The following is a 115,343-nucleotide window of genomic DNA, read 5'->3' on the forward strand; positions in this document are numbered from 1 at the left end:
TGGTCCTCATGATCACGCTGATTATCATAAATGATTAAACCTTCCTCACTTACAAATGAAAACATCGGATTAAACCTCACCGCATCCAATGCATATTCCCCTACGGGATTCAGGTCACTATCCAAAACAAACACCTTCCAATCCGCATCGTAGGCCGTTTTTTTCTCTCCGTCTGCCTTACGGAGTTCTTGTTTTTCCTTGGCAAAGCGATAGTACACCTTCCTGTAAGGATCATAGACCATCTGCTGAAGCCACGCCGTGCTGATGTAATGATTGACAAACTCCTGCATGGCAGCATCCCGATCAATGCCTTCATTTTCGAATCTTTCCCAATCCGGATACTGATGGTAATGTACCGTATCCGAACCCAACCGGTATTCATACACACCGGGGTCTGCCGGAAAAGTCACCAAAAAAGAGCCCTTGGCTGCGGCAGTAAGACTTGGTTCCCTTAGAATATCAAAGTACCTATCCTGCTTGTACCGATCCGGATAAGCCCCAAATTCATGTTTGACTTGATTCCTTACCGGATCATAAACCACAAATTTATTTCGGTTGTAATAGATTTTGGACTTCACATCCAAGTCAGGGTAAACCGGAAGTATCCAAACTGAGTCTGAAAAAAGAGGCCATTGTCCCAAGTAGGAATAGGAAACGGGGTACATCTCTAGTCCTTGTGTATCCTTCAGATTGGTCCGAATAGTATTTTGCAAGGCTCCATTTCTATTCAAAACATCAATTTTCCTACTACGATCCTGAATCGTAATAATACTGTCCTCAGTAAAAAAGTGGAAAATATCCAAGTCGGCACTTACCGACCCCGGACCATCCTCTTCAAAAAAAAGATGACCGATAGAAAGTGAATCTTCCAATGGGATAAAATCCAAGGACAAATTTTGTCTGTTCATTCCAATAAGCCAATCCTTACCCTCCTTTTCCAGGATCTGGAAATAATCATAAAAGGGAAGGGATATAGAATCAATCTCAATTACTTTGGAATGAGAATACACCAACGTTTTCTCATCTTGACTGGCATGATTGATCGGAACAAACGTGGAGTCCCGGACCGGATCGCACGAAGCAATCGTGATTAGAAACAAAAAAAGCGAAAGGTTACGTTTCATTCTGTTTTCAAGTTGGAAAAGGAAGGCTGCCTTATCAAAGCAGCCTAACAATTGTTAATCAAGTTTCTCGGCAATAGTTACTACTGCTACAACCGCGCCGGCTACCTTACCCGCAGTTCCAGCGATTTCACCTAGATCTTTCCAAAAACAAACTTTTTTTCCTGGGCAAGTTTTCCCACTTTGCTTACACTTCTCAGCTTGACTTACCGCGCAGAATTCCTTTTCATAGGACCCTGAAGAGGAAAAAGCAGGCTGAATGGAAAATACACTTGCGGTCAAGAATACACCGCTTACGAGAGTTAAAATTGATTTTTTCACGATAAAATAAGTTTAAAATTGTTTGAATTGTTTCCGATCCCTATTCGGACAAAGGGGCTACTCTTGGATTTTTTAAGTCGTTTTTCGCTTGCACATCCCCGACTTTAGTGGGCTGCCAACCCTTACTTAGCTTCTTTTTGAAACTAAAATATGGTGTGTGTGTGTGTGTAAGTCAAGGGGCAAAATCGAAAAATCACTAAAACTTTAATAAACAGCACTAATGCATAAATGAATGTCTAGTTTTCATAAATCAATTCTTAGTCGATAATCTAAAAAAACACTCAGCAAAAGGAAATCTATACCATTGACCGAAAGATTACCCTTGTATACTTTTCTCCTCCTTTTCAGAAACGGAAGAAAAAAACTATTTGGGATGCTGAGAAAAGCGGTCAATAAGCAGTCGCAGTAGGCAGCGTGTAAATCAGGAGGATGAAGTCAGAAAGCTGAATTTGAATAGTTTATCAAAAAGGCGATAGCTTTATTTCCACTCAAGAATGTATCTTTATAGCAATGCCAGAAATATCGAGATTTTACGGAATTATCATTCGAATGTATTTTCAGGATCATAATCCTCCGCATTTCCATGCGGAATATCAGGGTATGAAAGCCGAATACGATATCAAAACATTAGAAGTATTAGCAGGGAATCTACCAAACCGTGCTCACGTTTTGGTATTGGAGTGGGCATCTCTTCATCGGGATAGGCTTCTAGAAAATTGGAGAAAATCTCAGATTCCAGCACCACTTGAACGAATTGAACCTTTAGACTAAAAAGATGAATGAAGTAATAGAAATTCAAGCCTTAAAGGACCATCATATATGGTTAAGATTTAAAGATGGGGAAGAGAAAACTGTTAATCTCCGGCCTTTTTTAGGCAAGGGCTTTACCGCGGAACTATTGGACCAATCCAAATTTGAAAAGGTATTTATCGAGCCGGGAGGGGGAATCGCATGGGAAAATGGCTATGACTTTTGCCCTAATTTTTTGAAGGAATTGAAATCTGAGCCAAAAGAATTGGTCTGATCAAGGTGCAGATAATCTGAAAGCCGAAATAAGAAAAAAAGCCCAAGAAGAGCAATCTCTCGATCGCAACCGAAAATAAACATATAATTTTTCGATTACGATCGAGAATAATCACATTTCGTCCTCCACTAGAATCTTTGAAGTCTTGTCTTTGGACAGGTTCATTGCACCGGATTGGGAAGGAAGGGTCACTTCGGACCTGTTGATCACCTGTCCACTGATGCCTCCGAGGTAAAGTTGAAGATCAGCCTTGCTTTGATCAAGAACAAGGTTCAGGGATTCGATACCCTCTACTTGAAGCTTTGATTCATTTTTCCCCCAATCAAAAAGCTTTAAACTTCCGTGACTTTTTCGTGATACTCTTCGGGCAATTTTGACTCAAATCAAAACCGATAAAACCATGAAAAAAGTACTGTTTATCTTTTACATCGCCTTTTTAGGCTTGGTATCCTGCTCAGATGACAAAGAAAAAGACCCGGTAGTCATCGATCCCACCCGCCCAACCGGAGCACTGAATATTCTCAGGTCCGGAAGTTTTACCGATCAAAACGGAGCTGGATCAAGAGGAATGGCCGGATTGGGTACCGATACTCAAGGCAAGGAATTCCTGAGATTTGACGGGGCATTTAACACGGCTTTGGCGACTGGAACGGTCACAGTCTTCCTGTCCACTTCCATGGAATTTATGGCGGACCCCGCCAACGGAAATCCCAACTTGCTTCCCCTGGGTCCGGTGCGCAATGCAGGCGAAAACTTCTTTGCCATTCCTACCGGCGCTTCTACTGCCAAGTACACCCATGTGATCCTTTGGTGCGGCTCGGTCGGGGTTCCATTTGGCTTTGCCCCACTCAATTAAGCCATGAGTATTCAAAAAAACAGCCTATTCCGATCCTTTTGGATTGGAGTAGGTTTTACCTTGATTTCTGCCCTTTCGTATGGGCAAAGCGGTTGGACAAAGGAAAAGGGAGAAGGCTTTTACCAGTTGAGCTTCAATCGTTTTAGTTCATCGGATTATTACACGCTGGATGGGGAACTGCTGAACACAAATGCTTTTACCCAGAATTCCTTGGTTTTCTACGGTGAATATGGAGTGACTGACCGATTTACGCTGATCGCCAATCTGCCTCTACAGGTGTGGAATGGATTCAGCACTACTGAGACGGTGAATGGACTGGGAGATTTGCGATTGGAATTCAAGCATGCCATTCTCAAGAAATACCTGCCTTTGGCCATCTCTGTAGCTCCTGAGATTCCCATCGGGAGAGCCAACAACTTTGCCCAAAGTACACAAAACGACTTCGAATCGATCAACCTTCCTTCCGGTGACGGGGAGTTCAATGTATGGACTACGCTCTCTACTTCCTTTGCCCTGCCCAATGCACCATTTTATGGAAGCATTTTCGGTTCGTACAACTACCGGACGCAGTACGAGGACATCAGCTTTTCGGATCAGATTGCTCTAGGCGTAGAATTAGGCTATCAGATTGCTGGCAAAGTCTGGGTCAATGGCCGACTTCAAGGGCTTTCCTCCGTGGATGATGTGCGGGTGGTCACGGATTTTGTCCGGGGAGACGGCACCGAATTCACCAGCTACAGCTTTGGTGCATCGGTACCGGTCTACAAAAACTTCCACCTTTCTCTCAACTATCGGAATTATGCAGATTTCCTCTTTTCGAGGAAAAACCTCTATTCGGCAGGCACCTTTTCCCTGGGAGTCTTTTATCAATCCAAAAGAAAAACAAATGAATAACTCTTGCCATCATACCCTTCCCAAACAGTTTCCTTCTCTTCTGAAATTCGGAAAAGGGGAACGCATCCTGATCCAAGACGAACTATTCGGTGGGTATTTCCTGATCAAATCCGGTTTGGTCAAGACAGTCCGGAACCAAAAAAAAGGAACCTCCAGATTGCTTTCTATCAAAAATCAGGGGGAGTTTTTGGGAGAATTCTATGAAGAAGAAGGGTGTCAAAAATCCTCCTACTCCGCCTATGCCCTGGAGGACAATACCTGGATAGAAATGATCAGCTGGGAGGAAGATCCTTCACACAAGCTTGACCGGATTCTCAGAACGCTCCAAGAGGAAATATTTTCTGCCCGGAAACGACTCGAACGCATGCTCTACATCGGCGCCGAGGAGCGGATCATCCAAGTCATCAAAGATTTGGGGTATCGCTTGGGGAAAAAGTTTGGAGATGAAACGCTCCTCAAGCTTCCCCTGACCCATGAAGAGATAGCCATGCTCACCGATACCAGCAGACAGACCGTAACCATGGTCCTATCCAGTCTGAAGTCACAAAATAAAATCAACTACAGCCGGGGCCGGATTCTCTTTCGGAATTTGGACAGCCTTTAAATCTAAACTATCAACAAACTATCTATACCATGAAAACCTACGCTTTAATTACAGGATTGCTTCTTTCCTTCATTTTGATCTCCTGCGGAAGTGAGTCCTCAGGAGACAACGACCCCTCGATTCCAGACAATACTCAGGAAGTAAGCGGAACTGTTCAAGTGATCAGAGGAGGCAACCTTACTGCTCAAAGCTCTACCAATACCCGGGGGATGGTGGATATCGTCAAGGATCAGCAAAACAAGTATTTTGTCCGACTGTCAGACACCTTTACCACCAAGTTCAGCACAGGTACGGTGACCGTCTACCTTTCGACAGGCCAAACCTTGAACCTTAATTCTCAAGGATCATTTCAGTTGATTTCCATTGTAGGAAAAGCTGGAGAGCATTTTTTCGCACTTCCAGGCAAACCTGACGACAAATTTACCCACGGAATCATCTGGTGCGGAGCAGCTGGAATTCCCTTTGGATTCGCTCCTTTGAACTAGTTCTCAGATAAGATTTGGTTCAAAAAAAAGAAGCCGTTAAATAAATCGTTTTTTTGTCAGCTTGATCCTTCGACTTTGTTACCTATGACGGATTGTTATTAAAGGCCGGAAATTTAGTCAGTCCGAGCGGAGTCGAGGACCTTTCGACTCCGCTCAAGGTGACAAGGATACTACTCAAAGCGAATGACCAGTCATTTTCTTTTTGAATGTTCGAAGAATATTTAAGACTTAAGGAAATATACTTAGCTTTTGAAACAGCCCCTTTTTTATGCCTCATTTTTTCAGATAGTCAAGGAAAAGAAACATTAATCCTAAATCACTAAGAAACCTTAAACAGGAAGTACAAACTCAAACTCGGTATAGGTCTTTGAGTCAGAACTGATTCCGATCTTGGCATCGTGAATCTCCAGGATTTTCTTCACGATGGCCAGTCCAAGTCCGGAACCTTCGATGCCTTTGGAATCCTTTTCTACCTTGTAGTACCGATCAAAAATCGATTCCAAATCCTCCTTGGGAATTCCCTCTCCTGAGTTTTTCACCCGAACTTTGACACCTCCCGGCACAGCGCAAGCTTCCAGCTCAATCTCCCCGTGTTCGGGTGTGTATTTCACGGCATTGTCTAAGAGGTTTTGAATCACCCGGTCCAAGAGGTAAAGGTCTGCATGCACCGGCGGAAGCTGTGGGCAAATAGTGGAGGAGATTTCGATGTCCTTTGCTTTGGCCAATAACTCATATTTCAGGCTGGAATCGTAGAGCAATTCCTGGATTTTCAGCTTTTCCTTCCTTACCTGCATTTGGCCGGATTCCAGCTTGGACAAGTCAAACAGGTCTGTGACCAGCTTGGTGAGCTTATCCACCGAATTGAGGATGATTTTGTAGTATTTTCTTTTCTCCTCAGTGGTCAGCTTCTCATCCCTGATCTGCAAAGTCTCCACATAGCCATTGATAATGGCTAGGGGATTGCGAAGGTCGTGGGACACATTGGCGATTAGCTCTCTACGCAACGAATCCACATTCTTCAGCTCATCGATATTCTTCAAAATGGTATCTGCCATGGAATTGAAGGTTTTGCCCAAAAGGGCCAAGTCAGATTGGGAGTCGGACTCGGGAACCCGAGCGAGGAGATTGCCTTCTTTGAATTCTTCGACGGCTACCACCACTTTCTTCAAATGCCTCGTCAGCCAAGCAATCAATACCAATCCGATCAAAAGCCCAACAATCAGTGTGATCAGGATCGAATTGAAAGTCAAACCCAGCCAATAGGAACCCAACAAGTCTTCGCTGATGGCATCAAACTTTTCGCTTTCCAAGGTGATGTAGACATAGCCGAGCAAGCGGTCATTTTCATAGACAGGAGCTGCCGAAAAAACAGAAGTGGAGCCCGGATTTCGGGGATCATCCCCCAAAATAAACTCGCTTCCCTCCTGCTCCACAAACTTGCGAACAGGATTAATATCCACGGATTTGAGCTTGACCAATTGGTCCAAAACTACATAGGAAAGAATTTCGCCCTCGGGATTGAGCAGGTAGACCTCAATGCCGGGATTGACAGCCATCATGGAATGCATGATAATCCCCAAGGCTTCTTCATCCACTTTCCCATCCTGAAAAGGATTCACCTCTTTGATCAAATAGGAGGCAACTTCAGCATTGAGCTTTTGGGTGGTCTCCTGAAAATAGCGTTGGGCGTTTTTGGCAGTAATAAAAATATATGAAGTCCCCACCAGCAGCAATACAATTATGAAGGAAAGGGATATTCTCCAATAAAGACTTTTCATACTAGATTCAGGTTAGAGTTCGTCGTTGAAGCGATAGCCTACGCCCCAAGTAGTGAGAATATAGGTGGGATTGTTGGGGTCAGATTCGATTTTGGAGCGAAGACGGTTGATATGAGCGTTGACCGTATGCTCGTATCCGCTAAAGTCATATCCCCAAATCAGCTCCAGCAACTGAGCCCGGGAATAGCTTCTCCCTGGACTTTTGGCCATGAGATGGAGGAGGTCAAATTCTTTTGGGGTCAATTCCACTCTTTTTCCCTCAAATTGCACCTTCCTCTTTTCGATATCAATCTCCAGATTGCCGTAGCTAATCCAGGTCTTTTCCTTTTTCAGTGCCAAAAGATGTAGTTCCTGTCTTCTCAGTATGGCTTTTACCCGGGCAAGGAATTCCCGGATCTTAAAAGGCTTGGTTAGGTAATCATCTGCTCCGGATTCGAGGCCGATGACTTTGTCGATTTCTTCGGTTTTCGCAGTGAGCATCAGGATTGGGGTGAAAATTTCCAAGGCCCGAAGTCGCTGGCAAATCTGGATTCCATTCATTTCAGGAAGCATTACATCGAGGACAATCAAGTCCAAATCCTGCTTACTGGCACGCTCGAAGCCTCTCCCCCCATGATCGCAAATCTCCACTTCATACCCTTCATCCTGAAGGTGAAGCTGGAGAAGCTGATTGATGTTTGGGTCATCTTCTACTACCAAAATCTTCTTCATAGTCAAGTCAATAGAATGGAAAAGTACAAGCTAAACCTCACGAAAGTATCACAAGGGTGTAAGTTTTCGGTTTTTGTAATCCAAATTATGGGATACTCTCCCTCACCTCGGTCTGTGTCCTCACAGACCGAAATCAACTATTCCAATTCAAAATCGATCCATGTAATGGGTTAGAAAACCAAACTCATCCCTGAACCAAACAAATCCAATCCCCTCTGCCTATGCCTGCTAATCCGCTGGCGGGTTCCTACAAAACAAAATCAACCATTTTACTTCTAGCCACCTCGGTCTGTGAGGAACCAGACCATGGTCGAAGATTTCCAAATGCAAAAAATAAAGCAAAATCGACGCTTAATCTCCGCTTGCGCGCAAAAAATAAGTAGGTCTTGTATTGGCAACGGGACTCGATTAGCTTTTCCCTAAAACCTCACGCATGAAAACGTACACTCCTTCCCATCAAGTCGCCTTTAACCTACACTCTTTCAGTGGAGTCGTGGAAGAATCCGGAAAAAACATGGAGACTAAGGTATCGGGAGGCGGTGGCGGAGGAGCTACCTATCAGGGTACGGGTGGCACTGCACCCGTGACAATCACCTCAAGAACGATCATTCATGACCAACTTTTCCTGATCAACAAAGAAGGAAAGGAAAAATCCTTCCAACTTCAGGACTTTCATTTGGCAGCCAGAAAAGGAAATCAACTGACCGTATTTTGGGGAATCAAATCCGGAGACTCCACCGGATATTATTTTGCAGTGAAAAATCACAGTACCGAGGAGGAATTTTATCGGGAAGACTTGTTGAGAAAATACTTTATCAAATGGTGGATGCAATTAGGTCTGATGCTGGTATCCGGGATATTCCTGATAGCCGGACTTTTGGGAGGTGCTGGGATTATTTTTACTCTTCTTGGAGGTGGTGGTGGGTTTTGGGCTTGGAAAAGATGGAATACGGCTGAAAATGAGATCAATGCCTTAAAATCAGATATTGCAGCTTTTGAACCGGATTAAGGAAGTTTGACAGCAATCGGGTAAATTCATGGCAAAACTCAAAATCCAATGAAAACCCTATTCACTGTTTTTTTTCTCTTTTGGCTTTCTTCAACATTTGCCCAATCCCCTTCCACCCGGGAAATGGATCGGATCAACTGGATGGAGTTTGCGGTATTTGTCCCGGAAAAAATCAATACTGTCCTCCTCCCGACCGGCACACTCGAGCCTCATGGCGTGATCAATAATGGGGCTGACAATACCGCTCCTTTTGCCATGGCACAGGCTATCGCAGAAGATTTGAATGCGATGATCGCACCCACACTGAACTATGGAATTACCGGCAGTATGGCTGCTTATCCAGGAGCATTTCAAATTACCGAGGAAGCGTATGCCCCTTTTATTCGGGATATTTTGAAGGGCTTGGCCAAAAACCAGTTTAAAAACATCATTATTCTCAATGGCCACGGCGGAGGACAAACCGCCGTTTTGCAGAGAGTGGCCGCTGAAGTTGCCAATGAATTGGGTGTCCGCACACTGGTCATCAACTGGTGGTCCTTTGCATCTGATGTGACCTTGGAAGTATTTAAGGAAGACGGCGGACATGCAGGATTGAATGAAACGGCTTATATCCAAGCCATTGACCCCACGCTCGTTCACGAGGAGCGCTACAATGCCGATCAAGCCACCGCCTACCCCAAACCCAATACTTGGTCGGCGGTTCCTTTCCCCTCCTCCATCGGCTTGTATCAGGAAGGTCAGGGCTATCCCAATTTTGATGAAAAGCAGGCCAAAGAATACTTCGAAAAAGTCAATGCCAAGGTAGCTGGACTGATTAGGGAGACAATTCGGAAATGGGATTTGGCAGGGCTCTAGGGTTCAGCGTTCATTTGTTCAGAGTTCAATGTTCTGCGTTCCGAATTTTACAACTTTGAACATCGAACTTTGGACTGTTTGTAACGAAATCGCTTTTTTTTCTTCACCCTAGGTCTGTGTCCTCACAGACCGAAACCTTCCTAATCAATTATGACCTACCACTCCGACCATACCTTCCAAAACCTAAATCCTTCTGGATTTAAAATCGGAGAATACGATTCTTGCACGTTTACTGCTTGCAACTTTTCCAATTTGAACTTTCATGGATCAAGCTTCGAAAATTGCACCTTCAAGGATTGTGACCTGAGCAATGCCAAGGTTTCCGGTGTATCTTTTCAAAAAGTCCGATTCGAGCGATGCAAAATACTCGGGGTACATTTCAACACGGCCAATCCGTTTTTGATGGAGTTTACCTTTGACCACTGTCAGCTGGACTACTGCAACTTCTTTAATCTCAAACTAAAAAAATCCCGCTTCACCCACAGCCGCCTGCTCGAGGTGGACTTTTCCCAAGCCGAGCTTCAGGAAGCGAGTTTTCAGGGTTCAGACCTTAGCGGAGCCGTCTTCGACCGAAGTAATCTGGAAAAGGCCGACTTCCGCGAAGCTATCCACTACCAAATCGATCCCGAGATCAACAAGGTCAAAGGAGCGAGATTTGACTTGGAAGGCTTGCCGGGATTGTTGGGGAAGTGGGGAATCAAGGTTCAATGATCAAATTCAATATTCAATTTTCAAACTCAATGGACAATGTTCAATGACCAAGGGTTTTGAGACTTGAAAATTGGTTATTGATCATTGGTAATTGATCATTGAGAAGAAGATCTTTATATCAATTTCTTAATTTTAAAAGCCTTCGCAAATAAGCATTTTCTAGTACCTCTACAAGGGGTCCAAGAAATCTCTCTTACCAAAACATAACCTTCTGGTATCGGCTGACAATCACAGATAGTCATTTCATTTGGCCCTATTTTTCTGCAAACATATATATCATATAAAGCCCCTTTATATCTAATTCGATTTTGAACTATTTGAACAATCACATACCCTTCAGGAACTCATGGAGTTCCTGAAGTTCTGATTGCCTCTGCACCAGTTTTCTCAATCTCCATTTGATAACCATCAGGACAAAGGCTCCAAGTCCTAACATTTTTTACATAATACCCAAAAGGAACATATCCAAAACAAATGAATTCAGCCATATTTATGTGGTTGTTAAAAACAATATGATCATCTTATTACATTCAATGGCCGGATTATTACTTGGTTTTTAGCCTCATTTGAAAATATACTAACAAAATCAATTTGCCGCATAGAGTTATCAAATATCAAACTCGATCCATCAAAAAACGATATTTCAGCTCGTTTAAATAAAGGTGAATCGTTTGGATCTAAATCAAAAACTACATCCTGTCCTACAAATAAATCTAAGTATTCAGTTTTCTCATCCTTTTTAACTTTACAAGGATAGCTTACATCAAAAGTAACGTCTGCAGCATAATATCCTCCACCTCCGTAGGGTCTATTTTGGCTTTTTGCTTGAACGTTTAAGACAAAACCTCTTTCATCAACAGATCCTACGCTTGCACCTCCCCCATACCTATTTGCTCTTTCGTTGATCTTTATTGTATTTGTTAAAATTCTCCCTTGAACCTCATTATTACAGCTTTCTAAAAATTTTCTTGGAGCATTAACAGAACAGGAATTTCCCTCGGACCTTCTACGTGGCGAACTCGATCCTGTTGTAACTTGACAAATAGTAGATGTAAATCCCCTCTCAATATTGTCAACCAGCTTATCTGTCTGATATACAACAGCCACCTTACCAAGATTTCTAGGCAATAATTTTACCGAAATCGGCAGTTCCTTCACTTTTCTTGAGCAAAAAAATCCATCTTTATATCCAAGGCTAAGTGTGGTAGGAAAATTTAAAACTGAAAGTTTTTCGCTATCATCTAACCCCAGATAAAAGTCAATAATTGATGCTTTGGGAATTGAAAATGTTAACTCAGTTGAAGATTGAATTGTCGGATTAATTAATTTTTCACTTATAACTAACCCTGTCTCCTTATCATCCAAATTATAACCAGTAAGCTTTATTTCAACCTTTTCAGACCAATCCACTATAAAAAATGGAAGGTCAACACTAGTTATTCTTGGTTCGTTCTTGGTAAATGGCAAATCAGATATGATTTGACCTGCATTATTAGAGACTCTTTCAATCCCATCCAAGCCATTTACAATAGCAGATTCAAATTCGCTTTCTAATAGAAGTATATTCTCCAAAGTTCGAAATTGCTGTTCTGTTATTTTAGAATCTATATCTCCAACGGTCTCCAATATATTATGCCTTAAATCCGAAATAATGGATTTTATTTGTGCAGCTGAATTGTTAATAGTTTTGTTGACTGCAAATTCAACTGTAGAGGTTGCATCATCGATTGAAGAATTAACTGCATCTAGAGCCAAGATCGCAGAACCTGCGGTCATTGGCGATAACACAGCTTCTGTACCACATCCAGAAGACTGGATAATGATTAAAAATGGGATTAAGAAGAGCAATTTTTTCATGACTATATTGTTTTTATTTTAAACTTATCGATTAAGAAAATAAAGATAAAATTAATCCCTGAGGCAGCGGCAGGATAACCCAAGTGTCCAGTTGTAGTGGGTCAGGGCGATATTCAAACCCGCTCCTTCCAAGTCCCGACTCCAAGCAGTACTAGAACCATTTGGAGAAGAGCTCCACCAGAATCCCCTAGACCCCAGAGCGTTGAAAGCTCCATAGGGACCCCGGTTCCCACCTGGAAGACCTGTGAAACCAGATTCATTAGTTGCCCCCGTGTTTGGGGCATCCCAGCCCGTGACCGATTTCATCTTCCCTGCGGCTGCAAAAGGTCCACCTAGATAATTGGTTAAAGTGGTCCATTCCGCATCGGTGGGAATATGCCAGCCCGGAGGGCAGAGCGTTCCCGTCCTTACCGAATACCAATTGTACAGCTTACCATAGGTGTCATTATAGCTGGGATCATTATTATAATAGGCCCAAGCAGGCTGACCAGTGGGGTTTCCACTATTCCAGATTGCTGCCCAGGCCTGTTGAGATGCCACTTGAGGGATATTACCAGCATAGCGCAGGTTCTCCGCAAACCATACTTGATTACCGATTTTCACGGTTTTATACACATTCCCGTCCCGGGGATCGGTGAAGGTGCCGTATTCGGGGCCTTCTACGATGGTATGTTCGATCTTACAGCCCAAGGCATCTGATACGGTAACCACATGTGTTCCAGGAGGGAGGGTTTGGGTTTTAGCAGTTGCACCATTGCTCCAGGTATAGGAGAAAGGAGGAAGTCCGTCCAAAGCTTCGATGGTGTAGGTATTGTCCGTGTTCAGCACATCGATTTTGAGCGTGCAAGGGATATCAATTTTCGCCTCGCTTTCGCAGCCGCTCTGATCTTTGATTTTCACTACCATCTCACCAAAGGTAGAAGCGAGAATCTCTGTCGTCTTATCCGCTTCCTTTTGTCCTGCGGGATAAATAAATGTAAATGGCCCATAACCGGTGGCAGTGGCCGTCACCTTGTTTTTATCCCTGAGTTCCAAAGTAAGACTGCATCCCTCATTAACCACCGCTGCATCCAAGGTCTTTTCGAGTTGACCAAAAGCGGCATGAGAATATATTAGATTGAAGTCAAACTCCTGCGCATCCGTTTCTGCCGTATTAAAGGTCAGAAGCAGCTTTCCATTTTCTTTGGTGGCTGAACCTGTTACTTTATCGTTGGTGATTCCTGAGATAGACAGGTGATTGCTGTGTACCTGAAGAAGCTCTGTCGTAAATCCTTCAATTTTTGAAAGGTCGATGGGCTGATAGGTTAATTCAATCGGGGATTCATCTTTTATCGTTTTCCAAACACCAAAAAGCAAATTATACTTCTCCCCAAATTCTTTAAGAAAGGGAATATTAGAGTTTAAATCTTCCTTGTAGAAGCTCCTATAGGTTCTAGTTACCATCAGCTCACTGGTTTCCCCATTTTTGAAAATATAATTTGCCTTAAAATTTAAATTAATATCCTCACCTTCGACTAGCTTTACAGCCTTCTCAAACTTATCTATAATGAATAACATTATCTGCTCGTGGTATTTAATAAAAAGCACTAAACCTATTCCGGCACCAATAGCAGCTCCCCTAGGACCACCAAATTTACCTCCTATGACTACGCCAAGGCCTGCAGACAATAGTGCTCCTAACTTATTGGCTCCAATTGCAATTACAATTTGTCTGACTGTATTTTCAGTGTTTTCTTCTACATTAAAAATACTAGAGTTAGAAATCCGAGCATCTGGAAAGCTATTTTGAAGCCCCACAAGAGTGTTCGAAAGGTTTCGCCATACCGCCTCATTAGCTTGAAGAAAAAAAGCCATATCAGCTAGATCGGATGGGCTTAAAGCTGCTGCTTTCGAGAACTGCTGTTCAACATACGATTTAAGAGAATGAATATCTTTTTCCAACTCCTCTTTCGAAACTCCTTCAAGCAATTCCATAGATCTTTCCAATGCAGCTAATTGTTCCTCGGACTCTTGTTTATAGTTAGCCAACATCGTCTCCGGTGATTCCTTTAAGTCATGCGGGTTTACTTTAAAGGAAATGTTTACCGGTTTGTTATTTTCCTTGAAAATCAGCTTATAATCACCCTGATTGAGCTTCGGCACCATAAAAATCAGCGTATTGTCCTGGATGATCAGGGGGATTTTCACTCCATCGAGCGTAGTGCCTTCCTGCTGACCATCAGCAAAAGTCCCCTCACCCAAATCCAAGGTGACAATCTCGAAAATCGAAAATTCTGTGGGTTGGGTTGAGTCCAAGGAAATTGGATCGCCCTCTTGGATAGTAGTACTTTCATCATCAATTTCTTGACACGAAGAAGCAATTAAAAAAATTAGAATACCGAGGCTAATAAGTTTTTTCATAATGATTGAAAGACGTTATGTCAAAATTGAATGCACAGTTAAATTTTACATAACATAATCTAGTTTCCGGCGACTTTCACCTAGTAAATGGCGGAATCAATTTTCAAATTCAATGATCAATTTCCAAACTCAATAATCAATCTTCAAGGATTTATAAAATGATCAATACGTGTATCCACGATTTTCCCGTAGCCAAATGTACGTGCATTGATGCGGATACACATAATTGGTAAAATGGAATGATCTAATTGTCCTTTAATAAATGAGTCCTTTCTAGAATTTACCAAATTCAACGGCAAGAAAGGGTTCAACTCTAATACTTTTCGCATTCGTTCACGCTGATCGAAGGTGAAACTGTTTCTCATTCCACCTAAAAAAAGAAAGTCTACAGGTAGAACTTTTTTTCCACTACAATCCAAAGCAAACGCACTTGAAGGTTCTGAACCAAAAATAGGATCCTGTGTATCTAAACAATAATCAATATTAGGATTACAAACAGGATTATTTCGATTTTCTGAATGAAATAATCCAAGGAAATGCCCCATTTCATGCGCAAATAAATACACATCCCAAGGATGCTTTATCCCATCTTCTCCTATTACCATCATATAAGGGTAATTCAGTTGGTAACCTTCACTATATGTTGGAAGACCTACTAAACTACCACCAGTAAGCGGAGGAAAATTAGCAAAACCAGCAGCAGCTCCATTAATTTCTGAAACAAATACATTAATATATTTGGCTGGATCCCATAACTCTTCAAAGTAAAATTTATTTTCCTCTAAGGTAATTGGCCAAGAAACTTTATTTCTTTTGGAAATTCTATGAATCCCGGGTTCGGTTAAAGATTGACCATTAGGACCTGTTTCTGCTAAATAAAATTCAATATTAACAGGTACAGAACTTGGACTTCGTTTAACCTCATATTCCTTGTACAACCCGATTGATGAAAATTTATTTGAAAAAGCATCATTAAGATGTTGAATTTTTGTTTTCACTTGATCTACACCAATTTCACTAGAACTTTCAAGAACATGAAATATAATCGGCATTCTTACAACCGGATAATCTTTATCCTTTCGTGAAATGATTTTTAATAAATTACTTTTTTTTCCATAGGACTCTACATAAACAGAAAGTTCTCCAGATTCTGTTATCAAAACTTCACGAAACTGATTTTGCGGGATTTCATTTATAAATAATTCAGCTTTTACCGGAAATCCTTCCCCATCATTTCCAATAATTTTAAAATCGAAATCGTAAAGCGCAAGATTTTGAACAGCATAAATATTATTTGTACTATCAGAAAAATATAATTCTATAGACTTAATAAATTTAAAAGGATCGACAATAAACACCTTTCTTAAATTACTTTTTATTCCACCTGATTTCACAAAAAATTCCACATCTCCATCTGGCATATAAGTATAATTAAAGTCTGAAGTTTTAGTGTTGTTTACATAAAAATCATAAAATTCATTATTATTTGTTATATCAATTCTTGAGTTATCGATCAAAATTGCCTCTACTAAAAACAGTTCAGAAAAAACATCACTTTCTTCATATTTTATAAGCCTATCAGGATTCTTTAAATAACTTAGATTTAACCCGCGAATTGCTTCTTGAAGTTTAAGAACAACAATATTTACGGCATTACTTTTTAAGCCTTCAGCTTTAGGGAAACTTACATAGAGTTCATTTTTAGAACTTTCAGATAAATCTATTTGGAATTTATCAACCTCTACACCATTTAAATACAAGTCATAAGATAGAAGTTGATCAATATCTAGAACTCTACCCTTTGAGTAAAACTTTACTTCATATGAAACATCTTTGATCAATTTTGACTCAATCAAAATAGTATCTTTCACTATTAATTCAACCTGATCTATACTTTCTATCAGCAGGGAGGCATCATTATTACTTTCTTCTATACAAGAACACAACAATAAAAAAACAGGTAGCACAGACAATAATTGATATTTCATAACCCTACAATTAAAGAAATTCTATTAATATAATTCTGTTGATTAATATCTGAAACAAAGTCTGAAAGTGGTTGATAAACCCTTAAAACAAACAACTTTCTATTTACAGAAATTCCAAATCCAGCAAGTATTCCATATTGCACAGGATCTTTCCCTTCAATGCTAAAATCAATGAAATTGGAATTTACTTGATGGTTTTCACTAGTCGAAAATAAATAATTAAAATATCCACCCAATTCAAGCGTGGGCTTAACCCTTCCCCCAACTTGCAAAACAATTGGCAATACGTCTACACCAAAACCATGGGTTTGAAATTCACTAAGTATTTGGACGTCCTCATTTTCAAATCGATTTTCAAATTGCTGAAATAAATAATAAGGCTCTACCCGAATCTTATTGTAGTCTGTAATCTTCCAATCTAAACGAAAACCAAAACTTCCTCCAAACTTTGCATTTTCCGATACTTCAAATAAACCAGATTTGTCAAAGCTCAGAAAAGATGCACTGCCCCCAATCCGAACTCCAAAGTCAAAATTCCTTTCTTTTTGATTTATATTATTTGAATCCAATTCTTGGGCAAAAACTAAAATCGATAGGCTCATAAAACAAACTACAAATAAGACCTTTCCCATGATTTAATCCTTGATACATCTTATACAGGCAGCAACATCTTTCGAGGAGCCTCCATTAGTGACCATTCTTGTAGAATTATTAAAAAACCTGATCAAGAAAGCGGAGTTAAGATCCATTTCAGTAGAAGACCAAAAAAAGGCTTGCTTTCCTTGAGTGGAAATAAAACTACCATCAAGTTCAAGGAAACCAGCGGCAAAAGCTGAAAACCCTGTGGAATTAGTGGCTCCTACATTGGGTTCAGCCCACCTCTTTATACTTTTCAAGTATCCTCCAGCGAAATCTGAACCTCCCAGGAATTCAGATAAAGTTCTCCATTCATCGATACTAGGTAAATGCCAACCTATCGGGCAAACTGTTTTAGATAATTCCCACCGATAAAGACGGCCCCCCAATACACAGTTTTGAGGGTCATTATCATAACAAAAACTTTCAGAAGTCTTGTATTTTAGATTCTCTGCAAACCAAGTTTGATCACCAATCTTAATAATTTTATAGACATTCCCATCTCGTGGATCAGTAAATGTTTCAAAATCATATACCATTTGTGCTTCAATAGTCTCTTCAATGGTTCCAAAGCTGGAATGAGTATAAGCAAGGGTAAAATTAAATCCAAAAGTCTCTTTTGTTAAGGTATTAAAATTTGCAAAAAATCTCCCATCATTATTTATTCTTGAGTTGGATACAAAGGAGTTTTGAGTTGATTCGATAGATAAATAATCACTATAAACTCTCATTTTTTTTGATTTAAAAGAAGTCCCATTAGATAAATCTTGAGGCTCATAACTCAATCCCGCGGTAGAATAGTTAGCCTTAAAGTCATTCCAATACTGAATCAACCCTCTATATCCCAAAACAAAATCGCGTACAAATTGAATAGATGACGTTGCGTCATCTTGATACAAGGTTCGATAGGCCCTCAATATTTGAAGCTCTTGAGGAACTCCGCTTTTGAACTGCAAAGATGGTCCTCCTTCAATTTCCAGATCTTCCCCGTACGGTATCCAAACTTCAGAGGACGCTTGTTCCAGACTTGTCATAAAACGGATAAATCTGAGAATAGCTGTTCCATTTAAAACTCTATCAGGATTGTAGGTTCCTACTGTTTTCGGAAGATTTCTTACTTGCTTATATTCCTCCATTCCCGCAAGGATTTTTTCTCTAATTTCTAATAACACTCCGATCAGAGTTTCAGATTGCATTTCCACATTTATAACAGCGGTATTACTCATTCTCCCGTTCAATAAAAATGGTTCCAGTTGATCTAATAATTGAGAGTCAAAAACCAATAAATCACTATTGGATTGAAAGAAAAACGCTACATCTATTTTATTTTCTTCAGACAGTTGATTTATAGTTGACAATTCACCTTCCAATGCCGTTTTTATTCTAAGTAAATCCTGTCTTAAATTTTCAACCTCAGAACTTTCAAGCTGATTGACAAAAGAATTAATCGCGTCTAGCTGATCTTGAGATTCCTGTTGATAATTCGCCAGCATAGTCTCTGGAGATTCTTTCAAATCATGTGGTTTCACTTTAAAAGGAATGTTAAATGGCTTGTTATTTTCTTTAAAAACCAGCTTATACTCACCCTGATTGAGCTTCGGCACCATAAAAATCAGCGTATTGTCCTGGATGATCAGAGGGATTTTCACTCCATCGAGCGTAGTGCCTTCCTGCTGACCATCAGCAAAATTCCCCTCACCCAAATCCAAGGTGGCAATCTCGAAAATCGAAAATTCTGTGGGTTGGGTTGAGTCCAAGGCAATCGGCTCGCCTTCTTGGATAGTAGTACCTTCATCATCAATTTCTTGACACGAAGAAGCAATTATAAAAATTAGAATACCGAGGCTAATAAGTTTTTTCATAATGATTGAAAGACGTTATGTCAAAATTGAATACACAGTTAAATTTTACATAACATAATCTAGATTCCGGCGACTTTCACCTAGTAAATGGCGGAGTCAATTATCAAACTCAATGATCATCCCGATACATCGGGACAATTTCCAAGGAGTTCCAACCTTTGGATATAGACCATTGGTAAATGATCATTGACCATTGTTCATTGCACATTGTTAATTGCCCATTGGTAATTGGTCATTGTCCATTGTTCATTGAAAATTTTAAAAGGCCCACCACAAAAAACACATACTGAATCATATTGAAAACTACCCGGATTCTCCAGAGCCCTTCGGCATATTCAGTAAAGGTTAGCATATCGATAAAGAAGCAAGAGAAAGAATAGAAAAAGATCCCGGACAAAATCCAAAACCAGGGCTCTTTCATAATCTCTTCCTTTTGCTCCGCTATTCGCAAAAGAGCAAAGGCCATCAAAAAGGAACTTAAGACTAAAATGCCTGAATACACAAAGGAAGAAAATGGGCGAATAGGCTCTTCAATGCCATATCTATTGAAAGCATCAAACAAAAAGACCAAGCTGGTTATGATCCATAGCACTTTTCTCCAAAATTGACCTCTGTTTGTTTGATAAAACTCATAGGCTAGCCAGATAAAAAATAAAGCCTCAAACCAGAGGTATAGAAACTGACCATAGGAGGCAGCTCGATTAAGCCAAAAATATTCCTGATTTGCATAAGAAGCCCAGCCCAATCCATCAACCACAGCCCCGAACAATAGAAATACAAAAAACAGGCGAAGCTTTCGATCGCCTGTTTTCCATCTCAATCCCGACAAAACCAACGGAATCCAAATGGCAAGGGTAGATATTTCCTGTATAGGAATTTGATTCAGCATGTATTAAAAAGTGTCGGGTGGCGGAGGCCAGGATTTTTGAAGGAGGTAGGGTTCTGTAGTTTTATTGGCCCGCCTAGGATTTTTGAGCACCTTAATATTATTTCCGTGGTCATCTGCTGGGACCAAGAAAATCCTCATTTGAGAAGGGTTTTCATTTTCATCCAAGCCAATGTAATATCTGAGATAGGTTGGTGATTCATTTTCAGGCCCCAGTAAATTTTCAAAAAAATCAACGTTATAATCCTTTGCCTCAAAGTATCCATGGCCATATTTGTTCAGTTGCCAAAATTCTTCCTCAGACAAGAATCTATATACTTTTCTTAGCACATCTCCTTTGTCTTCAGTAGCAGTTTGTCCATTGGGTTTTCCATCCCTATCGTTCAAAATGGAACGACCATCATGTTGGTTAAAATTTTTTCCATTTACATCCAAAGGCAGTAATAGTTTTTCTTGAAAGGGAGAAAGGCCTCGAGCAATTATGGGGTCTGCCTTGGGATAAATAAACTCATACTTTGGTTCTGCAGCTAAAAAAAGTACATCCTTACCTCGTCCTTGGAAATTTCCATAACAAAACCAAAACATCACTCCAGAGAAGTGCGCTTGTTTTCTCCAAAGATTGAAATAAGAAGCCTCGAATACTCCCGTAACATTATCCTTAATTTTGTTTGATTTCTGATTTCTTCTGAGTTCGTCCAAGTAATTGGAACCTTCCACATAATTGATCTCTGCTGATTTTCTATTTCCTGTTTCCATTTTTCATATTTTAATTAACCCGGAAAAAATACCTCCGGAAAATTGCTTAATCACCCCAATAAGTTTTCCTTGGTCCGGTAGGATTGTAGATTCCTTTTCCTTTTTAAAAGGCTCTTCAAAATTCTACTATCCCCTTTCCCAAGAAAACCAAAATCAGATTTCGGTGAATCTGAACTAGTCAATGGTCAATTTTCAAACTCAATGACCAATTTTCAAACTCAATTTTCAAGTGGATTAATATGATCAATGACCAATTTTCAAACTCAATTTTCAAGTGGTTAAACCCGTCACCCCTTGTTCATTGATCATTGGTAATTGTCCATTGGTAATTGATCATTGCCCCAGGCTTTTCCTTGCACTGGTAATGATTCTCCCGAAAATCGCACAAAGCTCCTCTGCCTCAACCAACAGCCCGTCTCTCTTCTCAGGATCTCCAAGCTCAGAATACCTGAGAATTTTTAGCGTTGATCTGGATTCTTTTAACTCCTTTAAAATAATCCCATTTTTGTGTATAAAGTCCTTTTTACTTTCAGCTCCTTGAGCTTCACCATAATTCAAACAGGCCCCACAGGCAGACCGAATCAATTGACCTTTGAGGTGGTTTTCAGCAAAGGAATTACCCAGCGTATTGCAGAATTTAATGCACTCCCCCGCAAAACGCACCAATCGTTCCTCTAAATCATACCGCTTTTCCAACTCTATTTATCAGTTTTAATTTGTTGACTTCTATTCCTTGCCCATTGTCCCGATTCTCGGGATGACCATCGGTAATTGTTCATTGGCCATTACTCATTGAAAATTGATCGTTGGTAATTGGTCATTGTTCCGTTTGACCCCCCGCCCCCCTGAAGGGGGAGAACACTATTCAGAGTCATTTGAAAATCGCCCACTGCCCATTGTCCCGATTCTCGGGACGGTAATTGAAAATTGATCATTGGTAATTGGTAATTGGTCATTGTCCATTGCTCATTGCCCATTGCTCATTTAAAACGACCGCACCCTCTCCAAAAACTCCTCTTTCCGCCGCCTCGATACATCCACCACACTGCCGTCACTCAGCTTCACCTGTCCGCCTTCGCCTTTCAGGTATTCGGTCACTTCTTCCAGATTGATCAGGTGGGAATTGTGCACACGGTAAAACCCATACGGCTCCAAAATAGTCTCCACTTCCTTCAGTGTCTTGGAAACCAACACCTTCTGCTTTCCTTTCAGGAAAAAGGTCGTATAGGTATTGTCCGACTCACAGCGGGTAATTTCACGGATCTCGACAAACTGAAGGCCAGTCATGGTTGGCAAGGCCATTTTGGATCGTTCCCTAGGCAATTGCAGATTTTGAATAAGCTGCTGCACGGGTTTGGTTTGATCGCTTTTCCGATCCAAAAACCGTCTCACCGCATCTTCCACTTCCTTTTTATCCAAAGGCTTGAGCAAATAATCCACCGCAGCCAAGCGAAAAGCCTGAATAGCAAATTCCTGATGGGATGTAGTAAAAATGAGGTCAAAATCAACCTTTCCCAAACTGACCAACCAATCAAAAGAGGTTCCACCCGGCAACATCACATCGCAGAAAACCAGATTTGGATTATGGTCCTTACAAAGCCGGTCAGCCTGAGCCAGATCAGCTGCTTCACCGACGATCTCCAGTTCGGGGAAAACGGAAAGCAATGGTTTCAAATCTTCCCTGGCCCTTGTTTCATCTTCGATGATAACAACTCGATATACCTTCTTCATTCTACTTCAAATGGAATTTTCAATAAAACTCTTCTGCCCCCTCCCTCTATATCCTTGATTTCAAAATCCGCCTCCAATCCTCTTAACTCACGAAGGGTGGTAAATCGCTCAGTCATCAAATTGATCCCAAGACTGCTCTTTTTGACGAATTTGCTTAGGTCATACTCTGGCTTTTCAATCCTACCTGCTCCTTTATCTATTATTTGGCAAGAAATAGCCTCCCCTCCATTTCTTTTAAAACCCATCCTGATTTCTCCATCTTGACTCAGCCCATGCCAAACGGCATTCTCCAAAAAAGGCTGAATCAACATTGGAGGGATGTAGGTTTGTGAAGGTAAAATCCCATCCTCCACCTCAAATTCAAAGCTGAAGGCCTGATTGACACGAAGCTGCTCCAATTCCAAATACAAACGATTCGCTTCCAATTCCTCCTCCAGGCTCACCCAATTTTTGGAGGAGCTTTCCAAAACATAGCGAATCAGTTTAGAGAATTTGATCAGGTACTCACTGGCTTGTTTGGGTTCCTGGGATTGGATGAAATGATGGATGGAATTGAGGCAATTGAAAATAAAATGGGGATTGATTTGAGCTCGAAGTGCTTTCAATTCTCCTTCGGCACGGCTCAACTTTAATTCGGTCTCCCTCTTACGGGAATCAGCCTCTCTTCTTGATCGATAAATAACAAAAATGATAAAGGCAAAGGCTAAAACCACCGGAAACAAGCCTAATAACAAAACAATACCTATGTCGGCTTGATTTCCTGAATCGGGCAAGTTCTTTACGCTCGAAAGGTCATCTTGAAGAGCTAACCGAAAAAGAAATAGCATGAAAAATCGATTGGTGGTTCTATACACCTAATATATTGATTTTGAATCACCTTAGATTACCAACCAAAAAATTATATGAGTTTTTTCATAAAAATTATGCTATTCCAATACAATGAAGTGTCAATGGAACCGGACAAGAATTCATTTTCAATGATCAATTTTATACTCAATGACCAATTTTCAAGGGCTAGACTCCTTAATCCTTGGTCATTGTCCCGATGCTCGGAATGAACATTGTTTGTTGATCATTGAAAATTGAGCATTGGTAATTTCACCTCTTCATATACCCCTCTCTCACCGCCTTAAACTCCGAGCCTTCTTTCCAGTTGGGCCATTGGTCGGAGTTGGCCAAGCTTTTTCCTACGTTGTAGAGGACTTGGACATCGTCTACGGCACCATCCAGATTCCAGCGGCTGGTGTCGTATTCATCGGAAGGCTTGTGGTAGTACACCGCCACGTATTCATCCTGAAGGGATTTGCCGTATTCCTTTCCTTTTTCCACATGGTCGATTCCTGTACCGAAATACAAGGCGGGTATTCCGATCTTGGCAAAGTTGAAGTGGTCGGAACGGAAGTAGTAGCCCGCCACGGGATTGGGTTCGGGCGCACTGTAGCGGCCCAATTTCTCCAGTTCCACATTGAGCAGATCTTCCATTTCGGATTGTCCAGAACCGATGATGGACACGTCTTTCATTTTGCCATAAGGATTGATCCCGTCCATATTGATATTGGCGACGGTTTTTTCTTTGGGATAAATCGGGTTTTCGGCATAATAGGCCGAACCCCAAAGTCCCTGTTCCTCTGCAGTCACTGCCAGGAATATCACAGAACGGTCAGGTTTTTGGTCGGTTGTAAAGGCCTTGGCCAAGGCTAAAAGGGCTGCAGTTCCGGAAGCGTTATCCAAGGCTCCATTGTAAATGCTGTCCCCTGTTTCGTCGGGTTTTCCAATACCAAAATGATCCCAATGCGCGGAGTAAATGATGTATTCCTCAGGTTTAGTCTTTCCGGTGAGTTTGGCCACTACGTTTTGGGAAACATTGTATTCGGCCTCCACCACAATGGATGCGGAAAGATTGACTCCCAAAGACATGCCCTCAAAACCTGGCTTTCTGGACTCTGCCAAAAGTTCAGAGTCATTTTTTCCAGCCAATTCAAAAAGTTTCTTGGCGGAAGGCAAAGTCAACCAACCCTCAAATCCCAGTTTGTAATTTTCCTTTCCCCGATCATCCAAATACAAAATCGGCTGATGGTGCTTACCTTGAACCACATTGAAACCATAACCAGCAGGGATGGTATTGTGTACGATCAGGCAGCCCAAAGCTCCCTGACGAGCAGCTTCTTCATACTTGTAAGTCCAGCGACCGTAGTAGGTCATGGTATTTCCCTTGAAAAAGGAGGCGTCTTCGGTACCGAAACCCGGATCATTGACCAGTACAACCACGATTTTACCTTTGACATCCAGGCCGGCATAGTCGTTCCAACCATATTCAGGGGCCACGATTCCGAAACCAGCAAATACCACCTCAGCATCGGAAATTTCTACCAGGGAATCCGTCTTTTGAGTCCAAATCACAAAGTCCTCAAAGCCTTTGAGAGAAACCGTGGAACTGGAATTTTTGAGCTCCATCGTTTCGGCAGACTTGCTGATAATTGAAACCATGGGCACATCTTGGTAATAGGAATCTCCGTTTCCGGGCTCTAAGCCCAGATTTTTGAATTCGGTTTCCAAAAAAGCCGTGGTAATTTTCTCCCCTTCGGTAAAGGGTCTTCGTCCCTGAAATTCATCCGAAGCGAGTTGGATCAGGTTGGGTTCGAAATCAGAAACCTGAAATTGATAGTGGGTTTCTTCTTTGGAGCAGGCGACTAAAGCAACAACAGCAATAACGGCGATGGGAAGGATTCTTTTCATATTTTCAAAGGAGGTGGTATCAAATGGGGCTAGGAAGCCAATTTATTTTTGGCCTTATGAATATCAAGTTATTCATTTTTACGGGTTAATAAATCAACTTCTTTTTGAACTAAAACTGGAAAGCAACAAATAAATCCTCTAAATTTCATTTATGGAGGAAGATATCCGATGGCATCAAAGGCTTAGTCACTATTCTAAAGCACTCACTCAATTGGAGCAGGCTGTAGCCCTTTCCAAAAAGAGGGAATTGAGTTCTTTAGAAGAACAAGGATTGATTCAAGCCTTTGAGTTTACCCATGAATTGGCTTGGAATGTCTTGAAGGATTACTTTGTCCATCAGGGCAATTCAAGCATTACTGGCTCAAGGGATGCAACTAGAGAGGCCTTCAGAAGAGGTCTTTTCGAGGATGGTGAAAGCTGGATGGAGATGATCAAAAGCAGAAATCAATCTTCCCATACCTATAATGAGGAAGTTGCGGCGGAAATCTCAGCCCAAATCAAGATGGTTTACTTTGGCTTATTGAAAGATCTGGAGAGCAAACTCTCCAAACTCCAAATACAGGATCATGGATAAATTCGGACTTTCTGAAAAGGTGATTCAAAAAATCCAGGCCATTTTCCAACAACATCCCCATGTGGAAAAGGTGATTGTTTATGGTTCCAGGGCTAAAGGAAATTTCCGACCCAACTCCGATATCGACTTGGTGATTCAAGGAGAAAAGGTAGACTTTTCAGAATTACTTCAAATTGAAAATGAATTGGATGATTTGCTGCTCCCTTACCAAATTGACCTTTCTGCCTTGCATTTTATCCAATCCAGTCCAGACCTACTTTCACACATCGGCAGAGTTGGGAAGACTTTTTTCAAGAAAAACACAATGAAGGTAGAAACCTAAAATTCAAAGCTCCCTTATCCGAATATTTCTGAAAAGCACTCCCTGGCCCTCGCTTTGCAAACCGATATAGCCTGACTTCAATGGAGTCCCATCCACTTTGACCGCCGGATCAAACCGATTGGCTACTCCTCCGCCAATCTGAGGAAAACTGTAAGTCAAAACAGTATCCCCATTGACCAAGTGATGAACAATCGAGTCTTCGTAGACAATCAATTCGGCCTTCACCCATTCATCCCATTGGAAAGTAGGAGAACTGGAAATAATGCAATGCCGCTCATCAATTTTTCCTTCGAAAACCACATCTGTTCCCGGGCTGCACATATTTCCAGTAGGCCGGGATTCTCCTTCCTTTTCCTCTGCCAGCATTTGATATTCGACGGAGATCGGCCAATCCTGCTCCTTCAAAATCGTTTCTGGAGCCTGGGAATGAAACATCACCCCTGAATTACGGAAAGTGTAGCTAGGCGCCGATTCCAGAAACTGCTCGGTAAACCGATACTCCCAAACCAGGTGAAATCGGGAAAAAGGCTTTTTATAGAACAAGTGTCCAAATCGATCTTCAAAATCTCCATATCCGTCATAATTCACTGCAATCGCTCCCTCTTCTATACGGAAGGTGTTGGCGTAATTGTCCCCAACTTCGTGATGATGGATTTTTGGAGTCCAGCCTGTGAGATCCTTTCCGTTGAAAAGAGTTTGCCATTCTGAGTCTGTGGATTCAGTGGTGATTTGTTCCTTTTCAGCTTTTTGGCAGGAGAAAAAGAAGAGGATGGCGATAAATAAAATGTGGGTTTTCATGGCTTGTAAGTAAAGTGGTCTGTGAGGACACAGACCACGGAGATTGGAAATGGCCTTCGATTTCGAGACTCCCGTCTCTCAAGTGCTCAGGCTGACAACGAAACGATTTATTAGTTAGCCTTATGGAATTTATGCGGGCTAGAAAAGGTAAATCGAAATTCTAGGGATCAAAAATCAGAAAGGTCTTGGGTTCCAATTTTCAGCCTTCTGACTTCATCTTTCAGCTTTCTTAATGTTTCCAATCGTAGCTATCGACCTGCTCCAAGCAAGCCACCAAAAGCGAAATCGAATCGGCAATATCCTTTTTATGCGCCATCTCTATCACCTGATGCAAATGACGGGTTGGGATGGAAATGGCTCCGGCAATCGCTCCCTGCTTACCCATCCGCTGCACTCCGGCAGTATCCGTGCCTCCTGCCGTCAGGATTTCCGGTTGCCAAGTGATGGTTTCCTTGTCAGCTATTTGCTTCATAAACTCCACCATGCGGTAGTCGCAGATCGTCATAGCATCCATGATTTTAATGGCGGTTCCTTTACCCAATTCGGTAACTTTCTCATGGGCCTGAGCCCCGGGAACATCAAAGGCAATGGTCGTATCCAAGGCAATTCCAAAATCAGGATTGATGCTGTGAGCAGCTACATTGGCACCCCGAATCCCTACTTCTTCCTGAACGGTAAACGTGGCGTAGACATCGTAGGCTGGATTTTCAAGCTTTTTCAAAGCCTCAATTAGAATAAAAACCGCTACCCGGTTATCGATGGATTTGCAGTTGACACAGTCCCCCATCTCGATCAGTTCCCGATCCCGGGTCACCGGGTCTCCTATGGAAATGTATTTTTCCACTTCCTCTTTAGGCATTCCCAAGTCAATAAAAAAGTCGGTGGTTTTGGGAAGCTTGTTGCGCTCCTCCTGACTCATCACATGGATAGGCTTACTGCCCATCACTCCTACCAAGTCTTTTTTCCCATGGACAATCACCCGCTGCGCAGTCAAGGTCTTGGGATCGAATCCACCCAAGGTGTGAAATCTCAAAAAGCCCTGCTCATCAATATGGGTGACGATAAAGCCGATCTCATCCAAGTGGGCAGCGACCATTACCCGCTTTCCGTCCGGGTTTCTCTTGCCTTTTTTGATGGCAATGACATTGCCCAGATTATCGGTTTTGACTTCGTCGGCTAGAGGTGTTACTAACTCAATTACCAAATCACGAACTCGTTTTTCAAAGCCCGGAGCTCCGGCGATTTCACAGATTTGCTTAAGAAGGGGGACGTTTATTTCCATAAAGTTTTAAGGCATTTTTTTCAATCCTGAAATTAAGTCAATTGATCTAAATGCCTAACCCCATCCAACAAAAAAGCCCCTGAATCTGTGGATCCAAGGGCTTTTCAAATTTCAAATCTTAAATCTCAAATCAATAGGCTCTGACCGCTTTGCCCTCCATGTAGTTGGCAAAGGCGCGGTTTACTACCCGCATACCGCCTGTGGTCGGATAATCTCCGGTAAAGTACCAGTCTCCCAAGTGATTGGGAATGCATCTATGCAGGTTATCTACTGTTTGGAAAATCACTTTTACTTCCGCCCGAATCTCCGGCGTAGTCACGATTTCGGCTACTTTATCTGAGATTTCCTCGTCGGTAAAGTTGCTGTAAACTCCCTTGACAAAGTTTTCCAATGAATTGGGATTGGCCACACATTGCTCGTACACTTCATCCAGCACATTCTCCATCTTTCGCTCTTTGATCAGGGCTATCGCCGCACGGAAAGCAATGAATTCCTTCATTCGGGACATGTCAATTCCATAGCAATCCGGGTATCGGATTTGAGGAGCGGAAGATACAATCACTATCCGCTTGGGATTCAGCTTGTCCAAGGTGGTCAGAATGCTTTTCTCCAGGGTAGTCCCACGGACAATGCTGTCATCAATCACTACCAGCGTATCTACTCCCGGACGGATCACCTCATAGGTCGTATCATACACACTTGCCACCATGCTGTCCCGATCCTCATCGTTGGTGATAAAGGTCCTGAGCTTGACATCCTTGCTGACCAACTTTTCCACTCGTGGCCGGAAGCTGAGCAACTCGTCCAAGTCTCCCACATGCGGCTTTCCGTCGAGCAGGACTTCTTTTCTTTTGGTCACCAAGTACTCATCCAATCCTTCAATCATCCCCAAAAAGGCGGTTTCTGCGGTATTTGGAATATAAGAGAAGACTGTATTCTTCAGATCAAAGTCAATGGCCTTCAGAATTTGCGGGATCAGGGCCTTACCCAAATTCTTTCTTTCCTGATAGATATTCGGGTCTGTTCCTCTGGAGAAATAGATTCGCTCAAAGGAGCAGGATTTCTTTTCTCTTGCCGGCAAAATTTCCTCCTCGGCATATGAACCATCCTTATTGATCACAATGGCATGTCCGGGTTGAATTTCCTTGATGGCTTTGAAATCAATATTGAAAGCGGATTTGATCGCAGGCTTCTCAGAGGCAATCACCACCACCTCGTCATCTGCGTAGTAGAAGGCCGGACGGATTCCTGAAGGATCTCGTACCACGAAGGAGGACCCGTTTCCGATCATTCCAGCCATGGCATATCCACCGTCAAAATCCCTACAGGATCTTCTCAGAATTCTTGCCACATCCAATTCATCTTCAATGATATGGGTGAGCTGCTCGTTGGTGTATTGATGCTTGTACTTGTCAAAAATCCGCTGATTCTCCTCATCCAAAAAGTGACCAATTTTTTCCATCACGGTGACGGTATCCGTTTTTTCTTTGGGATGCTGACCCAATTGAACGAGTCGGTTAAAAAGCTCCTCGTTGTTTGTCATGTTGAAGTTGCCTGCCATGACGAGGTTTCGGCTTCTCCAGTTGTTTTGCTTGAGGAAAGGATGGCAAGTTTCGATGCTGTTTTCCCCGTGGGTTCCGTAGCGGAGGTGTCCCAGCCAAACTTCCCCTGAGAAGGCGATGTTTTCCTTGAGCCATTCCCCGTCACTCAGGGCATCGTGACCACCGATCTTTTTCGCCTTTTTGTACTTTTTTCCGATTTTATCAAAAATATCATTGACTGCAGAAGGCTCAATGGATCGGTACCGGCTGATGTAGCGGGTCCCCGGTTTGGTGTTGATTTTAATGTTGGCGACTCCTGCGCCGTCTTGTCCCCGGTTGATCTGCTTTTGCATCAGGACATAGAGTCGGTTGGCTGCAAAAGACGCCGTCCCGTATTTGTCGATGTAATATTGGGTTGGCTTGCGAAGGCGAATCATAGCGATACCGCATTCATGTTTGATGGCGTCACTCATCTGGAAGGGGGAAAGTTATATTGGAGCTTCAAATTTAATGCTTTTTTAAAAGAATATTTGGAATAAAAGTTCCAAATCCTTCTCATAAAATAGAAAATTCGGAAGGGAAATGAAAGCTTAGCCCAGATAAATCTGCCTGAAAATCAGAAGTTTTAGAATCGGAGCAAGGTATAGCCCTGTGGCACATAGGTTGTGATGGCAGTCATGGCAGAATGAGAAACCCTTACTCCCGGCCAAAGATCCGCTGTCTTTAGATTTCTGGCCACCAAAGACTGCCCACAGACCATGATATCAGCACCTGCTTCCTTGAGTGCTTCATACACGGGGAGGTTGGGATTGTTGACTTCATTTCGTTTGGAGTAATTTTCATCATTCAGCAAGGTAAAAACCGCTCCACCGTGGACGACTACTTTCACTTTCAATCGCTCTTTGGGCACACCTGCAAGGCCATGTAGATTCATCATTCGGGCAATATTGTCAACCCATCGGGAAATTTCCTTAGGATCATCAGCAGCACCGGTTAGGTCAATGATCACTTTGTACTCCAAGCTTGGGTCAGGTCGCTCAGAGGCATCCGGAATTTCGTAAATGCCTCCATACCCTTTCACAATCGGGAATTGGGGAGTCTGGGCGAAAAGATTTGGAAGTGCCAAAAAACAGGCAAACAGGATAGATAGAAGTATTTTTTTCATAATCGAATGTTGAGAGGCAAAAAGTAGCGAAAATAAAACGCTTCCAAAATCCGCTAATCAAAAATTAAATGAGTTCTTCCCGATTTCCATCACCTAATCAAAGCTAACCTACTCCTCACTATTTTAAAAAACCCGATTATCTGCAATCCTTCAAGTCACCGAATTTTATATGGTTTCACCTCGACTTCGCTCGGTGACCTTTGGTTTTCTCCCCTCCCGTCAAAAACTCCGAACTCGGAGGCCGAGCGAAGTCGAGGCCATTTTGATCTACTGGTACCATTGCGGATAATCATATTAAAAAAATCAACTTTTCATGAAAAGAACATGCCTTGAGACTTTTAAAAAAACTAGTCAAATTTAAATTATATTGCTTATGAAAGCTTTGATTGTTAAGACTATATCATTTTAAACTTTAATTACACCATGACTTTACGAAAATTTAATTTAAAGATTGATGGACTTTTTGAAGCATCCGGAGAAATCGACCTGAGTGAAAGCATGCTTCAACTTCTTGCTTCAAAACTGGAACTTAAAACACCAGAAAAACCTGAGCCAAAACCAGAACCAGCCCCTGACCCAACGCCTATTCTTGCGGCCAGCTTGGTGACTAGTACATTCCAAAAACCCAAGGATTTCACGAATATTCAAGACTTGGGTGTTTCCCCTATAGATTCCCAGGTAGTCGGGCTGAGCTTTAGAGGCTGCTTTTATCCGGGACAAGCAGAACCTTCGGGAGACGGATATTGGGTGACTTATGATCAATCCGTCAAAATCATAAAAATCAAAAATGGAGTCAAATCCGTGGAACCTGCAATAAGCTACATTGGCCAACCCGATTTTTTGACCAAAGACCTTTCCAAAACCAATCTTTTCATCCCGGAAGGTACCTTCATCCTCTACCAAGCCAATGGGGTCAATCCGCTATGGTACCAGCAATTTGCCATGCTTTTCGGCTCAGGAACTTTAATCGGAATCAAAAATGACTCTAAGCCCGGTTTCAATAATATTGTTAGCAAAGTTTATGGAATAAAACTGATCAATATTCTCATTGACAATGTGCCGTCCTTCAGCCGGGATCAGATTTTTGAACAAGTGTCTTTTCAGTTTGCACCACTTGAAAAAAGCAGAAATCCAATCACTTTGGACCATTTGGATGCTTCCCTTGAGGTCAAGGATCTACAAATCCAATCGGATGCCAATTTGAGAGCTGGTATTTTTATTGAAAAAGCCAAAAAAGTCGAGGTTGACGGTGCTAAAATAGAGGCCGCTTACGCAGATAATGGCATTAGAATAAGTCAGGTTTTGGACCATTGCGTTATCAAAAACGTGACAACCGGAAAAGGATTTAATACAGGTATACAAGCTTCTTCCAATAGAAGGTCCATTTCAAGAGGTCTAGAACTAATTGATAATCAAATTATTGATGTCATCGAAGAAGCTTTGGGATACGATTCCTATGCCAATAATCTAGGTCTTGTACCGGTAATCAGTAGATCCTATGTCACCAAAGCTCACAAGCAGGGGCAAGGTTACCTAGTCGAGTTGGATAGTCTTTGGTTTATCGAGCAGCAAGCAGGAGGAGGTTTTGGAGAAAAAAGAGTGGATGCTGCTTTCGTGGGGGACCCCACCAAACTCCTTCTTGTGGTAGAAAGTGGTCCATTTGAATACTTTTACTCCGAAATAGATGAATTTGAAGTCTTTAACTCAGGTCAATCTCTTAAGCTTTTCCTGAATAACAAAGAATTGGACCTCTCTTCAGGAACAGAAATAGCCTTGGTTTCCGGCTTTTACCGATGTAAAATCTCAGGTTCGAGAATAAAAGGGCGTGAAAACAATCAAGGCAAGCCAGGGCATGGACTGAGTCTATGGGGAGGAGGTTTCGATAATTTGATCAGTGACAATGTAGTGACTGGAGGAAACAGCGGCCTTAATCTCGTGGGATTGGGTGCTTTTGGTGTCAATGGGTATTTCTGCCACTCCATTGGAAATAAGATCATCAACAACGAATTTAACGGATGTGAGATAGCATTTCACATCAAGACGGAATACAGCCACAAATACGGTTTTGGTCAGGTCTTCTCGGACAACAAAACCTTAGGCGGCACTTTCCTGATCAATAAGCAACGCAATTTCACCATGAAGGGAAATGTCTTGAAGGGAAACAGAGGATTGATTGAGGACGTTTCGGGCGTTTTTGAAGGAGGCAGATTGGTGGACACGGTGATCGAAATAAAAAACTGTCCCAATCTGAAAATTGGCCAAATAGAAATGGTGGGAAATTCCAAGATTATCCAAATTTGATATCCACCAAATACACCCATTTCTCACTAGAAACTTCTGCTTATTTGCAAAGCGTAACTCCTGAATAAAAAAAATGCCTTTACATCAAGTAAAGGCATTTGGAGTGCGCATGAGAAGATTCGAACTTCCACACCCGAACGGGCACCACCCCCTCAAAGTGGCGTGTCTACCAGTTTCACCACATGCGCGTTTTGGGGTCTGCAAAAGTAGAAAGCTCCCCTATTCCATGCAACAGCAAGCTGAGCTTTTCTTGACTTTTTTTCAGATTTAGCCAAAAACCTTCTTTTCGGCGGATTGAAGGGTATTGTAAAGCAAAGCCGCAATGGTCATTGGCCCCACTCCTCCTGGCACCGGTGTTATTGCTGAGGCTAAAGGAGCGACTTCGTCAAACTTCACATCTCCAATCAGGCGGAAGCCGGATTTCTTTCTGGCATCCTCAATTCGGTGGATTCCCACGTCAATCACCACTGCGCCCGGCTTCACCATGTCTGCGGTCACAAACTCGGGCTTTCCAATGGCCACAATCAAAATATCTGCAGTCTTGGTAATCTCAGCCAGATTCTTGGTACGGCTATGCGTTAAGGTCACCGTGGCATTTCCTGGATAGCCGTTTCTTGCCATCAAAATACTCATCGGGCTACCCACGATGTGGCTTCGGCCGATCACCACACAGTGTTTGCCTGAGGTTTCGATATTGTATCGCTTCAACAATTCTACAATCCCGTAAGGAGTTGCAGCCACATATGCTGGCCAGTTCAAGGTCATTCGGCCCACATTGGCAGGAGTGAATCCATCCACATCTTTTTCCGGCTTGATTTTATTGGTCACCTTATCTACAGAGATATGTTTGGGAAGAGGAAGCTGCACAATCAATCCATCGATATCGGGATTGGTGTTGATGTCCTCCACTACCTGAAGCAACTCTTCCTCTGAAACAGTATCTTCTAAGCGAACCAAAGTGGATTTGAAACCCACTTCCTCGCAGGCCTTTACTTTCGCTCCTACGTAGGTTTGACTTGCTCCATCGCTTCCTACGAGAACAGCAGCCAAATGAGGAGTTTTTCCGCCTTCGGATTTGATTTCTGAGACGCGGGAGGCGATTTCGTTTTTAATATCTTGGGAGGTTTTTTTACCGTCTATAAGGATCATTTTTGTTTATGGATGGTTAAGTGATAATTACGATTTACGATGTACGATTTACGACATCCTTAATAGTTCAATTCTTTGTTTAAGCAGTAAACCTTAAATTCAAGATTGCAAGGAGATCATTAAATTCATCTGAAATCTTTCAATAAATAAAGGCTGAAAATCTTACTTCTCAATATCCTCTTGAGGTTTTGATGCTTGCAACCACTATAGAAAGTATTTCATCTGCCTCTTGCTCTAAGCGTTTTAATTCTGGAACTAAAGTTACTTCAGATTGAACTTCAAATATAAACTCAAGAAAGAATTGACTTTCATCTGCTTCTTCCTCCACAATTTTCAACTTATTGATAAAATCAGCTCTTGATTTTGCCCGACAAGCAGCACGATAATTGGCTGCCACAGAAGTAGATGATCGGATCAATTGGCCTGCGATACTATTAAATTCTCTTGTTTGAGGAAGCCTTTGACACAATCTCCATACATCGATCGCGAGTTGCTTGGTCTTTCGTTGCATTTGAAATTTATCCATGGCTATAACATTATTGCTTCCCCACTTAACTAAATTTCATCAAAGTTCATCCACTTCACAACCAAAAAACCGCTAAAATTCAGTCATTTGGCATGATTAATTGAAAGGGATTGGATTGGAAATAAGGATTGAAGTTCCTGTATGAGTCGTAAATCGTCATTCGTAAATCGTAAATAACCACTTATCTAATATCGAACAGAACACAATCCCAAATCACTTAATCCAACTTAAGAACCGCCATAAACGCCTCCTGAGGCACCTCGACGTTGCCGACTTGTCTCATTCGTTTTTTACCTTTCTTCTGCTTTTCGAGGAGTTTTCTTTTTCGGGAAATATCACCACCGTAACACTTCGCCAACACGTTTTTACGAAGGGCTTTGATGGTTTCTCTTGCAATGATTTTCTGCCCTATCGCTGCCTGAATCGCAATCTCAAACATCTGTCTTGGCACCAATTCCCGGAGCTTTTCGCAGAGTCTCTTACCCCATTCGTAGGCTTTGTCTCGGTGAACGACAGCAGAAAGCGCATCCACAGGCTCGCCGTTGAGCATGATATCCAGACGCACCATGTTGGATTGCTGGAAGCCTTTCAGTTCATAATCCAAAGAAGCATATCCTCTGGAAATGGTCTTGAGCTTATCGAAGAAATCGAAAACGATCTCTGCCAAAGGCATGTCAAACTGCAATTCAACCCGATCAGCGGTCAGGTACACCTGATTTTTGATCTGACCCCGCTTCTCCATACACAGCTGTATCACCGGCCCGACATATTCGGCAGCCGTGATGATCGAGGCCTTTACAAAAGGCTCCTCGATATGATCCATCTTGGTAGGATCAGGCATATCGCTCGGGGCATTGATCAGCTGAACGGAGCCATTGGTCATGATGGCACGGAACTGCACCGATGGCACCGTGGTGATCACCGTCATGTCAAACTCCCGCTCCAATCGCTCCTGCACAATTTCCATGTGGAGCATGCCTAAGAATCCGCAACGGAAACCAAAGCCCAAAGCGGCAGAGGTTTCAGGTTCCCAAACCAGGGAAGCATCATTCAATTGAAGCTTTTCCATGGAAGCTCTCAGTTCCTCAAACTCGGTGGTATCTACCGGGTAAATCCCCGCAAAAACCATCGGCTTTACGTTTTCGAAACCCTTGATCGCATCTTTACATGGGTTTTTCACATGGGTAATCGTATCCCCCACTTTGACCTCTTTCGCCACTTTAATTCCGGAAATAAGGTATCCTACATTTCCGGCACTCATGGTTTGCTGAGGAATCTGATTGATCCCCAAAATGCCTATTTCGTCGGCGTAGTATTCTTTGCCGGTATTTACGAATTTGATCTTGTCTCCTTTATTGATGGTTCCGTTGAAGATTCGGAAGATTACTTCCACTCCACGGAAGGAGTTGAACTGAGAGTCAAAAATCATCGCTTGAAGTGGGGCTTCCGGATCACCTTTTGGAGCTGGAATCCGCTCGACAACTGCATTCAAGATATCTTCAATCCCGATCCCCTCTTTGCCGGAGGCCAAAATGATATCCTCACGATCGCAACCGATCAGATCGATTACTTCATCGGCACGTCCTTCAGGGTCAGCTCCGGGAAGGTCGATTTTGTTCAAAACAGGAATGATCTCCAAGTCATGGCCCAAGGCCAAGTACAAATTGGAAATGGTCTGAGCTTCGATTCCCTGAGAAGCATCCACAATCAGCAAAGCCCCTTCACAGGCAGCAATGGATCGGGAAACTTCGTACGAAAAATCCACGTGTCCGGGAGTATCTATCAAGTTGAAGGTGTATTCCTCCCCCTTGTACGTGTACTTCATCTGTATGGCGTGGGACTTGATGGTAATGCCCCTCTCCCGCTCCAGATCCATATCGTCCAACACTTGATTCTGCATTTCCCGCTCCGAAATGGTATTGGTAAACTGCAACAATCTATCCGCCAATGTACTCTTCCCATGATCAATATGGGCGATGATACAGAAATTTCTAATGTTTTTCATAAGCTCTTCGTGGCGCAAAAGTAGGAAAAAAGAGGGTTTTATTGACAGGGAATTTGAAATAGGCTTTCATCAGGTTTACACTTTGTTGAATACAATGGAAATACTGTAGAAATACCATGGAAACACATTTTGCTTCGCAAAATGAAATACGCCAACCACCCGATAATCTGAATCGAAATACACTTGAAATAACTTTTGCTTCGCAAATGAAATACGCCTTCGGCGATATAATATCCCCACAAACTCTATTTCACCTGGCCCAGCGAGGTTTATTTCTACTGTATTACCACCATCTCAGTATCCCACTTTTGCTTTATTTCGATCTTAAACCACCTGTTTATTCAAAAAGTTAAGCAGCTGACTTCCTAAATAATAGGGCAGGTTAAACAATGTAAATGGTGTTCCCTTGACTGTTTTGGCTTGTTCGATTTTGAAATGACCTCCATAAAATCTTACTGCATAAGGATGGCCACAACGGTCCATAAATTGATGCAACGAACGAAGACTCCCTGTACTTCCTGACTTTACTTCTATGGGAATCAGGTATTTTTTGAACGGAAAAACCAGGTCCACCTCAGAACTAGTGTCCTTTTCCTGTCTTACCCAAAAATGACTTTGGAAGTTAAAATCTTCAAAAATGGACTCAATCTCCTGTGCCACGAGGTGCTGAATGATTCTCCCCTTATGGACTTCATCCAAATCTTTGACTTGAATTAATTCAACCTGAATTCCCATAGCATGATTCCAAATACCCGTATCTAGGAATTGTAGCCTCGGGCGCTTCTTATAGTCAACTATCAACGGAATTGAAACACTTGTAGTAGGGTAAATCAATCGTATCACTCGTGCCAAATCCAAAGCCCTCAGCGCCTCACCTACTTCTCTGCTTCTGTAATTGGAATTACCAAAACCTTCAAACTTAATTCGATCCAACTCAAATGGAGCAGTTTGGATCACATGGCGAATTATTCGCTTCTCGGATTCATTTCGGGCATATTTTTCAACATCGTCTTTGTATGCCTGCCAAAGCTTTTGGTACTCAGTGGAAAGATTAGCCAAATTTGAATTTGAAGCATAGCGAAATACCAGAGCAGGCATCCCCCCAAGCAAAGCATATTCGTGAAAATGCCTTTTCAAAATCTCATGGGCATATTCTTGAACAGGAACTTGCTTTAAAGCATCCAATGCCTGGGGTTGTCCCATAGCAGACAGGTATTCTTCAAAGTTCAATGGATGGAGGTAAAGGTAATCCACTCTTCCCACAGGAAAGCTGGGAACTTTTGCTAAAGCAAACTCCAGAAGTGAACCGGCGGCAATCACAAATAAGTCCGGCTGATCTTCCAAAAAGTAGCGGAGTTGGGCAATCGCTTTTGGGCTTTCCTGAATTTCATCGATGAAAAGGAGTGTAGAGCCTTTTTCTAACTGAATATTTTTCTGAAGAAAAATTGCATTCAAAATTTGCTCCGTTGTGTCCAATTCAAACAATCTTGCCTCTTGTTGACGCTCCAGGTTCACTTCGATAAAGTTTGAAAACTCCTTTCCAAACTCTCTTATCAAAGTAGTCTTACCTACTTGCCGAGCACCTCTCAGAATTAAAGGCTTTCGATTAGCCGAGGCCTTCCATAACCGCAATTTTACCAAAGCCTTTCTTTCAATCATTTGATGAATTGTAATAAAGAGGAGGTAAAATTAAAATTTCTTTGTAATAAAGAGGAGGTAATTATATCTAACTTTTGTAACAAAGAGGAGGTAACTCTTCTAAAAGCTTGTAACAAAGAGATACACCAATTCAAAAATCATTGCAAAAAAGGAAAAACCTGCCCTATTCTTCCTCGCGAAGCGAGGTTTGTTTCTACTGTATTTCTATTGTATTTCCACTCTTCCCTACCTTTGCCTCCTCATCAACCCATTTCCCATGCAATCTGTTGCCGAAAAGAAAAAGTCTCAAAACATAGGAGAATACCTGATCTACATGTACCAAATGGAGGATTTGATCCGGTCGTTTCAAGGAAATATGGAAGAAATCCGACAGTATGTAGTGGCTCACTATCCGGTTGGGGAAAAGGAAAAAGAAGAGATCACCGCCTGGTTTGAGGGGCTAGCCGGGAAAATGAAAAAAGAGGCAATTCTCGAAAAAGGCCATCTCAGCGAACTCAATCAACTGGTGGATCAGCTCCTGAAACTCCACTACCGATTAGTGAAAACCGATAAATCCTATTTCGAAACCTACCATCAAGCCAAGCCTCATATCTTGGAATCCATCTTGGCTGCCAACGGGGAAAATCCCGGTAACGAAATCCAAATATGCCTCAACGGGGTCTATGGCCTGCTTCTTTGTCGATTATTGGGAAAGAAGATTTCTGAGGAGCAACTCAAAGCTGCCGAAAGTTTTGGAGAGGTGTTAAGCTTTTTGAATCTGGCTTATCAGCAGGATATGGTGGAGCGGAATTGAAGGATTCCTTAATCCAATTTTGGAAAGAGATCTACCAGATAATGGTCAAAATAGTAGTCTTTCCGCCTCTCTTTGAAAGTAAACTCCCTGAAATAGCACTTTCCTCCTACAAAGCCGAGAGGCTGATGATCAGAAGTCGTCAATTTTGAAAAAGAGTTAGTTTGATCATCCAGACTATAAATGTTGTACTCATTGCCTGAATCAAGCACAGCAAAGAACCGACTCCAAACCCGATCATAAAAAGCAAACCAAGCTTGGCCGCTTTTTTTCAGGTCCGGGAAAGTATATCCCTGCATTTGGTTGGTTTCGGCATTGTATCTTACAAATCTATTTTTCAGAGGAAGATTAAATAAAAAGCCTTCTTTCGTTTGGACGACATTGTAGAGGAAATGGGTATAGGTACTTTGAGTTTCAGGATCTTTTTTTCTATCCCAATACCGATTCTTAGTCACCTCGGAATGTTTGGAATCTTCATAGAGTGCAAATTTTCCTGTACTCCAATTGTAAACCCAATAGTCCGCATCGGTAATCCACTTTTTCATCTCGGCACGATATCCAAGTGTAAATCCGTCCAAATGGACCAGTTCATATCCCTTGAAATATTTTTCGGAAATATCCGGTTTAGACCTAGGGAGAGTTTGCGACAGAATTTGAATTCTCTCATTTTTTACTTCAAACTTTGTGCTGCCGAAATTATGCAGCACAATCGCCTCATGGTCACCTGTCTGAATAAGCCCTTGAATGGAAATGAAATTCTTAGAACTGGAATTATATCCTTCCAAAAAAAGGGAATTGATACTCAGACTATCCTTGATTAGCCTTTGTCGATTGAGCAAAACCAAATCTTTTGGAATGTCATTTTCATACCGATAGCCAATGATTTCATCTTGATTTAGCCAGAAAAGCTTAATCAGAACCACGTTATCATTTCCATAAAAAAGATTGCCCAAAGAAAGCTCGATAGGCTTCTGGAAATTCTGAGCCATTGTTTTGAAATCAGAAGTACTCAAGCTTAAGCTAACCAGGAGGATAAAAAACGATTTTGTCCACATAGATTTAATGGAATTTAATCAACTATAAAATAGTCGGAAAGCGAAAATAGATCATCGCTTGTTAATTGGGAAGTTTTGGAAAGGAAGCCTTGATTAAATCCCGTCTGATACATGAAGTAATTTGAACTATATTCTGATGGAAGTTCCTTGACGGACTCCAAATCTAAATTTTGGTCAAAAATGAGCGCGTAAAGCTTTTTGTATTTGCAGATTTCGTCTCCTCCTTTGACACATTCCAAAAACATCCTGACGAACTTATTTTTACTTTTTACATAAAAGAAGCTTCCGAAGTACGAGTTACTTTTGTGATAATTAATTACTCCCTCGGTATCATAATCATCCATCATATACTCTAAAGGTTTCCCCAAGTCCAATTCAGAAATTGAACTACACTTTTGATCCAAGAGCGTTCCATTCAAATCATAGATATAAAGGTTGGGATCGAGAGGATAGCTAATTATCACTCGTTCATTGGCCACTTCCATCACGGGATGACTTAGATAAAAAGGCAATAAATGATTTTGATCCGATCCATACACTCCGGGATAATTCCCATAAAGGCCTTTGAACTCTTTTTCAACTAAGCTATACTCGCCAAAAGTCGGGAAGTTTTTCTTTTCCTGAACAAAATACCATAAGTCTAACTGCTTCAGAGGGAAAACAATGCTATTCCTGTCAGGGAGAAACACGAATGTCTTTCCATATCCAAAATAAAAAGAGAAATTGGAAAAGCCCTCTTGAGGCATTTCCCAGAGATTTTCCCGGTAGAGATTATAGGAATCCAAAATTTCTCCATTTCCAGAAATCAAAAATATAACAGGTACCAACTGATCACTAATTAAAATACTATCCGGTGAAATCACATGAATCCCTGAGGGATACTCGATAAAATTGGGGTCCAAATCCACCTTTCCTACAAATTTTTTTTCGTTGGTGTTCAGGATGAAGAGCTTATTTTTTGGCTTCTCTGCAAGAATGTAGGCCAAGGTGTCCTGAAAAAGGAAAAAATCAATCGGAGAACCACCAAAGTCTTCCGGAGCTAGGGCAGATATTTCAAGCGGGGAGTCTTGTTTAAAGATTTGACTCTGAAAATCACAGCCTTCTTCCCCTTTTGAGGATAAATCGCACGCATTGGAAAGACTCCCTATAAAAACAATAATTAAAATACTCTTTTTCATTATAAATATTATGAACATTAAGAAGCGCCAGGCAAACTGACTGGCGCGTTCAATTTGTTATTGATTCCCTGGAGGACGGGTATCACCAACTTTACAATCATTATTCCACCAATGAGTCATGCACTCTGCACCTCCATTTGATAAACTTACCCAATGCCCTTGCTTCAAAAATGGCCCAGCTTGGATTTCATTCGTTTGGCTCCCGCTGGCGACAAAAATCAAACCAAGCGCAATCCCAGCTAAAATTAATTTTTTCATGTTAATTGTGTTTAAATAATGAAATAAGATAACTACGAGTCGAATCAAAAAAAAAAAAAAACAATGTCAATATTTAGGCAGATAAATTTTATAATTAATTGATAATCAAGTCATTATTCTAATATTTTTTTGAGGGGCAAATTAAATTTTAGAATCTGAGCTCTTATTAAACTAAAAATTGGAAATTCCCTTAGTTATCTGTTACTTCAATTATGGCCTTGGACGTTCACTTTTACCAAAAAAATACAACTGAACTATTTTCGGAACTTAAATCCCAAAACCTAGGCCTATCCTCCTCCGAATCCCAAAAAAGACTGGAAGAATTCGGTCCCAATGCCCTCCAAGAGAAAAAGAAAAAACCGGCTTGGCTCCTCTTTTTGGGCCAATTCAAGGACTTTATGATCCTGATTTTGGCAGCGGCAGCTATCATCTCAGGCATTGTAGGAGACCTGACCGATACCATCATCATCCTAGTCATTATTGTACTTAATGCCGTATTGGGATTTGTCCAGGAATACCGGGCCGAAAAGGCCATGGACTCCCTCAAAAAACTGACTGAAACGCAGACCAAGGTCTTTCGGGATGGTCAACTCGCTGCAGTGCCTTCCCGGGATTTGGTGCCCGGTGATGTAGTCGCCTTGGAAGCGGGAAATATGGTCCCGGCTGATCTTCGCCTTATCGAGACCTTTTCCCTGAAAGTCGACGAATCCTCCCTTACCGGAGAATCCGTCCCCATCGACAAGCAAACAGGGGTATTGGAAGGAGAAAACCTCAATCCCGGAGATCAGCTAAACATGGCCTTTAAGGGCACTCTGGTCACCAATGGACGGGCTACCGGACTGGTGGTGGCCACAGGAATGAAAACCCAAATCGGAAAAATCGCCAGCATGCTTCAGGAAAACCCACCCCTGACTCCCCTGCAGCAGCGCATGCAGCGATTTGGAAAGTTGATTTCAGTCATCATTTTGGGGATCTGTGCCGCTCTTTTCATTGCGGGAATCGCAAGAGGTGAGGAGATTTTTCCTGTGCTTTTGCTGTCCGTGAGTTTGGCGGTGGCGGCCATTCCAGAGGCTTTGCCCGCTCTGATTACCATTGCCCTTTCGTTGGGTGCAGGACGGTTGGCCAAAAAGAAAGCCTTGATCCGAAAGCTTCCCGCAGTGGAAAGTTTGGGTTCGGTCACCTATATCTGCACCGACAAGACCGGCACGCTGACCCAAAACAAAATGACGGTTACGGAAGTGGATGCTTTTCATCACACTCCGATTTCCGCCGAGTATTCCAACCTCCAACTCGGCTTGGGACTCTGTCACGATGTCCATTTGGACAAAAAAGGCCGGCCGGAAGGGGAATCCACCGAGGTGGCTTTGGTGGAGCGAATGCTGCAGGAGCTCACAAAGGAACAGTACCAAAGTCTAATCCAAAGCTTCCCCCGAATCGGAGAAGTACCTTTTGACTCTTCCCGCAAGCGAATGAGCACTTTTCATCAGGCCGGTGAGCAGATTTTGATGCTGTGCAAAGGAGCTCCGGAGGCGATTTCTTCGATTTTGAAGAAAAAAGAGCAAAGCCTCCAACTCCAGGAAAGTGCTGAAACTTGGGCAAAAAAGGGCGAGCGGGTTTTGGCTTTCGCAGGAAAAATCTTGGATCGTCTTCCCGATGAGTCCGAGTGGATCAATTTGGAATCTGAACTGGACTATTATGGAAAAGTGGGGATGATCGATCCACCCCGTGAAGAAGTGAAAACGGCTATTTCCGAATGCAGGACCGCCGGAATTCATCCTGTGATGATCACCGGAGATCATCCGGCCACTGCCCAGGCGATTGCAAAAGCAGTGGGAATCTGGAAAAAGGGAGACGGCGTCATCACCGGGGCTGAACTGGGAAATTTGTCCGACGAGGACTTTGCCAATCAGGTGGAAAATGTGAGCGTTTACGCCCGGGTGGCGCCAGAGCAAAAGCTCCGGATCGTAAAAGCACTTCAGCAAAAAGGACATTTTGCCGCCATGACCGGAGATGGAGTGAACGACGCCCCTTCCCTCAAAGCCGCCAATATCGGGGTAGCCATGGGAATTGCAGGGACGGACGTGAGCAAGGAAGCCGCTCACCTGATATTGCTGGATGACAACTTCTCCACCATCGTCCGGGCAGTGAAAGAGGGACGCAGAATCTACGACAACATCGTCAAATTCATCAAGTACATCATGACTTGCAATGGAGCGGAAATCTGGACCATCGGGCTGGCTCCTTTTCTCGGTTTTCCCAATCCACTTTTGCCTATCCATATCCTTTGGATCAATCTGGTCACGGATGGATTACCGGCTTTGGCTCTAGCCAGTGAGCGGTCCGAAAAGGACATTATGAAGCAGCCTCCCCGACCTCCCAAGCAAAGTCTCTTTGCCAACGGAGTTGGCTATCATATCGTCTGGGTAGGGATGCTAATGGCTGGAGTGACTCTCTTTACCCAATACTGGGCAATCCGGCAGGGTTGGCACTGGCAGACCATGGTCTTTTCAGTCTTGGCTTTTTCCCAACTCGGGCATGTAATGGCGGTACGGAGTGACCGAACGCTGCTTTTTCAGCAGGGTTTTCTGAGTAATAAGCCCTTGCTTCTCGCGGTAGGATCCACTTTTCTTTTGCAAATGGGGGTGATTTATCTTCCTTTTTTGAATCCGATCTTCCGAACTGAGCCTTTGGATCTACAGGAATTGCTATTCTCCTTCGGTATGGCCTTAATTGTTTTTCATGCGGTGGAGTTGGAGAAAATTATTAGAAAGAAAATTTTGAAACACTAATTCCATTTAGTTTAGGCATAAATGAAAAGAAGAACCTTTCTCAAAGCCGGATTAGGTGTCGGTGCCGCTATTGGATTGGGAGGCCTGTATACTTGGCAAATCGAACCCTTTTGGTTGGAATTTGTCCAGGTGGACATGCCGATTAAAAACCTTCCCCAAGAGCATATCGGCAAAACCCTGATGCAGATCAGCGATATCCACGTCGGCAACCGCTTTCCCCATCAGCATCTCTTGGATTCTTTTGAAAAAGCCAAATCCTTGCATCCCGATTGGGTAGTCTACACAGGGGATTACACGCACTTTGAAAATGAAGAGCAATACTCCCAACTTCAAAAAGTGATCAAATCAGCCGTGAAAGGCAGATTAGGTACTTTTGGCGTTTTGGGAAATCATGACTACGGGCATGGATGGTCTATGCAGGAAGTGTCCGATACTACCACAGAAATCCTGGAAAAATCCGGAATTCAGGTACTCCGTGACCAAAAAACCGAATCCGAAGGCTTGATTATTTATGGGTTTGAGGATTTATGGGGACTGAATTTTGGCCCTGAAAATCTGATGGCTTCCCTAGACCCTAGCCAAGCCAATCTTGTCCTTTGCCATAATCCGGATGCCTGTGATTTACCCATATGGAATGGCTATCAGGGATGGATACTCTCAGGCCATACTCATGGGGGTCAAGTAAAGCCCCCTTTTCTTCCTGCCCCTATCCTACCGGTAAAGAACAGAAAATACAACCAAGGAAAAATCGAGGTAGACTCGGACCGAACCCTTTACATCAACCGGGCCTTGGGCCATCTGGTCCCCATCCGATTCAATGTCCGTCCCGAAATCACCCTCTTCACCCTTAGACAGGCCTAAGGCAAGAATTTCATTTTCTCCTTCCCACAAACTCCTTATCTTCCCCTCCCAGCCCTCAAAATCTAACCCCCAACCTATGACCTCAACCGGCCAAACGGAAGAAAAATCAGAAAAATTACCCCGTAATCTCGGGCTTTGGGGTGTCTGGATGCTGGTGGTCAATGGCTTGATTGGGGCGGGTATCTTTGGACTTCCAAGCGGTGCCTACGCCCTAGCCGGGGAATACAGCGTCTTTGTCTACATCTTTTGTGCCCTGCTTATGCTTCCCGTGATTTTATCCTTTGCGGAGGTCGGGAGCTATTTCCGGGGTACAGGAGGACCGATCCGCTATGGAAAAGAGGCCTTCGGTTCTTTCATCGGCTTTCAGGGAGGCTGGCTGTATTACCTGGCCCGTTTGATTTCCTTTTCTGCCAATACCGTCTTACTCACGGACAGCATTGCTTACTTTTTCCCTATCGCGGACTCCGGTACGGGAAGGTTGATTTCCTTGGCTTTGACCTGCTTATTCTTGGCTGGAATCAATATTTTGGGTTCCATGGAATCCATCCGCTCCATGACCCTTTTCACCATCATCAAGTTTGGAGTGCTTATAGGGTTGGTGATCGGAGGATTTTCCAGTTTGGGACTGGAGGTCATTCCCACTCTCGATGCTCCGCTTCCCTCGGGTTCCGATTTGGGAAAAGCCGCCTTGCTTCTCATTTATGCCTTTGTGGGTTTTGAGGGAGCCGTTGTGCCTGCCGGAGAAGCCAAGCGCCCCGAGCGGGATATGCCTTTGGGCCTACTGCTTGGATTGGGCGTGGTGGCTTTGATTTATATTTTGGTGCAATTGGTCGCTCAGGCCGCCGTGCCCAATCTGGCTGAATCCACCGCTCCCCTACTCGATGCCTCCTCCCAACTCTTCGGACAAACCGGCGCTGTGATTCTGATGGTCGGCGTGGCCACTTCGGTCTTGGCCAATTTGGTCAGTTCCATGTTTTCAGCCACTCGAGTGACTTATGCCTTGGCATTGGAAAACTCCCTTCCCCGCTGGTTTGGGGAAGTTCACTCCCGCTTTTTGACTCCGGCCAACTCGGTGATCTTTTTCGGAATTGCCGCCTTTGCACTCAGTGCTATGGGTTCTTTCCGCTTTTTGGCGGCCATGACCGTGCTTTCCCGGCTTTTCCTCTTTATCATGACCTGTGCGGCCGTACCCAAGCTGCGACCAAGATTCCGATCCGCAGGAAGGTTTATTCTCTGGGGCGGTTATTTGGTTCCCGTTTTGGGGATTTTGGCCTGCCTATGGCTGATGCTGCAGGTGAGTTTTACCTCGGTTTGGCTGACCGCTATTTTGGTGGGAATTGGGACTGGGCTTTATTGGTTGGGAAAAAGAGCAGCTTGATTTGGGATTTCGGATTTCGGATTTCGGATTTTGGATCAAGAAACGATACATTTCCAAAAGGTAGCATTTCATTCAAATCAAGAACACAAACTTTTTCTAAATATCCATTTCCCATAAAAGCAAACTCTTGAAAACGGTGGATGAAGTTCCTCTGCCCCTCGTAAATCGTAATTCGTAAATCATAAATCGTAAAATTCCTACTTTTAACCCATGCCAACTCCTCAGCTCGCCATCCGAACCGTCATTTTTAGCCTTTTGGGCAATGTGGCTTTGGCTGTCATCAAGTTTCTAGCCGGGATTTTTGGCAATTCCTATGCCTTGATCGCCGATGCCATCGAGTCCACTGTGGATATCTTTTCCTCCCTGCTGGTTCTGCTCGGGATGCGATATGCCAACCGGCCCGCAGATGAAAACCATCCCTACGGACACGGAAAGATCGAGCCTTTGGTCACCTTTTTGGTGGTGGGATTTCTAATCTTCTCAGCCATCACCATTGCCACACAGTCGATCGAAAACATCCAAACTCCCCACGAACTCCCGGAAAGCTGGACGCTCCTGGTCTTGGGAGCGATCATCATCTGGAAGGAGATTTCCTATCAGGTCGTCCTGAGAAGAAGCAAAAAGCTGAAAAGCTCGGCCTTGAAAGCCGAGGCCTGGCATCATCGCTCCGATGCCATCACCTCTGTGGCGGCATTTGTGGGGATATCCATCGCCCTGTTTGGAGGACCGGGCTTTGAGGTGGCCGACGACTATGCCGCCCTGATTGCCTGTGGGTTTATCCTGTACAACTGCTACGGAATCTTCCGCCCCGCCTTGGGAGAAGTGATGGATGAAAACAACCACGAGGAACTGATTGCCGAGATTCGGGAAGTTTCTCTGACTGTGCCGGGGGTAAAAGGAACCGAAAAATGCTTTATCCGCAAGGCCGGGATGAAATACCATGTGGACCTGCATGCCACGGTAGACGGAAGGCAAACCGTACGCGAAGGCCACGATATCGCCCACTTGCTGAAGGATACTCTGCGCCGGGAAATCCCCCAACTCGGGCATGTACTGATCCATATCGAGCCGAGCTAAAAAGAAATTCGGAAGACAATTGGGATATTTTTTTGAGGGGATTTGGAGAAAAAGCCGTCCAAACTAATCTTGAAAGAGATTTTTAGGGAAAAGGCCCAACTCGGCGATTTTTGGCTTCTCAAGATCCGAAAACCCAAGACCTTGGAAATCTGAAAACGGGAAATAATTGAAAAATACCCGCAACTTACTGCGTAAGGCATCCAAATAGGCATGCCTTGCGCAATAAGTTGCGAAAACACAAACGTTACTGGCAACCCTGTAAGACAACTAAAAGAATGGCAACCTACAGTTAAAATGGCAACAAGAATTTGGATAAATGAAATAAAATTTAGCGACGATACAACCCTTCAATTTGAAAAGGATGACATAGTTGTTTTCGTTGGCCCAAATAATGCTGGAAAAAGTGCTTCTTTAAAAGAAGCAGCAACACTGATTAAGGCTAAAACAAATAGAGGAAAAGTCTTGAAAGATATTTCAATAGGAAAAGAAGGAGATGAAACAGAATTATTTGAATTATTGAATAAGGCAGCATCAAAAAACTTTGACAATCCTAGTCAAATACTTTACAAAGGTTTTGGTTTTACTATTTGGGAGCAGACAGCAAAAAATAATTTTTCTAATCATACAAAAGGAGTCGGAGAACTTTCTTCACTCTTTATGAATAGTCTAACTACTGAAGATAGGATAAGGGCTGCAAACCCAGCTAATAATATAAAACTTACAACTGAAGCAATGCAGCATCCAATTCACTATCTTCAAAAGGATGACCAACTTGAAAAAAGATTTAGTGATTATTTCAGACAAGCATTTGGCACGGATTTAATAGTTCATAGAAATGCAGGCAGTGAGGTTCCACTCTATATTGGAGAAAAACCAATTCCTAAAACAGGAGAGGACAGAGTATCCTCTTCTTATTTAATTGAATTAGAGAAACTTGACTTACTGCATGAACAAGGCGATGGTATGCGAAGCTTTGTCGGGGTTCTCTTGAATGCGTTTATTTCTAACCATTCTATTTTATTTATTGATGAACCAGAAGCTTTTTTGCACCCACCTCAAGCTAGACTTTTGGGTAAAATGCTTGCAAAGGATTTACCGTCTGCAAGGCAATTATTTTTAGCAACACATAGTGAAGATTTTTTGAAAGGGTTACTAGATGCTAATAATAGTAATTTAAGAATTATCCGTATTCAACGAGACGGTTCAATTAATAAGGTTAGCTCATTAACAAGTTCAGACATTGATAGTATTTGGAACGATTCACTTTTAAGGCATTCAAATGTATTAGACGGATTGTTCCATTCGAAAGTAGTTATCTGTGAAAGTGATTCAGATTGCAGGTTTTTTTCAGCTGTATTATCTGCTCAATTTGACAACACTGCTTCAATTGGTCCTGATATTTTATTCATTCATTGTGGAGGCAAACACAGAATACCAACAGCCATAAAAGCTTTAACAAAGCTCAATGTTCCAATTAAAGTTGTTTCCGACTTTGATGTGCTAAATGACATAAATCCTATAAAGGAGATTTTTGAAGATTTAGGTGGCATTTGGTCTGATATAGAAAGTGATTGGAAGATTGTTAAAAAGGAAATCGAACAAAAGCGACCTGAATTTTTAACTGTTGACATTAAGAGAGAAATCGAGGCTACATTTAAAAGTACAACAGAAAGGATATTCCCAAAAGAGAAAATAAATGAAATTCAGCGAGCATTAAAGAAGGCATCGGCTTGGTCAGAAGCAAAAGAGGTTGGTAAATCCTATATTCCTAGTGGAAATGCTACTAAAGCCTTTGAGCGATTACAAGTAAAGCTCAAAGAAAAAGGGTTTCTAATTTTAGAAGTCGGAGAATTAGAAAGTTTTGTAAAAAGCGTAGGTAATCACGGGCCTAAATGGGTTAGTGAAGTTTTGACAAAGGATTTAAAGACTGACATTGAACTTGAACAAGCGAGACAATTTGTATCACAATTCATTTGAAAAATAAGGACAAAAGAAATGGAAGCCAGTAACAGCTTATATAATTTATGGCGGATAAAGTGGCAAATTTTAGTTTTGTACTTTTATATTTGTTTTTTGCAAACCGACAATAAAGGCCTCCGAAAACCGCCAAAAGTCATATACGCGAAACGTTAGCCACAATTATGACAGACAAACACTAAAACTCTTTAAAACATAAAAAATATGAAGGTATTTATTAGTTGGTCAGGAGACCGAAGTAAACGAGTAGCAGAACTGCTTGACAATTGGATTCAATGTGTAATTCAAGCCGTTAATCCTTGGATGTCCTCAAAGGATATTGATAGAGGCGCATTATGGTTTACGGAAATAACAGACCAATTGGCGAATACAAGTATTGGTATAGTATGCTTAACAAAAGAAAATAAGAACAAGCCATGGATATTATTTGAATCCGGAGCATTAGCAAAAGGATTATCCTCAAACCGAGTTTGTACTTTTTTAATTGATTTAGCACCAACAGATTTAGAAAATCCACTAGCCCAATTCAATCACACATTCCCAACCCGTGATAGCGTTTGGGAACTTGTAAGAACAATTAATTTATCTCTTAAAGAACATGCTCTAAAAGAATCAATTTTATTAAAAGTATTTGAAACGTATTGGGCGCAGTTTGAGACTGATTTTCAAGATATTTTGACAAACACCCCAGAAACTGAGGTCGTAACAAAACGTAAAGATAACGACATAATGTTGGATGTTTTGTCGACTGTCCGGCAACTTGACAAGCGTCTTCGTAATATTGAATCAACTAACGAAAGACAAATTATTTTTACAGAAAATGAAATTTTAAGAAGAGAGCCTGATAGAATGAGTTTGAGTGAATTAAGGGTACAAATACAAAATTTACTTGAACAAGAACTACCTGAAGAAATTATTATGAGTATCCTTTCTGAAAAAGGAGCTGTTCCTCGCACCATAATTAGACGTGAAATTGAACGTGGTAAAACATTTCACGAAAGCAAAAAAGAAAAATAACTGAGGCTAATCGAGTAGAAAGCCCCCACTGGAAGTAGAAAAGCCCAGACTTCGCAAAGCGGCAAAAAAGTTATTGGTAATATTTTAAGAGAATTAATTACATTAAATAAAATCACAAAAAACAAACATCATGAAAAAAATAACATTATTAGCAATTGTACTGACTTGCTCATTTTGGTCTTGCAAACCGACAGAAATCTTACCAGGCTTCAAATTATATGACGCTCCGAATGCTGTTGACAAACCTGGTAGAATTTACCGCTTAAGTAATGACAATAAAACAGACTATTTGGTTGAATACTTACCGATTAATCCACAGTCTTCTAGTATTGTTATTCCTGAAAAGGAAAAAACGAAAACAATGAAAATTGGAACTATGTTATCTTTTATTTCAAACAATTCTGTGGTAAATGCGAATGGGGAATTAAATTCAAATAAAGTTTCAAATTTTAACTTCAAATTAAAGGATGCACAAATTTATAAAATAAGTGATGCTGATTTGAGGCCACATTATGCAGAAATGAAAAAAAGAATTACGGATGACATTAAATTATTCGGATTGCAAAGCCCCAGGTACTTCATCGTTAGAGAATCTGTTACCGCAACAGAAATTTTTATTCAGACAACAAAAGATGTAAAGAATGATGCTAGTCTAAAAGCTGAAATAGATAGAATTATAGGTGCAGATGCTAATATAAATTGGACCAGCGGTCGCAAGGATGAAATAAAAGTGACTTTGAAAGATGGTTTATTTGTTTTCTATAAACCTGAAGAAATCAGTTTGCAAACAAGTGCAGCAGGAGATGTTGAAATTTCGATTAAACCTGCTAAGCCAGTAGATATTGAAAAACTGCAAATTGGCACAAAATAAACATGAAATATTTTGTGCTAATTTTGGCCATTACATCTTTATCTGCTTGTATTTCTACCAAGCCTCAAGAAGGTTCTAATGAAGCTACGTTAGAAAAACTTGATAGCATTAACAGTTGGTATAATCGCCTTGTTTTAAAGCAGCTTGGACCGATTTATATTTTTCAAACAGAACCCTACAATAAAGACGAAAGAATAATTCATGGGAATCTTTTTGATTACTATTTGGTTGAAGAAGGGGAAGAACAAGGAAGTTTTAGTTCAGATTTTATAAATTGGAATTTCTATATTGCTAAAGATTATTTAGATCAAAAAAATCTTAGCTATACAAAAATATATCTTCAGATTCCAATTAAAAAAGAGGGATTTACTCATAACCTTTCTTCCAATGCGGCAAAGCAAGGGTCTATTATAAGTAAACTAACAAGACAAGAATTTTTCTTTGACAATTCAATTGCAAGTTTAGTCGATTCAAAAAGATATAATCCCAACTTTACTATTTCTGAGTTACCTAAAGAACTAACCATGCTTATTAAAGAAAGGTTTGAAAAAGTGAAAACCTTTTTACCAGAGAATTATAGGTCAAAAATTATTCACTCAAAATTGATAATATCAGAGCCTTCTGCAGATTTTGACGCATCAAAATTATTCTTAAATAATTTTGATGGCAATGTAAAAATCTCCTCAGTTCTCGTACGAGCGATTTTAGTTAAAGCTATTACGCAAGAAGCTTTGTTACTACTTGATTATGCAGGAAGTGACTTTAAACTTGACATACCTGTTCAACTTTTGAATATCCCACAATTGCAAGCTAGAAATCAATCAGGGATTGACGATTTAATTGCCTTATTTTATCCACAACAGCCGAGTAGGGAAAGTACAAGAAAAAGATTTGCAAGGGTTCAAAAGCCCAAAATTGAAACCGCCTATAATAACATCATTGCTACAATTAATTCCACACTTGATTTCTTATTTCTTCACGAGTTTAGCCATATTTATCTTGGTCCAAATATGATAGATGAGTTTAGGGCAGACTGTTATGCCTATTCACCTTTAAAAAGACAAAACTCCAAAATTGACTATGGAGTATTTAGAGAGTTAATGGTTACAGCAATCCAAAATAAAGGCGGACATTATTGGATATCTAATGAAGATTCTTTAAAACTCCAAGAAATTGTTGACAGGTATGACAGAGTAAAAAAAATTGATTCTTTAGTAAACAATGAAGTGCTTACAATAGACCTACAATGCGACAAGCTAGACTATTAAATATTACTACCCCCTCTGGGAGTAGTAAAGCTTGATTTGGTAGGTGACCGTTTGAAATCCCCCACTGGGAGTAGTAAAGTCAGTCAGGACTAAGCGTATCCCGGCTGTACGGGAGCAACTACGCCTTCATATCATTAAGAATTTGCAATTCGCTCAACCCTAAAATCTCATCCGGGAGTAGTAAAGCCAAATAGAACTTGGCGTAGTACCCCAAAAAACAAATACGGCAAAGGACTTATAGACTGATCGGGAATTGAGGGTTTATTTTGGATCAAGAATTCAGCATAGCCATTCGAACTGATGAATCTGATATCCTTCCCAACTCTTTCCGGAAAATACCTGCTGCTAGTATTGTTGACCTTTGCGCCGATTTCTAAGCGGATTTTTGCTCAGGAAATCATCCCGGAGGTCATCATTGGCCATCAGCTATGGATGGGAGAAAACCTGAATGTCCACACCTTCCGAAACGGAGACTCCATCCCTCAAGCCCGATCCTACCAAGAATGGGCTCAAGCTGCCCGAAAAAGACAACCTGCTTGGTGCTATTTTGAAAACAAGGAAGAAAATGGCGCCTCCTACGGCAAGCTCTACAACTACTTTGCGGTTTCCGATCCCCGAGGACTCGCTCCTGAGGGTTGGCGAATCCCCTCTCAGGCAGATTGGCTGGATTTGATGGTCAGCTTGGGAGGAAAGGACGTGGCAGGAAAATTCCTAAAGCAAGAGTTCGGCTGGAACGATCAGGGCAACGGAACCAATTCCAGTGGCTTTTCGGCTATGCCGGGGGGATTTCGGGAGCTTTCCCTACTCAAACTAAACGAAGGCTTTGTGGCAGGAGGAAATTTCGGCTATTGGTGGAGCAGTACCGCGGATACCCGCACCGAGTCGGTCTGGATCGTAAGTCTGAGCTTTAAAGATGATCGCCTGTTTTCCAGCTTTGAGAGTTCATTCTCGGATGGATATTCGGTTCGGTGTGTAAAGGATTAGAGGAGATTTCCGGCTTTTTTGATTTTTCTTGTGACTAGGCGTATCCGGGACTAGGCGTAGTTTGTAACTACGCCTTTCTATTATTAAGAATTTGTAATACTCCCAGCTAGGATTAGTATATCCAATTAGGACAAGATGTATCCCGACAGTTGTACGGGATACGCTCAGCCCCTAATCGACCCCCTCTGAATAGGGTTTACCAATAATATTGGGGACAGGGTTTTCTACTCCTTAATCCGCCCAAACACCAAGCCCAAAAACCTTGTTTTCACTTTTTAAATAATCAGGCTGCGTATGGAAACGGATTTATTTAGAATTACCTTTTTTGGAATCCTCATCTATTCCGTATATGTCGCTACCACGATTTGGATTCTTGTAAAAAAGGAATTCAAATGGATAAGTGTGGTCTTTCCAATCATCGCATTGACTGAAGGGCTTTTTATCGATTGGCGTTGGAATCAGCTACAGAATTTTGACGGTGTATATCAAATAGTCTTAGGAGGATTACCGAGTTTTTTGATAGCAATCGGGTTTCCTTTCATTGGATTTTACTTACATCATTTCTTACCCAGTAAAGTCAGGCTTTATCTCAGAAATACCGATTTATTCCCTTTTTCATCAGAGAGATTGAAGGAGGCTGATTTCCAAAAATATTTTACCCGTGGTTTTATCTACAGCTTTTCCACTTTAATCCTGCATGAACTATCCCAGACACTTCATATTTCCAGTAGAAACACTTTTGATCTGATCGATATTGTATTCATTCTAATTGGCTCAGTATTGAGTGTGGTTGTGTATAGGATTTTTAAAATCGCTTACAATACGAACTCCGACTAAAGCATTGTCCCTAGCTACTTTCAAAAATCCCCTTCTCAAACACTCCCTCAAGGGAATAGGTTATCCAAGCAATTAAGTCCTGTCCATGATCCCAACCGATAATTTCCAGAAAGTGGAAGTCACTTCCTCCTCCGAATTGCGCACTTGGCTGGAGCAAAATCACCAACAAAAGGAATCGGTTTGGTTGGTCACTTATCTGAAGGCTGTTCCCGAAAAGTACCTCTCCCGAGAAGCTGTTCTGGATGAGTTGATCTGCTTTGGCTGGATCGATGGGATTCGTAGGAAGCTGGACGATCGACGGACCATGCAGCTGATTTCTCCCCGGAGAGTGCAGCATTGGGCACAAACCTACAAAGATCGGGCGGCCAAGTTGATCGCTGAGGGCAGGATGCACGAAGCCGGCTTTGGTTCTATTGACTATTCGAAGCAAGTCGGTCTTTGGGATTTTATGGACGATGTGGATCGGCTGGAGGTGCCGAGGGATCTGCAGGATGGATTAGACCAAATCCCCGGAGCAAGTGATTTTTTCCATGGGATCAATGATTCGAGCAAGCGATTTGTGCTCCGTTGGCTCAAGCTCGCCAAGACCGAAAAGACCAGAAAGGCAAGAATTCAACAGCTTGCCGAGTTGTCTGGGCGAGGAGAGAAATTGAAAGGGAGTTGAGGATTTTTACCGTTTGGCCTAACCGGGGCAAAGGCACCTTAATATCCTAAACTTCCTCAATGGTTTAAAAATGATTTTACCTTCTCCGTTTCGCTGGCGATCGGCATCCTTTTCCAAATCGAAAATTCTACGCCAGCGAGGGGTGATTTTGGGGTTGAACCTTTATCCAAGGGTTGAACCCTTGTCTGATATAGGACGCTCCGTTGGAGCTAGTTCTCCCTGAGTTTACCGAAAGGTCGAAGCATCGGTCTAGGACTAGGCGTAGTTTGCAACTACGCCTTTCTATACCTACAAATTTGTAATTTGCTTCAATTAGAAAATTTCATTCATGGGAGAAGCTTACCAAATAAGAGATCAGGAAATGCCCTATTTCCTCACTTTTCAGGTAGTGGGCTGGGCTGATGTTTTTACCAGAAAAGAATATCGTGATTTGATTTTGGAGAACCTTTCTTTTTGCAGATCAGACAAGGGATTGTCCTTATATGGTTATGTGGTTATGTGATCATGAGCAATCATATTCATTTGGTTGTTCAACAAAGAGACGGTAAGCTTTCGGATTGGATAAGGGATTTCAAAAAGTTTACAAGCAAAAAGTTATTAAAATTGATTTTAGAAAATCCTCAAGAAAGCAGGAGAGAATGGTTAAGGATGATTTTTGAGTATCATGCTAAATTTAATAAGCGATCAGGCGATTTGCAGTTTTGGACACATGACAATCATGCTATTGAATTATCTCACCCCGAAATGATTGAAAGTAGGATGACCTACATTCATCAGAATCCAGTAAGGGCAGGTTGGGTTGAAAAGGCCGAAGATCACCTGTATTCCAGTGCCAGAAATTATGCCGGACTAAATGGATTGATTGAAGTGGATTACTGGTGATTTAAACTTTTTTCCCAATTAAAAATTGGTGAGGATAGAAGAGCGTAGTTGCAAACTACGCTCAGTTCCAGACATCGGACACTTGTGCTGAGCTTGGTTGCACCCTTGGCTGAAATAAAACGCTCCGTTGGAGCTTGTTCTACTTCGGACATCGGACTTCAGTCATCGGTCTTTAATCAACTGTCTTCAATCCTTCACCACAAAACACTGCTTTGCAATCTCCAACTCTTCATTGGTAGGTATCACCAGAATTTGAACGGCTGAAGTCTCGCTTTGGATAGCGCGAGGGCCGGAATTGGGTAGTTTGTTCTTTTCTGAATCCAGCCTAATGCCCATAAAATCCATCTTTCCGCAGACCAAGGTTCGGGTGAGCTGGTCATTTTCTCCCACTCCTCCGGTAAAAACAATCGCATCCAGTCCATTCATCGCGGCTGCAAAGGAACCGATATATTTTTTGATCCGATAGGCATACAACTGATAGGCTAAGATGGCTTCGGGTTGCCCCTGATGATACAGCTTGCCGATATCCCGCATATCGCTGTAGCCCGTCAGTCCCAGCATGCCACTCTTCTTGTTGAGCAAAGTATTGACCTCATCAAGGGTATAGCCCAGTTCATTGACCAGGTAAAAAATCACGGATTGATCGATATCCCCGGCACGAGTGCCCATAATCAGCCCATTCATCGGACCCAAACCCATGCTGGTATCCACGCATTTCCCATCCTGAATCGCCGCCATGCTGCAGCCGTTTCCAAGGTGAATGGTAATGAGTTTGCTTGACTTTTTCCCCAAGAGCTCCATCGCCCTTTCCGACACATACTTGTGGCTCGTCCCATGAAATCCATAGGCCCGAATCCCTTCTTTTTCATACAATTCATTGGGAATGGCCATGCGAAAGGCCACAGCGGGCATACTTTGATGGAAAGCCGTGTCAAACACGGCAATCTGTCTGGCCTGAGGAAAGATCGTTTCCGCCACTTCGATTCCCAGGTAGTTGGCCGGATTGTGCAAGGGAGCCAAAGGGAAAAGGGACTTGATTTTGGCCTTGATCTCGGGGGTAATCACCTGAGTCGAAGCAAACTTTTCTCCCCCATGCACCACCCGATGGCCTACCACTTCCACCTCCGAAGGATCGGAAATCACGCCTACTTCCTTATCGGTCAGGAGTTGGGCTACGTTTTGAAGCCCCACCGAATGATTGGGAACTGGTATTTCCAGTACTTTTTTCACTTCTCCTTGTGCCATAAAGGACTTATGCTCCACTTTGGAGCCATCCAGCCCGATCCGATCCACCAAACCGGAACACAAGACCTTTGCCTCGGGCATGGAAAAGAGTTGGTACTTGATCGAGCTTGAGCCGGAATTGATGACGAAGATGTTCATTTTTTGAAAGAGGGAAGACGGAAGACCGGAGACAGAAGACCGGAGACGGAAGATTTTGCAGAATTATCAATTTTCAATTTTCAAGCTCAATTATCAATTGAACTTCCCTTGAAAATTGGTAATTGGTTTTTGATAATTGCTCATTGCTCATTGCTCTTGCGCTTGTATCGCCGTAATCACCACAGTATTGAACACATCCACCACGGTACAGCCACGGCTTAGATCATTGACAGGCTTATTCAAGCCCTGCAGCATCGGGCCGATGGCGATGGCACCCGTTTCCCGCTGCACGGCTTTGTAGGTATTGTTTCCGGTATTCAGATCGGGAAAAATCAGCACACTCGCCTGACCGGCCACCTCGGAATTGGGCAGCTTTTGCCTGCCTACCACAGGATCCACAGCCGCGTCGTATTGGATCGGTCCTTCGATTTTCAGATCCGGTCTTCTGAGTTTGACCAAGTCGGTCGCTTTTCGGACTTTTTCCACTTCTTCTCCTTCTCCTGAGGTCCCGGAGGAATAGGAAAGCATGGCGATTTTGGGTTCTATACCAAACATCACCGCTGATTCTGCGGAGGAAATGGCAATGTCTGCCAATTGCTCGGAAGTCGGATTGGGTACGACTGCACAGTCTCCAAATACCGAAACCCGATTGGGCAGACACATGAAAAAGACCGAGGATACCGTATTCACTCCCGGCTTGGTCTTCACAAACTGCAATGCAGGGCGGATGGTATGCTGGGTGGTATGCACAGCACCGGAAACCATACCGTCTGCATCTCCCCGGAAGACCATCATAGTCCCAAAATAAGACACATCCTGCATCAGATCCCGAGCCATCTCCAGCGTGATTCCTTTGTTTTTCCTCAGTTCGAAAAGGGTCTGAGCATAGGTCTCGTACCGATCAGAAGCTAGAGGGCTTTCAATCTCGATGGAATTCAGGTCCAACGACAAATTGAGCCTTTTGATCCCCAATTCGATGGACTCCCGATTGCCCAAAAGGGTCAATTTGACCACACCCTGCTTGATCAACTGATCTGCTGCCATTAGGATGCGGTCGTCCTCGCCTTCCGGCAAGACAATATGCTTGATGGAGGATTTGGCCCGCTTGACCAACTGGTATTGGAACATTCTCGGTGTAAGCACCTCCGAATGGAAACCAATCAGCTTTTCGGTAAGCGCCTTTTCATCTATGGCATCTTCGAAAAGCCGAATGGCAATGGCGATTTTTTCCTTGTCCTCGGCAGCAATTCTTGCCTTGATATTACTCACCTCGGTGACCACTTCGAAGGTGGCTTCTTCCACTTGTAGAATAGGCACCACTGTCTCCAGACCTTCGATCAACTGCACAATGGAATCCTCGGGAAGCATGCCTCCGGAAAGAATCAGCCCGGAAATTTTCCCGAAATTCTTGGAAATATTGGCCTGCAAAGCTCCAATGATGATATCTCCCCGATCGCCCGGAGTGATCACCAGCGTATTGTTTTCCACCCGCTGAAGGAAATTTCTCAGCTGCATGGCACCCACGATGGTATGGTCCACCCGGTTGGTCAGGAGCTTTTCACCCAAAATCACCTTGGCACCCATGGAATCCCTGATTTCCTCCATGGTAGGATTGCTCAGCTCCATATGGGAAGGAATGGTGCTGATCAGAATATCTCTGGACAAAACCTCCTGTAATCGGGCTTTTATCTCTTCTTCTTTTCCGCGTTCTACTTTATTGGCTACCAAAGTCAGCACCTGCACCCCTTCGGCAAGGAAGGAATTGACCGTGGCGATGGCCTGCTCGACGATCTGCATCACAGTCTTGTGGGCACAGTTGACGATGATTACCGCGGGAATCCCCAGGTTTTTGGCTACCGATACATTCCCGTCAAACTCCAGATTGGTCGCGATCCCTGCAAAATCTGTCCCTTCCACCACGACAAAGTCCGAGCTTTCCCTGATACGCTGGAATTTATCGATTATGGTATCGATCAGGGCTGCTTCATTCTTTCGGTTGATTTCTTTAAATGCCCTTTCGATGGTAAAAGCAAACATGTCCTCGTAGGGCAATGCCAGATTAAAATGCTGCTTGATCAGCTCGAGTCGCCGATCCCGATGATCCTTCTGAACGGTGATGATGGGCTTGAAATAGGCGATTTTGTCGGTTTTGGAAGCCAAAAGATTAACCAAGCCCAGGGCAAAGATGGATTTTCCTGAAAATGGCTCCGTGGTAGTAAGGTAAACTGCGTTGGTCATGATAAAAGCTGATTGGGAACTCTATGCTTACAAAAGTCCGGAAAACTTCCCCCGAAAAGACTGATCAAAGTCAGTTTCCGAAAGGAAAAATATCCGAATTAATTCCGAAAAGACTGCAAATTTCCAAGCCCTAGTTGCAGGGTTTCCTGCTTCTTTCCATTTTAGCCAAAGATGAATCAAGCACCCCCTCACCTATCCCGCCAACTCGGGCTTTTGGGCTTGGCAGCCACAGGAATCTGCTCCATGATCGGGGCATCAATCTATGTGGTGCCTTTTATGATCCAGCGCAATGTCCCGGGAATCGGCCCCTACGTTCTTCCTGCTTTCCTGTTTGCTGCCATTCCGGCGGTGTTTGCCGCCTTGGCCTACACCATTTTGGCTTCAGCCATGCCCCGGGCGGGAGGATCTTACCTTTACGCCAGTCGGGCAATCCATCCCTATTTTGGATTTGCGGCTAGCTTTTCCCAGTGGTTTGGACTCTCCATCGTGATCGGAGTGATTGCCTATGTGGTAGTTCCCTTTTTCAGGGATGTGGCTCAAGCTTTGGAATGGACCGATGTGGCAGATTTTCTGGAAATAGGCAGCGTAAGGGTATTACTCTCTCTTGCTTTACTTTGGGCCTTTGTGGGCATCAATATTTTGGGGGTGAAGTTTTATGAAAAAACCTTGATTCCGCTGATGTTGCTCATGTTTGGGCTGGGTGGGGTTGTGATTATCTGCGGTTTACTTTACAATCAAGGAGATTTTCTTTTGGCCCTTCAGGAAAAAGACCAGCAAACCCAAGAACTCTATTCCGGTAACTTCGATTGGAAAACCTTCCTCTCGGCAGCAGCCCTGCTTTTCTCCAGCTTTATCGGCTTTGATGCCATTGCTCAGGCGGGAGGAGAAGCGAAAAATCCGGAGAAAAACCTTCCCCGAGCGATTGGATTGGCCATTTTTGGGGTAGGCTTATTCTATTTTGCCTTTACTTATGCCGTGTACCACACCGTGCCTTGGCAGTTTGTGGCTGAAGAATCGCTGAAAAAAGACCTGACAGCAGCTGGATTGCTGAGCTATGTTTTACCATCCAGTTTGGGGGTTTTGATCCTTCTGGGAGCTGCTATTGCGCTTCTGAATGACCTTCCGGCTATGATCCTTTCCGTTTCCCGATTGGTTTTCTCCTGGGCTGAGGACGGGATTTTCCCATCCCGGCTTTCCAGAGTTCATCCGAAATACCAAAGTCCCTATTTGGCGATTTTGCTCAGTGGGATGGTTTCTACTTTGGGGATTTTGGGGAGTCATTTTGCAGGGGATTTCTTTCTGGGGATCGACATCATGGTCACTTCCATGCTGGTCAATTTCCTCCTAATGTGCCTTTCTTTGCTGCTTTTCCCTAAAGTAAATCCCACCCTGTACAAGCGGATTATCGTGTTGAAAAGCCAATTCCTTCAGCGTTTGGTGGGTTTTGCCGGGGTAATTTTCCTGAGCGGGTTTTTGATCATCCACGTGACGAAAGATTTGCAAAGTCCGCTCTCGGAATGGTATTTTCACTCCACCTGGATTTGGCTGCTCGTGATGGGGCTGGCCTCCCTTTATTTTATTTTCCGATGGAAAACCAAATTCTCCCAAAATCCAGCACTCAAAAATCAATTCTCTCAATTACCTCCTGAATAAGATGTCAATTTCAACAACAATCCAACTCGCTCCCGGACTGACGATTTCCCGAGCTTTAATCGGCCTCTGGCAGATTGCCGATATGGAGCGGGATGGCAAAAAAGTAGACCCCATACCAGCCGCCCAAGCCATGAAATCCTATGTGGATGAAGGTTTTCATACCTTTGACATGGCAGACCATTACGGTTCGGCAGAGGAGATTTCGGGAGTTTTCCGGAAAACTTACGGACAAGATTTGGCCCAACATTTCACCAAATGGGTGCCTTCTCCGGGCAATCTGACCAAAGCCCAAGTTCGCGAGGCGGTCCAGACTGCCCTCTCCCGCATGCAAACCGAGCGAATCGACTTGATGCAATTCCATGCTTGGCAATATGCACACCCCAGCTGGCTGGATGCCTTATTTTGGTTGCAGGAACTGAAAGAAGAAGGGCTGATCGGACACTTGGGCTTGACTAATTTCGATAGCGCCCATCTCAATATGGTTCTCCATTCCGGCATAGAGATCGTTTCCAATCAGGTTTGCTATTCTCTTTTGGATCAAAGAGCCACTGGTGAAATGACGGAGCTTTGCCAAAGGCATGGGGTCAAGCTCCTGGCATTTGGAACTTTGGCGGGAGGATTTCTTTCTGAAAAATGGCTGGAAAAACCTGAACCTCAGCTGAATGACGCGCTGACTTGGTCACAGATGAAGTACAAGCGCTACATTGACGCAGCAGGAGGTTGGGAGAAGTTTCAAAACCTGCTCCGAGTACTCCAACCCATTGCCCAAAACCATGGAGTCAGCATTTCTACCTTGGCAAGTCATTTTATCATGACCCGCCCTGCAGTTGGTGGAGTAATTATCGGCGCAAGGCTGGGGCAAAGTCAACATCTGGAAGAAAACCGGCAACTGTTCTCTTTTTCCCTAAGTGAAAAAGAGGAGGCTTCTATCCAAAATGCCTTATCCGAACCCCATAAAATCCCCGGTGACTGTGGAGATGAGTACCGAAAACCACCTTTTCTGACTGCATCTGGAGACTTGAGTCATCATCTGGACAGTTTTCCAGCCCCCTACCCCACCAAAGCAGGTTCGGATGGAAGGACCAAAGCCCTTAGCGGAACGATCTGGGAGGATATCGCAGGATTCAGTCGGGCCATACGAAAAGGAAACCGGATTTTAGTGTCCGGCACCACCGCTACGCATGGTTCCAAAGTGATCGGCGGAACTGATCCCGCTTCGCAAACCCATTTCATTTTGGACAAAATCGAAGGAGCTATCCTCTCTCTCGGAGGAAAAATGGAAGATGTGGTCCGCACCCGGATTTTTATCCGAAATGTGGATCAATGGGAACCGATTTCACGAGCTCATGGCAAGCGCTTTGGAGAAATCCAACCTGCCAATACCATGGTCAGGGCAGATTTGATCGGAGATGAGTATTTGGTAGAAATTGAGGCGGAAGCTGTCGTAGAATAAGCGAAAGTTCGGGATTTTACCGACAAAATACCCTAACTAGCAGCAAAGCATTTCCTTTCCTCAAGATGAAAAAAATCCACACCCAAACCTTCAAAACTCCCTTTGGGGACCTGATTCTTGGGGCTTTCGAAAATCAGCTTTGCCTCTGTGATTGGAAGTACAGGAAAATGCGAAAATCCATTGATTCACGGATTCAAGCCGGGCTGAATGCAGAATTCATCGAGGAGGACTCCCCGGTTTTTTCCCAGACCAAACTTCAGCTTCAGGAATACTTTGATGGCAAAAGGAAAATCTTTGACCTGCCTCTCCTGCTGGTTGGAACCCCTTTCCAAAAACAAGTTTGGCAGGCCCTGCTTGAGATTCCTTTTGGACAAACCGCCTCCTATCTGGAACTCAGTCAGCAGCTTGGCAATCCTGATGCCATTAGGGCAGTAGCCTCCGCCAATGGAGCCAATGCCATTTCCATCATTATCCCCTGTCATCGTATCATCGGTTCGGACGGGAGCTTGGTCGGCTACGCCGGAGGGCTTGAGGCCAAGAAAAAACTGCTGCTTTTGGAAGGAGTAAAAGCAAGCTCAGCCAAAAACCAAATCCCGCTGTTTTAGCTCAGAAGTATCCAACGCTTCTTCTTTTTTGCTATCTTTTTTGTGGTTTCAACGATTAACCTAAAAATGACATCTATGAAAAATCTTCTTTTCTTCCTCTTTATTCTAGTTTTGGGTACGGGTACCCTTCAAGCTCAGGAAAAAATTGACCTAACCGGCACTTGGGTGGTGGATGTGAATACGGATATGGGCAGTGGCACCCCGACTTTTGTATTGAAACAGACGGGGGAAAACATTACCGGAACCTACACCGGAAGCCTAGGAGATGCCCCGGTCACAGGAACACTCAAGGGTGATGTACTTCACTTGGAGTTTGCTATCCAAGGCAATAAAATCACCTACGACGGCACGGCGACCGCACAGGAAATCAAGGGCTCGGTGGACTTGGCAGGTATGGCCACGGGATCATTTCTGGGAAAAAGAAAATAACTCCATAGTCACAAAATCAAGATCCGATGAGATATTTAATAATTCTTTGCCTGAGTTTAGGAAGTCATTTGGCTTTTGCTCAATCTCAGGCTGAAGTCCTCACAGCCGTAGAAAGAATGCGTCAGGCCATGCTGGCTGAGGATGCCGAAACTCTTGCAGAACTCACCTCAAAAGACCTGAGTTACGGCCACTCAGCCGGGACAATAGAAAATCAGGAACAATTTCTCGCTGAATTCGCCTCCAAAAATGTGGACTACCAGCGCTGGGATATGACAGGGCTGGAAGTCCGGTTTTATGGCAAAGAACTAGCCATTGTGAGACATGAAGTGATTGGGGAAATTCTATCCAATGGAAACCTAAACACGCTAAATCTGGGACTGATGATGGTGTGGGTCATAGAGGATGGAAAATGGAAGCTCCTGGCCCGACAATCCTTTCGAAAGCCTTAAAATGTAGAATCCCGGAAAGCTGTCGCCATCCGGGATCTTTTCTTGAGCTGATATGCTTAGAATTTTCGATCAATGCCAGGCATTTCTACCCCACTTCCCTCCCCAGACGAAATAGCCTAAGGTAAAGCCAAAGTATTGATTGGTAGCCTCCCCGACGATATCTCCGTCAAAGTTTTGCAGGTCGCTTTTTGGAACAAAGTTGTATTCCAATCCCAACCGGAACTTACCCAATTCTACCCCTGCCCGAACCATAGGAGCCCAGGCAAAGGAAGCTCTCAGTTCCTGGAGCTCTTCCCAATCCGAGTTATTGCCTTCTATATCCAGGTTGCTGATCGTGTAGTACCCAAATCCACCCCCTACGTAAGGAGCAATTCGGGAATTCCCCTTGTTGAAATAATAGTTGGCCGTAGCCGAAAAAGAGAAATTGGCGCTGAGCTCTCCCTCGTAATCATCAGGAATCTCATAGTAGGTGACGTCTTTGACCATACCTACTGCCGCAAATCGCATCCCTAAGGCCAGGTTGTTTTTCACCAAAATCTGGGGCTCCAAATTGACCAAAGCTCCGATTCCACCTCCACCTGGAGCAGCAGCACCTAAATCCATTTGAAACCGAAAAGAATCCGCCCTTTGGGCAAAAGCCAATTGCACAGAAGCAAAGAAGGCTACAAGAATGAATATTTTTTTCATCGTATTTGATTTTTGGGACAGCCGACCAGCCCATTTAGAGGACTGATCTGACTGTCTCTGGTTTAGTTTTCAGGTAAAGGACAATCGGAAAGGATTTTACCCCTACGCTTGGGTGAAAAAAAATTCGAAATGAAGGAAATTCATAAAGAGAGAGCTTTTCTACTGATCAGAAAAAACGGAAACCGGCCCTAAACCCCATCCAAAGTTGGGATGCTAGGCCTCTTCCTACATTTTCAGATTCATAAAAAATAGAGGGATCGGTGTAGGAAAAAAGCTCTGGGTGGCCGGAAAATCCGGTATCATACCGCCTCCAATTAAGAGTAGGTCCGGCAAAAAGCCCAAAGTTCTTCTGGAGTTGAAACTCAATTCCTGCATAAGCTTTGGAAACCAGATTCAGGGCCTGGACAGAGCCATTGGATATTTGGTCTGCACTTAGTTCCAGATTCAAGAAAGAATTTTTCCCCAGCATAGGAGACGTGCCAATCCCATACCCAAAAGACCAGGTAGGTGTATCCAAACTCTCGGGTCTGAATCCTGCCTGAAGCATGGAATAAAATCTCCTGGTTCCCGAGCGAAAAGCCAAATTCAAGGGCAACATCTCATTTGCACCAAATTCCAAAGTTCGGTAGCCATTTCTCACCCAATTGATCAAACCCAAAGAGACTCCCGAGAGGCTGTCTGCCACGTTGACCAACCCGAGTTGCAAACCGGAAACCTTTCTCCCCCGATTCAGAAAAGCACTCATCTGCACTCCTTGGACATCCTGATGGGCGTAATTAATAAATCCGGCTGCCTGCACTCCCTGAAGCGATTCTGTAGTCAAATTGATCAAGCCAGCTCCTTGAAAAGCCTTGACTGAATCCAAACCCATATTTACCAATCCTGACAACTGAATTCCCCGGGTCTGACCTCCCACTTGATTGTAAAGCCCCGCAAGCTGAACCCAACTGACCTCACCCCGATCGATATTGAAAACCCCTCCCAGTTCTGCCACTCGGGTTCCTCCAGAATAGCCTCCGATTAGATTGAATGAAAAATCATTGACAACAGCCCCGGAGATTTTCTTGTTGCTGCCGACAAATGGAACCAAAGTAAACTGAACTTTGCGACTGAGCGTGGAGTCCAAATTTTGGGAATTCCGAACCCCTTTGGAGTCTTTTGTCCAAAACCAAACCTCCTTGGCTGACTCTGATACGCTTTTCCCCAATTTCTGCCAATCAATTTCCTCGGCCTTCAGCCGGATTTTTTGAAAAGCAGATTTCCGCTCCATCAATAAGGTGTCGGAGTAATTCTTCTTGTTCACAATCAGCTGAAAGTTTTCCTCCGCAGGATTTTTCACTTCCAGCTCGAAATACCCAAACTGATCCGTAGTGGAAGACTTTAGTGTGATCGGGTCATAAATAGTGGCATTTCGGATTCCCTGCCCTTTTTCATCGACCACATAGCCACTGATGACCACTTCCTCTTTTTTTGGTTTTGGGGTAAGGATGACATAATTCCCCTTGGTCTTGAACTGCACCTCCCCACTGAAAACAGTCTCCAAAACCTCCCGAAGGGGGCGATCTTCAAAATTTCCCGAGAAATTCCGCTTGACCTCTAGGACAGATGGACTGTAAGAAAACCTGCAAGCCGCTTCCTGTTCCAGCTTTTTCAATACTGACTCTACCGGCTCCTGATCAAAGGACACCGTCAGCTTCTTTTCCAAAAAGGGAACTTCCTGAGCCTGACTTGCAAAAGAAACCAGCCAAGCTGCCAAAAGAACAAACAGCAAGCGACTGAAGCCACAAAAACAACTATTGACAGCCTTCACCTCGAATAAGAATTTGATCTGATTCATTCACCACCTCGAGAGACAAGGTTTCGGAGATGATCCCAAGGATGGTCTCCAAATCCTCATTTTCGAAGGTGACAGTCAGCCTGCAATCAGATAAGTTGGGAGCCAATAGAATCGTTTTCCCAAAGCCGGCAGACAAATCTTCCACCACTTGCTCCAAGGAACTTTCATTGAAAAAGAATTGCCTGCTTCGGAATGCTGCCACATTCGGATTGGCTGATTCCTTGGTGAATTTTTGGGTCTTTTTGTCAAAAACCCCTTTTTCACCGGCACTCAAGTCGATTCCTTCCTGGTCCGTGAGGAAAAATCTCACTTCTCCTTCCTGTACGGAAACCTCCACGGTCTCAGCATCGGCATATCCCCTGACGTGGAACACAGTACCTATATCCAAAATTCTCAATTCACCCACTTCCACCAACCACTTAACTTTTTTGGTATCGGGGATAGATACCAGCGCCTCCCCTTCCAGTTGGATCAATCCCGTCTTTTTTCGCTCATTGTAATCTACCTTCACTTCTGTCCCCTGCTTCAGAGCCAATTCCGTCTGATCGGGCAGGATTTCGGTAAGATTTTCTCTTTCACTTACGAAAGTAAATTCCTGGGAAGGAAGATTCTGGTAAAACACATAGGCCAAGGCGAATACCAAAATCAAGCCTGCTGCAACCCCCCAAGGGAAAATCAAAGAGCGGGTTCTTCCAGGATCCCTGCTAATTTTTTTCCTCACTTTTTCCCAAGCTGCATCTACATCCAGGGAGGTCTCCTCAGAAAGCTGGGCTTTTTCGAAGATTACCTGCGCATCATCCAGGTATTTTTGGTTTTCCGGAGAAATCCCAGCCCAATCCATCAGCTTAACCACCTCGCTGTCTGTGGCTTCCCCGACCAGATATTTACTGATCAGCTCCTCTATGACTTGCTCTGGGAAATTCATGGTTCTAAAAATCGGTTCATCAGTAGTGCAATCAGGGGTAAGTAGTCCTTGAGATATTCACGCATCAACCTTAGAGCTTTACCCATCTGATTTTCAACGGTCTTGATAGAAATGCTCAACTGATCGGCAATTTCCTGGTACTTAAGCTCTTCAAACCGGCTCATCGTGAAAATCAGTCGGCATTGCTCGGGAAGCTTTTCGATGGCCTGATGAATTTTCCTTTCCAATTCACCTTCCAAAGCCAGATGATCTGCAGGAGAGGAAAAGGATTCATCCATGGCCAGCTGTTTGGCCTGATAAGCTTGCTTGACCCGCTCATGTTTGAGTTCGTTCAGGCAGGAGTTGCGTACCGCCCGATAGAGATAAGCCTTGAGGGAAGAGTCGATATGGATTTCTGCTTTTTTCTCCCAAATACCTATAAATGCAGCCTGAACCACCTCCTCTGCCCAATCGGGGTCCTTGAGATAAGTGCCTGCAAATCGGCATAAAGAAGGGTAATGAGTTCTGAACAGCATCTCGAAAGCAGGGATTTGGCCTGACTGAATCTGAAAAAAAACCTCCTTGTCCGTGATTTGCATGGGTTCAAAAAACAATCCCTGCAAGATAGGCTTTTTGGTTTCTTTTTTGGAGAAAAGACAATCGAGGGAGGCCTTACCCCTATTTGGAAAAAGACTTTTTTACAGCATGGCAAAAAAAAAGGGGGAAAATCCCCCCTTTGTTTAATTCCATCCCCCACCCAAGGCCCGGTACAGCTGCACGTGGGACTGCAGTCGGGAAGCTTTGAGTTCGGCCAGTTCGATGGCAGATTCCAAAGCTCGACTCTGCGCATTGATTACCTCCAGATAGTTGGCATAGCCTACAGAAAACAGGGTATTGGAGTTTTCCACGGAGCGCTCCAATACTGATACCTCATATTGCTTCAGCTTGAGTTGATTGTCATAGGTTTGAATCTGATTGACCAGATCGAGGACTTCCAGATAGGCGTTGAGGGTACGTTTTTCGTATTCGAGCAGGGCAATCTGCTGATCGGTTTTTGCCAGTTCAAATTCGGTTTTGATCACTCTTCGGTTGAAAATGGGTGCGGTCAAACCTGCTCCAAACTGGTATACAGTAGATGCCGGGCTGAAGAAGAGTTTGGAAAACTCAAAAGCATTGAATCCCGCCATACCAAACAGGGTGATAGAAGGATAGAAAGCTGCCTTGGCAGCATTCACATCAAACTTGGTCGCCTGTAGGCTAAATTCGGCTTCCCGGACATCTGGTCTGTATTGCAAAAGCTGGGCAGGCAATCCTACTTCCAGTATTCTCGGCCGCTCCACTGCGCTGTCCAGCTCGATCCGCTCAAGAGGAATATCAATAGAACCCACCAGGCGGGTCATTTCGTATTCGGCGGACTGCTGCTCTCGGAGTTTGGCTTCCAGCTGGGACTTGGAGTTGAGCACCAAGGCTTCGAATTGATCGATAGCAAGCTGATTGGCTCGGCCACCTTCCTTAAGCTCCACAATCAGCTGAAGCGCCAGTTCCTGTAGGCGGATATTTTCATTGAGAATACCGATCTCGGCATCCAGAGCCAGCAGCTGATAATAAGTAGAAGCTACTTCGGAAATCAACCAGGTTTGGACGCTTCTGGAAAACTCCTCAGAGGCCAGGTAGCGGGCAGCCGCTGCCTTTTTGCGATTTCTCAGCTTTCCCCATACATCGATTTCCCATTCAAAATTGGCCCCGATTATGAAATCCTTGTAGGGATCAGGAATCAGCTGATCCTCGGTCAGATCTTCAGAGAGATTGGTATCGAAATTACCCACCCCGTCCATGGTGAAGTCACCAAACTTGCGCTGGGCTGCTCCTGCTCTTCCGGAGATTTCCGGCAGGAGGCCTGCCTTGGCCCTCATCATCGATGCTCGGGCTGCTTTGATCCGCTGCAGGGTGATGAGATTATCCTGATTGTTGGCCAGAGCGCTGCCAATCAATCCTCTTAGTCGGGGATCGGCAAAGTAATTTTGCCAGGCGATTTGTGCTAAGGTGGCAGTAGAATCTGCTTCTTCCTCAGAAAATTGATTTGGTAACTGAAGATCAGATTCAGGATGAGTTACATTCAATGATTTGCAACCTGAGAATGCCAGCAATCCCAGGAAGCTCAAAATCAATAACTTTTTCATGCGTGTACTTCTTGGCTTTGGGTGGTGATTTGGAGTCTTTTGGCTTTCTTTTCCTTGAGTCGGGTATCGATGGTCTCAAAGACCACATACAATCCCGGAATCAGAAAGACTCCTACCAAGGTGCCGATCAGCATACCTCCTGCTGCAGCAGTACCGATGGTTCGGTTTCCGATCGCACCTGCACCGGAGGCTAAGGTCAGGGGAATCAAGCCACAGATGAAGGCAAATGAAGTCATCAAGATCGGACGGAGACGCTCCACTCCTCCATTGATTGCACTTTGCAAAATGGATAATCCTTTGGCCCGGTTTTGAATGGCGATTTCAATAATCAGGATGGCATTTTTTCCCAGCAAACCGATCAACATCACCAAGGAAACCTGAGCATAGATGTCATTTTGTAAGCCTACCAAGTTGAGAAAGAAGTAGGAACCAAAGATCCCCGCTGGAAGGGAAAGAATCACCGGCAAAGGCAACATATAGCTCTCGTATTGGGCAGAAAGCAACAAATACACAAATACCAAACAGATCAGGAAGATGTACACCGCCTGATTTCCTGATGCTATCTGCTCCCGGGTGATTCCCGACCAATCGATATCAAACCCTCTGGGCAAAGTCTCCAAGGCTACTTCTTCTACTGCTTTGATAGCATCCCCGGAGGAAAAGCCCGGAGCAGCATCCCCGGAGATCAAAGCGGAGTTGAACATATTGTATCTTGTCAGCTGCTCAGGACCGTACACCCGCTCCAAACTGACGAAGTTGGAATAAGGCACCATTTCGCCTTCTTTGTTTTTGGCATACATGTCCAAAAGCGATTCGGGAGAGGTCCGATATTCAGGAGAGGCTTGAATCATCACCTTATACATCTGTCCATACCGGATGAAGTTCGAAGCGTAATAGGAGCCGATATAGCTCTGCAAAGTCTCCATGGCGTTGTCCACCGATACGCCCAGTTTGGCGGCCTTGTCATGATCCACAGTCAGTAAAAACTGAGGGAACGTGGGGTCAAAGTTGGTAAATGCTCCGAAGATTTCCGGACGTTCATTTAGCGCTGCGATAAACTCCTCATTGACCAAGGCCATGTTATCCAAAGTACCCCCTGACTTGTCCTGTAGCCGAAGTTCAAAACCAGAAGCATTTCCAAAGCCCGGCACGGGAGGAGGCGCCAAAAACTGAATATCTGCCCCTTTGATATGGGAAGTTCGTTCTGTGTAATCGGCAATCAGCTCATTGACATTTTTCTCCCGATCACCCCAAGAAGCGAGGTTGATCATCCCCATCCCGTAGGAGGCTCCGGCTGTTTCAGTAAGAAGGGAATATCCCGCCAAGGTGGAGACGGTCTCTACCTCTTCCAAGGGAAGCATGGCTGCCTGCACCTGATCCATAATTTCGGAAGTTCGGTCCACGGTGGCTCCCGGAGGAGTGGTCACGTTGACATAAATCATTCCCTGATCCTCGTTTGGAATAAAACCTGTCGGAGTGATAACCAACATGCCATAAGTAAGCACGAAAAACAAAAGCAACGAACCGTAAGTGACCACTTTTCTGTTGGCAATTCCTTTTACCACGGTGGCATATTTCCCTGCCAAAGCCTCATAGCGGGCATTGAAGCCATTGAAAAACTTCTGCAACCAGCTTTCTTTTCCTTCCCCGGCATGATGCATGGGTTTGAGCATCATGGCACAAAGAGCAGGTGAAAGGGTCAAGGCATTGATCCCCGAAATGACAATAGCAATAGCCAAGGTCAGGGAAAACTGTCGATAGAAAATTCCCACAGGACCGGACAGGAAACTCACCGGGATAAACACCGCGGACATCACAAGAGTAATTGCTACGATAGCACCTCCGATTTCTTTCATCGCAGCAATCGTCGCATCGAAGGCGTTGATTTTGAGGTCATGCATTTTCACATGGACAGCTTCCACCACCACGATGGCATTGTCCACTACAATCCCAATCGCCAAAACCAGTGCGAATAGGGTCAGCAAATTGATGGAAAAGCCAAAAAGCTGCATGAAGAAAAGCGTTCCAACCAAGGATACCGGCACTGCGATCGCCGGAATAAGGGTAGATCGGAAATCCTGGAGAAATATGAAAACCACAATGAAAACTAGCAGAAAAGCCTCCACTAGGGTTTTCAATACTTCGAAAATTGAGGCATCCAAGAATCGACTGACGTCATAAGACACATTGAAGGTCATTCCCGGCGGGAAGGAGGAACCCTGCAGCTCGGTCATTTTGGCCTTGATATTGGAAATCACATCTCTTGCATTGGAGCCGGGCCGCTGCTTGATCATGATAGAGGCGGAAGGTTTTCCATCGGTCATCGACACCATAGAGTATTCCAAGGCATCAAACTGAATATCGGCTATGTCCTTGAGCTTAAGCAAAGACCCGTCAGGAAGGGCTTTCAGGGTGATGTTTTCATAATCAGACTCTAAATTGAATTTTCCGGTGTACTTTAAGACGTACTGCAATGCTTGAGGGTCACGATCAGACGAAATCCCTGATTTTCCTGGGGCAGCCTCTACGTTTTGGGCACGGATGGCTTCAGTTACATCCTGAGGAGAAAGGTCGTAGGCAGCCAATCGGTCCGGCTTCAGCCAAACCCGCATTGCATAATCTTTCATCCCCATAATCTCAGCCCTGCCCACTCCATCAATTCGCTTGAGTTCGGGAAGGATATTGATATCGGCAAAGTTGTAGACAAACTTCTCGTCCTGAGTGGTATCCGAAGTAGTCAGATTGAGGTAGAGCAGCATGGAGTTGACCTCCTTTTCAGTTTGCACACCAGCTCGGATTACCTCTTCGGGTAGTTCATCAAGGACGGTGGCGACTCGGTTTTGGACGTTTACCGCAGCCTGATCGGGGTCTGTGCCTACTTTGAACACAATATTGATCAGGGTAATCCCGTCATTGGTATTGACTGAAGTGATGTATTCCATCCCGGGTACCCCATTGATGGCCCGCTCAAGTGGAGTGGCTACAGCTTTTGCCAACACCTCTGCATTGGCGCCGGTATACCTCGCAGTTACAGTCACTGCAGGTGGTACAATATCCGGAAATTGGGTAATGGGCAGGGAAGTCAGCGCCAAGATACCCAAGAGTGTGATAAACACAGAGATGACCGTGGAGAGTATCGGCCTCCTGATAAATAGCTCAAACATGTCGTGGAGAATTTAGCTTCAGATCAACGGGCACTCAACAGATTTTGGTAAGCGTCAGCAGCTGCTATTGCCTCTGGGACTACTTTGGAACCGTCTTTGACCTGCTGAATTCCTTCGAATACTATCCGATCCCCCGGCTCAAATCCATCGGCGATGTAATAAATATCGTATCGCTGAATCGGCTTGAAGCTTCTCACCTTCACCGTATTTTCCTTGTCTACCACATAGACATAAGTAAAATCCTGGATCTCAAAAGTTGATTTTTGAGGGATCAGGAAGACATCTTCCATTTTGGAAAGCATCTCAATCTTTCCGGAAGCTCCATGCTTGAGAAGGTTGTCCGGATTGGGAAAACGAACCCGGAAGCCAATCGAGCCAGTTCCTGATTCGATATCCCCTTCTGTGGTTTCAAGCTTTCCTTTTTCAGGATACTTCTCCCCATCAGACAAAATCAAGGTCAATTGCTCTGAAAAAGTATCCACATTTCCACTTTCGATCTTGCTCCTCATAAAGTTGAGGTACTCGTTTTCGTTCACTTTGTAATAGGCAAAAACAGAAGAAACGTCCGTTATTGAGGTAAGAAGATCGTTTTCAGTGACCAAACTTCCGATTTTGTGAGGTATCCGGTCTACAATTCCGTCAAAGGGAGCTTTCACTGTGGTATAAGAAAGTCCCGTCTGTGCTGCCTTGAGTAATGACTCCGCCTCAGCAATCTGAGAATCAGCCACGGCCTTTTTGGATTTGGCAAGCTCCAACTCAGAGGTAGAAATGATCTTTTTGTCGACCAAAATCTGCAAGCGCTCCATCTCTACTTTTGCAGCAGTTTGTTCTGCTTTGGCACGGGCCAAACCTGCCCGGGCGGAGTTGACCATTTCATTGTACTCAGCCGAGGAAAGCTGGAAGAGCTTTTGGCCTTTGGAGACAAACTGCCCCTCGTCTACAAAGATTTGATCCACAAAGCCTTCCACTTTTGAGCGGACTTCGACAAACTGAACCGCCTGAATATCGGCAATGTACGTCTGTGGTACTTCCACAGCTCGTGGCTGCAGCTCCAGAACCGGAACGCTGACGGCCTCAGTTTCTTTGTTATTTTTTGAATTTCCCTCCGTACAGGAGATAATCATTCCAGATCCCAAGACTAAAAACGAAACTATTAGCAAGGAAGAACTGGCAAATGTTTTCATGGCAGAAAACACTGATATTTTTTCAGTTTTCATGGAGTTAAGAATAGAAGATGAAGCCTAACTTCCGATCGGAAGCAGGAAAAAGGGTCAGGCAAAAAAGACCAAATCAGGGCGCATTGACCTGAATGGCAAACTCAATAAATAGCCTGAAATAGCGATGCAAATAAATTTCCGAGTAGGATTTGGCAATCCTGCAGGTCAAAAACAGTAATCCTTGAACAGGGGAAATATCTTCCCCTCGTTCATTTTTTATGCGTTGGGAAGAGGATTGGGAGGCGCGGACCCGGGCTTCGGTAGGCGCGTAGTCTGAGAAGTCAAATTCGAATACATTGAATGCCTCAACCCCACTAAAAGAATAAGTGCTCTGCAAGGGTTTGACTGAAGCATAATCCCTAACAGAGTAAACACCTAAAAACAGCAAGAAAACAATTAAACCGAGTATCTTTTTCATGGTTCAGTTAAGCAGGCTGTAATCAATGATAGATTTTAGGTAATCAAATCCTTATACAAAACAAGGAATAAACCAGCCATTGTTTCAATAAGTTTCAAATAATCCATTGTCATTTTTTATTTAAATGGTAAAAAAGATTGATCATTTGGCCATTGACTTTCCCATTCTCTTCCAAAATCACAAGAGATTGGGTTTGATTTTGAAAAAATCACAATAACTCTTCAGAAGACTTTTCTATTCCACTTCCCCTGATCGGGTGTGCTCTTCAAACCGCTTGGAAAATCCCAGATCCTCCGTTTTCATCCACACATCCCAAAAAGTGAAGTAGAGACCATAGTTGCAGCGGTATTTCAAATGGTGCTGATCATGATGGGTAGCACCCACCATCCATCGAAACAGGAGATTTCGCTGAGCCCCCTCTGGATACACTTCAATTCCGGAGTGATTGATAACTGCAGTGATCGACATGGTAAGAAGTAGGGCAATCAAAACAAAAAAGTGCATCGGCAATACCAAGATCAAGATCGGAAGGAAAATTGCCTGTAGTCCAGCCTCAATGGGATGAAAAGAAAAGGAAGTAAATGAACTGGTGTAAAGGCTATTGTGGTGGATGTGGTGAAAATGCCTGAGCACCTTAGGCTGATGCATCCACCGGTGCAGCCAATAATAATAAGTCTCATGAATGAACAAAGCCAAGAAATAGGAAGCCGGAATCCAAATCAAATCCCACCAGCTCAACCGGGTGTACAACTGAGTAAGACCGGATTGCCACAAAATAAGCAATACCACTCCTGCAAAAGCGAAAATCAATCCTCCCAAAAAGGAATACCAGATTTCTTTCTTCACTTGTGGCAGACGGACCTGCTGATGTAGCCTTCGATAGGGCATAGTATCTCCCAACTTCTTATAAACCCACTCGTGATAAACCCAAGCCAAGGCCAAATACCTCAGAAAAATTCCAGCAAAAAGAATGGAAAAAATCAAAAGGAAATTTCCCGGTGCTTTATAATCAGTGGCTAATAACCAATCGAGATTGAAATCCATTTCCTTTAGCTATGAGAACTCAAAATTAGCAATTTACCTCACAGCCAACCTTGCAGCCTGGAGGGATATTTGACCATCGATCCTGAAATAAGAAGTCCAGACTGAAAAAAATCAATCTGGACTACATGGAGAACAACTCCCGCAGAAATCAAAAATATGATCTCCTTTAACCTTATAAATGATTTATTGGGCAGGACGGGTGAAAAACATCCGGGTAATGAAAATCCCCTGACCGTCTTCAGCCCCCCCATCACTTTCCACTCCACTCGTCACAAACTTCAGGTCCCATCCTTCTGCCATCAATTCCATGATTCGCGCCCCGATCATGGCATCGTTGCTGGCAATGTTTTGAAAGTTGATTCCTCCGATAGAAAAGAAGTTGAGCAATTTGGTCTCGTCAAATTCATCTACTTTGATATCCTGACGCCTAACTGACCCCTGATTGGATTTGGTTCCGTTTGTTCTTGAGGTCCGATAATCTTCAGTATTGATTTCAGTCATATTTTCGATCATCCGGCTACGCCCGATTCCTGCCGGGACGATGGATTCGACCACAGTGACGACTTTCCACTCGGGAATATCCTGAGCCTTAGCCAACTGAAGGCAGGTAAAAACAGCTAAGATTGAGAAAATTGCTTTTTTCATAGAATTAGATTGAAGTGTTTGAGTTTTTTATTGGAAAGAACGAAAAAGGGAATAAGATTATTCTTCGTGAAAGTAACCTACTTTTCTGTTTAGTCCCTAAATCAATTTTGGAGAAATCTCCAGAAACATTACCCCTCAAAAAAATATATCACCAGCATCCGGGCTTTTTCTTTTCCCACATTGATCGGGTTATGCTCCAACTTCCCGTCAAAAAGCATAGAATCGCCCTCGTTCAATAAAATCTCATGGTCACGAAAGACATACTGTACCTGACCAGAAAGCAAATACTTGTATTCAAATGCATCCGTCTGCACAAACTCTCGGGTTGCTCCCGGATGGATCTCCAAAAGAACAATATCTACGGTGGAAGAATTGATTTTTTTGGTAAAAATCCTGAAATACTCATACCCCTCAGCAGTTTCCTTCTCAAATCGACTATACTCTTCCTTTCGTTTGATTAAAATTTTACCGTCTTTTCCATAGCCGTCCAAATCATTGAAAAAATCATCCAATCCTACCTCCAATGCTCTGATTATTTGGATAAGTACCAAAAGAGAAGGGATGGTCCTACTGTTTTCGATTTGAGAAATAAGCCCTTTGGTAACCCCGGCCTTGTCGGCAACATCCTGAAGGGTATAGTTTTTCTCCTTTCTGATACTTTTCAGTTTGTTGCTGATTTGGGCTATTACTTCCTGTTCCATGTCTTGCTGATTGCCGAGATAATCTATCTCTTCAAAGAAACGGAAAATAATTCACCAAGAAAGCCTTTTCTCAACTCATCTTGCGTGAAATTACCAAGGCTATAAATGCGGAAATTTTTGATTTAGGAATAAGCTACAACTCCTCCACCACCTCTTCTCCCAACCCAAACGAGAGAGTCATTCCAGCTCCACCTAATCCATTGACTACTGTAACATACCCGTCCACCCGATGGACAAATTCTGTGTCTCCATTGGTCATTTTGGGATAGATTCCATGCCAGGCTGAGTCGATTCTCCAATCTTTAAACTGGGCAAAGCTTTTCAAAAAATCCAAAATCATTTCGTTGACCTCTGACCTGTCAAATGGAGAAAGTTCCAATCCATACTCATGACTGTCCCCGATCGTCAATTCCCCGATTCCATTTTGGGAAACCATCACATGGATCCCCCACTGGATCAGATCAGGATATTTTTTCTCGTAGACTTTCCTCAATTCTTCCAAAGAAGGAGCTACCTGAAAGCCTTTGTAGTGAATGAAACTCAAACCTGCACACAGGGGCGGTCCAATTCTCCAGTTTTCAGGTTGCTTAACCAACCGCATCATCTGCAGCTTGCATTTAGTGATGGATGCGGATTGAAAAAGCTCCGGGTATAGCGTCTCAAAATCAGCGCCTGAGCAGACAAAAATCCGGTCGCCTGACCAATTTTTCTGTCCTGAAAAAGCCGTATTTCCCTCAATTCTGTTCACCGCCCTTCCCCAGACAAATTCTACCCCGGGGAGGGTTTCCAAATAGTTTGCAGTTTGAAAAATAGCCTCGCGGGGATCAACAATCACTTCTTCTTTTGTCCACAAAGCTCCTTTCAATCCGCGAGTTACCGCAGCCGGACTTTTGGACAGAACTTGTTCAGGAGTAAAAACCTCCGCGGATTTTAATCCCTGCATCGCCTCAGTATATTCCTCCACTACCTGCATTTCCAAATCCGTGTAGGCTAGGTGAAAAGCCCCCGTTTTTTCAGCAAAAAAACCGGCTTTCTGACTCATCTCCAGCCATAACTCCCTAGATCTCATCGCCCTGTCAAAGGTGACTCCCTGAGCCTGTCCGACTGGCCAAACCATCCCGAAATTTCTGACGGACGCACCCTGGGCCCGTGGATGCCTTTCGATGACTGTGACAGACCAACCTTTGGCCTGCAAGGCTCGGGTGAGGGAAAGACCGACTATTCCGGCACCGATTACAATAGCTTTTTGATTAGGCATGGGGAAAGGAAATTTGATAAGAAGGAGTACCCTTTTGCTTTTTGAGTTTTTTCTGAAAATAAATGAAAGATCCAGCCATCAAGACCAAAGAGAGACACATGAAAAGTAAAAGGGTTGAGATATAGAAATTCAGCCAGCTCAAGTTTTCAAAACCACCAAACTGCTTGATTACCATCACCAGGCTACTTCCCAGATACCCAAAACTATCGACTAGGTACATCAAAAAGCCCACATTGCCGGCATAGCGAAAAGTGGCAATCATCCGGTCAAAAAGTAAACTATTGAATGGGATATAAGCCATATACACTCCAGCACCTACCAAAACCATCCAAAGAAAAGGAGAAACCAACTGGAGCTGCAATCCCAAAGTGGAGAGAATAGCCAAAGCAAATCCTGAAAGAATAATCCAGTGATTGAGGAAGAAGGCTTTTTTGTTACTTCTTACCAATACCAGGCAAGACATCAGAGTCAAAAGAAAAAGGGTAATTGGAATTTCAGTTTGGGTCAAAAGTTCGGGAGCAACCGATACATTCATTCCCTGCCAGATTTCCACTACGAAATTATCACGGAGATCCCGGAGTCCGGTAAGCATCATGTAGACTAAAATCAACAGGATAATCCCCGGGCGAAATTCCCTGAATATTTTTTTTCTACCCTGCCTGTCCATTGGAGGTCTGGGACTTCTCATTTGGACGTCCTCAGCTCGCGGAGAAGGGGTGTGGTTGAGTAAAAACACAGCTCCCAAAAGCAAAGGAAAAAACAGAGCTCCCGTAGCGAAAGGCATCCAAAATGGATCTATTCCCCAGTTTTGCATCAAAAAAGTACCCACGGACTTGACCAAGCCGGAAGAAAAAACAAAGCTAGCTGCCAGCATACTTCCCATCATTTCGGTGAATCTCCTGCCCTCCATATAGTGAAAAACAATCCCCCAAATCAAGCCTAAGGGGAATCCATTGAGGACAAAACAGAAAATGTTCAAAGGTGCAGGCAGCAAGGCAAATCCCAATAAAGCCAACCAAGAAACAGAAATCAATCCGACGATAAGCCATGCCCTACCTTGGTCTTTGAGCTCGGAAATCATTTTGATCCCGTAAAACTTACTGACCATATAGCCTAATGTTTGGGCCAGAATCAACCAGACTTTCAAGTCCAAACCCAAAAAAACCTCTCCTTCAAATGTAGCCGAGGCAAAAGGCTTGCGAAAAGCGTACATGCTGCTGTATACCAAAAAACCGGTCAACGCTGTGAACACACTCAATCCAAAGGAAGAAATACGCTCCAGTCTCCTAGATAAAGCAGGAATCCGATACATTTTAATCCTGATGTGTCAGTTCATAGGCTTTCACCAACTCCAGTACTTCACTCAAACTGGCAACCAAATGAGTGGGATGGTGTGGAATCAGCTCCTCTTTCGAAAAAACCCCGGAAGTAATTCCGATACTCATCAGACAGCCGGCATTGTGACCTTCATTGATATCTACTTCCGTATCTCCAATTTTGATTACAGACTTAGGGTCTGAGACGCCCAGTTCCTTCATGATTTTCTGGATCATAAAAGGAAATGGCCTACCCTGCTCTACTTCGTCACTGGCAGCACTTGCATTGATCAGTCTTCCATCATCCCAACCGACCCTTTTTAAAATCAGATCGGTGATATCCCGGCTAAATCCGGTATCCAATGCCACCAAAATCCCCATTTGATGGAGTTCCTCAAAAACTCTCTCCGCATCCTTCACAGGTCGCACCGAAGGATCTTCCGCGTAAAATTCCAACATCCCCTGAACAAAGGAATCATGAATTTCTGATATCAATTCTTCCGTGATGTTTGCAGGATTAGACTCGTGGATTTCAAGAAGATCACGAATTGCCTGAGGCTTGGAATAGCCCATCTTTTCATTGGCCTCCTGAAGACTTACTGAAGGGTATCCGTGCTGATTGAGTGCCCGCTGGAAGGATTTGGCCACACTATTTTCGTCGTGAATAGTAGTGCCTGCCATGTCAAATACGGCCAATTTTATTTTGGTCATGTGAAGATATTTTCTTGCTTGCAGCTAAAAAAAGAGGGATCAAAAAAGCTTAATCCCCTTTTCCTTTAAATGCAAAACCAATTCAATTACTGTTTAGTAAAAATAAACAACGCTAAGTCTTTCACTTACAAAAAAACGGTTATGGTTTTGTTAAACCTATGTTAAAAACCCATCAGAGCTCAGGATAAAGAATAAAATAAGCCTCTATATATCTGAAAGGAAGCTTTCAATTTCTCAAAAACTTAATCTCGGGCATTTTTCAAAAATACAGAAATCAGCGATTTTAGTATTTGTAAACTTAAGATCATGGAATCTCCCCCAAAAAGCCTCAAAGAAAAACTGGATTTGATATTTGGACTATATGAAAAGTTCGGCAAGGAAGATTACATCGGAGAGCCTGTCTCCCAAATCGAGCACATGTGCCAGTCTGCTCAACTTGCAGAGATACAGGGATACGATGAGGAAGTAATTCTTGCTGCCTTTTTTCATGATATTGGGCATCTATTTGCCCACCTCGACAGCACCCAATCTATGGGAGGATTCGGCGCCAAAAGACACGAACAAATCGGTGCCGGATACCTTCGAATATTGGGCTTTCCTGAAAAAATTGCCAAACTGGTCGAGAACCATGTTCAGGCCAAAAGATATCTTACCTACAAGTATCCGGAGTATTTTGAAAAACTATCCGAGGCCAGTAGACAAACCTTAGTCTTTCAAGGCGGCCCCATGGACGATTTAGAAGCGGAGAAATTTGAGAAGGATCCGCTTTTTGAAGCCTCATTGAAAATGAGGACTTGGGACGAAGAAGCCAAACTGGAATATGTCCCTCTCCCCGATTTGAAAAAATACCGGGAAATGGCTAAACGAGTATTAAAAAATAATCATCCTTTAGTTTAAAAGGAAATTACTTTTCCCTCACAAAACGATCCAAAACCTCTCCTCCTAATCCGATTGCTTCCCATTCCAGTCTTTGATCACTGAGTTCCAAGATCCCGAAATGGTGTTTTTTGATCAGTTGGTCCATTTCTGGCTTTGGAGAAATTCTCCCTTGAGGTTCCAATCCCCCTCCCGCTCCTCCGACCACCAAGAAGGTCACCGAATGCCCTGAAAAAGTCGCGGACAAACGCTCGTAATCATGGGTATGCCCGGCGATTACCAAGTCGATAAGCCCCTGATGAAAAAAGGGCTCCAGCAGCTCCCGGATACTTTGCTCTCCTTGATAGCCGGGCCATCCCTGAGAAAATGGAGGCTGATGAAGCGCAATTATTTTCCAAGCTGATTTTTTCCATTCATCAGAATTAAGAGTCGATTCCAAGAAGTTCCGTTGAATAGTCCCTTCGGGGATGCTTACAGGAAAAAACTGATTCGGATCCAAGGTCAAAAGAGCCACCGGGCCAAGAAAATTCAAACCGAAAGTGGACTTTTCTTCCAAGAAAAGGTGATCCAGCATCTGCTTGGGATTCAGATCTTCGTAGTAGCCATCGTAATCATGATTCCCGGGAACGGGTATTTGCACCGTTTTCATCAAAGAAACTGCATTCAAAAAACGAACATAAGCCAGTTCTTCAGACCCATTATTCACCAAATCCCCAGCGCCCAGACTGAAATCCGGCTTCAACTCTGAAATTTGCCTGCTGATATGCTCAAAGGTTTTCCAGCCTCCCTGTGAATCTCCCCACACTGCAAACCGCAAATTCTCTTTTTGCTCAGGTATAGAAAAACTGAATTTTCCCTGATAGGCATCTTCTTGGAAAAGATCAAATTCGATGGATTTTTCATCGACTTCCCAAGCGAAAATTCCATTTTCAGAACTTATCACTTTTTCCTCCCCATTAGTCATCAGCAATCTTGCTTCTCCTGATTTTTCACTAACCCACTTGATAAAATAAGAACCCCTATCTCCTAAAATAAGAACTGGGGCACTGAAAAGGATAGGGTAATGATCCAAAATTGCGACTCCTTTCTCTCTGACTTTTCGTTTTAGGCCTTGATCCTGAATCTTCGATATTTTGGCGGAAAGAAGCAAAGAGTCTCTTCTTGATTGGGCTTCAGCTTTCCAATGATCAAAATCCCTCTTGCTCGCCCAAGTCACTTTTCTCAAACCTCCGGCCATGGCATTGTTGATCACCCGGATGAGTATTTGCTTCCTGCCATTTTGGAAGACAGGGAAATACTCCCCATCTGAGCTTCTTGGCACTCTTTTTCCATTGATCCAAACCTGAGCCCCATCGTCTGCATCTATCCAAAGAACCCCCTCTTCCAGAAAAGTTTCCGTCCTATACCAAAAGGAATGATTGGGAAAAGTAAGCCGATGAGGTAAGGTAATCCGTGAAGATGAGTCGAAAACAGGCAAATCTCGATGAATACCCGGAAGCGAATCCTTACCCAGATATTCCCATCCTGAATCCAGAGCTTGGATCAATCCGGTATATTCAAATGTCAAGGCAAAAGCCTGAGCTAGGGATGGATCGGAAAAAAATACCTCTCCGAAAGTCGTAGAGGCAGTGTTTTGGGCTTTAGCATCAAAGCAAAAAAGCCCTAAGCAATAAATCAGGCAAATAAGTTTTTTCATCTGATCATTTCCTTGATAGCAGGAGCAGCTTTTTGATCCGGGTATTCCAAGCCCAATAATTGGAACACAGTCCTGGCGACCATGGCTGACTGCCATTGCCCTTGGACCATCATTTCACCCGAAGCAGGGGTATCCGGACCAATAGCCATCATCCAGATTTCTCCGGCATCATGGACCGAAGCCCCGTGGCTTTTCCAGCTGGTCTTGGTTGTACCTCTACCATGGTCAGTAGTGATGATAAGCGTTGTTTTGTCCTTGTATTGAGGATCGGATTGGATTGTTTCCCAGATTTCTCGGATGTAAGCATCAGTCTGCCGAGCTGACCAGATGTATTGATCGTATTTTCCACCATGAGCCCAATCGTCTGTTTCTCCATAGGCGATGTAGATTACCTTGGGCTTGTGCTTTTTGATCCCTTCCAAGGCAAAATGATGGGTAAAGGGATCTAGTCTCACCCCACCCCACGGACCACGGATCTCCTGCTGCATTCGATTGACTGTCTTTTCCACCTCTGTAAGATCATCCCCTTCAGCAAGATCAAAACCTGCATTGACGGGTATTCCACTTCTTTCTTTATTGATGATGAAGGGAAAAACATCCCAACTACCAAAAGACATTACTTTTCCTTTGTATTCGGGCATTCTGTTGAGGTATTCGAGAAAGGTAACATTGGGATTATTGATCTTGGAATTGGAATTGATCCGCTCATCATCCGCAAATCCGCTTAGCACTTCGTTGTAACCCGGATAGGAAAACCACATTTTATTCTGGTTGTCCACTTGATTGCCATAGGCACGATTTCCATACAATTGGCCCTGAGAAGCGATGGTAGTCCAAAAGAAAGGAAAAAGCATTTTCCTTCGTTGGGTGGGATCGGGGTGCCAATAGTCTGCTAAGAGAGATCCTGCAGACTCGATCATTCCCGTGTCATCGATCATCAGGGAATCGGCTCCTTTGAAAAGCTCCTGCCATCGTAGGCCATCGAAGGTGATGAGGACAATGTTTTCCGTTTTGGTGGTTTTCTGGGCAAAAACCAATCCCATAGAAACGCACAAAAGGGAAAGGGAAAGAATAATTTTTTTCATAGTTTATCTTGTAAGGATAAAGCTATCGGCAAGATGCCGATAGCTGAAGGATTGAATCAAAGTAGTTAAGATTTTCGTTATTTCACATCCCACCATACCCGAGTGGTGATCTCATCTTCTCCTTGCCGGGCTATGGCTGCCTGATATTGATCTCCGTTCAAAGCCTGCACACTCGAGGGATACATATATCGGACAGGCACTGTATTGATAAATGCTGCGGGCCCCGGAACAATCTCAGGATAACCTGTTCGTCTCCAATCGTACCAGCCTTCCATACCAGTGAAGAAAAGAGCCAGCCACTTTTGAGTCCCGATCTTGGAAAGCTTCTCTTCTACTGATCCGGTATAGGCCACTTCAGGCTGCTCAAAGTAGCTTGGTTCCAAGACAAGTCTTTCGGCGATCTGAGGAAGATTGATCAATTGATATCTTGATCTGAAATAATCTACAGATGCGTTGATTCCATTCAAGTAAAATTCCTCTGCTGTACCCGTAGTGATAAATCCCTTCTCTCTGGCCTCTGCCAAAATAAACTGCAACTCAGCATAGCTCATCAGCATGGCCTGAGCTCCGATAGGATTTGCCAAGGAAGTACAGGCTGAGCAGGACCAGAGAAGACCAACTCTGGAGATAAAATTAGACCCACCTTGAGCCGGATCACCTGAGGGAGAATATTGCAAAGCTTCCTCGTCGCCCAACCCATTGGGTACTCCCTGATAGTCCTCCAGATCCCCGACAATACCTGCTCCAGAATTGGTTGTAGGCTGGGCATAGGCAAAGATTCTGGGGTCATTCAGGTCCTTAAGCACATTTTCCATCTTTTCGCTCAATCGGTACTCATCAAAAGAACCGGACCGGGTGGTGTATAAAGGATGCTGATTGGGCACGTCCTGTAAGTATTGCAAGGCAGCCTGATCCCCTTCCCCTTCAAATATCGGTGACTGGGAGGGATTGTTCAGTATGGCTTGCATGGCTGCTGATGGATCCTGTCGGTCAGAGAGTCGCATCAAAATTCGAAGACGGAGTGAATTGGCGAATTTTTTCCATTTGCTCAGGTTTCCATTGTAAAGGATATCTCCGTTTACCTGTTCGGTAGTGGTCCCAATCAGATTATTTGCTTCTTCTAATTCAGACAAAATGCCTGCATAGATATCCTGCTGTGCGTCAAACTTGGGATAATTCACGTCCGATTTGGCCTGAATCGCTTCGGAATACGGAAGATCCCCGTAAGCATCGGTCATGAAGGAAAAAAGATTGGCACGGATGATTTTTGCCACAGCTACATAATTCTGCTGATTGGCCTCTCCGGAAATGAGAATTACATTATTAAGATCTCTGAGAGAATTGTAGAAGGTACTGTATGGATTGCCCTGAGGCCCCCAATTGTACCGGTCCTCGTTAGTAAACTGAATCTTGGCAGTCTGCTGCATGACCACATTTCCATAACCCCAGGCTCGGCCGGCGATTTCATTGGTGGTAGACCGTAGAATATTGGGCAAAAGCAGATCTGAAGATACCGTTTCCGGGCTGTTGGGATTCATATTGATTTCCTCAAAATCCTGGTCGCAAGCACTGATGCCAAAGATGGCGGTCAAGACAAAGACTGTAAAGTAATTTTTATAGCGTTTCATAGTTTCTTTCTTTTCTACTGGTGAAGGAATTAAAATTTCAGGTTAATGTTAAACCCGATATTTCTTGTGGATGGAAAGGCCATATCTTCCACACCGGGGATGAGTGTACCCCCACCCATGGATAGGGTCTCAGGGTCAAAATGGGGATTTTCTGTCCATAGTGCCAGATTTCTACCCACAAGTGAAATCTTCAAATCCTGAATCGGCAGCTTGCCCAACACCCTTCTTGGAATGGTATATCCTATGGTCACTTCTCTAAGCTTCAGGAAAGTAGCATCGTACTTGGCGGCCTCCACGTTGTTTCGCTCATAGTATCTATTGTGCCAGTTTCGTGAGGTGATTTTTACTGTATTGGGAGAAAACGTCCCATCCGCATTTTGAACTACCCCTTCACTGATTATGCCATTACCTTCCACATTGAGATCATATCCGTTTTCTCGACCGAATAAAGTCTCCTCCAACTGTCCTGAGGTAGAACCAATCGTCTTGGTACGGGACACTACAATCCCTCCATATCTGAAATCAAACAGAAATCCGACAGCAAGGCCTTTATAACTAAAGGTGTTTTGCAATCCCAGCATCCAATCGGGATTATAGTTACCCTGAAGCTTCAATTCAGGATCTCTCAGCGGGGTACCGGTTGAGTTGTGGATAATCTGTCCAAAGAATGGTGAATTGGGATCTTCTACTCTGGCAAAACCCACTCCGTAAATATTCCCCATTCTTTCACCTACCCTAGCCTGGATATTGGCTCCGTTACGACCTGTCAAGGTGTAGGTATCAAGACCTTCAGTCAACTCCAAAACATAACCCCGGGTTCTGGTGAAGTTGGCCATAAAGTCCCAGTTGAATCCGGAAGGTGATTGTACAGGACGTCCACTGAGGACTACTTCAATTCCTTTGTTTTGGATCTCACCTGCATTGATGATTCGGGAAGCATAGCCTGTGGCGATATCCAGTTCAATTGGGATGATCTGATTTCTGGTTCTGTTATCAAAATAAGTGAAATCCAAGCCCAATCGTCCATCAAAAAACCTAACATCCAATCCAGTCTCAAAGGACGCAGTCCGCTCCGGTTTCAGATTGGCATTGGAAAGCCGGTTAGACTCTGACTTAGCCTGAATAGATCCCCAAGCCACTGCAGGATTAAACACATTGGTAAGTGCATAGGGATCGGTGTCGTTTCCTACTTCTGCATAGGCAGCCCTTATTTTCATAAAGGAAAATAGACTGGGAAGCTCGACCATATCAGAAATGACAGCACTCAGGGTCGCCGATGGATAGAAATAGCTATTGTTGTCTGCAGGCAATGTACTGGACCAGTCATTTCGTCCTGTCACATCCAAAAAGAGGATGTTCTTGAATCCTATCTGACCAAACCCATAAAGGGAATTAATTCTTTTTTCAGATGTAAATTGATTTACCTGAAGGTTGACTGCAGTATTGGTAAAATTATATATACCCGGAATTAAAAGCTGGGGAGCTACTGTCTGGACATAACGGTTTTCCTGTCTCATGGCATTACCCCCCAAGGCTACACTATAAGACCAAACTGGCTTGGTAGTCTCGGAATAAGTGAGGAGAAAGTCAGAGTTTTGCTCATTGAAGAACACGTCATCTTCACGATAATTCCCTCTTGGAAAACGCTGCGTACTGAACGCTCTTTTTCTGTCTCTGAGCTCATTGTACGTATCCAAACCGGTTCTCAGCATTAAGCTAAGCTTAGGCGTAAACTGATAGGTCAGGGACACATTCCCAAAAATCCGGTCCTTACTTTGCCCATTGGTGTTTTCGTAGACATTGAAGTAGGGATTGTCGTGATAGTTGTAGTTGTAGTTGAATTGCTGCCTTCCCTCAAGTCCGGGCATCCAGTAATCTCTCAGGTTGCGGGTATTGATCTGACGACCGTACCAAATCCACAGATACATCAGGTTTTCCGTTCCGTAGGAAATATTGGGTCTGTTCCCTGAGTTGGTTCTTTGATAATTGACAATGGAATTTACCTTTAGCTTATCCGTCACATTGATCCCTCCGTTCAGCGCAAAGGTATTTCTCTTTAGATCCGTATTGGGGACAATGCCCTTTTGGTCCAGATTGGTGAAAGAAAGGCGAATATTGGATTTGTCATTTGCACCTTCTATAGAAACATTGTTGGCAAGCGTCAACCCGGTTTCAAAAAAATCATTGATATTATCAGGCTGAGATACCCAAGGAGTAGGAGTAATCGTACTTCCAGCCGGTGCATTCAAATCCCCTCCCCTAAACCCGGGAACAGATCTTGGGGAATCAAATTGAGGAATAAGCAATCCCGTATCCATCTGAGGACCCCAGCTTTCGTCTACCCCGTCGGCAATACCAGCACCTGCACCATTGACAAATTCAAACTGCCCATTATTGCCCTGTCCGTATTTATCCTGCCAATCAGGCAAAATCAACACCTTATCAAAGGTAGTATTTGAGTTGATCTGGACTCCAAGTCCTTTCTTGCCTTTGCCAGACTTCGTCGTGATCAAAATTGCCCCGTTGGCAGCTCTAGAGCCATACAAAGCGGCGGCAGCAGGCCCCTTCAGAACGGTCATGGATTCGATATCATCCGGATTGATCTCTCCGGCGGCATTCCCGTAATCTACTTCTTGGTTACCAGATCCGGAAGACCCAACGATGTTGTTGGAAATCGGCACTCCATCCACCACAAACAAGGGCTGATTGGCATTGATATTCAGAGAAGATTCCCCTCGAATGACCACTCGAGAAGACCCGCCCAAGCCCGCAGAACTATTGGTAATCTGCACACCGGCTACCCTTCCGCTGAGGGAATTGATCACATTGGTCTCCCTAGCCTCTGTAAACCGGTCCCCATCCACTGCCTGTACCGAATACCCGAGTGCTTTGGTTTCTCTTTCTACTCCCAAAGCAGTCACTACCACCTCATTCAATGCCACTCCTTCAGTAAGGACTACATTGATTACTGAAGAACTACCGATGGTCACTTCGACTGCTTCGAAGCCTACAAATGAAAAAACAAGCGTTTCTCCGCTTGCCGCTTGGATGGAATAGCTGCCATCCACATCTGTTACTGTTCCCCGTGTGGTGCTTTTTACCAGTACGGTAGCCCCGGGTAGAGGCTGATTGTTTGCGTCACTTACCTTTCCAGAGACCAACTGCTGTTGTGCCAAGGAAAGATGGAGGATGAACAACATGCCAAATGTCAACATCCCTGTCCAAATGCTTTTTCGAGCAATCATTTTTTGTAGAAGTTTTTGATAGAGTAAGGATTAAAAATTTACCAAAGCTAAACTTCTACTATTCCCCAGAGATTAAACCGGAATTATCAAAACGTAAATTAACTTTCTGTTAAAGCCTAGAAAAAGAAAAAAATTAAAGCAAATAAGCTGTTTTAACTGATTTATTTCTTAACACTCCAAAGAGTTGTTTATTTTTTGTTATTCATTCATTAAGAAAAAAGGTATATAAATATTAAACATTTGAAAATAATATGGATCCACTCCCTCCTACATCAAATTAAACCCACCCTTCACCAAAATCTTGGTCTCCGGAGTCATGCCCTGCACTGGCTGAATAGAAATCATCCCCTGATTTGGGGCTCCTGGACTGACCTCGATCTGCTCCAATTCATAGCCTTCCTCTGTTTTGGACTTTTGGATGAGTATAAAATATTTCCCATCTACCTCGGTGATTGCCTCCTCGGGAAGGCTCCATCCGTTTTCAGTGTCCAAGTTAATCCTTGCCTGTACAAACATCCCTGGAATCAAATTTTTCCCCAAAGACTCATCCACCAAATCCGCATGTACATTGATCTGACGCTGCTCATTTACAGTTTGCCCCACCACATGAATTTCTGCTTCGTAGACTTGATCTGTCTGATCAGGAAGAGAAAAAACCAGCTTTTGACCTATGTAGACTGAGGCTGCATCCTTTTCAAAAAGTACCAATTCGATATGCAGGTGATCTTTGTTCAGCAGGCTAATGGCTTTCCCCGAAGCAGGCAAAAACTGACCGGGAACCACATGCACCTCCTCCACAAAACCATTGATCGGAGAGACCACAGGCACCTTGGAGCGAATGGTTTCCGGGGTCAGTTGATCGGCTGATATCCGTATCAAGCTCAGTTGCTTTTTCAGTCCCTGGCTCTTGGCTAAAGCTCCCCGGTAATCTGCCTCCGCTTTCAGCAGATTTTTTTGCGCAGAAATCTGCTCTGCAAAAAGCGTCTTCTGTCGCTCATACTCTGCTTTCAGGTAGTCCAGCTGACTGGAGGTCTCCAGATAATCCTGCTGTAGGCGGACAAAATCCGGATTTTCAAGATTGAACAGGACCTGCCCTTGACGGACGGCCTGCCCTTCGATCAAAGTCAAGTCGCTTACATACCCGCCAAAGTAGGCTGAGATTTCCTGCATGCCTTCCACCGGAATCTTTACAGTTCCTTGCACCGTAAGCTGTGAAGAAAAGTCTCCCGTCTTGATGCTCCCCCATTCCATTTCCATGGTGGAAAATTGGGTATTGGAAAGGAAAATCAACTCCTTGGATTCCTTTACTTCCGTGACTTGGATTCCTTCATCCTGAGATGATTCTTTTTCCCCACAGCTGAAAAGCATACTGACGCCAAGAGCCGGCAGTAGAAAAAAACGTGGTGTGATTGGTAGCGATTTCATCAGTTGTTGAGGTAAATGAGTTCTAATTGATTGAGTTGAAAGTCCAGCTTAGCCTGGAGGTATTGCAAAGTGATCATCCGTGAATTTTCGATCAGCTGAACGTATTGAAGGAAGTCTATTTCACCTTCTTTGAAAGATCGGATAGCCTGCTCTCTCAACTGTTGAGAAAGGATTTTTCCCTCGGATTCGTAGTAGGCGATCACTTGCTCATTTTGAGCCAAAAGAGTTTCTATTCGTTCATAATTGGTCTGCAGCTTTTGGCTGTAGGCTTCCGATTCGAGCAGAATTTGCTCCTGCTCATACTTTCCTGCTTTGATTTTTGCACTTTGGCTTCCAAAAAAAAGCGGAATCCCTACACCGGCCTGAAAGCCGGGATAAACCCTCGCATCCGGTCCCGGATTGGTCCCGCGAAACACATCCAATTGAAACTCCGGAAGGAGAGTTCTTCGCTCGGCTTTGGTCTGACTTTCGGCCTGAAGATACGCCGCCTGATAAAGGAGTGTAGATGGATGATTTTCCCAATCCATCGGTTCAGGAAGGGAAATCGGAGAATTATCCAGCTCAAAATCACTGTCAATATTCAACAGCTGTCTGATTTGGCCTTTGGCAATATCGAAGTTCCGGACCGCTTCCTCTTTTTTCAGGGCGATTTCCCTCTGCTTGCTTTCGGCAGTCAATTTCTCCAGCAAGTTACTTTCTCCTGTCTCCAACCTACGGGAGGCAGCTCGGGCAAACTCCCCATACAGACTATCCAAGAATGAATAATTTCGGGTCAGTTCCTCCCAATAAAGTGCCGTGACAAAAGCTTGGCTTACTTGTTTCTTGAGCTGCATAGTGCTTAACTGAAATCGGGCAGACTCCTGTAGCTCTGCTGCCTGAAGTACCTGCTTCTGTGCGGAATAAACGGATGGAAAAGCAATGCTTTGTCTCAGTCCCCAAACCCTGTTGTAAATTCCGTTTTCGGCAATGTCGTTTTCATCCTGAGCGTAATACAGCTCCGTTTTACCCAGGTTCCAACCCGACTTACTCCTAGCAGCAGCTGACTCCAGCCCTTTTTGTGCGGCTAGGATACCTAAGTTTTGTTCTTCGGCAAGTTGAAGAGCCTGATCCAAGCTAAGCTTTTCTTTTTCAGTCTGAGAAAAAGCGGGTAGAGTAAGAAATAAAGCCAAAATGAGGAACGCCGACCCTTTTTTGGGACCTTGGGTTTCCTCTTTTGGGCGATTGAAAATGATGTACAATACAGGAAGCACGATCAATGTAAGCAAGGTGGCAGAGATCAATCCGCCTACCACCACGGTGGCCAAAGGCCTCTGAACCTCTGCCCCGGCAGAAGAAGAAATGGCCATGGGCAAAAATCCCAAAGCAGCGGCAGAAGCAGTCAACAGAACCGGGCGAAGGCGTTCCTTTGCCCCTTGAATGACCATCTCCTGAAAGGAAGTGAATTGGTATTTCATGGATTTGAAATGTTCGATCATGACGATTCCGTTGAGCACGGCTATTCCAAACAAGGCGATAAAGCCCACACCTGCCGAAATACTGAATGGCATATCGCGCAACCACAGAAGTACTACTCCTCCTATTGCTGAGAAAGGAATGGCGGTAAAAATCATGATAGCATCCCTAGAAGAGGAGAAGGCAAAATACAGCAGGATAAAAATCAAAATCATTGCAATGGGAACCGCAATGAGTAATCTGAAGCGGGCCTGCTGAAGATTTTCAAACTGTCCTCCGTAGTCCACCCGATATCCTTCCGGGATATCGATTTTGGCTACGATCGCCTGAATATCATCCACCACAGACTGCAGATCCCTGTTTCGCACATTCACTCCGATGACTATTCTTCGCTGAGTATTGTCCCGAGAAATCTTCGCAGGACCTTTGGTATAGGTGATGGTCGCCAGTTCATTGAGAGGTACACTTCCTCCAGTGGGTAACTGGATGGAGGCATTTTCCAGATGAAAAATGTCCTTTCGGAAGGGCTCAGCGAATCGTACCACCAAGTCAAATTGCTTTTCCCCCTCAAAGACCGTCCCGGCACTTGACCCAGCGAAGCCCATGGTCACCACCTGATTGAGGTCTTCCACATTGAGCCCATATTTGGCGATTTTGCTCCGGTCATATTCGATTTTCATCTGAGGAAGACCATCCACTTTCTCCAATATAATGTCCGCAGCACCCTCAACTCCCTGAATGGAGGCTTCTATCTTCTCAGCCGTTTCCAAAAGCACATCCAAATCCTCCCCAAATACCTTGATGGCCAAATCAGCCCTCACTCCAGTGATCAATTCATTGAAGCGCATTTCGATAGGCTGGGTAAATTCAAAATCCAGTCCCGGAATGGCGGTAAGCGCCTCCTTAAACTTCTCTGCCAACTCGTCCTTGGTCTCAACTGTGGTCCATTCTGAAGGAGGATGAAGAGTCACGATCACATCACTCTCTTCCATGGACATGGGGTCGGTGGGGATTTCGGCTGCTCCGATACGCGTCACTACCTGATTGACTTCGGGAAACTGAAGCAGGATTTTCTCCATCTTGGTGATGGTCCTCACGGTATTGGAAAGGGTGGTCCCAGTCTTCAAGACAGGCTGTATCACAAAATCCCCCTCATCCAAAGTGGGCACAAACTCAGCCCCCATGGTAGAAAAGAGAAGAATCGCTCCAGTCAAAATCCCCGCAGCTCCAATCAGCACAACGCGTGTATTACGGATCGCCCATTGAAGGGAAGGTTCATAGATTCGATTCAGAAAACCGATCAATCGTACTGAGATATTTTTTGGTCCGGGAGGGTCGGATTTAAGAAAAATAGAGGAAACAACGGGCACATAAGTCAGCCCCAAAATCATCGCTCCAACCAATGCGAAGCTAAAAACCTCTGCCATGGGGCGGAACATTTTCCCTTCTACTCCGGAAAGGGAAAGAATAGGAATGAATACGATGATGATGATAATCTGACCAAAAATGGCCGAATGCATCATTTTTGAAGCTCCGGTAAAAGCGATCTTGTCTTTTTCTCCCTGCTTTTCGGCCTTGGATAATCCCTGAAATACCGAGGAAGATTTGGAAAACTGATAGGCGATATACTCCACGATAATCACCGCCCCGTCAATAATAATCCCAAAGTCTATCGCTCCCAAACTCATCAGGTTGGCATCTACTCCGAAAATATACATCATCGACAAAGCGAAAAGTAGGCTCAAAGGAATCACAGAAGCCACAACCAAGCCTGAACGGAAATTTCCCAATAGCAAAACCACGACAAAGACTACGATCAAACACCCGAGAATGAGATTTTCGGCAATAGTGAAGGTAGTCCTTCCGATCAAATCCGAGCGATCCAGAAAGCCGTTGATTACAATTCCTTCCGGCAGGGTGTTTTCCATTTTGGCAATGCGTTCCTTGACCCGGTCTATGGTCCTTTTCCCGTCTGCCCCTTTGAGCATCATCACCTGCCCAAGGACTTTTTCTCCCTGTCCGTTGGCAGTGATTGCTCCGAAGCGATTAGCATGACCAAAACCGACTTGGGCAATATCCCGGATATAAACAGGCGTACCTCCTCTCACCTCCACGACGATATTCCGGATATCTTCCAGATTGGCAACTAGCCCTTCTCCCCGGATAAAAAAGCTTTCATTGGTCTTTTCGATATAGCTCCCCCCTGCAATGGAATTGTTTTTGGCCAAAACCTCATAAACAGCTGCCAAATTGATATCCATAGCTTTCAATCTCTCCGGATTGATAGCTACTTCGTATTGCTTGAGAAATCCTCCCCAAGTATTGATCTCCACCACGCCTTCGATTCCGGCGAGCTGCCTACGGACTACCCAATCTTGAATTGTCCTTAAATCAGTGATAGAATATCTGTCTTCATAGCCAGGCTTGACGTCGATGATATATTGATAAATCTCCCCCAATCCGGTAGAAATCGGCCCCATAAATGGAGTCCCAAATCCCTGTGGAATCCTCTCCTGAGCCATAATCAAGCGCTCGGATATCAGCTGCCGAGGGAGGTAGGTTCCCATATCTTCCTCGAAAACGATGGTCACCACCGAAAGTCCAAACTTGGATACCGAACGAATCTCCTTGACTCCGGGAAGATTGGCCATTTCCAGTTCTACGGGATAGGTCAGGTATTTTTCCACATCCTCCGTGGCAAGATTTCTGGAAGTAGTAATGACTTGAACCTGATTGTTGGTGACATCAGGGACCGCACCGATGGAAAGTCTCGACAGGGAAAAAATCCCAAATCCTATCCAAAAAGCAGTAAAAAGGAAAATCAGGAGCTTATTGTGGATACTCCATTGGATAATACGGTCAAGCATGAGCTGGATTATTTTACCCAAAGGTCAATATCCAGCATTAGCACTGTCTTAGGCTATTCTTAAGATTTGCTTAAGATTGGGGAAAGTCCAGGCGGAAAACGCTCCCACTTCCGGGATTGCTTTGGACAGAAAGCTGAATTCCTGATTCCTGGGCAAGTTTTTTGACAATAGCCAATCCTAAGCCTGAACCGGGAATCCCTTCATCCACAGCCTTCTTTTCTCTGAAAAAAGGATCAAAAATCTGCTCCAGATTCTCCTGATCGATTCCCTTTCCAGAATCGACCACTTCAATAAACGCCCCTTGCTCAGACTTCCCGGTTCGAAGGATCACAGGGAAGGTTTTTTCAGAGTATTTAATTGCATTCTGCAGCAGGTTGTCCAGAATCATTTGGAGGGTCTTTTCATTGGCTTTGATATAGATGGGCACACTTACCAGGGATTGAAAGCTCACTTCCCTTTGCTGGTCTTTGGCAGTCTGATCAGCCAATTCCTCCAAAAAAGTGATCAATTCCAACTCCTCTTTCACTAAATTTTTCGAGCTCTCTACCCTAGCCAAAGCCAAGAGCTGATCAATCAGCGCACTCATTCGGTCAATGGTCCCTAGAGCTGTTTGGATTTTTTGCTCATATTCATCTGGTGTTCTGGACTTCCGAATTAACACTTCCAAAGTACCTCGAAGCACAGAAAGGGGGGTTCTTAGCTCATGGGAGGCATCCGAGGTGAATTGCTTTTCTCTTTTCAGTGACTGTTCCAGCCTTCCCAAAAGTTCATTGATCGAGCGGGTGAGTTGTCCGATTTCATCATTCAATTCGGGCTCAGAGATCCGTTCATTCAGATTTTTTTGAGTGATCTGATTGGTTTTGGAAATGATCTGCTGGATTGGCTCTATACTTTTCCCGGCCAGATATCGCATGGTGAGAAACAGAGAAACCAAAATCATGGGATAAAAAATGAGCAACACATTCCTCAGATTGTTCAGGAGCTCCCGGGCATCCTGAAAGGACTTGGCCAAGAGGAGGTAGCCTTCAGGCTTCCCATCATTATAAAGTGTAATCTGCCGCTGACGGACTTCCTGTGCCCCCAGCTTCTGAGTCCAGGCTTCATTTTTTCTGGATTTTTCGGGGGAAAAACTCAGATGGTTTTCTCTCAGATTGGGAGATCGGTCCATTGATTCCCCTTCCAAATCCACAATTTCGATAAATATCGGATTGAGCTGAATCTGACTGTGCTCTATCTCTTCCCACTCATCTTTATGGAGAAATCGGATTTCTCCTTGGACCAAAAAGATCTGATCCTGATGCTTCTCCGTCTCAAGCTGCAATTCCCGGTCGATATTTTGGATCACAGTGATTCGAGCTACTCCATAGATCAGGGCAAAAACCACCAAAATGATCAGGGCTGTGACCCAAGTGAGTCTCCAGGCAATCCGTTCTTTGTAGGCTGTTTTCATGCGTCCTTGGCCATATACCCCACTCCCCGGATCGTCTGAATCCAATCCTCTTCCTTACCGATATCCAGCTTCTTTCGAAGAGAATTGATAAATACGTCAATCACACCGGTATTGTAATCAAAATGAATATCCCAAACACTCTCGATGATTCGGGTCCGACGGCAAACCTTGTTTTTGTTGCGAATGAGGTATTCCAAAAGAGCAAATTCCTTTTGGGTCAGCTGAATTTCTTTTTCATCCCTAAGGACCAAATGCCTGTCGGGAAATAAGCTGATCGGCCCGAGAGTGAGTTTTTCGTCCGAAGGACTTTTTCCACGTAGCTGAACCCGAATTCGCATGAGCAGCTCCTCGAAATGAAAGGGTTTTTTGATGTAATCATTGGCCCCGCTTTGCAAGCCAAAGATGGTCTCATCCAAGGTGTCTTTGGCTGTTAGAAAGATGATCGGGGTGTCCGGAAAATCCTTTCTGAATATCCGAGTCAATTCTATCCCGCTGATCCCCGGAAGCATCCAATCCAGGAGAAGCAAGTCATATTCCCCGGAAAGAGCCAATTCCAAGCCAGACTTTCCATTGTCGGCTGTATCTACGGCAAAACTTTCCTCCTCCAGGCCCTGCTTGAGAAAGTTGGATATTCCGGGTTCGTCTTCTACTACTAGGATTCGCATCGCTTAGGCAATATCCTATCTATCGGGGAGGGAAAGAAAAAAGAAGGCTTAATTTTTTCTTAAAAAAAAGACTCCCCGATTGGAGAGTCTGAATCTTAGACGGCTTCAGCCATTCTTGGCTCTTTTATTTTCTTGGCCGACTTTTTCTTTCGCTTGTTCCACCAAATTAGGGTGCCTGTTATCGGCAGAGAAGTAGCAACCAAGCAAGCCAAAAACCACAAGAACTTGGTAAACTGACCAAAAATCTCTCCGGTATGCAAGGCCTTTACCGAGCGTCCGATTTGCTGACGGACTGGCAAATCCCCAAAAAGGTTGATTTCTTTAACCTCAAGATTCGCCGGATTCAACTTCAGTTGATCTGCCCCGGACCGGGCAAAGAAACCCGTTCTGTATTTGCTGATTTGAATGTCATCGCCGGGTTTTTCAGGCAGGCTGATTCGAATATTTCCCTGATAGTCCAGGGAAGCATTCCCTGCCAAAACTACCTCGTCCAAAGAGATGGTGCCCAAAGCAGCCATTTCAACCGGCTCCTCAACTTCCTTTTTGACTTCGGAGGATTCATTACTTTTTGGCGCCTGATAGGTATCCCAAGTCTTTTGCCAGCCTTCGCGGTACCACTGATAAGACCAGAAGGGTCCGGTCACAGCCATCAAAAAAAGGAAGATCAAAGAGTAAAAAGCCAAGGTATTGTGCAAGTCATGGTTAACCCGCTTCCAATTACCTGACCATTTGATTTTAAGTCCCTGATTCCAGTTTTTCACCTTTTGGGGAAACCAGATTACGATTCCCGTCAAGACACCCAAAAGAAAAAGTAGGGTCGCCACTCCATTGATGAATCGACCCAAGTCCCGATTGCCCATGCTCTCCAAAATGGGACTTTCTACCCGATCCAAAAGCAACCATCGATGCAGGGAAAACATATAGCCCATAAACTCCTCGGTAGCGGTCTTTTCAGAATTATCCGCCAAAATGGAAGCAGTGTATGGGTTCACGAAGTAAGAAACGGCTCTCTCCTCTCCTTGCTTTTTGGCACTGATCTGCACCGTTCGATTCTCTCCGGAATAGACCTGAACCCCAGTAACTTCCGCATTCAATTCTGCTTCAACCCGAGCTCGAAGTTCATCCAAACTTAGCTTTGAACCCTCAGCTTCTACAAAATAGCGTTCCGAATCAAAAAATTCACGGATTTCTGTATTGTACACATAGATGGTACCGCTGAGACAAACTGCAATCACAATCAGTCCACAGGTCAAGCCTGCGTAGAGATGAATATCATTGAAAACCTTCCGGATGGACTTCCACATGGAGTACTTATTTTTATTTGGAACAAATCTAAAGAGATGAATCTTTATTTAGAATTAATCCATAGAAAAATTGTGGAAATATTTTTTTGAACGGTAGGCAAGTGAGCAAAAAACAAAAAGTGTCTTTACCTTGAGCGCCAAATCTGGTCATCTCCCCATGAAAAATCTTTCCTTTCTCTTTCTATTTTGCCTGTCAGCACTGCTTATCGCCTGTGACCCCAAACCCTCCGAGCCCAATCCCCGATTGGAGCAGCCCGAGGAGTTTAAGCAGCTATTGGATGCACATGGAGAATGGGAAAAGTGGATCAATGCCAAGGCTTTTTCCTACGCCATGATTCATGAGACCAATCTGGCTTGGGAAAATCACTACATCGATTTGGTAGAAAGAAAAGTAAGAATTGATGCAGATACTTGGCAAATCGGCAATGACGGGGAAAAAGTATGGATCAGCCCCAATCGTCAGGCTTTTCAGGGCCGATCCGTGCGCTTCTACCACAACCTGTACTTTTACTTTTTCTCAATCCCCTACATATTCACAGACCCGGGAGTTACCGTAAAAAAGACCGAAAACAAACTGCTAAACGGTATTTCCTATCCTGCTTTTGAGGTGAGCTTCGAAGCAAATGTAGGAGACAGTCCGGACGATAAATACTTTATGCTAGTAGACCCCGAAACTAGCCGCTTGGCTTGGGTGCTGTACAAGGTTACCTTTTTTGACAAAAACAATTCATCCATGAATGCCCTCAAATACGAGGACTACCGGGATGCAGGCGGCTTGGTTTTCCCGAGATTGATGACAGGCTATGAATATGAAAATGATTCTACGAAGAAGATTCGCTATCAAGTGAGTTTTGCGGATGTGTTTTTGGTAGACAAGGCTATGGACGATGAGCTTTTTGCCATGCCGGAGAAAAATGCTGTCGTAGCCAACTGATCACTTGGGGCGATGAAGTAGCTTGATATCCACCCGAGCCTTGAGTTGGGATTTTCCATTTCCCGCGAAGGTTCCCTGTACGGGTAAGGTCCGCTGAGGGTCAGGATGTGAGGCTAATGGAATATAATGATGGTCCGTAAGCAAACCCAAACTTGGGTCTAAGCCTACCCATCCCGCGCCGGGTAAAAATACCTCCAGCCAGCCATGAAGCTCATGCCCTGCTTCCAACTCCGGATTGAAAGCATAGCCGCTGACAAAGCGAGTAGCCAATCCCATTTCCCGAAGCATTTCCATTTCCATCAAGGCAAGATCACGGCACGAACCTGTCCTTTCAGCATAGGTAAAAGTCGGTTCCCAGATATCCTCTTCTTCCCTGACCTGATGTTTCCAGTTTTGGTAAATGGCCTGAGTCAGTCTGACCAAAAAATCGACCAGTCCTTTGGATTGGCTTCTAATCCCTTGGATAAATTCAGTGAAGTGCAAATCTTCTGTGGAAGAAAGAAAAGGAATGAGGAAGGCTGTTTTTTCCTCATAGGAAAACTGAAAGAGCGGATCGGTCCAGCCTCTCTCTTCAAATGGCCTGTCCAAAATAAATCCGAAAGGATTGAAATCCCGAAGCTTGAAAATCCATTCGGAATGAATCTCCATCTGCTCAGTCTGGGCCGAAAACCAACACTGACTGTACCAATTACCCGCTAGGTCCTGACGGAAGTTCTGTCCGTCTGGATTGGGTAAAACATCAAACTTCTGATGCTCAATCCTGAAATAGGGTCGGTGCTGCGGTTGGAGATAGAGCTTGTGAATCCCCAGCATGACTGGGGAGGAATAGGTGTATCGGGTATGATGCCAGACCTGAATCAGCATGTTCAGGTATTTTCAAGAATCTGTTCGAAATCCTCAAAAGCGCTGCTGAGCACTTGGGAAGGCAATTCTTCAATGGCTTTTTTCAGTCGATTATTCCAAAAAGCAGAGATATGCTCCAGTTCTCTTTGCTCGAATCTCTTTTCCTTGGTGAAATATTCGTCATTTTTCAGGACCACGGTATCGATCGGAAAGTCCACATCATTGGCTGAAATCCTGGTAGCATCAAAGGCCAAAAAGGCGCATTTGAGGGCATAATCCAGAGAATCCTCATAATGAAAAGATCTCTTGAGCACCGGATGCCCAAAGCCGGAATTTCCGATAATCACAAATGGGGTCCCTTTACGGATTTCGATCCAGTTGCCTTGAGGATAAAGCAGATATAGCTTGGGCTCGGGATCATCTTCCAACTGCCCACCAATGATGGAAAACAGGTTAAACTGAAGCCCTGACTCTTCGAGATTGGCCTTATCTTCTTTGGCAACTATTTTCACCTGATTGCCAAACTCGTTGACCGCCTGATACAACTTTGAAAAGGAATCATCCTGATGGGCGATCACTTCAGAGAAGTAGGTGATGGCCTTGTCCCGCACTGAGCGCAGCCCTGAGGTCATGATGAAAAAGGAATGCTTGCGCTTATTGACCGTGTAGACTTTTTTGGAGGTAGTAGTCTCACTGCCGGAAGTAATCCGGGTATCCGATAGGCCCACGAGGCCATGTTTGGTTTTTATTCCTAGACAAAAGGTCATCCGTATGATCAGGGGTTTTCGGTGTAATTCACTTTCAGCTGAAAGAAATTTTCCGAGATGAGGTCCGAAATATGGTTAATTTTTAACTGGAGTCCATCCAAATATTCATGAAGTCCCACAGAAATTATATCATCGACCTCTGAGTATTCCAGACGGGACTTCATTTCTCCAATGGCTTTTTCTGCGGAATTTTTGAATCCATCCCCGGAATTATCCGAGATGCAATGCAAAAACCTCTCGGCTTCCTTAAGGCAATAGTAAATCGACCTGGGAAAGTATTTGTTCAGCACCAGAAACTCAACCACACCAGATGGATCTATGTTCCCGTACAACCTTCGATAGGTATTAAATCCAGTCACAGACTTCAGCAAGGCGGTCCAATGCAGAAAATCCAGTGGAGTACCTACCTCATTGGGTGAAGGCAAAAGGATATGATACTTCACATCCAAAATCCGCGAAGTCTTGTCGGCCCGCTCCAGCATTTGCCCGAGCTGGCGAAAATACCAGCCTTCGGTACGGGCTACAGTGGCATCAGCCAATCCGTAGATTAGAAGGATTTGGTTTTTCACCGATTCAAAAAACTTCCTCGGATCTTCCTTTTTCCAAACCTTCTTTTCATAGCCTTCAGTCAGCATGTAATACAGCTCATTGGCCTTTTCCCAAGTTTCCTTGCTGAGATTTTCCCGGATGATACGGGCATTTTCTCTGGCTTTGGTCACTGCAGAAAGCATGGAATTGGGATTGTCCGGATCAAAGGCCAGGAAATACATCACCTGATGCCGCTCAAAATCCTTATGCTTGGACAAATACACATCCAAATCTCCCGTGGCAGCTACCAAAGGCTGCCATTGCTCCTTCAGGTCCATGGGCAGGTCCTGCATGAGATTGAAATTCACATCGATAAATCGGGCATAGTTTTCTGCTCTTTCCAGATATCTTCCCAGCCAGTAAATGTGGCTTGCTACGCGGCTTAACATATTATTTCTTGATTATTTGTACAAAACCCAGGTGTCCTTACTTCCCCCACCCTGCGAACTGTTGACCACAAGTGACCCTTTCTTGAGCGCCACTCGGGTCAGTGCTCCAGGGATTACTTCGATTTCTTCCCCGTACAAAATGTAAGGTCTCAAATCCACATGCCGACCTTCGATCCCCTCCTCGGTCAGACAAGGAACCGTAGATAGTGATAATGTAGGCTGTGCGATGTAATGCTTGGGATCATTCTCAATCAGTTTTCTGAATTTTTCATGCTCTTCTTTGGTGGCTTTGGGACCGATGAGCATACCGTAGCCTCCGGCAGCATTGGTTTCTTTGACCACCAGGCTTTCGATATTTTCCAAAACATATTTCCTGTCTTCCTCTTCGCGACAAAGGTAGGTGGGCACATTGTTTAGAATTGGCTCTTCGTCGAGATAGTATTTGATGATTCGGGGGACATAGGCATAGACAGCCTTATCGTCCGCCACACCGGTACCCGGAGCATTGGCCATGGCGATATTTCCTGCTTTGTAAGCTTCGAAAATTCCCGGAATCCCCAGCATGGACTCGGGATTGAAGGTCAAAGGATCGATAAAAGAATCGTCAATCCTTCGATATATCACATCAATCTGCTGCAAGCCCCTTGTGGTTTGCATATACACTTTTTTATCCTTGACGATCAGGTCCACCCCATTGACCAGCTCCACTCCCATCTGAAGAGCAAGGTAGGAATGCTCAAAATAGGCCGAATTGTAAATACCCGGTGTCAAAACCCCGACCACGGGCTTGGGTTTGTCAGAGAGGAATTGAAGCATCTTCAAAAGCTTAGTCGGGTAATTGGAAACTGGCATGACACCTTCATCATTGAAAAGTTGCGGATAGGCCCGCTTTATAATTTCCCGGCTTTCCAGCATATAGGATACTCCGGATGGACATCTGAGATTGTCCTCCAAAATGTAATATTCTCCGTCCTTGTCTTTGACCAAGTCCGTACCGGTGATATGGCACCAGATACCCTTGGGAGGGGTAAGCCCGATGCAGGGCTTGAGGTAATCTTTGGACCCCAAAATCAAATCCGAAGGCACTACTCCGTCTTTCAGGATTTTTTGCTCATTGTACACGTCCTGAAGGAACAGATTCAAGGCATGCACTCGCTGCTTGAGTCCGGCTTCCAATTTTCTCCACTCCGAATTGGGAATAATCCGGGGAATGATATCCAAGTGCAGGATTTTTTCCAAACCTTGATTGTCATGGTAGACATTGAAGGTCATCCCCATGGCCTTTTGGGTTTTGTTGGCCGAAAACTGAAGCTGATGCATCTTTTTGGATGAAGTCTTTCCAAGAAATTGCTGAAATTCTATGTAGTGGTCTCTGATCTGCCCGGACGCATCAAACATCTCATCGTAGTGCTCTCCGCTGTGATATCCTTCTGTTTTCATGCTGATAAAAATTTACCTTAAGTTAAAAAAGAAACCGGGAAATCAAATTTTTTCAAAAAACTCTCAATTTTTCAGAAGATTTAGCACCGTTTCGGGCTTTTTGTTTTCTTTTCTTCAGTAAAATTGAGCGAAAAAGATCTCAGATCATTTAAGAATCAATATTCCATATTGATCCAGAGACTTCTTTATACTTGGCTAAAACCATCTGTTTGATCTACCTTTAACTATGCCAAAAAGAATCATTGCTTTAGGAAATACTGCTTGGGCACAGAAAGTGACCCTTTGGAGAAAGGTGAAAGACACCCTCTTTATTGGGATTGGGGTAGTCATGGCAAGTATTGGTTTGAAAGGCTTTCTCCTTCCCAATAATTTTTTTGACGGAGGAGCGATGGGAATGTCCCTTTTGCTGGAGATTGTGACCCCTTTGGATCTCTCTCCTCTAATTGTCCTGGTCAACTTGCCCTTTATTTACCTTGGCTATAAGCAATTAAATCTCCGTTTCGCGATCAAAAGTACCTTGGCCATTTTGGCATTGGCCCTTCTGGTTCATTACATCGAGCTACCTGTAATTACTGCTGACAAACTGTTGATTGCCGTTTTCGGAGGGTTCTTTTTGGGAAGTGGGATTGGTTTTGCCATCCGGGGAGGGGCGGTGATCGACGGTACGGAAGTATTGGCCATACAGGTTTCGAGAAAGTCCAGCCTGACCGTCGGTGACTTTATCACGGTTTTCAATGTCTGCCTCTTTATCGTCGCGGCCATCTTGGTCAACCTCGAGACAGCGATGTACTCCATGCTTACCTACTTTTCTGCTTCCCGTACGGTGGATTTCCTAATCAACGGGGTGGAAGAGTACATCGGGGTGATGATTATCTCCGAATTCAATGAGGACATCAAGGCAAAAATTACCTATGACTTAGGACGTGGAGTGACGGCTTTCAAGGCTGACGGGGGATTTGGAGAAAAGGCCAAAAATCCGGATCGAAACGTGTTATTCTGTGTTGTCACCCGGCTGGAAGTAACCCGGGTATTGACCGAAATCGAAAAAATAGACCCCAAAGCTTTTGTGATTCAATATCCAATTAAGGATACTAAGGGGGGAATGATTAAAAAAAGGCCGCTGCATTGATTGGAAGAGTCAAGATTTCAGACGCTAGAAGCAAGACCCTAGAAGTCCAAAATCTTGGAAGTTGTTGATTGCCTCTACAACGTTTGTTTTTCAGCCTCCTTATTCCCTAACTCGTTCAAAAGTCATCAAGGTGGGGCCCAGTCCACCGCCCTTTACGACAAAGCGTAACTTCAATTCGGATTCACTCAAAGAGGAAATAAAGAATTTGATGGGGTTTACTTTACCGGATTCAAACACAATTAGTGTGTCTGATTTCACTAAAAACCTCCCCTTTTTTTCTGATACAGAAAAATCAGGCCCCGCATTGGTGAAAAAGACAGAATCTTTGTGAAAAGAGTAAACTGTATTTTCCAAGACAAACTCCATTCCCTGGATAGCATCCAGTTTTTTATCCTCGCTCAATTCTTCAAATGCTCTGCTCCTTATCAGTGAATCGAAACCTGAAAAATCCTTAAGCTTCCATGTGCCTTCCAAAGAACTCAGAGCTAAGGCAGGAATTAGAAGAAAAAGAAATTGAATTATACTCATAGTATCAAAGTTTCAGTCAAAAGACTTATGGGTCTACTTTTCTATATTTCAATAAACTCCTAGCCACCAAACTTTCGTCAAGGACCTTTCGGAGGTTCATTTCATTTTCTGATATATGGTCAATAATAAACTTATGGCTTTTTATCTTTCCGGATTCAAGAATGACTATGGTATCTTCTTTCAGTAGCCATCTTCCATTTTTGTGCTTTACGATTCCTCCCGGACCAGCGTCTGTAAAAAAGACAGAGTCTTTTTTGAAGTCATAAAAAGTACTGTCTAAGACAAATTGAAAGACTTTTGCCATTTCATTTTGCTGTTCTTCTGTGCCCATTTTGAAGGCTTCTAAAGTCATAATATTCAAAAACACCTCATCCCCTTCCAACTTCCATTTACCATAGATGAGATTTTTATCAACCCCTACAATTGAGATAAAAAGAAATAAAAAAAGGAATAAGTGCTGTATCATACCATTCAATTAATTTAATTTTCACTTTCTGACCTTGTATAAACATCCTTACTCCTTGCTATAATCCCATCCGGGAAGACCATCCTTTTTTCCAATTCATTGGACTCATTTATTTTTACCAAATAGGTATAAGTAAATATTTTATCGTAGTCGAAGATTTTCAAAGTATCACCGATGACCACCCACTTTCCTTTTTTGTGGACAAGCACTTTTTCTCTTGGATTTACATCCACCCAATAGACTGTATCTTTTCTAAATTCAATGACGGCATTCTTTAGGTACAATTCATTGATTTCAAGTATTTCATCCTGCTTTTCTTTGGGAGTGGCTTGAAATGCAGATGAATTAATCATGTTGAAATTTGCCTCAGCAAATTTCAAATCCCACTTTCCCAACAAAAGAATAGGATCAATCAAAAAGAAAAGAAATACAGAAAATCTTAGCATGAACTGGAAGGAATTAAGCCCCTATAAATTACAGAAGAGTACTACCTTGAAAATTTACATCTCATTCATTAAACTAAATATCAATATAGGTTTAGGAGAAATAAATTCAAACGATTGACTAATTTTATAAATTAATTTCAAAATAGCAACCCATTTCATCACAATCAATTTTGTAAGTTATTTGTAAAGGCTTGGACTGGGAATTGTAGATTAATCCAGATTCGACAATAATTTTTCTAAGATCAAAAAGATACTGCTGCTTTGGTTTAGGACGCAAGATTCTAGAGATGAGACACTGTGAAGTCCAACAAAAAAAGCCATTGGATTCCTACCAATGGCTTTCCTCTTTAAATAGTCTCTTTATACTAATATCTTGATACTAGATACTTAAATCTTGATTCTCAAGAAATCGTGGATCCACTCGATGTTCCCTCGTGTGGCACCAGCAGCTTCAGCTTCCCGTCTTTATCCTCGGCCATCAGAATCATCCCCTCAGAGTCAATGCCCATCATTTTTCTGGGAGCCAAGTTGATCAACATGGTCACCTGTTTACCCACCAAAAACTCCGGTGCAAAATGCTCCGCTACTCCGCTCAAAACGGTTCTATGACCCAATCCGGTATCTACCTTGAGCTTCAGCAATTTCTTGGATTTGGGCATGGGTTCGGCCTCCAATACGGTGACAACTCTCATGTCCAACTTGGCAAAATCATCGTAAGAAATTATCTCCTTCATTGGAGTAACTGGGGCATTGGCAGCTTCATTCATCTTTTTGGCGTCTAGTAATTTTTGTACTTGTTTTTCTACAGTCTCGTCTTCGATCTTTTCAAATAAAAGGCCCATGGGACCCAAGGCTCGGTTGGCTCGAATCAATTCTCCATTTCCTGCCTCAGACCAGTTGCCTTTTTCGATTCCAAAAAGATCAAACAGCTTTTTGGCCGTAAATGGCAGGAAAGGTTCGGATACTACGGCCAAGTTCGCAGCAATATTGAGTGCGATATTTAGAATGGTTTTGGTTCGTGATTCGTCGGTTTTGATTTCCTTCCAAGGTTCGGTATCCGCGAGGTATTTGTTCCCCATTCGGGCCAAATCCATCACCAAACTCAAGGCTTCCCGGAACCGGTATCGCTCGATGGATGCTTCGATTTTGGCAGGAAACTCCGCCAACTCCTTCAGGACTTCCTGATCGATTCCTCTCAGTTCACCTCGCTCCGGTACGATTCCCTGGAAAAACTTCTGGTTCAGGACCACGGCCCGATTCACAAAGTTTCCATAGATCGCAACCAATTCACTGTTGTTTCTTCCCTGAAAATCCTTCCAGGTAAAGTCATTATCCTTGGTCTCAGGCGCATTGGCGGTCAAGACATATCGAAGAACATCTTGCCTGCCCGGAAACTCTTCCAGATACTCATGCAGCCAAACGGCCCAATTCCGGGAGGTAGAGATCTTGTCCCCCTCCAAATTCAAAAACTCGTTGGCCGGCACATTATCCGGCAGCACATAGCCTCCGTGCGTCTTCAGAATCGCAGGAAAAATGATGCAGTGAAATACAATGTTGTCCTTGCCGATAAAATGCACCAGCTTGGTATCCTGATCTTTCCAGTAAGGTTCCCAATCGATTCCTTTCTCAGCTGCCCATTCTTTGGTGGAAGAAATATATCCGATCGGCGCATCAAACCACACATACAGTACCTTTCCTTCAGCATCCTGTAGAGGCACTTTGATCCCCCAGTCCAAATCCCGGGTCATAGAGCGGGCCTGAAGGCCATCTCCTGCTTCCAGCCAGGATCTACATTGGCCTAAGACATTGTTTTTCCAATCCTCTCCGTGCTCTTCGAGAATCCATTTTTTGAGGAAACTCTGATACCTCGCCAAGTCCAAAAACCAATGTTTGGTTTCTTTCAGGACTGGAGTTCTTCCGCTGAGTTTGGAACGTGGATTAATCAGATCGGTGGGAGAAAGGGAAGTTCCGCACTTTTCGCACTGATCTCCATAGGCGTGTTCATTACCGCACTTGGGACAAGTACCCTCAATGTATCGATCTGCCAAAAACTGCTTGGCCTCCTCGTCGTAGTATTGCTCGGTGGTCTGCTCAAGAAACTCCCCCTTTTGGTACAAATCCATGAAAAACTCCTGAGAAGTCTCGTGGTGGACTTGGGCAGAAGTTCGGGAATAATGATCGAAGCTGATTCCGAAGTCCTGGAAGGCCTTTTTCATCATCCCATGGTAATGGTCTACCACTTCCTGAGGAGTTTTGCCTTCCTTTTGGGCCTTGATCGTGATGGCCACCCCGTGCTCATCCGAACCGCAGATGTAGGCTACATCCCGACCTTGGGAACGCAAATAGCGCACATAGATATCCGAAGGCACATAGCAACCGGCCAAATGACCGATATGAAGAGGTCCGTTGGCATAGGGCAAAGCTGAGGTGATGGTGTATCTTTTGAATTGTTTATTGCTCATGGGTGAAATAGATGGAAGACAGAAGACTGAAGACCGGAGCGGACTAGGCTAAGCCCTCTAAAATCGAGGTCAAAGATAGGAAAATCAGATGAAGGAGGGCTCAGGCATTTTGAAATTCACTCCGGGCTTCTTCTGTCAAAATCCCATTGTAAATGATGCTGATGGCTTGATCATAGATATCCGAAGGGGGAATTTTGATTCCTTTTTGCATGGCTTCCGGAAACTGGGAGTAAAATTTGGGATCCAAAAGACTCTGTACAGCCGCAGCATAGAGCAAAACCACCAAGCTGATATTGATCCTTGAATTGACCAGACCTTGGGCGATTCCCTGTTCAATCAATTTGGCAAATCGAAGGTAAGCGGACTCATTAATATAGGAAGTCAAGTCTTCCCAAATCTCAGGAGCAAACTCCCTCAAATCCTCAAACAACTCAGGATTGATTGGGGCCAAATGCGTAGCTACCACGGTGAGGGATGACTTTAGCTTCAGAGGAAAAGAAATGTACCTGTTGTCCAAGATGGCTTCTACCTTGGCAGTAAGCTTGGTTTTCAGGATTTCAAAAGAAGCGGAAAGCAACTCCAATTTGCCATCGTAGTATTTATAGAGGGTCTTTTTACTCATACCCAATTCTGCTGCTATATCATCCATAGTGGTGTGCCGATAGCCTTTTTGCAAAAAAAGGTGATAGGCAGCATCCAGAATTTTACCCTCAACCGAGCTCTTTTTACTCATTTCCTAAAATTTAAGAATTTCAATGCTTTGACTTCCCTTAGCATCGGAGTGCGAATTACGACAAATTTATTTACGAAGTACGAATTACGATACTTCGACAAGCCCTGTACAGGATTACGACATCAACAGGATCTTCAACCCTTATCTCCCTACTTTAGACTCCAGTCTCTCCTCTCTACTCCTCGGTCTTCTAATACTTCTGTCCTTCCGTCTTCGGTCTCCATACTTTGCAACCTTACAACTTTTCCACTTTCCAACTTTACAACTTTCCCCCTTCCAACTTCTCAACTTCCACCAATCCTTTTACTTTTACCCTTCTTAAGTTTTTACTCATGACTCACGCAGAAGCTGCACATCGGATTGCCCAACTCACCCAGGAAATCAACCACCACAATCACCTGTACTATCAGGAAAGCAGGATCGAAATCTCAGACTTTGAATTCGATCAATTGCTTGAGGAGTTGGTTCGATTGGAAACCCAATTTCCGGATCTTCTGAAGTCCGACAGTCCCAGTCAGCGGGTTGGAGGCACGATCACCAAGGAATTCCAGACTGTGGAGCATGAATACAAGATGCTTTCTCTGGGAAACAGCTACTCGATTGAAGAACTTCAAGCCTTTGACGAACGGGTGGCAAAAGGCCTGGGAAACAGGAATTACGAATATTTCTGCGAAATGAAATTTGATGGAGTAGCCATCTCCTTGGTCTATGAAAACGGAACCCTTGTCAGAGCTGTGACTCGTGGAGATGGCACCAAAGGTGATGATGTGACCGCCAATGTGAGAACCATCCGAAACATCCCTCTCTCCATCAAAGAGGCAAATGTCCCTGCCAAATTTGAAGTGAGAGGAGAGATTTTTTTACCTCTCAAGGAATTTGAAAAAATCAATGCCGAGCGGGAAGCCAAAGGCGAAGCCTTGCTGGCTAATCCCCGAAATGCAGCTTCCGGAACCCTCAAAATGCAGGATAGCGGGGTGGTAGCCAAGCGCAGGTTAAATTGCTATTTCTATCAGCTTTTGGGAGAAAATATTGGAGTTTCGAGACATGACGAAGCCATCCACTTGATCGAAAGCTGGGGATTCAATGTCTCCCCTACTTACAAAAAAGCCAAGGACATCGATCAGGTTTTGGACTACATCGAGGAGTGGAGAGAAAAGCGTTTTTCACTCCCACTCGATACCGATGGGGTGGTACTGAAAATCAACGACTACGAGCAACGGGAGGAGTTGGGATTTACCGCCAAAAATCCCCGTTGGGCAATCGCTTATAAATACAAGGCTGAGAGCGCCGAGACGGAATTGCTTTCCATCACCTATCAGGTCGGCAGAACAGGAGCGATTACCCCTGTAGCCAATCTGGCACCGGTGCAGCTAGCCGGCACCACGGTCAAGCGGGCTTCCCTCCACAATGCCAATGAAATTCTTCGCTTGGGCATTCATGAGCGGGACTTTGTCTTTGTGGAAAAAGGAGGAGAAATCATCCCAAAAATCACAGGTGTAAATACCTCCAGAAGGAAGGCAGGAGCTCGGCCAATCCACTATATCGAGCATTGCCCGGAATGTGGCACTGAATTGATCAGAAAAGAAGGAGAAGCCAAGCATTACTGCCCCAACTCCCAAACTTGCCCTCCACAGGTTTTGGGGAAAATCGAGCATTTCGTCAGCAAGAGAGCCATGGACATCGACTCCATGGGGACCGAGCGAATCCGCGCCCTGATTGATCAGGGCTTTATCCGGAGCTATGCGGACATCTATGATTTGGAGCAAAAGCAAAATGAGCTTCTCGGACTCGAAATGAGTCAGGATCAATACGAGCGTGAGGCTACCGGACTGCTTTATATTTCTTTGGAAAAGGCCCTCTTCGCCCTGACAGAAGGCATTTCTTTCAAACAGATTCAGGATTTTCTGGCTGAAACAGCCCACCTCACACTCAGGGAACAGCTCAGAGGATTCCAAGGTCAGATTCGGGCTTGGAAGAAAAAAGTCCCATCCAATGTCGGCATGATCGACTATCTGCTTCAGAATCTGGACCAGCATTCCGAACTGATGAAAGTAGAAGACTACGTACCGGTTGCAGTGGTTTTGGAAATCTTTTTGGGAAGACGAGTTTCCTTTGATCAGATTCTGGAAGCGAGCAAAAAGCACGGTACCGTGCATATGATTCTGCTGGAACTGGACTTGGATTTGCCTTCTGAGATTCAGGAACGAATCAAAAAACTGAAGGCCAACACCTTTCAGGAAGGCGTCATTTCCAACATGATGGAAGGGATTTTCAAGTCCAAGGAACAGCCTTTTGAAAAAGTGCTTTTTGCCTTGGGCATCCGCAATATCGGGGAAAACACAGCCGTGCTACTCGCGAGGCATTTTGGAAGCATCGAAAAATTGCAGGAAGCAAGTGACGAGCAATTACTGGAGATCAATGGCATAGGAGAAACTTTGGTGACCAGCATCCGAGAGTTTTTTGCGCAGCAGGAAAACTTGGACCATATCTCCAGACTGAAAGCCAATGGACTGAAATTCGAGATCGAACAGCGGGAGGAGAAAGTACTTGGAAATGCCTTGGCCGGGAAGCGGATTTTGGCTTCGGGCAAGCTGCAAAACTTCAAGCGGGACGAGATCGTGGACTTTGTTCTGGCACACGGAGGGCAATACATTTCCTCCGTTTCCAAAAACCTGGACTTCATTATAGAGGGAGAAGAAATGGGCCCAAGCAAAAAAGAAAAAGCCCAAAAGCTAGGAATTCCGCTCATTTCAGAGGAGGAATTTTTGAAGATGGTAGAGGGGTAAATGCTATTTCGAAAAGATATAGCATTCTTCAAAATCCAGCTTTAAACGCACTAAACCTGTTTTTTTCTTTGAGCGGGGAGTAAAACCCGCCTAAGGCTGTATCTTTGCAGCCTGAAACCATCCCGTTGACATGAACGCATTTAAAGGTACCGGAGTGGCCCTAGTCACCCCTTTCTTAGACGATTATTCGATTGACTTCGAAAGTCTCCAAAGGCTCATAGACCATGTGATCTCCGGAGGAGTGGATTATTTGGTGGTTTTGGGCACTACAGGAGAAGCGGCGACCTTGACTTCTTCTGAAAAAAAGGAAGTACTCAAAGCCTGTCTAAAATACAATCAGGGAAGAGTACCTGTCATGCTGGGTATTGGCGGCAACAACACCCATGCCGTGGTCAATGAGATCAAAAACACGGATTTCTACGGGATTGCAGGCTTACTCTCCGTGAGTCCCTACTACAACAAACCTACGCAGGAAGGAATTATTGCCCACTATACCGCCATCGCAAATGCTTCTCCGGTGCCTGTTATGCTTTATAATATTCCCGGCAGGACCATGTCCAATATGAGTGCTGAGACTACTTTGGCACTTTCCCACCATCCCAATATCATAGGCATGAAAGAGGCAAGCGGTAATCTGGAACAGTGCATGCAGATAGCCTCCCAAATGCCTAAGGACTTCCTTTTACTTTCAGGTGATGATCTGTTGACCAAGGCAATTCAAAGCATTGGAGGAAGCGGAGTAATCTCCGTCTTGGCCAATGCCCTCCCGCAAACCTTCAAGCAACTAACCCATGGAACTGAGGAAGAAGCTCTAAAAGCTGCTTTTTCTCTCCTTAAAATCAACAGCTTGATGTATCAGGAAGGAAATCCAGTGGGGATCAAAAACCTGCTTTTGCATCAGGGAATCATCCAAAGTGATCAAGTTAGGCTTCCGATGCTGAGAGCGAGCTTGGAACTGAGCAATAAGATCAAGCAAGTCTTTCCAAAATAATCTAAAATGAGTCATCTGTCTGTTTCTCAACTGACTGAGCAGATTCGGTACACCCTTGAATCTTCTTTGGAGCCCCTGTATTGGGTGATTGGGGAGCTGGCAGATTTCAGACAGGCACCCCAAGGGCACGTCTATTTTGAATTGGTCGAAAAGCAAGGCAATCAGATTCAGGCAAAGATTCGTGCCAATCTCTGGCAGTTTACCTACCGAACTGTAGCAGCCAAGTTTGAATCTGCTACGGGCACTTCTCTGAAAAACGGGATGAAAGTCCTCGCTCAGGTGGCGGTTACCTACCATCCGGTCTATGGATTAAGCATCAATGTCAAGGACATTGACCCTTCCTTTTCACTGGGAGAAAGAGCGAGGCTTAGGCAGGAAACCATCGACCGACTGACAAGGGAAGGTTTGCTCCGACTCAACGGAAGGTTTGAATTGCCTGCTGTAGTGCAAAGGATCGCGATTATTTCCAGTCCTACGGCAGCAGGATACGGAGATTTCATTAATCAGATCCAGCCCAACCCCTACGGATACCACATTTATCACCGCCTTTTTCCCTCGCAGATGCAGGGCAATGAGGCAGTAAACAGCTTGGTTCAGGCGCTAAACAGAGTAAAAGAGGAGTCAGAAAAACTGGATTTGGATGCGGTGATTATAATCCGGGGTGGTGGTGCCCAATTGGATTTGGATTGCTTTGATGAATATCGGCTGACAGTGGAAATCGCCAATTTTCCATTGCCTGTATTCACAGGAATAGGCCATGAGCGGGATGAAACTGTCGCCGATTTGGTTGCCCATACCCGCTTGAAAACTCCTACCGCAGTAGCTGAATTTGTGCTTTCTGGTTTTAGGGAGTTTGAGGAAAATTTGGGGATACTGCTTCAGCGCCTTGACCGGGCTACAAGAATTACACTTCGTGAGGAAGAAAACAAGATTCATCAATACAGTCTTCGAACTAAGTCACTGGCTGGGAATCGGCTGATTTTGGAATCCCAAAAAGTTCAAACCCTAAACAATCGAATCACCCAAGCGGGAAAAAACCTCTGCAAAATCCAATCCTTGTCTCTGGATAATCTGGAAAAAACACTGAGAAAAGCATCCGGCACTTTTCTTCAGTCCCAAAACGAAAATTTGTCAAAGATCGAGCTCCAACTCCGTCAACTCGATCCTCAATCCATACTAAAAAGAGGCTATACCCGTTCAGAATCGATGGGAAAGCCTATTCACCTCAGCACCCCCGAACTGGGAGCAGAAATGATTACCTACTCCCTTCAGCATAAAATAAAAAGTACCATCACCGAAATCGAGACCAAAAATGACTGAGACCAGCTATACCCAAGCCATGCAGCGACTGGAAATGATTCTTTCCCAACTGGAAGAAGGAAATAAAACCGTTGATGAGCTGTCAGATTTAGTGAAAGAAGCCACATCTTTGGTGAAAATTTGCAGAGAAAAACTGCGCACCACGGAAGCCGATATCCAAAAAGCCTTTGATGGAGAATAGTATTTTATCCATCTGATAAAACCCGCTTTGGCACATTTGTTGAACCTGAGCGAAAATCCAAACCAACACATTATCAGTCTATTACTTTATGTACTCTTTCTATCGATTGATCCTCCTTATTTTTATGCTCGGTGTCTCGAGCCTGACCTTTGCCCAAAGCTTTTATAAAGAAAGAATTTCCAGAGACAATATTTTGACCGTTGGGCTAGGTCCTTCTTTTGCCTATTTGGACAACGGTGGACAATACAGAAGTTTCAACTTTGCTATCAAACCGGCTATTTCTGTGGCTTTGACAAAAAAAATGGCCCAGAATATAGAGCTGAGAACCACCGCAGGAGTTCAATGGATCAGCAGTGGGGGAAATCCAAGTACTGCAGTGACAGATGCCTGGTTTTTTTCAAACTCTTCCTACACTGCCAAAGGACCTGCTTACTTTTTTGACATCATGCCCAGCTTTTATCTGATTCCCTTTACCAATCATATGCACCGTACGCAATTTAACCTTTACGGAGGGGTGGGATTGGGAATCATGCAGGTTAACACCAAGCAAACCAAGTCATTCAGCCCAGAAGAAACTCCTATTTCCAGCAATATCACTACAGGCTATGTCCCTGTACGGGCAGGCTTGAGCTACCGAATCGGTCCCTACTCTGATATTGCCGGCGAAGGCACCATGCTTTGGACTTTTTCGGATAATCTGGATGGAAATGTAGGATTTAACCGCTTCGGAGACCACTTGTTCCAGGCACAAATAGTATTCAGAAGATACTTTGTACCCAGAAGCCAGGATTAATCAATCGATTAAACTTTCTGTGATTCGATGACTTGGAGAAATTTGCGGGGAATGCTGATCAGCATATTCTGGTATATCCCAGGGATACGGATCATGAAGTAATCTTTGTTGCCCTTTTCGATACATTCTCCGA

Annotated in this window: 100 protein-coding genes and 1 tRNA gene (3 of these 101 running past the window's edge); 38 read left to right on the forward strand and 63 right to left on the reverse strand. The window is 43.8% G+C overall.

Translation table 11 applies throughout. From position 1 onward, the window contains the following. Nucleotides 1-10: the beginning of a hypothetical protein gene (locus AAA942_RS06060; RefSeq protein WP_338219345.1), read on the reverse strand. It extends 458 nt beyond the left edge of the window; only the first 10 of its 468 coding nucleotides appear in the window; it begins with the start codon at nucleotides 8-10; its stop codon lies off the left edge, out of view. Further along, a protein-coding gene (locus tag AAA942_RS06065) for a DUF4221 family protein (protein WP_338219346.1) crosses the window boundary here: on the reverse strand, nucleotides 1-1,124 show its 5' portion. Its footprint begins 37 nt before the window's first position; only the first 1,124 of its 1,161 coding nucleotides appear in the window; its start codon is at nucleotides 1,122-1,124; its stop codon lies beyond the left edge, outside the window. Before AAA942_RS06065 ends, AAA942_RS06060 begins: the two co-directional genes overlap by 47 nt. A 54-nt stretch (nucleotides 1,125-1,178) precedes the next feature. Continuing rightward, the gene (locus AAA942_RS06070) at nucleotides 1,179-1,442 is read right to left on the reverse strand and encodes a hypothetical protein (RefSeq protein ID WP_338219347.1); all 264 of its coding nucleotides are present in this window, start codon (nucleotides 1,440-1,442) and stop codon (nucleotides 1,179-1,181) included. Between the two features lie 510 nt (nucleotides 1,443-1,952). On the opposite strand from AAA942_RS06070, the gene AAA942_RS06075 reads away from it, so the two are divergent. The 6 genes from AAA942_RS06075 to AAA942_RS06100 all read left to right on the forward strand — a co-directional run bounded on the left by AAA942_RS06075 (nucleotide 1,953) and on the right by AAA942_RS06100 (nucleotide 5,305). Next, nucleotides 1,953-2,213, forward strand: a complete 261-nt coding sequence (locus AAA942_RS06075) for a DUF4160 domain-containing protein (RefSeq protein WP_338219348.1) — start codon at nucleotides 1,953-1,955, stop codon at nucleotides 2,211-2,213. Nucleotides 2,214-2,217: 4 nt separating this feature from the next. After that, nucleotides 2,218-2,466, forward strand: a complete 249-nt coding sequence (locus AAA942_RS06080) for a DUF2442 domain-containing protein (RefSeq protein WP_338219349.1) — start codon at nucleotides 2,218-2,220, stop codon at nucleotides 2,464-2,466. Between the two features lie 400 nt (nucleotides 2,467-2,866). Continuing rightward, nucleotides 2,867-3,322 (forward strand): DM13 domain-containing protein, encoded by a 456-nt coding sequence (locus AAA942_RS06085; RefSeq protein ID WP_338219350.1) that lies wholly within the window; start codon nucleotides 2,867-2,869, stop codon nucleotides 3,320-3,322. Between the two features lie 3 nt (nucleotides 3,323-3,325). Next, a complete protein-coding gene (locus AAA942_RS06090) occupies nucleotides 3,326-4,216 on the forward strand; it encodes a hypothetical protein (RefSeq protein WP_338219351.1) in 891 nt (296 codons plus the stop codon). Further along, nucleotides 4,209-4,820, forward strand: a complete 612-nt coding sequence (locus tag AAA942_RS06095) for a Crp/Fnr family transcriptional regulator (protein ID WP_338219352.1) — start codon at nucleotides 4,209-4,211, stop codon at nucleotides 4,818-4,820. Before AAA942_RS06090 ends, AAA942_RS06095 begins: the two co-directional genes overlap by 8 nt. 29 nt (nucleotides 4,821-4,849) lie before the next feature. Continuing rightward, nucleotides 4,850-5,305, forward strand: coding sequence for a hypothetical protein (locus AAA942_RS06100; RefSeq protein WP_338219353.1), 456 nt, complete (start codon nucleotides 4,850-4,852; stop codon nucleotides 5,303-5,305). 329 nt (nucleotides 5,306-5,634) lie between these two features. Here the strand turns inward: AAA942_RS06100 and AAA942_RS06105 are convergent, their stop codons facing one another. Together AAA942_RS06105 and AAA942_RS06110 are read right to left on the reverse strand one after the other, a co-directional pair. Next, the gene (locus AAA942_RS06105; RefSeq protein WP_338219354.1) at nucleotides 5,635-7,083 is read right to left on the reverse strand and encodes a sensor histidine kinase; all 1,449 of its coding nucleotides are present in this window, start codon (nucleotides 7,081-7,083) and stop codon (nucleotides 5,635-5,637) included. 12 nt (nucleotides 7,084-7,095) lie between these two features. Further along, the gene (locus AAA942_RS06110; protein WP_338219355.1) at nucleotides 7,096-7,794 is read right to left on the reverse strand and encodes a response regulator transcription factor; all 699 of its coding nucleotides are present in this window, start codon (nucleotides 7,792-7,794) and stop codon (nucleotides 7,096-7,098) included. 433 nt (nucleotides 7,795-8,227) lie between these two features. On the opposite strand from AAA942_RS06110, the gene AAA942_RS06115 reads away from it, so the two are divergent. The 3 genes from AAA942_RS06115 to AAA942_RS06125 all read left to right on the forward strand — a co-directional run bounded on the left by AAA942_RS06115 (nucleotide 8,228) and on the right by AAA942_RS06125 (nucleotide 10,369). Beyond that, on the forward strand, nucleotides 8,228-8,803 hold the full coding sequence (locus tag AAA942_RS06115) for a hypothetical protein (protein WP_338219356.1): 576 nt from the start codon (nucleotides 8,228-8,230) through the stop codon (nucleotides 8,801-8,803). 48 nt (nucleotides 8,804-8,851) lie between these two features. After that, a complete protein-coding gene (locus tag AAA942_RS06120) occupies nucleotides 8,852-9,658 on the forward strand; it encodes a creatininase family protein (RefSeq protein ID WP_338219357.1) in 807 nt (268 codons plus the stop codon). Nucleotides 9,659-9,808: 150 nt separating this feature from the next. Beyond that, nucleotides 9,809-10,369 carry a pentapeptide repeat-containing protein gene (locus AAA942_RS06125; RefSeq protein ID WP_338219358.1) on the forward strand — a complete coding sequence of 187 codons (561 nt, stop codon included), beginning with the start codon at nucleotides 9,809-9,811 and terminating at the stop codon, nucleotides 10,367-10,369. Between the two features lie 516 nt (nucleotides 10,370-10,885). Here the strand turns inward: AAA942_RS06125 and AAA942_RS06130 are convergent. The 11 genes from AAA942_RS06130 to AAA942_RS06180 form a co-directional block, all read right to left on the reverse strand. Then, complete coding sequence (locus AAA942_RS06130; RefSeq protein WP_338219359.1) at nucleotides 10,886-12,226, reverse strand: hypothetical protein; 1,341 nt, start codon at nucleotides 12,224-12,226, stop codon at nucleotides 10,886-10,888. A 51-nt stretch (nucleotides 12,227-12,277) separates the two neighbouring features. Further along, nucleotides 12,278-14,626, reverse strand: coding sequence for an FISUMP domain-containing protein (locus AAA942_RS06135; protein WP_338219360.1), 2,349 nt, complete (start codon nucleotides 14,624-14,626; stop codon nucleotides 12,278-12,280). A 143-nt stretch (nucleotides 14,627-14,769) separates the two neighbouring features. After that, complete coding sequence (locus AAA942_RS06140) at nucleotides 14,770-16,614, reverse strand: M43 family zinc metalloprotease (RefSeq protein WP_338219361.1); 1,845 nt, start codon at nucleotides 16,612-16,614, stop codon at nucleotides 14,770-14,772. Continuing rightward, entirely contained in the window at nucleotides 16,611-17,246 is a 636-nt protein-coding gene (locus AAA942_RS06145) for an outer membrane beta-barrel protein (RefSeq protein WP_338219362.1), read from the reverse strand. The genes AAA942_RS06140 and AAA942_RS06145 overlap by 4 nt, the downstream gene beginning before the upstream one ends. 3 nt (nucleotides 17,247-17,249) lie before the next feature. Then, complete coding sequence (locus AAA942_RS06150; protein WP_338219363.1) at nucleotides 17,250-19,112, reverse strand: fibrobacter succinogenes major paralogous domain-containing protein; 1,863 nt, start codon at nucleotides 19,110-19,112, stop codon at nucleotides 17,250-17,252. Nucleotides 19,113-19,344: 232 nt separating this feature from the next. Beyond that, on the reverse strand, nucleotides 19,345-20,001 hold the full coding sequence (locus tag AAA942_RS06155) for a hypothetical protein (RefSeq protein ID WP_338219364.1): 657 nt from the start codon (nucleotides 19,999-20,001) through the stop codon (nucleotides 19,345-19,347). 3 nt (nucleotides 20,002-20,004) lie between these two features. After that, complete coding sequence (locus AAA942_RS06160) at nucleotides 20,005-20,754, reverse strand: hypothetical protein (protein ID WP_338219365.1); 750 nt, start codon at nucleotides 20,752-20,754, stop codon at nucleotides 20,005-20,007. A 333-nt stretch (nucleotides 20,755-21,087) separates the two neighbouring features. Continuing rightward, nucleotides 21,088-21,450: a four helix bundle protein gene (locus AAA942_RS06165; protein WP_338219366.1), complete on the reverse strand. Its 363-nt coding sequence runs from the start codon at nucleotides 21,448-21,450 to the stop codon at nucleotides 21,088-21,090. A 288-nt stretch (nucleotides 21,451-21,738) separates the two neighbouring features. After that, on the reverse strand, nucleotides 21,739-22,485 hold the full coding sequence (locus tag AAA942_RS06170) for a LytR/AlgR family response regulator transcription factor (protein ID WP_338219367.1): 747 nt from the start codon (nucleotides 22,483-22,485) through the stop codon (nucleotides 21,739-21,741). Next, nucleotides 22,482-23,312, reverse strand: a complete 831-nt coding sequence (locus AAA942_RS06175) for a sensor histidine kinase (RefSeq protein WP_338219368.1) — start codon at nucleotides 23,310-23,312, stop codon at nucleotides 22,482-22,484. Before AAA942_RS06175 ends, AAA942_RS06170 begins: the two co-directional genes overlap by 4 nt. 271 nt (nucleotides 23,313-23,583) lie before the next feature. Next, a complete protein-coding gene (locus AAA942_RS06180) occupies nucleotides 23,584-25,221 on the reverse strand; it encodes a M28 family metallopeptidase (RefSeq protein ID WP_338219369.1) in 1,638 nt (545 codons plus the stop codon). Nucleotides 25,222-25,372: 151 nt separating this feature from the next. Here AAA942_RS06180 and AAA942_RS06185 point away from each other — a divergent pair, with 151 nt between their 5' ends. Both AAA942_RS06185 and AAA942_RS06190 read left to right on the forward strand, forming a co-directional pair. Next, nucleotides 25,373-25,795 (forward strand): nucleotidyltransferase substrate binding protein, encoded by a 423-nt coding sequence (locus tag AAA942_RS06185; protein WP_338219370.1) that lies wholly within the window; start codon nucleotides 25,373-25,375, stop codon nucleotides 25,793-25,795. Then, nucleotides 25,788-26,117, forward strand: a complete 330-nt coding sequence (locus AAA942_RS06190; RefSeq protein WP_338219371.1) for a nucleotidyltransferase domain-containing protein — start codon at nucleotides 25,788-25,790, stop codon at nucleotides 26,115-26,117. Before AAA942_RS06185 ends, AAA942_RS06190 begins: the two co-directional genes overlap by 8 nt. A 3-nt stretch (nucleotides 26,118-26,120) precedes the next feature. On the opposite strand, the gene AAA942_RS06195 is transcribed toward AAA942_RS06190, so the two are convergent. From AAA942_RS06195 to AAA942_RS06210, 4 genes are all read right to left on the reverse strand, one after another. Then, a complete protein-coding gene (locus AAA942_RS06195) occupies nucleotides 26,121-26,915 on the reverse strand; it encodes a 3-keto-disaccharide hydrolase (RefSeq protein ID WP_338219372.1) in 795 nt (264 codons plus the stop codon). 229 nt (nucleotides 26,916-27,144) lie between these two features. Continuing rightward, nucleotides 27,145-28,197 carry a M42 family metallopeptidase gene (locus AAA942_RS06200; protein WP_338219373.1) on the reverse strand — a complete coding sequence of 351 codons (1,053 nt, stop codon included), beginning with the start codon at nucleotides 28,195-28,197 and terminating at the stop codon, nucleotides 27,145-27,147. Nucleotides 28,198-28,327: 130 nt separating this feature from the next. After that, a complete protein-coding gene (locus tag AAA942_RS06205) occupies nucleotides 28,328-30,211 on the reverse strand; it encodes an amidophosphoribosyltransferase (RefSeq protein WP_338219374.1) in 1,884 nt (627 codons plus the stop codon). 152 nt (nucleotides 30,212-30,363) lie between these two features. After that, nucleotides 30,364-30,903, reverse strand: coding sequence for a DsrE family protein (locus tag AAA942_RS06210; protein WP_338219375.1), 540 nt, complete (start codon nucleotides 30,901-30,903; stop codon nucleotides 30,364-30,366). 423 nt (nucleotides 30,904-31,326) lie between these two features. Between AAA942_RS06210 and AAA942_RS06215 the strand changes: the two genes are divergently transcribed. Continuing rightward, nucleotides 31,327-33,204 (forward strand): hypothetical protein, encoded by a 1,878-nt coding sequence (locus AAA942_RS06215; protein ID WP_338219376.1) that lies wholly within the window; start codon nucleotides 31,327-31,329, stop codon nucleotides 33,202-33,204. Nucleotides 33,205-33,308: 104 nt separating this feature from the next. Here the strand turns inward: AAA942_RS06215 and AAA942_RS06220 are convergent. The 5 genes from AAA942_RS06220 to AAA942_RS06240 form a co-directional block, all read right to left on the reverse strand. Then, nucleotides 33,309-33,392 (reverse strand) — tRNA-Leu (locus tag AAA942_RS06220). Between the two features lie 79 nt (nucleotides 33,393-33,471). After that, complete coding sequence (gene folD / locus AAA942_RS06225) at nucleotides 33,472-34,353, reverse strand: bifunctional methylenetetrahydrofolate dehydrogenase/methenyltetrahydrofolate cyclohydrolase FolD (protein ID WP_338219377.1); 882 nt, start codon at nucleotides 34,351-34,353, stop codon at nucleotides 33,472-33,474. Between the two features lie 169 nt (nucleotides 34,354-34,522). Beyond that, the gene (locus tag AAA942_RS06230) at nucleotides 34,523-34,879 is read right to left on the reverse strand and encodes a four helix bundle protein (RefSeq protein WP_338219378.1); all 357 of its coding nucleotides are present in this window, start codon (nucleotides 34,877-34,879) and stop codon (nucleotides 34,523-34,525) included. Between the two features lie 217 nt (nucleotides 34,880-35,096). After that, on the reverse strand, nucleotides 35,097-36,884 hold the full coding sequence (lepA, locus tag AAA942_RS06235) for a translation elongation factor 4 (RefSeq protein WP_338219379.1): 1,788 nt from the start codon (nucleotides 36,882-36,884) through the stop codon (nucleotides 35,097-35,099). A gap of 324 nt (nucleotides 36,885-37,208) precedes the next feature. Beyond that, nucleotides 37,209-38,543 carry an ATP-binding protein gene (locus AAA942_RS06240; RefSeq protein WP_338219380.1) on the reverse strand — a complete coding sequence of 445 codons (1,335 nt, stop codon included), beginning with the start codon at nucleotides 38,541-38,543 and terminating at the stop codon, nucleotides 37,209-37,211. A gap of 256 nt (nucleotides 38,544-38,799) precedes the next feature. On the opposite strand from AAA942_RS06240, the gene AAA942_RS06245 reads away from it, so the two are divergent. Beyond that, nucleotides 38,800-39,336: a DUF4924 family protein gene (locus tag AAA942_RS06245; RefSeq protein WP_338219381.1), complete on the forward strand. Its 537-nt coding sequence runs from the start codon at nucleotides 38,800-38,802 to the stop codon at nucleotides 39,334-39,336. An 8-nt stretch (nucleotides 39,337-39,344) separates the two neighbouring features. Here AAA942_RS06245 and AAA942_RS06250 read toward each other — a convergent pair whose 3' ends face one another. The 3 genes from AAA942_RS06250 to AAA942_RS06260 form a co-directional block, all read right to left on the reverse strand. Then, entirely contained in the window at nucleotides 39,345-40,322 is a 978-nt protein-coding gene (locus AAA942_RS06250) for a hypothetical protein (RefSeq protein WP_338219382.1), read from the reverse strand. Between the two features lie 80 nt (nucleotides 40,323-40,402). Beyond that, the gene (locus AAA942_RS06255; RefSeq protein ID WP_338219383.1) at nucleotides 40,403-41,566 is read right to left on the reverse strand and encodes a hypothetical protein; all 1,164 of its coding nucleotides are present in this window, start codon (nucleotides 41,564-41,566) and stop codon (nucleotides 40,403-40,405) included. 57 nt (nucleotides 41,567-41,623) lie between these two features. Next, on the reverse strand, nucleotides 41,624-41,824 hold the full coding sequence (locus tag AAA942_RS06260; protein ID WP_338219384.1) for a hypothetical protein: 201 nt from the start codon (nucleotides 41,822-41,824) through the stop codon (nucleotides 41,624-41,626). Between the two features lie 212 nt (nucleotides 41,825-42,036). On the opposite strand from AAA942_RS06260, the gene AAA942_RS06265 reads away from it, so the two are divergent. The 12 genes from AAA942_RS06265 (at nucleotide 42,037) to AAA942_RS06320 (ending at nucleotide 56,429) form a co-directional block, all read left to right on the forward strand. After that, nucleotides 42,037-44,613: a cation-translocating P-type ATPase gene (locus AAA942_RS06265; protein WP_338219385.1), complete on the forward strand. Its 2,577-nt coding sequence runs from the start codon at nucleotides 42,037-42,039 to the stop codon at nucleotides 44,611-44,613. Nucleotides 44,614-44,634: 21 nt separating this feature from the next. Beyond that, nucleotides 44,635-45,474 (forward strand): metallophosphoesterase, encoded by an 840-nt coding sequence (locus AAA942_RS06270; protein ID WP_338219386.1) that lies wholly within the window; start codon nucleotides 44,635-44,637, stop codon nucleotides 45,472-45,474. 76 nt (nucleotides 45,475-45,550) lie between these two features. After that, nucleotides 45,551-46,852, forward strand: coding sequence for an APC family permease (locus AAA942_RS06275; protein WP_338219387.1), 1,302 nt, complete (start codon nucleotides 45,551-45,553; stop codon nucleotides 46,850-46,852). Between the two features lie 210 nt (nucleotides 46,853-47,062). Continuing rightward, nucleotides 47,063-47,929 carry a cation diffusion facilitator family transporter gene (locus tag AAA942_RS06280; protein ID WP_338219388.1) on the forward strand — a complete coding sequence of 289 codons (867 nt, stop codon included), beginning with the start codon at nucleotides 47,063-47,065 and terminating at the stop codon, nucleotides 47,927-47,929. 294 nt (nucleotides 47,930-48,223) lie between these two features. Further along, nucleotides 48,224-49,906, forward strand: a complete 1,683-nt coding sequence (locus AAA942_RS06285; protein ID WP_338219389.1) for an ATP-dependent nuclease — start codon at nucleotides 48,224-48,226, stop codon at nucleotides 49,904-49,906. 204 nt (nucleotides 49,907-50,110) lie between these two features. Continuing rightward, nucleotides 50,111-50,923, forward strand: a complete 813-nt coding sequence (locus AAA942_RS06290; protein ID WP_338219390.1) for a hypothetical protein — start codon at nucleotides 50,111-50,113, stop codon at nucleotides 50,921-50,923. A gap of 130 nt (nucleotides 50,924-51,053) precedes the next feature. Continuing rightward, nucleotides 51,054-51,794, forward strand: a complete 741-nt coding sequence (locus AAA942_RS06295) for a hypothetical protein (protein WP_338219391.1) — start codon at nucleotides 51,054-51,056, stop codon at nucleotides 51,792-51,794. Nucleotides 51,795-51,796: 2 nt separating this feature from the next. Then, nucleotides 51,797-53,062 (forward strand): hypothetical protein, encoded by a 1,266-nt coding sequence (locus tag AAA942_RS06300; protein WP_338219392.1) that lies wholly within the window; start codon nucleotides 51,797-51,799, stop codon nucleotides 53,060-53,062. Nucleotides 53,063-53,362: 300 nt separating this feature from the next. Then, nucleotides 53,363-54,046, forward strand: coding sequence for a fibrobacter succinogenes major paralogous domain-containing protein (locus AAA942_RS06305; RefSeq protein ID WP_338219393.1), 684 nt, complete (start codon nucleotides 53,363-53,365; stop codon nucleotides 54,044-54,046). Between the two features lie 294 nt (nucleotides 54,047-54,340). Continuing rightward, complete coding sequence (locus AAA942_RS06310; protein WP_338219394.1) at nucleotides 54,341-54,883, forward strand: hypothetical protein; 543 nt, start codon at nucleotides 54,341-54,343, stop codon at nucleotides 54,881-54,883. Between the two features lie 85 nt (nucleotides 54,884-54,968). Beyond that, nucleotides 54,969-55,547, forward strand: coding sequence for a YdeI/OmpD-associated family protein (locus AAA942_RS06315; RefSeq protein WP_338219395.1), 579 nt, complete (start codon nucleotides 54,969-54,971; stop codon nucleotides 55,545-55,547). 453 nt (nucleotides 55,548-56,000) lie between these two features. Next, a complete protein-coding gene (locus AAA942_RS06320) occupies nucleotides 56,001-56,429 on the forward strand; it encodes a transposase (protein ID WP_338219396.1) in 429 nt (142 codons plus the stop codon). A gap of 186 nt (nucleotides 56,430-56,615) precedes the next feature. Here AAA942_RS06320 and AAA942_RS06325 read toward each other — a convergent pair whose 3' ends face one another. Then, entirely contained in the window at nucleotides 56,616-57,812 is a 1,197-nt protein-coding gene (locus tag AAA942_RS06325; protein ID WP_338219397.1) for an acetate/propionate family kinase, read from the reverse strand. A 147-nt stretch (nucleotides 57,813-57,959) separates the two neighbouring features. Beyond that, a complete protein-coding gene (pta, locus tag AAA942_RS06330; protein ID WP_338219398.1) occupies nucleotides 57,960-60,050 on the reverse strand; it encodes a phosphate acetyltransferase in 2,091 nt (696 codons plus the stop codon). Between the two features lie 171 nt (nucleotides 60,051-60,221). Between pta and AAA942_RS06335 the strand changes: the two genes are divergently transcribed. From AAA942_RS06335 to AAA942_RS06355, 5 genes are all read left to right on the forward strand, one after another. After that, nucleotides 60,222-61,703 carry an APC family permease gene (locus AAA942_RS06335; RefSeq protein ID WP_338219399.1) on the forward strand — a complete coding sequence of 494 codons (1,482 nt, stop codon included), beginning with the start codon at nucleotides 60,222-60,224 and terminating at the stop codon, nucleotides 61,701-61,703. 1 nt (nucleotide 61,704) lies between these two features. After that, nucleotides 61,705-63,156: an aldo/keto reductase gene (locus AAA942_RS06340; protein WP_338219400.1), complete on the forward strand. Its 1,452-nt coding sequence runs from the start codon at nucleotides 61,705-61,707 to the stop codon at nucleotides 63,154-63,156. Nucleotides 63,157-63,221: 65 nt separating this feature from the next. After that, the gene (locus tag AAA942_RS06345; protein ID WP_338219401.1) at nucleotides 63,222-63,761 is read left to right on the forward strand and encodes a methylated-DNA--[protein]-cysteine S-methyltransferase; all 540 of its coding nucleotides are present in this window, start codon (nucleotides 63,222-63,224) and stop codon (nucleotides 63,759-63,761) included. Between the two features lie 75 nt (nucleotides 63,762-63,836). Continuing rightward, nucleotides 63,837-64,190 (forward strand): hypothetical protein, encoded by a 354-nt coding sequence (locus AAA942_RS06350; protein ID WP_338219403.1) that lies wholly within the window; start codon nucleotides 63,837-63,839, stop codon nucleotides 64,188-64,190. A gap of 26 nt (nucleotides 64,191-64,216) precedes the next feature. Then, the gene (locus AAA942_RS06355) at nucleotides 64,217-64,639 is read left to right on the forward strand and encodes a nuclear transport factor 2 family protein (protein WP_338219404.1); all 423 of its coding nucleotides are present in this window, start codon (nucleotides 64,217-64,219) and stop codon (nucleotides 64,637-64,639) included. A 69-nt stretch (nucleotides 64,640-64,708) separates the two neighbouring features. Here AAA942_RS06355 and AAA942_RS06360 read toward each other — a convergent pair whose 3' ends face one another. The 14 genes from AAA942_RS06360 to AAA942_RS06425 all read right to left on the reverse strand — a co-directional run bounded on the left by AAA942_RS06360 (nucleotide 64,709) and on the right by AAA942_RS06425 (nucleotide 80,721). Continuing rightward, entirely contained in the window at nucleotides 64,709-65,326 is a 618-nt protein-coding gene (locus tag AAA942_RS06360) for a hypothetical protein (RefSeq protein ID WP_338219405.1), read from the reverse strand. Between the two features lie 166 nt (nucleotides 65,327-65,492). After that, nucleotides 65,493-67,163 carry a hypothetical protein gene (locus AAA942_RS06365; protein WP_338219406.1) on the reverse strand — a complete coding sequence of 557 codons (1,671 nt, stop codon included), beginning with the start codon at nucleotides 67,161-67,163 and terminating at the stop codon, nucleotides 65,493-65,495. Beyond that, on the reverse strand, nucleotides 67,120-68,088 hold the full coding sequence (locus AAA942_RS06370; RefSeq protein ID WP_338219407.1) for a FecR family protein: 969 nt from the start codon (nucleotides 68,086-68,088) through the stop codon (nucleotides 67,120-67,122). Before AAA942_RS06370 ends, AAA942_RS06365 begins: the two co-directional genes overlap by 44 nt. Beyond that, nucleotides 68,085-68,666: an RNA polymerase sigma-70 factor gene (locus tag AAA942_RS06375; RefSeq protein WP_338219408.1), complete on the reverse strand. Its 582-nt coding sequence runs from the start codon at nucleotides 68,664-68,666 to the stop codon at nucleotides 68,085-68,087. Before AAA942_RS06375 ends, AAA942_RS06370 begins: the two co-directional genes overlap by 4 nt. A 141-nt stretch (nucleotides 68,667-68,807) precedes the next feature. Continuing rightward, entirely contained in the window at nucleotides 68,808-70,247 is a 1,440-nt protein-coding gene (locus AAA942_RS06380; protein ID WP_338219409.1) for a TolC family protein, read from the reverse strand. Then, the gene (locus tag AAA942_RS06385; protein ID WP_338219410.1) at nucleotides 70,244-73,411 is read right to left on the reverse strand and encodes an efflux RND transporter permease subunit; all 3,168 of its coding nucleotides are present in this window, start codon (nucleotides 73,409-73,411) and stop codon (nucleotides 70,244-70,246) included. Before AAA942_RS06385 ends, AAA942_RS06380 begins: the two co-directional genes overlap by 4 nt. A gap of 23 nt (nucleotides 73,412-73,434) precedes the next feature. After that, the gene (locus tag AAA942_RS06390) at nucleotides 73,435-74,628 is read right to left on the reverse strand and encodes an efflux RND transporter periplasmic adaptor subunit (protein ID WP_338219411.1); all 1,194 of its coding nucleotides are present in this window, start codon (nucleotides 74,626-74,628) and stop codon (nucleotides 73,435-73,437) included. 73 nt (nucleotides 74,629-74,701) lie between these two features. Beyond that, nucleotides 74,702-75,046: a hypothetical protein gene (locus AAA942_RS06395; RefSeq protein ID WP_338219412.1), complete on the reverse strand. Its 345-nt coding sequence runs from the start codon at nucleotides 75,044-75,046 to the stop codon at nucleotides 74,702-74,704. A gap of 234 nt (nucleotides 75,047-75,280) precedes the next feature. After that, nucleotides 75,281-76,090 (reverse strand): sterol desaturase family protein, encoded by an 810-nt coding sequence (locus tag AAA942_RS06400; RefSeq protein ID WP_338219413.1) that lies wholly within the window; start codon nucleotides 76,088-76,090, stop codon nucleotides 75,281-75,283. A gap of 183 nt (nucleotides 76,091-76,273) precedes the next feature. After that, nucleotides 76,274-76,735 carry a hypothetical protein gene (locus AAA942_RS06405; RefSeq protein WP_338219414.1) on the reverse strand — a complete coding sequence of 154 codons (462 nt, stop codon included), beginning with the start codon at nucleotides 76,733-76,735 and terminating at the stop codon, nucleotides 76,274-76,276. 128 nt (nucleotides 76,736-76,863) lie between these two features. Next, nucleotides 76,864-77,436: a helix-turn-helix domain-containing protein gene (locus AAA942_RS06410; RefSeq protein WP_338219415.1), complete on the reverse strand. Its 573-nt coding sequence runs from the start codon at nucleotides 77,434-77,436 to the stop codon at nucleotides 76,864-76,866. 133 nt (nucleotides 77,437-77,569) lie between these two features. Next, nucleotides 77,570-78,694 (reverse strand): TIGR03364 family FAD-dependent oxidoreductase, encoded by a 1,125-nt coding sequence (locus tag AAA942_RS06415; RefSeq protein ID WP_338219416.1) that lies wholly within the window; start codon nucleotides 78,692-78,694, stop codon nucleotides 77,570-77,572. After that, nucleotides 78,687-80,006 (reverse strand): DUF5690 family protein, encoded by a 1,320-nt coding sequence (locus tag AAA942_RS06420; RefSeq protein ID WP_338219417.1) that lies wholly within the window; start codon nucleotides 80,004-80,006, stop codon nucleotides 78,687-78,689. Before AAA942_RS06420 ends, AAA942_RS06415 begins: the two co-directional genes overlap by 8 nt. Before the next feature lies 1 nt (nucleotide 80,007). Next, nucleotides 80,008-80,721 carry an HAD hydrolase-like protein gene (locus AAA942_RS06425; protein ID WP_338219418.1) on the reverse strand — a complete coding sequence of 238 codons (714 nt, stop codon included), beginning with the start codon at nucleotides 80,719-80,721 and terminating at the stop codon, nucleotides 80,008-80,010. Between the two features lie 306 nt (nucleotides 80,722-81,027). On the opposite strand from AAA942_RS06425, the gene AAA942_RS06430 reads away from it, so the two are divergent. Next, complete coding sequence (locus AAA942_RS06430; RefSeq protein ID WP_338219419.1) at nucleotides 81,028-81,618, forward strand: HD domain-containing protein; 591 nt, start codon at nucleotides 81,028-81,030, stop codon at nucleotides 81,616-81,618. Between the two features lie 7 nt (nucleotides 81,619-81,625). On the opposite strand, the gene AAA942_RS06435 is transcribed toward AAA942_RS06430, so the two are convergent. The 9 genes from AAA942_RS06435 to AAA942_RS06475 form a co-directional block, all read right to left on the reverse strand. Further along, entirely contained in the window at nucleotides 81,626-83,293 is a 1,668-nt protein-coding gene (locus tag AAA942_RS06435; protein WP_338219420.1) for a metallophosphoesterase family protein, read from the reverse strand. Next, nucleotides 83,290-84,378, reverse strand: coding sequence for an alkaline phosphatase family protein (locus tag AAA942_RS06440; RefSeq protein ID WP_338219421.1), 1,089 nt, complete (start codon nucleotides 84,376-84,378; stop codon nucleotides 83,290-83,292). Before AAA942_RS06440 ends, AAA942_RS06435 begins: the two co-directional genes overlap by 4 nt. A 77-nt stretch (nucleotides 84,379-84,455) precedes the next feature. After that, nucleotides 84,456-86,006 (reverse strand): SusD/RagB family nutrient-binding outer membrane lipoprotein, encoded by a 1,551-nt coding sequence (locus AAA942_RS06445; RefSeq protein ID WP_338219422.1) that lies wholly within the window; start codon nucleotides 86,004-86,006, stop codon nucleotides 84,456-84,458. A gap of 29 nt (nucleotides 86,007-86,035) precedes the next feature. Then, a complete protein-coding gene (locus tag AAA942_RS06450; RefSeq protein ID WP_338219423.1) occupies nucleotides 86,036-89,251 on the reverse strand; it encodes a SusC/RagA family TonB-linked outer membrane protein in 3,216 nt (1,071 codons plus the stop codon). Between the two features lie 267 nt (nucleotides 89,252-89,518). Continuing rightward, nucleotides 89,519-90,676, reverse strand: coding sequence for an efflux RND transporter periplasmic adaptor subunit (locus tag AAA942_RS06455; protein ID WP_338219424.1), 1,158 nt, complete (start codon nucleotides 90,674-90,676; stop codon nucleotides 89,519-89,521). Then, nucleotides 90,676-94,995, reverse strand: a complete 4,320-nt coding sequence (locus AAA942_RS06460) for a CusA/CzcA family heavy metal efflux RND transporter (RefSeq protein ID WP_338219425.1) — start codon at nucleotides 94,993-94,995, stop codon at nucleotides 90,676-90,678. Before AAA942_RS06460 ends, AAA942_RS06455 begins: the two co-directional genes overlap by 1 nt. Before the next feature lie 70 nt (nucleotides 94,996-95,065). Next, complete coding sequence (locus tag AAA942_RS06465; RefSeq protein WP_338219426.1) at nucleotides 95,066-96,445, reverse strand: sensor histidine kinase; 1,380 nt, start codon at nucleotides 96,443-96,445, stop codon at nucleotides 95,066-95,068. Continuing rightward, a complete protein-coding gene (locus tag AAA942_RS06470; RefSeq protein ID WP_338219427.1) occupies nucleotides 96,442-97,110 on the reverse strand; it encodes a response regulator transcription factor in 669 nt (222 codons plus the stop codon). The genes AAA942_RS06465 and AAA942_RS06470 overlap by 4 nt, the downstream gene beginning before the upstream one ends. Nucleotides 97,111-97,205: 95 nt before the next feature. Then, nucleotides 97,206-98,414, reverse strand: coding sequence for a PepSY-associated TM helix domain-containing protein (locus AAA942_RS06475; protein ID WP_338219428.1), 1,209 nt, complete (start codon nucleotides 98,412-98,414; stop codon nucleotides 97,206-97,208). A gap of 157 nt (nucleotides 98,415-98,571) precedes the next feature. On the opposite strand from AAA942_RS06475, the gene AAA942_RS06480 reads away from it, so the two are divergent. Then, entirely contained in the window at nucleotides 98,572-99,348 is a 777-nt protein-coding gene (locus AAA942_RS06480) for a DUF6503 family protein (RefSeq protein WP_338219429.1), read from the forward strand. On the opposite strand, the gene AAA942_RS06485 is transcribed toward AAA942_RS06480, so the two are convergent. The 4 genes from AAA942_RS06485 to AAA942_RS06500 are packed head-to-tail and all read right to left on the reverse strand — an operon-like array spanning nucleotide 99,349 to nucleotide 103,375. Further along, nucleotides 99,349-100,212 (reverse strand): transglutaminase family protein, encoded by an 864-nt coding sequence (locus tag AAA942_RS06485; protein ID WP_338219430.1) that lies wholly within the window; start codon nucleotides 100,210-100,212, stop codon nucleotides 99,349-99,351. A 2-nt stretch (nucleotides 100,213-100,214) separates the two neighbouring features. Next, the gene (locus AAA942_RS06490) at nucleotides 100,215-100,958 is read right to left on the reverse strand and encodes a peptidase (RefSeq protein ID WP_338219431.1); all 744 of its coding nucleotides are present in this window, start codon (nucleotides 100,956-100,958) and stop codon (nucleotides 100,215-100,217) included. 8 nt (nucleotides 100,959-100,966) lie between these two features. After that, on the reverse strand, nucleotides 100,967-101,935 hold the full coding sequence (locus AAA942_RS06495; protein WP_338219432.1) for an alpha-E domain-containing protein: 969 nt from the start codon (nucleotides 101,933-101,935) through the stop codon (nucleotides 100,967-100,969). 12 nt (nucleotides 101,936-101,947) lie between these two features. Further along, nucleotides 101,948-103,375: a circularly permuted type 2 ATP-grasp protein gene (locus AAA942_RS06500; RefSeq protein ID WP_338219433.1), complete on the reverse strand. Its 1,428-nt coding sequence runs from the start codon at nucleotides 103,373-103,375 to the stop codon at nucleotides 101,948-101,950. Between the two features lie 226 nt (nucleotides 103,376-103,601). On the opposite strand from AAA942_RS06500, the gene AAA942_RS06505 reads away from it, so the two are divergent. Further along, nucleotides 103,602-104,504 (forward strand): YitT family protein, encoded by a 903-nt coding sequence (locus tag AAA942_RS06505; RefSeq protein ID WP_338219434.1) that lies wholly within the window; start codon nucleotides 103,602-103,604, stop codon nucleotides 104,502-104,504. 99 nt (nucleotides 104,505-104,603) lie between these two features. Here AAA942_RS06505 and AAA942_RS06510 read toward each other — a convergent pair whose 3' ends face one another. The 5 genes from AAA942_RS06510 to AAA942_RS06530 all read right to left on the reverse strand — a co-directional run bounded on the left by AAA942_RS06510 (nucleotide 104,604) and on the right by AAA942_RS06530 (nucleotide 109,139). Further along, nucleotides 104,604-105,032 (reverse strand): hypothetical protein, encoded by a 429-nt coding sequence (locus AAA942_RS06510; RefSeq protein ID WP_338219435.1) that lies wholly within the window; start codon nucleotides 105,030-105,032, stop codon nucleotides 104,604-104,606. A 25-nt stretch (nucleotides 105,033-105,057) separates the two neighbouring features. Continuing rightward, nucleotides 105,058-105,498, reverse strand: coding sequence for a hypothetical protein (locus tag AAA942_RS06515; RefSeq protein ID WP_338219436.1), 441 nt, complete (start codon nucleotides 105,496-105,498; stop codon nucleotides 105,058-105,060). 14 nt (nucleotides 105,499-105,512) lie between these two features. After that, entirely contained in the window at nucleotides 105,513-105,944 is a 432-nt protein-coding gene (locus AAA942_RS06520; RefSeq protein ID WP_338219437.1) for a hypothetical protein, read from the reverse strand. A 401-nt stretch (nucleotides 105,945-106,345) separates the two neighbouring features. Continuing rightward, nucleotides 106,346-108,406 carry a methionine--tRNA ligase gene (metG, locus tag AAA942_RS06525; protein ID WP_338219438.1) on the reverse strand — a complete coding sequence of 687 codons (2,061 nt, stop codon included), beginning with the start codon at nucleotides 108,404-108,406 and terminating at the stop codon, nucleotides 106,346-106,348. 100 nt (nucleotides 108,407-108,506) lie between these two features. After that, entirely contained in the window at nucleotides 108,507-109,139 is a 633-nt protein-coding gene (locus AAA942_RS06530) for a TetR/AcrR family transcriptional regulator (RefSeq protein ID WP_338219439.1), read from the reverse strand. Nucleotides 109,140-109,471: 332 nt separating this feature from the next. On the opposite strand from AAA942_RS06530, the gene ligA reads away from it, so the two are divergent. The 5 genes from ligA to AAA942_RS06555 all read left to right on the forward strand — a co-directional run bounded on the left by ligA (nucleotide 109,472) and on the right by AAA942_RS06555 (nucleotide 115,210). Further along, nucleotides 109,472-111,925 carry an NAD-dependent DNA ligase LigA gene (gene ligA, locus AAA942_RS06535; protein ID WP_338219440.1) on the forward strand — a complete coding sequence of 818 codons (2,454 nt, stop codon included), beginning with the start codon at nucleotides 109,472-109,474 and terminating at the stop codon, nucleotides 111,923-111,925. 130 nt (nucleotides 111,926-112,055) lie between these two features. Further along, a complete protein-coding gene (gene dapA, locus AAA942_RS06540) occupies nucleotides 112,056-112,916 on the forward strand; it encodes a 4-hydroxy-tetrahydrodipicolinate synthase (protein WP_338219441.1) in 861 nt (286 codons plus the stop codon). Between the two features lie 6 nt (nucleotides 112,917-112,922). Continuing rightward, entirely contained in the window at nucleotides 112,923-114,236 is a 1,314-nt protein-coding gene (gene xseA, locus AAA942_RS06545; protein ID WP_338219442.1) for an exodeoxyribonuclease VII large subunit, read from the forward strand. Next, the gene (gene xseB / locus AAA942_RS06550; protein ID WP_338219443.1) at nucleotides 114,229-114,417 is read left to right on the forward strand and encodes an exodeoxyribonuclease VII small subunit; all 189 of its coding nucleotides are present in this window, start codon (nucleotides 114,229-114,231) and stop codon (nucleotides 114,415-114,417) included. The genes xseA and xseB overlap by 8 nt, the downstream gene beginning before the upstream one ends. An 88-nt stretch (nucleotides 114,418-114,505) precedes the next feature. Beyond that, the gene (locus AAA942_RS06555) at nucleotides 114,506-115,210 is read left to right on the forward strand and encodes a hypothetical protein (RefSeq protein WP_338219444.1); all 705 of its coding nucleotides are present in this window, start codon (nucleotides 114,506-114,508) and stop codon (nucleotides 115,208-115,210) included. Nucleotides 115,211-115,218: 8 nt separating this feature from the next. On the opposite strand, the gene AAA942_RS06560 is transcribed toward AAA942_RS06555, so the two are convergent. Beyond that, nucleotides 115,219-115,343, reverse strand: partial view of a UpxY family transcription antiterminator gene (locus AAA942_RS06560; RefSeq protein ID WP_338220029.1) — the final stretch only. 388 nt of this gene lie beyond the right edge of the window; only the last 125 of its 513 coding nucleotides appear in the window; its start codon lies beyond the right edge, outside the window — the gene reads right to left on this strand; its stop codon occupies nucleotides 115,219-115,221.

This window comes from Algoriphagus sp. oki45 (assembly GCF_036245605.1).
Classification (GTDB): Bacteria; Bacteroidota; Bacteroidia; order Cytophagales; family Cyclobacteriaceae; genus Algoriphagus.

Excerpts from the sequence above, each read along its gene's own strand:
- AAA942_RS06075 (WP_338219348.1), top strand. The coding sequence starts at position 1,953 with ATGCCAGAAATATCGAGATTTTACGGAATTATCATTCGAATGTATTTT.
- AAA942_RS06080 (WP_338219349.1), top strand. The coding sequence starts at position 2,218 with ATGAATGAAGTAATAGAAATTCAAGCCTTAAAGGACCATCATATATGG.
- AAA942_RS06085 (WP_338219350.1), top strand. The coding sequence starts at position 2,867 with ATGAAAAAAGTACTGTTTATCTTTTACATCGCCTTTTTAGGCTTGGTA.
- AAA942_RS06090 (WP_338219351.1), top strand. The coding sequence starts at position 3,326 with ATGAGTATTCAAAAAAACAGCCTATTCCGATCCTTTTGGATTGGAGTA.
- AAA942_RS06095 (WP_338219352.1), top strand. The coding sequence starts at position 4,209 with ATGAATAACTCTTGCCATCATACCCTTCCCAAACAGTTTCCTTCTCTT.
- AAA942_RS06100 (WP_338219353.1), top strand. The coding sequence starts at position 4,850 with ATGAAAACCTACGCTTTAATTACAGGATTGCTTCTTTCCTTCATTTTG.
- AAA942_RS06105 (WP_338219354.1), bottom strand. The coding sequence starts at position 7,083 with ATGAAAAGTCTTTATTGGAGAATATCCCTTTCCTTCATAATTGTATTG.
- AAA942_RS06110 (WP_338219355.1), bottom strand. The coding sequence starts at position 7,794 with ATGAAGAAGATTTTGGTAGTAGAAGATGACCCAAACATCAATCAGCTT.
- AAA942_RS06115 (WP_338219356.1), top strand. The coding sequence starts at position 8,228 with ATGAAAACGTACACTCCTTCCCATCAAGTCGCCTTTAACCTACACTCT.
- AAA942_RS06120 (WP_338219357.1), top strand. The coding sequence starts at position 8,852 with ATGAAAACCCTATTCACTGTTTTTTTTCTCTTTTGGCTTTCTTCAACA.
- AAA942_RS06125 (WP_338219358.1), top strand. The coding sequence starts at position 9,809 with ATGACCTACCACTCCGACCATACCTTCCAAAACCTAAATCCTTCTGGA.
- AAA942_RS06130 (WP_338219359.1), bottom strand. The coding sequence starts at position 12,226 with ATGAAAAAATTGCTCTTCTTAATCCCATTTTTAATCATTATCCAGTCT.
- AAA942_RS06135 (WP_338219360.1), bottom strand. The coding sequence starts at position 14,626 with ATGAAAAAACTTATTAGCCTCGGTATTCTAATTTTTTTAATTGCTTCT.
- AAA942_RS06140 (WP_338219361.1), bottom strand. The coding sequence starts at position 16,614 with ATGAAATATCAATTATTGTCTGTGCTACCTGTTTTTTTATTGTTGTGT.
- AAA942_RS06145 (WP_338219362.1), bottom strand. The coding sequence starts at position 17,246 with ATGGGAAAGGTCTTATTTGTAGTTTGTTTTATGAGCCTATCGATTTTA.
- AAA942_RS06150 (WP_338219363.1), bottom strand. The coding sequence starts at position 19,112 with ATGAAAAAACTTATTAGCCTCGGTATTCTAATTTTTATAATTGCTTCT.
- AAA942_RS06155 (WP_338219364.1), bottom strand. The coding sequence starts at position 20,001 with ATGCTGAATCAAATTCCTATACAGGAAATATCTACCCTTGCCATTTGG.
- AAA942_RS06160 (WP_338219365.1), bottom strand. The coding sequence starts at position 20,754 with ATGGAAACAGGAAATAGAAAATCAGCAGAGATCAATTATGTGGAAGGT.
- AAA942_RS06170 (WP_338219367.1), bottom strand. The coding sequence starts at position 22,485 with ATGAAGAAGGTATATCGAGTTGTTATCATCGAAGATGAAACAAGGGCC.
- AAA942_RS06175 (WP_338219368.1), bottom strand. The coding sequence starts at position 23,312 with ATGCTATTTCTTTTTCGGTTAGCTCTTCAAGATGACCTTTCGAGCGTA.
- AAA942_RS06180 (WP_338219369.1), bottom strand. The coding sequence starts at position 25,221 with ATGAAAAGAATCCTTCCCATCGCCGTTATTGCTGTTGTTGCTTTAGTC.
- AAA942_RS06185 (WP_338219370.1), top strand. The coding sequence starts at position 25,373 with ATGGAGGAAGATATCCGATGGCATCAAAGGCTTAGTCACTATTCTAAA.
- AAA942_RS06190 (WP_338219371.1), top strand. The coding sequence starts at position 25,788 with ATGGATAAATTCGGACTTTCTGAAAAGGTGATTCAAAAAATCCAGGCC.
- AAA942_RS06195 (WP_338219372.1), bottom strand. The coding sequence starts at position 26,915 with ATGAAAACCCACATTTTATTTATCGCCATCCTCTTCTTTTTCTCCTGC.
- AAA942_RS06200 (WP_338219373.1), bottom strand. The coding sequence starts at position 28,197 with ATGGAAATAAACGTCCCCCTTCTTAAGCAAATCTGTGAAATCGCCGGA.
- AAA942_RS06205 (WP_338219374.1), bottom strand. The coding sequence starts at position 30,211 with ATGAGTGACGCCATCAAACATGAATGCGGTATCGCTATGATTCGCCTT.
- AAA942_RS06210 (WP_338219375.1), bottom strand. The coding sequence starts at position 30,903 with ATGAAAAAAATACTTCTATCTATCCTGTTTGCCTGTTTTTTGGCACTT.
- AAA942_RS06215 (WP_338219376.1), top strand. The coding sequence starts at position 31,327 with ATGACTTTACGAAAATTTAATTTAAAGATTGATGGACTTTTTGAAGCA.
- folD (WP_338219377.1), bottom strand. The coding sequence starts at position 34,353 with ATGATCCTTATAGACGGTAAAAAAACCTCCCAAGATATTAAAAACGAA.
- AAA942_RS06230 (WP_338219378.1), bottom strand. The coding sequence starts at position 34,879 with ATGGATAAATTTCAAATGCAACGAAAGACCAAGCAACTCGCGATCGAT.
- lepA (WP_338219379.1), bottom strand. The coding sequence starts at position 36,884 with ATGAAAAACATTAGAAATTTCTGTATCATCGCCCATATTGATCATGGG.
- AAA942_RS06240 (WP_338219380.1), bottom strand. The coding sequence starts at position 38,543 with ATGATTGAAAGAAAGGCTTTGGTAAAATTGCGGTTATGGAAGGCCTCG.
- AAA942_RS06245 (WP_338219381.1), top strand. The coding sequence starts at position 38,800 with ATGCAATCTGTTGCCGAAAAGAAAAAGTCTCAAAACATAGGAGAATAC.
- AAA942_RS06250 (WP_338219382.1), bottom strand. The coding sequence starts at position 40,322 with ATGGCTCAGAATTTCCAGAAGCCTATCGAGCTTTCTTTGGGCAATCTT.
- AAA942_RS06255 (WP_338219383.1), bottom strand. The coding sequence starts at position 41,566 with ATGAAAAAGAGTATTTTAATTATTGTTTTTATAGGGAGTCTTTCCAAT.
- AAA942_RS06260 (WP_338219384.1), bottom strand. The coding sequence starts at position 41,824 with ATGAAAAAATTAATTTTAGCTGGGATTGCGCTTGGTTTGATTTTTGTC.
- AAA942_RS06265 (WP_338219385.1), top strand. The coding sequence starts at position 42,037 with ATGGCCTTGGACGTTCACTTTTACCAAAAAAATACAACTGAACTATTT.
- AAA942_RS06270 (WP_338219386.1), top strand. The coding sequence starts at position 44,635 with ATGAAAAGAAGAACCTTTCTCAAAGCCGGATTAGGTGTCGGTGCCGCT.
- AAA942_RS06275 (WP_338219387.1), top strand. The coding sequence starts at position 45,551 with ATGACCTCAACCGGCCAAACGGAAGAAAAATCAGAAAAATTACCCCGT.
- AAA942_RS06280 (WP_338219388.1), top strand. The coding sequence starts at position 47,063 with ATGCCAACTCCTCAGCTCGCCATCCGAACCGTCATTTTTAGCCTTTTG.
- AAA942_RS06285 (WP_338219389.1), top strand. The coding sequence starts at position 48,224 with ATGGCAACAAGAATTTGGATAAATGAAATAAAATTTAGCGACGATACA.
- AAA942_RS06290 (WP_338219390.1), top strand. The coding sequence starts at position 50,111 with ATGAAGGTATTTATTAGTTGGTCAGGAGACCGAAGTAAACGAGTAGCA.
- AAA942_RS06295 (WP_338219391.1), top strand. The coding sequence starts at position 51,054 with ATGAAAAAAATAACATTATTAGCAATTGTACTGACTTGCTCATTTTGG.
- AAA942_RS06300 (WP_338219392.1), top strand. The coding sequence starts at position 51,797 with ATGAAATATTTTGTGCTAATTTTGGCCATTACATCTTTATCTGCTTGT.
- AAA942_RS06305 (WP_338219393.1), top strand. The coding sequence starts at position 53,363 with ATGAATCTGATATCCTTCCCAACTCTTTCCGGAAAATACCTGCTGCTA.
- AAA942_RS06310 (WP_338219394.1), top strand. The coding sequence starts at position 54,341 with ATGGAAACGGATTTATTTAGAATTACCTTTTTTGGAATCCTCATCTAT.
- AAA942_RS06315 (WP_338219395.1), top strand. The coding sequence starts at position 54,969 with ATGATCCCAACCGATAATTTCCAGAAAGTGGAAGTCACTTCCTCCTCC.
- AAA942_RS06325 (WP_338219397.1), bottom strand. The coding sequence starts at position 57,812 with ATGAACATCTTCGTCATCAATTCCGGCTCAAGCTCGATCAAGTACCAA.
- pta (WP_338219398.1), bottom strand. The coding sequence starts at position 60,050 with ATGACCAACGCAGTTTACCTTACTACCACGGAGCCATTTTCAGGAAAA.
- AAA942_RS06335 (WP_338219399.1), top strand. The coding sequence starts at position 60,222 with ATGAATCAAGCACCCCCTCACCTATCCCGCCAACTCGGGCTTTTGGGC.
- AAA942_RS06340 (WP_338219400.1), top strand. The coding sequence starts at position 61,705 with ATGTCAATTTCAACAACAATCCAACTCGCTCCCGGACTGACGATTTCC.
- AAA942_RS06345 (WP_338219401.1), top strand. The coding sequence starts at position 63,222 with ATGAAAAAAATCCACACCCAAACCTTCAAAACTCCCTTTGGGGACCTG.
- AAA942_RS06350 (WP_338219403.1), top strand. The coding sequence starts at position 63,837 with ATGAAAAATCTTCTTTTCTTCCTCTTTATTCTAGTTTTGGGTACGGGT.
- AAA942_RS06355 (WP_338219404.1), top strand. The coding sequence starts at position 64,217 with ATGAGATATTTAATAATTCTTTGCCTGAGTTTAGGAAGTCATTTGGCT.
- AAA942_RS06360 (WP_338219405.1), bottom strand. The coding sequence starts at position 65,326 with ATGAAAAAAATATTCATTCTTGTAGCCTTCTTTGCTTCTGTGCAATTG.
- AAA942_RS06365 (WP_338219406.1), bottom strand. The coding sequence starts at position 67,163 with ATGAATCAGATCAAATTCTTATTCGAGGTGAAGGCTGTCAATAGTTGT.
- AAA942_RS06370 (WP_338219407.1), bottom strand. The coding sequence starts at position 68,088 with ATGAATTTCCCAGAGCAAGTCATAGAGGAGCTGATCAGTAAATATCTG.
- AAA942_RS06375 (WP_338219408.1), bottom strand. The coding sequence starts at position 68,666 with ATGCAAATCACGGACAAGGAGGTTTTTTTTCAGATTCAGTCAGGCCAA.
- AAA942_RS06380 (WP_338219409.1), bottom strand. The coding sequence starts at position 70,247 with ATGAAAAAGTTATTGATTTTGAGCTTCCTGGGATTGCTGGCATTCTCA.
- AAA942_RS06385 (WP_338219410.1), bottom strand. The coding sequence starts at position 73,411 with ATGTTTGAGCTATTTATCAGGAGGCCGATACTCTCCACGGTCATCTCT.
- AAA942_RS06390 (WP_338219411.1), bottom strand. The coding sequence starts at position 74,628 with ATGAAAACTGAAAAAATATCAGTGTTTTCTGCCATGAAAACATTTGCC.
- AAA942_RS06395 (WP_338219412.1), bottom strand. The coding sequence starts at position 75,046 with ATGAAAAAGATACTCGGTTTAATTGTTTTCTTGCTGTTTTTAGGTGTT.
- AAA942_RS06400 (WP_338219413.1), bottom strand. The coding sequence starts at position 76,090 with ATGGATTTCAATCTCGATTGGTTATTAGCCACTGATTATAAAGCACCG.
- AAA942_RS06405 (WP_338219414.1), bottom strand. The coding sequence starts at position 76,735 with ATGAAAAAAGCAATTTTCTCAATCTTAGCTGTTTTTACCTGCCTTCAG.
- AAA942_RS06410 (WP_338219415.1), bottom strand. The coding sequence starts at position 77,436 with ATGGAACAGGAAGTAATAGCCCAAATCAGCAACAAACTGAAAAGTATC.
- AAA942_RS06415 (WP_338219416.1), bottom strand. The coding sequence starts at position 78,694 with ATGCCTAATCAAAAAGCTATTGTAATCGGTGCCGGAATAGTCGGTCTT.
- AAA942_RS06420 (WP_338219417.1), bottom strand. The coding sequence starts at position 80,006 with ATGTATCGGATTCCTGCTTTATCTAGGAGACTGGAGCGTATTTCTTCC.
- AAA942_RS06425 (WP_338219418.1), bottom strand. The coding sequence starts at position 80,721 with ATGACCAAAATAAAATTGGCCGTATTTGACATGGCAGGCACTACTATT.
- AAA942_RS06430 (WP_338219419.1), top strand. The coding sequence starts at position 81,028 with ATGGAATCTCCCCCAAAAAGCCTCAAAGAAAAACTGGATTTGATATTT.
- AAA942_RS06435 (WP_338219420.1), bottom strand. The coding sequence starts at position 83,293 with ATGAAAAAACTTATTTGCCTGATTTATTGCTTAGGGCTTTTTTGCTTT.
- AAA942_RS06440 (WP_338219421.1), bottom strand. The coding sequence starts at position 84,378 with ATGAAAAAAATTATTCTTTCCCTTTCCCTTTTGTGCGTTTCTATGGGA.
- AAA942_RS06445 (WP_338219422.1), bottom strand. The coding sequence starts at position 86,006 with ATGAAACGCTATAAAAATTACTTTACAGTCTTTGTCTTGACCGCCATC.
- AAA942_RS06450 (WP_338219423.1), bottom strand. The coding sequence starts at position 89,251 with ATGATTGCTCGAAAAAGCATTTGGACAGGGATGTTGACATTTGGCATG.
- AAA942_RS06455 (WP_338219424.1), bottom strand. The coding sequence starts at position 90,676 with ATGAAATCGCTACCAATCACACCACGTTTTTTTCTACTGCCGGCTCTT.
- AAA942_RS06460 (WP_338219425.1), bottom strand. The coding sequence starts at position 94,995 with ATGCTTGACCGTATTATCCAATGGAGTATCCACAATAAGCTCCTGATT.
- AAA942_RS06465 (WP_338219426.1), bottom strand. The coding sequence starts at position 96,445 with ATGAAAACAGCCTACAAAGAACGGATTGCCTGGAGACTCACTTGGGTC.
- AAA942_RS06470 (WP_338219427.1), bottom strand. The coding sequence starts at position 97,110 with ATGCGAATCCTAGTAGTAGAAGACGAACCCGGAATATCCAACTTTCTC.
- AAA942_RS06475 (WP_338219428.1), bottom strand. The coding sequence starts at position 98,414 with ATGTGGAAGTCCATCCGGAAGGTTTTCAATGATATTCATCTCTACGCA.
- AAA942_RS06480 (WP_338219429.1), top strand. The coding sequence starts at position 98,572 with ATGAAAAATCTTTCCTTTCTCTTTCTATTTTGCCTGTCAGCACTGCTT.
- AAA942_RS06485 (WP_338219430.1), bottom strand. The coding sequence starts at position 100,212 with ATGCTGATTCAGGTCTGGCATCATACCCGATACACCTATTCCTCCCCA.
- AAA942_RS06490 (WP_338219431.1), bottom strand. The coding sequence starts at position 100,958 with ATGACCTTTTGTCTAGGAATAAAAACCAAACATGGCCTCGTGGGCCTA.
- AAA942_RS06495 (WP_338219432.1), bottom strand. The coding sequence starts at position 101,935 with ATGTTAAGCCGCGTAGCAAGCCACATTTACTGGCTGGGAAGATATCTG.
- AAA942_RS06500 (WP_338219433.1), bottom strand. The coding sequence starts at position 103,375 with ATGAAAACAGAAGGATATCACAGCGGAGAGCACTACGATGAGATGTTT.
- AAA942_RS06505 (WP_338219434.1), top strand. The coding sequence starts at position 103,602 with ATGCCAAAAAGAATCATTGCTTTAGGAAATACTGCTTGGGCACAGAAA.
- AAA942_RS06510 (WP_338219435.1), bottom strand. The coding sequence starts at position 105,032 with ATGAGTATAATTCAATTTCTTTTTCTTCTAATTCCTGCCTTAGCTCTG.
- AAA942_RS06515 (WP_338219436.1), bottom strand. The coding sequence starts at position 105,498 with ATGATACAGCACTTATTCCTTTTTTTATTTCTTTTTATCTCAATTGTA.
- AAA942_RS06520 (WP_338219437.1), bottom strand. The coding sequence starts at position 105,944 with ATGCTAAGATTTTCTGTATTTCTTTTCTTTTTGATTGATCCTATTCTT.
- metG (WP_338219438.1), bottom strand. The coding sequence starts at position 108,406 with ATGAGCAATAAACAATTCAAAAGATACACCATCACCTCAGCTTTGCCC.
- AAA942_RS06530 (WP_338219439.1), bottom strand. The coding sequence starts at position 109,139 with ATGAGTAAAAAGAGCTCGGTTGAGGGTAAAATTCTGGATGCTGCCTAT.
- ligA (WP_338219440.1), top strand. The coding sequence starts at position 109,472 with ATGACTCACGCAGAAGCTGCACATCGGATTGCCCAACTCACCCAGGAA.
- dapA (WP_338219441.1), top strand. The coding sequence starts at position 112,056 with ATGAACGCATTTAAAGGTACCGGAGTGGCCCTAGTCACCCCTTTCTTA.
- xseA (WP_338219442.1), top strand. The coding sequence starts at position 112,923 with ATGAGTCATCTGTCTGTTTCTCAACTGACTGAGCAGATTCGGTACACC.
- xseB (WP_338219443.1), top strand. The coding sequence starts at position 114,229 with ATGACTGAGACCAGCTATACCCAAGCCATGCAGCGACTGGAAATGATT.
- AAA942_RS06555 (WP_338219444.1), top strand. The coding sequence starts at position 114,506 with ATGTACTCTTTCTATCGATTGATCCTCCTTATTTTTATGCTCGGTGTC.